General features: G+C 43.2%; 102 protein-coding genes, 2 tRNA genes and 2 pseudogenes (2 of these 106 running past the window's edge). 58 read left to right on the plus strand and 48 right to left on the minus strand.

Going from position 1 to position 115,343, the window contains the following annotated elements:
* Positions 1 to 850, minus strand: partial view of an oligopeptidase A gene (prlC, locus tag EYR97_RS09295; RefSeq protein WP_131093555.1) — the beginning only. The gene continues 1,187 nt to the left of window position 1, outside the view; only the first 850 of its 2,037 coding nucleotides appear in the window; its start codon is at positions 848 to 850; its stop codon lies beyond the left edge, outside the window.
* A 318-nt stretch (positions 851 to 1,168) separates the two neighbouring features.
* Between prlC and EYR97_RS09300 the strand changes: the two genes are divergently transcribed.
* The 6 genes from EYR97_RS09300 to EYR97_RS09325 all read left to right on the plus strand — a co-directional run bounded on the left by EYR97_RS09300 (position 1,169) and on the right by EYR97_RS09325 (position 7,953).
* Positions 1,169 to 1,729, plus strand: a complete 561-nt coding sequence (locus EYR97_RS09300; protein ID WP_131093556.1) for a response regulator — start codon at positions 1,169 to 1,171, stop codon at positions 1,727 to 1,729.
* Positions 1,730 to 1,751: 22 nt separating this feature from the next.
* On the plus strand, positions 1,752 to 2,579 hold the full coding sequence (locus tag EYR97_RS09305; protein ID WP_131093557.1) for a phosphate/phosphite/phosphonate ABC transporter substrate-binding protein: 828 nt from the start codon (positions 1,752 to 1,754) through the stop codon (positions 2,577 to 2,579).
* An 11-nt stretch (positions 2,580 to 2,590) separates the two neighbouring features.
* Positions 2,591 to 4,237: a sensor histidine kinase gene (locus tag EYR97_RS09310; protein WP_131093558.1), complete on the plus strand. Its 1,647-nt coding sequence runs from the start codon at positions 2,591 to 2,593 to the stop codon at positions 4,235 to 4,237.
* Positions 4,238 to 4,329: 92 nt separating this feature from the next.
* Complete coding sequence (locus EYR97_RS09315; protein ID WP_131093559.1) at positions 4,330 to 5,646, plus strand: response regulator; 1,317 nt, start codon at positions 4,330 to 4,332, stop codon at positions 5,644 to 5,646.
* A gap of 160 nt (positions 5,647 to 5,806) precedes the next feature.
* On the plus strand, positions 5,807 to 7,156 hold the full coding sequence (gorA, locus tag EYR97_RS09320; protein WP_131093560.1) for a glutathione-disulfide reductase: 1,350 nt from the start codon (positions 5,807 to 5,809) through the stop codon (positions 7,154 to 7,156).
* 194 nt (positions 7,157 to 7,350) lie between these two features.
* Entirely contained in the window at positions 7,351 to 7,953 is a 603-nt protein-coding gene (locus tag EYR97_RS09325) for a hypothetical protein (RefSeq protein WP_131093561.1), read from the plus strand.
* A 127-nt stretch (positions 7,954 to 8,080) separates the two neighbouring features.
* Here the strand turns inward: EYR97_RS09325 and EYR97_RS09330 are convergent, their stop codons facing one another.
* A complete protein-coding gene (locus EYR97_RS09330) occupies positions 8,081 to 8,629 on the minus strand; it encodes a carboxymuconolactone decarboxylase family protein (protein WP_131093562.1) in 549 nt (182 codons plus the stop codon).
* A 108-nt stretch (positions 8,630 to 8,737) separates the two neighbouring features.
* Here EYR97_RS09330 and EYR97_RS09335 point away from each other — a divergent pair, with 108 nt between their 5' ends.
* Both EYR97_RS09335 and EYR97_RS09340 read left to right on the plus strand, forming a co-directional pair.
* The gene (locus tag EYR97_RS09335; protein WP_131093563.1) at positions 8,738 to 9,319 is read left to right on the plus strand and encodes a TetR/AcrR family transcriptional regulator; all 582 of its coding nucleotides are present in this window, start codon (positions 8,738 to 8,740) and stop codon (positions 9,317 to 9,319) included.
* 376 nt (positions 9,320 to 9,695) lie between these two features.
* Positions 9,696 to 11,567 carry an acyltransferase family protein gene (locus tag EYR97_RS09340; protein ID WP_131093564.1) on the plus strand — a complete coding sequence of 624 codons (1,872 nt, stop codon included), beginning with the start codon at positions 9,696 to 9,698 and terminating at the stop codon, positions 11,565 to 11,567.
* Here EYR97_RS09340 and EYR97_RS09345 read toward each other — a convergent pair.
* Complete coding sequence (locus tag EYR97_RS09345; protein WP_165478014.1) at positions 11,564 to 12,661, minus strand: two-component system response regulator; 1,098 nt, start codon at positions 12,659 to 12,661, stop codon at positions 11,564 to 11,566. The genes EYR97_RS09340 and EYR97_RS09345 overlap by 4 nt on opposite strands.
* 313 nt (positions 12,662 to 12,974) lie before the next feature.
* Here EYR97_RS09345 and EYR97_RS09350 point away from each other — a divergent pair.
* The 4 genes and pseudogenes from EYR97_RS09350 (at position 12,975) to EYR97_RS09365 (ending at position 20,510) form a co-directional block, all read left to right on the plus strand.
* Positions 12,975 to 16,309 (plus strand): annotated as a pseudogene (locus EYR97_RS09350) (amidohydrolase family protein).
* A gap of 383 nt (positions 16,310 to 16,692) precedes the next feature.
* The gene (locus EYR97_RS09355; protein ID WP_131093566.1) at positions 16,693 to 17,037 is read left to right on the plus strand and encodes a hypothetical protein; all 345 of its coding nucleotides are present in this window, start codon (positions 16,693 to 16,695) and stop codon (positions 17,035 to 17,037) included.
* 6 nt (positions 17,038 to 17,043) lie between these two features.
* On the plus strand, positions 17,044 to 18,291 hold the full coding sequence (locus EYR97_RS09360; RefSeq protein WP_131093567.1) for an efflux RND transporter periplasmic adaptor subunit: 1,248 nt from the start codon (positions 17,044 to 17,046) through the stop codon (positions 18,289 to 18,291).
* Positions 18,288 to 20,510 (plus strand): peptidase domain-containing ABC transporter, encoded by a 2,223-nt coding sequence (locus EYR97_RS09365; protein ID WP_131093568.1) that lies wholly within the window; start codon positions 18,288 to 18,290, stop codon positions 20,508 to 20,510. The genes EYR97_RS09360 and EYR97_RS09365 overlap by 4 nt, the downstream gene beginning before the upstream one ends.
* 62 nt (positions 20,511 to 20,572) lie before the next feature.
* Here EYR97_RS09365 and EYR97_RS09370 read toward each other — a convergent pair whose 3' ends face one another.
* On the minus strand, positions 20,573 to 22,117 hold the full coding sequence (locus EYR97_RS09370; RefSeq protein ID WP_131093569.1) for a hydroxymethylglutaryl-CoA reductase: 1,545 nt from the start codon (positions 22,115 to 22,117) through the stop codon (positions 20,573 to 20,575).
* A 411-nt stretch (positions 22,118 to 22,528) separates the two neighbouring features.
* Here EYR97_RS09370 and EYR97_RS09375 point away from each other — a divergent pair, with 411 nt between their 5' ends.
* Together EYR97_RS09375 and EYR97_RS21880 are read left to right on the plus strand one after the other, a co-directional pair.
* A complete protein-coding gene (locus EYR97_RS09375) occupies positions 22,529 to 22,858 on the plus strand; it encodes a helix-turn-helix transcriptional regulator (RefSeq protein ID WP_131093570.1) in 330 nt (109 codons plus the stop codon).
* 30 nt (positions 22,859 to 22,888) lie between these two features.
* Entirely contained in the window at positions 22,889 to 23,062 is a 174-nt protein-coding gene (locus EYR97_RS21880; protein WP_165478015.1) for a hypothetical protein, read from the plus strand.
* Between the two features lie 165 nt (positions 23,063 to 23,227).
* On the opposite strand, the gene EYR97_RS09380 is transcribed toward EYR97_RS21880, so the two are convergent.
* Together EYR97_RS09380 and EYR97_RS09385 are read right to left on the minus strand one after the other, a co-directional pair.
* On the minus strand, positions 23,228 to 24,418 hold the full coding sequence (locus EYR97_RS09380; protein WP_131093571.1) for a HAMP domain-containing sensor histidine kinase: 1,191 nt from the start codon (positions 24,416 to 24,418) through the stop codon (positions 23,228 to 23,230).
* 95 nt (positions 24,419 to 24,513) lie between these two features.
* Positions 24,514 to 25,209, minus strand: a complete 696-nt coding sequence (locus EYR97_RS09385) for a response regulator transcription factor (protein ID WP_181409139.1) — start codon at positions 25,207 to 25,209, stop codon at positions 24,514 to 24,516.
* A 145-nt stretch (positions 25,210 to 25,354) separates the two neighbouring features.
* On the opposite strand from EYR97_RS09385, the gene EYR97_RS09390 reads away from it, so the two are divergent.
* From EYR97_RS09390 to EYR97_RS09410, 5 genes are all read left to right on the plus strand, one after another.
* Positions 25,355 to 26,059, plus strand: coding sequence for a hypothetical protein (locus tag EYR97_RS09390; protein ID WP_131093573.1), 705 nt, complete (start codon positions 25,355 to 25,357; stop codon positions 26,057 to 26,059).
* Between the two features lie 38 nt (positions 26,060 to 26,097).
* Positions 26,098 to 26,754: a DUF2306 domain-containing protein gene (locus EYR97_RS09395; RefSeq protein WP_165478017.1), complete on the plus strand. Its 657-nt coding sequence runs from the start codon at positions 26,098 to 26,100 to the stop codon at positions 26,752 to 26,754.
* Between the two features lie 66 nt (positions 26,755 to 26,820).
* Positions 26,821 to 27,054, plus strand: coding sequence for a hypothetical protein (locus tag EYR97_RS09400; RefSeq protein WP_131093575.1), 234 nt, complete (start codon positions 26,821 to 26,823; stop codon positions 27,052 to 27,054).
* 4 nt (positions 27,055 to 27,058) lie between these two features.
* Positions 27,059 to 28,093 (plus strand): serine hydrolase, encoded by a 1,035-nt coding sequence (locus tag EYR97_RS09405; protein ID WP_131093576.1) that lies wholly within the window; start codon positions 27,059 to 27,061, stop codon positions 28,091 to 28,093.
* 8 nt (positions 28,094 to 28,101) lie between these two features.
* Positions 28,102 to 28,200 (plus strand): hypothetical protein, encoded by a 99-nt coding sequence (locus tag EYR97_RS09410; protein ID WP_131093577.1) that lies wholly within the window; start codon positions 28,102 to 28,104, stop codon positions 28,198 to 28,200.
* 41 nt (positions 28,201 to 28,241) lie between these two features.
* Here the strand turns inward: EYR97_RS09410 and hslU are convergent, their stop codons facing one another.
* Entirely contained in the window at positions 28,242 to 29,570 is a 1,329-nt protein-coding gene (gene hslU, locus EYR97_RS09415; protein ID WP_131093578.1) for an HslU--HslV peptidase ATPase subunit, read from the minus strand.
* Between the two features lie 85 nt (positions 29,571 to 29,655).
* The gene (hslV, locus tag EYR97_RS09420) at positions 29,656 to 30,180 is read right to left on the minus strand and encodes an ATP-dependent protease subunit HslV (protein WP_131093579.1); all 525 of its coding nucleotides are present in this window, start codon (positions 30,178 to 30,180) and stop codon (positions 29,656 to 29,658) included.
* A 386-nt stretch (positions 30,181 to 30,566) separates the two neighbouring features.
* On the opposite strand from hslV, the gene EYR97_RS09425 reads away from it, so the two are divergent.
* Both EYR97_RS09425 and EYR97_RS09430 read left to right on the plus strand, forming a co-directional pair.
* The gene (locus EYR97_RS09425) at positions 30,567 to 31,247 is read left to right on the plus strand and encodes a DUF4386 family protein (protein ID WP_131093580.1); all 681 of its coding nucleotides are present in this window, start codon (positions 30,567 to 30,569) and stop codon (positions 31,245 to 31,247) included.
* 110 nt (positions 31,248 to 31,357) lie between these two features.
* Positions 31,358 to 32,107, plus strand: coding sequence for an ABC transporter substrate-binding protein (locus tag EYR97_RS09430; RefSeq protein WP_165478018.1), 750 nt, complete (start codon positions 31,358 to 31,360; stop codon positions 32,105 to 32,107).
* A gap of 89 nt (positions 32,108 to 32,196) precedes the next feature.
* Here EYR97_RS09430 and EYR97_RS09435 read toward each other — a convergent pair whose 3' ends face one another.
* The gene (locus tag EYR97_RS09435; protein ID WP_131093582.1) at positions 32,197 to 32,775 is read right to left on the minus strand and encodes an SPOR domain-containing protein; all 579 of its coding nucleotides are present in this window, start codon (positions 32,773 to 32,775) and stop codon (positions 32,197 to 32,199) included.
* A gap of 185 nt (positions 32,776 to 32,960) precedes the next feature.
* Positions 32,961 to 35,157: pseudogene (gene priA / locus EYR97_RS09440) on the minus strand (primosomal protein N').
* Positions 35,158 to 35,551: 394 nt separating this feature from the next.
* On the opposite strand from priA, the gene rpmE reads away from it, so the two are divergent.
* Positions 35,552 to 35,764: a 50S ribosomal protein L31 gene (gene rpmE, locus EYR97_RS09445; RefSeq protein ID WP_131093583.1), complete on the plus strand. Its 213-nt coding sequence runs from the start codon at positions 35,552 to 35,554 to the stop codon at positions 35,762 to 35,764.
* Positions 35,765 to 35,830: 66 nt separating this feature from the next.
* Here rpmE and EYR97_RS09450 read toward each other — a convergent pair whose 3' ends face one another.
* On the minus strand, positions 35,831 to 36,175 hold the full coding sequence (locus tag EYR97_RS09450) for a hypothetical protein (RefSeq protein ID WP_131093584.1): 345 nt from the start codon (positions 36,173 to 36,175) through the stop codon (positions 35,831 to 35,833).
* Positions 36,176 to 36,595: 420 nt separating this feature from the next.
* Between EYR97_RS09450 and EYR97_RS09455 the strand changes: the two genes are divergently transcribed.
* Positions 36,596 to 37,831, plus strand: a complete 1,236-nt coding sequence (locus EYR97_RS09455; protein WP_131093585.1) for a malic enzyme-like NAD(P)-binding protein — start codon at positions 36,596 to 36,598, stop codon at positions 37,829 to 37,831.
* 119 nt (positions 37,832 to 37,950) lie between these two features.
* Here EYR97_RS09455 and metJ read toward each other — a convergent pair whose 3' ends face one another.
* A complete protein-coding gene (gene metJ / locus EYR97_RS09460; RefSeq protein WP_131093586.1) occupies positions 37,951 to 38,280 on the minus strand; it encodes a met regulon transcriptional regulator MetJ in 330 nt (109 codons plus the stop codon).
* Positions 38,281 to 38,441: 161 nt separating this feature from the next.
* On the opposite strand from metJ, the gene metF reads away from it, so the two are divergent.
* Positions 38,442 to 39,329 (plus strand): methylenetetrahydrofolate reductase, encoded by an 888-nt coding sequence (gene metF, locus EYR97_RS09465; protein ID WP_131093587.1) that lies wholly within the window; start codon positions 38,442 to 38,444, stop codon positions 39,327 to 39,329.
* 378 nt (positions 39,330 to 39,707) lie between these two features.
* On the plus strand, positions 39,708 to 40,592 hold the full coding sequence (locus EYR97_RS09470) for a virulence factor BrkB family protein (protein ID WP_131093588.1): 885 nt from the start codon (positions 39,708 to 39,710) through the stop codon (positions 40,590 to 40,592).
* 94 nt (positions 40,593 to 40,686) lie between these two features.
* Here EYR97_RS09470 and EYR97_RS09475 read toward each other — a convergent pair whose 3' ends face one another.
* Together EYR97_RS09475 and EYR97_RS09480 are read right to left on the minus strand one after the other, a co-directional pair.
* Positions 40,687 to 41,325 carry a DUF2959 domain-containing protein gene (locus EYR97_RS09475; RefSeq protein ID WP_131093589.1) on the minus strand — a complete coding sequence of 213 codons (639 nt, stop codon included), beginning with the start codon at positions 41,323 to 41,325 and terminating at the stop codon, positions 40,687 to 40,689.
* Between the two features lie 8 nt (positions 41,326 to 41,333).
* Complete coding sequence (locus EYR97_RS09480; protein ID WP_131093590.1) at positions 41,334 to 41,564, minus strand: hypothetical protein; 231 nt, start codon at positions 41,562 to 41,564, stop codon at positions 41,334 to 41,336.
* Between the two features lie 174 nt (positions 41,565 to 41,738).
* Between EYR97_RS09480 and pip the strand changes: the two genes are divergently transcribed.
* The 3 genes from pip to EYR97_RS09495 all read left to right on the plus strand — a co-directional run bounded on the left by pip (position 41,739) and on the right by EYR97_RS09495 (position 44,157).
* Positions 41,739 to 42,716 carry a prolyl aminopeptidase gene (gene pip / locus EYR97_RS09485; protein ID WP_131093591.1) on the plus strand — a complete coding sequence of 326 codons (978 nt, stop codon included), beginning with the start codon at positions 41,739 to 41,741 and terminating at the stop codon, positions 42,714 to 42,716.
* Positions 42,713 to 43,150, plus strand: a complete 438-nt coding sequence (gene dtd / locus EYR97_RS09490) for a D-aminoacyl-tRNA deacylase (protein WP_131093592.1) — start codon at positions 42,713 to 42,715, stop codon at positions 43,148 to 43,150. Before pip ends, dtd begins: the two co-directional genes overlap by 4 nt.
* A 92-nt stretch (positions 43,151 to 43,242) precedes the next feature.
* The gene (locus tag EYR97_RS09495; RefSeq protein WP_131093593.1) at positions 43,243 to 44,157 is read left to right on the plus strand and encodes a bifunctional GNAT family N-acetyltransferase/hotdog fold thioesterase; all 915 of its coding nucleotides are present in this window, start codon (positions 43,243 to 43,245) and stop codon (positions 44,155 to 44,157) included.
* 115 nt (positions 44,158 to 44,272) lie between these two features.
* Here the strand turns inward: EYR97_RS09495 and rho are convergent, their stop codons facing one another.
* Positions 44,273 to 45,538 (minus strand): transcription termination factor Rho, encoded by a 1,266-nt coding sequence (rho, locus tag EYR97_RS09500; protein ID WP_131093594.1) that lies wholly within the window; start codon positions 45,536 to 45,538, stop codon positions 44,273 to 44,275.
* Between the two features lie 269 nt (positions 45,539 to 45,807).
* On the minus strand, positions 45,808 to 46,134 hold the full coding sequence (gene trxA, locus EYR97_RS09505; protein WP_131093595.1) for a thioredoxin TrxA: 327 nt from the start codon (positions 46,132 to 46,134) through the stop codon (positions 45,808 to 45,810).
* A gap of 100 nt (positions 46,135 to 46,234) precedes the next feature.
* Here trxA and rhlB point away from each other — a divergent pair, with 100 nt between their 5' ends.
* On the plus strand, positions 46,235 to 47,521 hold the full coding sequence (gene rhlB, locus EYR97_RS09510) for an ATP-dependent RNA helicase RhlB (RefSeq protein ID WP_131093596.1): 1,287 nt from the start codon (positions 46,235 to 46,237) through the stop codon (positions 47,519 to 47,521).
* Positions 47,522 to 47,545: 24 nt separating this feature from the next.
* On the plus strand, positions 47,546 to 49,057 hold the full coding sequence (locus EYR97_RS09515) for a guanosine-5'-triphosphate,3'-diphosphate pyrophosphatase (protein WP_131093597.1): 1,512 nt from the start codon (positions 47,546 to 47,548) through the stop codon (positions 49,055 to 49,057).
* A 59-nt stretch (positions 49,058 to 49,116) separates the two neighbouring features.
* Here EYR97_RS09515 and hemB read toward each other — a convergent pair whose 3' ends face one another.
* The 7 genes from hemB to tatA are packed head-to-tail and all read right to left on the minus strand — an operon-like array spanning position 49,117 to position 54,682.
* Entirely contained in the window at positions 49,117 to 50,124 is a 1,008-nt protein-coding gene (hemB, locus tag EYR97_RS09520; protein ID WP_131093598.1) for a porphobilinogen synthase, read from the minus strand.
* On the minus strand, positions 50,121 to 52,016 hold the full coding sequence (locus tag EYR97_RS09525) for a diguanylate cyclase (protein WP_131093599.1): 1,896 nt from the start codon (positions 52,014 to 52,016) through the stop codon (positions 50,121 to 50,123). Before EYR97_RS09525 ends, hemB begins: the two co-directional genes overlap by 4 nt.
* Before the next feature lie 6 nt (positions 52,017 to 52,022).
* Positions 52,023 to 52,805 carry a TatD family hydrolase gene (locus EYR97_RS09530; protein ID WP_131093600.1) on the minus strand — a complete coding sequence of 261 codons (783 nt, stop codon included), beginning with the start codon at positions 52,803 to 52,805 and terminating at the stop codon, positions 52,023 to 52,025.
* A gap of 13 nt (positions 52,806 to 52,818) precedes the next feature.
* Positions 52,819 to 53,361: a hypothetical protein gene (locus EYR97_RS09535; RefSeq protein WP_131093601.1), complete on the minus strand. Its 543-nt coding sequence runs from the start codon at positions 53,359 to 53,361 to the stop codon at positions 52,819 to 52,821.
* A gap of 23 nt (positions 53,362 to 53,384) precedes the next feature.
* A complete protein-coding gene (gene tatC / locus EYR97_RS09540) occupies positions 53,385 to 54,143 on the minus strand; it encodes a twin-arginine translocase subunit TatC (protein WP_131093602.1) in 759 nt (252 codons plus the stop codon).
* Positions 54,144 to 54,443 (minus strand): Sec-independent protein translocase protein TatB, encoded by a 300-nt coding sequence (gene tatB, locus EYR97_RS09545; RefSeq protein WP_014948087.1) that lies wholly within the window; start codon positions 54,441 to 54,443, stop codon positions 54,144 to 54,146.
* A complete protein-coding gene (gene tatA / locus EYR97_RS09550; RefSeq protein WP_131093603.1) occupies positions 54,443 to 54,682 on the minus strand; it encodes a Sec-independent protein translocase subunit TatA in 240 nt (79 codons plus the stop codon). The genes tatB and tatA overlap by 1 nt, the downstream gene beginning before the upstream one ends.
* Before the next feature lie 182 nt (positions 54,683 to 54,864).
* On the opposite strand from tatA, the gene EYR97_RS09555 reads away from it, so the two are divergent.
* Positions 54,865 to 55,965, plus strand: a complete 1,101-nt coding sequence (locus EYR97_RS09555; protein ID WP_242634966.1) for a hypothetical protein — start codon at positions 54,865 to 54,867, stop codon at positions 55,963 to 55,965.
* A gap of 345 nt (positions 55,966 to 56,310) precedes the next feature.
* On the opposite strand, the gene EYR97_RS09565 is transcribed toward EYR97_RS09555, so the two are convergent.
* On the minus strand, positions 56,311 to 56,568 hold the full coding sequence (locus EYR97_RS09565; RefSeq protein WP_131093604.1) for a hypothetical protein: 258 nt from the start codon (positions 56,566 to 56,568) through the stop codon (positions 56,311 to 56,313).
* Between the two features lie 29 nt (positions 56,569 to 56,597).
* A complete protein-coding gene (locus EYR97_RS09570) occupies positions 56,598 to 57,686 on the minus strand; it encodes a hypothetical protein (protein WP_131093605.1) in 1,089 nt (362 codons plus the stop codon).
* A gap of 502 nt (positions 57,687 to 58,188) precedes the next feature.
* Here EYR97_RS09570 and EYR97_RS09575 point away from each other — a divergent pair.
* Genes EYR97_RS09575 through iadA form a run of 3 tightly spaced genes read left to right on the plus strand, consistent with a single transcriptional unit; the run spans position 58,189 to position 63,863 of the window.
* The gene (locus tag EYR97_RS09575) at positions 58,189 to 61,161 is read left to right on the plus strand and encodes a TonB-dependent siderophore receptor (protein ID WP_131093606.1); all 2,973 of its coding nucleotides are present in this window, start codon (positions 58,189 to 58,191) and stop codon (positions 61,159 to 61,161) included.
* 17 nt (positions 61,162 to 61,178) lie between these two features.
* On the plus strand, positions 61,179 to 62,681 hold the full coding sequence (gene yfcC, locus EYR97_RS09580; RefSeq protein ID WP_165478019.1) for a putative basic amino acid antiporter YfcC: 1,503 nt from the start codon (positions 61,179 to 61,181) through the stop codon (positions 62,679 to 62,681).
* A complete protein-coding gene (iadA, locus tag EYR97_RS09585; protein WP_131093608.1) occupies positions 62,682 to 63,863 on the plus strand; it encodes a beta-aspartyl-peptidase in 1,182 nt (393 codons plus the stop codon). It begins immediately after the preceding gene.
* A gap of 133 nt (positions 63,864 to 63,996) precedes the next feature.
* Here the strand turns inward: iadA and ilvN are convergent, their stop codons facing one another.
* From ilvN to orn, 9 genes are all read right to left on the minus strand, one after another.
* Complete coding sequence (gene ilvN, locus EYR97_RS09590) at positions 63,997 to 64,494, minus strand: acetolactate synthase small subunit (RefSeq protein WP_105930498.1); 498 nt, start codon at positions 64,492 to 64,494, stop codon at positions 63,997 to 63,999.
* Positions 64,494 to 66,212 carry an acetolactate synthase 3 large subunit gene (locus tag EYR97_RS09595; protein WP_131093609.1) on the minus strand — a complete coding sequence of 573 codons (1,719 nt, stop codon included), beginning with the start codon at positions 66,210 to 66,212 and terminating at the stop codon, positions 64,494 to 64,496. The genes ilvN and EYR97_RS09595 overlap by 1 nt, the downstream gene beginning before the upstream one ends.
* Before the next feature lie 283 nt (positions 66,213 to 66,495).
* On the minus strand, positions 66,496 to 66,870 hold the full coding sequence (gene maoP, locus EYR97_RS09600; RefSeq protein WP_181409140.1) for a DUF413 domain-containing protein: 375 nt from the start codon (positions 66,868 to 66,870) through the stop codon (positions 66,496 to 66,498).
* 318 nt (positions 66,871 to 67,188) lie between these two features.
* Complete coding sequence (locus EYR97_RS09605; protein WP_131093705.1) at positions 67,189 to 67,650, minus strand: hotdog fold domain-containing protein; 462 nt, start codon at positions 67,648 to 67,650, stop codon at positions 67,189 to 67,191.
* Positions 67,651 to 67,912: 262 nt separating this feature from the next.
* Positions 67,913 to 69,352, minus strand: coding sequence for a sulfotransferase (locus tag EYR97_RS09610; protein WP_242634967.1), 1,440 nt, complete (start codon positions 69,350 to 69,352; stop codon positions 67,913 to 67,915).
* Positions 69,353 to 69,611: 259 nt separating this feature from the next.
* Entirely contained in the window at positions 69,612 to 72,083 is a 2,472-nt protein-coding gene (locus EYR97_RS09615; RefSeq protein WP_131093611.1) for a TonB-dependent receptor, read from the minus strand.
* 706 nt (positions 72,084 to 72,789) lie between these two features.
* Positions 72,790 to 72,865 (minus strand) — tRNA-Gly (locus tag EYR97_RS09620).
* 53 nt (positions 72,866 to 72,918) lie between these two features.
* A tRNA-Gly gene (locus EYR97_RS09625) sits at positions 72,919 to 72,994 on the minus strand.
* Positions 72,995 to 73,095: 101 nt separating this feature from the next.
* On the minus strand, positions 73,096 to 73,641 hold the full coding sequence (gene orn / locus EYR97_RS09630; RefSeq protein ID WP_131093612.1) for an oligoribonuclease: 546 nt from the start codon (positions 73,639 to 73,641) through the stop codon (positions 73,096 to 73,098).
* An 85-nt stretch (positions 73,642 to 73,726) separates the two neighbouring features.
* On the opposite strand from orn, the gene rsgA reads away from it, so the two are divergent.
* The 4 genes from rsgA to EYR97_RS09650 all read left to right on the plus strand — a co-directional run bounded on the left by rsgA (position 73,727) and on the right by EYR97_RS09650 (position 77,475).
* Positions 73,727 to 74,770: a small ribosomal subunit biogenesis GTPase RsgA gene (gene rsgA / locus EYR97_RS09635; protein ID WP_131093613.1), complete on the plus strand. Its 1,044-nt coding sequence runs from the start codon at positions 73,727 to 73,729 to the stop codon at positions 74,768 to 74,770.
* A 188-nt stretch (positions 74,771 to 74,958) separates the two neighbouring features.
* Positions 74,959 to 75,891 (plus strand): archaetidylserine decarboxylase, encoded by a 933-nt coding sequence (gene asd / locus EYR97_RS09640; RefSeq protein WP_131093614.1) that lies wholly within the window; start codon positions 74,959 to 74,961, stop codon positions 75,889 to 75,891.
* 3 nt (positions 75,892 to 75,894) lie between these two features.
* Positions 75,895 to 76,767: a DMT family transporter gene (locus tag EYR97_RS09645; protein ID WP_131093615.1), complete on the plus strand. Its 873-nt coding sequence runs from the start codon at positions 75,895 to 75,897 to the stop codon at positions 76,765 to 76,767.
* A gap of 15 nt (positions 76,768 to 76,782) precedes the next feature.
* Entirely contained in the window at positions 76,783 to 77,475 is a 693-nt protein-coding gene (locus EYR97_RS09650; RefSeq protein ID WP_131093616.1) for a glycerophosphodiester phosphodiesterase, read from the plus strand.
* Positions 77,476 to 77,477: 2 nt separating this feature from the next.
* Here EYR97_RS09650 and EYR97_RS09655 read toward each other — a convergent pair whose 3' ends face one another.
* The 3 genes from EYR97_RS09655 to EYR97_RS09665 all read right to left on the minus strand — a co-directional run bounded on the left by EYR97_RS09655 (position 77,478) and on the right by EYR97_RS09665 (position 80,208).
* Positions 77,478 to 77,906: a MerC domain-containing protein gene (locus EYR97_RS09655; RefSeq protein WP_131093617.1), complete on the minus strand. Its 429-nt coding sequence runs from the start codon at positions 77,904 to 77,906 to the stop codon at positions 77,478 to 77,480.
* A 172-nt stretch (positions 77,907 to 78,078) separates the two neighbouring features.
* A complete protein-coding gene (locus tag EYR97_RS09660) occupies positions 78,079 to 78,864 on the minus strand; it encodes a divergent polysaccharide deacetylase family protein (RefSeq protein ID WP_131093618.1) in 786 nt (261 codons plus the stop codon).
* A 183-nt stretch (positions 78,865 to 79,047) separates the two neighbouring features.
* The gene (locus tag EYR97_RS09665) at positions 79,048 to 80,208 is read right to left on the minus strand and encodes a murein hydrolase activator EnvC (RefSeq protein WP_131093619.1); all 1,161 of its coding nucleotides are present in this window, start codon (positions 80,206 to 80,208) and stop codon (positions 79,048 to 79,050) included.
* Between the two features lie 249 nt (positions 80,209 to 80,457).
* Between EYR97_RS09665 and EYR97_RS09670 the strand changes: the two genes are divergently transcribed.
* The 4 genes from EYR97_RS09670 (at position 80,458) to gpsA (ending at position 82,758) form a co-directional block, all read left to right on the plus strand.
* Entirely contained in the window at positions 80,458 to 80,883 is a 426-nt protein-coding gene (locus tag EYR97_RS09670; RefSeq protein ID WP_131093620.1) for a rhodanese-like domain-containing protein, read from the plus strand.
* Between the two features lie 12 nt (positions 80,884 to 80,895).
* Positions 80,896 to 81,156 (plus strand): glutaredoxin 3, encoded by a 261-nt coding sequence (grxC, locus tag EYR97_RS09675; protein WP_131093621.1) that lies wholly within the window; start codon positions 80,896 to 80,898, stop codon positions 81,154 to 81,156.
* 62 nt (positions 81,157 to 81,218) lie between these two features.
* Positions 81,219 to 81,728: a protein-export chaperone SecB gene (secB, locus tag EYR97_RS09680; RefSeq protein WP_131093622.1), complete on the plus strand. Its 510-nt coding sequence runs from the start codon at positions 81,219 to 81,221 to the stop codon at positions 81,726 to 81,728.
* A 25-nt stretch (positions 81,729 to 81,753) separates the two neighbouring features.
* Entirely contained in the window at positions 81,754 to 82,758 is a 1,005-nt protein-coding gene (gene gpsA, locus EYR97_RS09685; RefSeq protein WP_131093623.1) for an NAD(P)H-dependent glycerol-3-phosphate dehydrogenase, read from the plus strand.
* Positions 82,759 to 82,845: 87 nt separating this feature from the next.
* Here gpsA and trmL read toward each other — a convergent pair whose 3' ends face one another.
* The 4 genes from trmL to EYR97_RS09705 all read right to left on the minus strand — a co-directional run bounded on the left by trmL (position 82,846) and on the right by EYR97_RS09705 (position 86,568).
* Complete coding sequence (trmL, locus tag EYR97_RS09690; RefSeq protein WP_131093624.1) at positions 82,846 to 83,310, minus strand: tRNA (uridine(34)/cytosine(34)/5-carboxymethylaminomethyluridine(34)-2'-O)-methyltransferase TrmL; 465 nt, start codon at positions 83,308 to 83,310, stop codon at positions 82,846 to 82,848.
* Between the two features lie 72 nt (positions 83,311 to 83,382).
* Positions 83,383 to 84,348 (minus strand): alpha/beta fold hydrolase, encoded by a 966-nt coding sequence (locus EYR97_RS09695; protein ID WP_131093625.1) that lies wholly within the window; start codon positions 84,346 to 84,348, stop codon positions 83,383 to 83,385.
* Between the two features lie 81 nt (positions 84,349 to 84,429).
* A complete protein-coding gene (locus EYR97_RS09700; protein WP_131093626.1) occupies positions 84,430 to 85,824 on the minus strand; it encodes an ATP-binding protein in 1,395 nt (464 codons plus the stop codon).
* A gap of 3 nt (positions 85,825 to 85,827) precedes the next feature.
* Positions 85,828 to 86,568, minus strand: coding sequence for a response regulator (locus EYR97_RS09705; protein WP_131093627.1), 741 nt, complete (start codon positions 86,566 to 86,568; stop codon positions 85,828 to 85,830).
* A gap of 196 nt (positions 86,569 to 86,764) precedes the next feature.
* Here EYR97_RS09705 and EYR97_RS09710 point away from each other — a divergent pair, with 196 nt between their 5' ends.
* Positions 86,765 to 87,604 carry a Spy/CpxP family protein refolding chaperone gene (locus EYR97_RS09710; RefSeq protein WP_131093628.1) on the plus strand — a complete coding sequence of 280 codons (840 nt, stop codon included), beginning with the start codon at positions 86,765 to 86,767 and terminating at the stop codon, positions 87,602 to 87,604.
* 142 nt (positions 87,605 to 87,746) lie between these two features.
* Here EYR97_RS09710 and EYR97_RS09715 read toward each other — a convergent pair whose 3' ends face one another.
* Positions 87,747 to 88,157 carry a methylglyoxal synthase gene (locus tag EYR97_RS09715; protein ID WP_131093629.1) on the minus strand — a complete coding sequence of 137 codons (411 nt, stop codon included), beginning with the start codon at positions 88,155 to 88,157 and terminating at the stop codon, positions 87,747 to 87,749.
* Between the two features lie 586 nt (positions 88,158 to 88,743).
* On the opposite strand from EYR97_RS09715, the gene argC reads away from it, so the two are divergent.
* The 8 genes from argC to EYR97_RS09755 all read left to right on the plus strand — a co-directional run bounded on the left by argC (position 88,744) and on the right by EYR97_RS09755 (position 98,864).
* Positions 88,744 to 89,757, plus strand: coding sequence for an N-acetyl-gamma-glutamyl-phosphate reductase (argC, locus tag EYR97_RS09720; protein WP_131093630.1), 1,014 nt, complete (start codon positions 88,744 to 88,746; stop codon positions 89,755 to 89,757).
* Positions 89,754 to 90,581, plus strand: a complete 828-nt coding sequence (gene argB / locus EYR97_RS09725; protein ID WP_131093631.1) for an acetylglutamate kinase — start codon at positions 89,754 to 89,756, stop codon at positions 90,579 to 90,581. Before argC ends, argB begins: the two co-directional genes overlap by 4 nt.
* Complete coding sequence (locus tag EYR97_RS09730) at positions 90,581 to 91,492, plus strand: ornithine carbamoyltransferase (RefSeq protein ID WP_131093632.1); 912 nt, start codon at positions 90,581 to 90,583, stop codon at positions 91,490 to 91,492. Before argB ends, EYR97_RS09730 begins: the two co-directional genes overlap by 1 nt.
* A 25-nt stretch (positions 91,493 to 91,517) precedes the next feature.
* Complete coding sequence (locus tag EYR97_RS09735) at positions 91,518 to 92,723, plus strand: argininosuccinate synthase (RefSeq protein ID WP_131093633.1); 1,206 nt, start codon at positions 91,518 to 91,520, stop codon at positions 92,721 to 92,723.
* A gap of 43 nt (positions 92,724 to 92,766) precedes the next feature.
* On the plus strand, positions 92,767 to 94,149 hold the full coding sequence (gene argH, locus EYR97_RS09740) for an argininosuccinate lyase (RefSeq protein WP_131093634.1): 1,383 nt from the start codon (positions 92,767 to 92,769) through the stop codon (positions 94,147 to 94,149).
* Between the two features lie 5 nt (positions 94,150 to 94,154).
* Complete coding sequence (gene argA, locus EYR97_RS09745; RefSeq protein ID WP_131093635.1) at positions 94,155 to 95,465, plus strand: amino-acid N-acetyltransferase; 1,311 nt, start codon at positions 94,155 to 94,157, stop codon at positions 95,463 to 95,465.
* Positions 95,466 to 95,897: 432 nt separating this feature from the next.
* Complete coding sequence (locus EYR97_RS09750; RefSeq protein ID WP_242634968.1) at positions 95,898 to 97,880, plus strand: EAL domain-containing protein; 1,983 nt, start codon at positions 95,898 to 95,900, stop codon at positions 97,878 to 97,880.
* 111 nt (positions 97,881 to 97,991) lie between these two features.
* The gene (locus tag EYR97_RS09755; RefSeq protein ID WP_242634969.1) at positions 97,992 to 98,864 is read left to right on the plus strand and encodes an alpha/beta fold hydrolase; all 873 of its coding nucleotides are present in this window, start codon (positions 97,992 to 97,994) and stop codon (positions 98,862 to 98,864) included.
* Here EYR97_RS09755 and EYR97_RS09760 read toward each other — a convergent pair.
* The 6 genes from EYR97_RS09760 to EYR97_RS09785 all read right to left on the minus strand — a co-directional run bounded on the left by EYR97_RS09760 (position 98,861) and on the right by EYR97_RS09785 (position 109,813).
* The gene (locus EYR97_RS09760; protein WP_131093637.1) at positions 98,861 to 101,686 is read right to left on the minus strand and encodes a tetratricopeptide repeat protein; all 2,826 of its coding nucleotides are present in this window, start codon (positions 101,684 to 101,686) and stop codon (positions 98,861 to 98,863) included. The two genes, EYR97_RS09755 and EYR97_RS09760, sit on opposite strands and share 4 nt — an antisense overlap.
* A 3-nt stretch (positions 101,687 to 101,689) precedes the next feature.
* A complete protein-coding gene (locus EYR97_RS09765; RefSeq protein WP_131093638.1) occupies positions 101,690 to 102,652 on the minus strand; it encodes a choice-of-anchor A family protein in 963 nt (320 codons plus the stop codon).
* Between the two features lie 299 nt (positions 102,653 to 102,951).
* Complete coding sequence (yghU, locus tag EYR97_RS09770) at positions 102,952 to 103,809, minus strand: glutathione-dependent disulfide-bond oxidoreductase (protein ID WP_131093639.1); 858 nt, start codon at positions 103,807 to 103,809, stop codon at positions 102,952 to 102,954.
* A gap of 201 nt (positions 103,810 to 104,010) precedes the next feature.
* Positions 104,011 to 105,015, minus strand: a complete 1,005-nt coding sequence (locus EYR97_RS09775; protein ID WP_131093640.1) for a DUF4382 domain-containing protein — start codon at positions 105,013 to 105,015, stop codon at positions 104,011 to 104,013.
* 359 nt (positions 105,016 to 105,374) lie between these two features.
* On the minus strand, positions 105,375 to 107,066 hold the full coding sequence (locus tag EYR97_RS09780; protein WP_131093641.1) for an NAD-dependent malic enzyme: 1,692 nt from the start codon (positions 107,064 to 107,066) through the stop codon (positions 105,375 to 105,377).
* 80 nt (positions 107,067 to 107,146) lie between these two features.
* Complete coding sequence (locus EYR97_RS09785) at positions 107,147 to 109,813, minus strand: penicillin-binding protein 1A (protein ID WP_131093642.1); 2,667 nt, start codon at positions 109,811 to 109,813, stop codon at positions 107,147 to 107,149.
* 136 nt (positions 109,814 to 109,949) lie between these two features.
* Between EYR97_RS09785 and pilM the strand changes: the two genes are divergently transcribed.
* From pilM to aroB, 7 genes are all read left to right on the plus strand, one after another.
* A complete protein-coding gene (gene pilM / locus EYR97_RS09790) occupies positions 109,950 to 111,017 on the plus strand; it encodes a type IV pilus assembly protein PilM (protein ID WP_131093643.1) in 1,068 nt (355 codons plus the stop codon).
* The gene (locus tag EYR97_RS09795; protein ID WP_131093644.1) at positions 111,005 to 111,583 is read left to right on the plus strand and encodes a PilN domain-containing protein; all 579 of its coding nucleotides are present in this window, start codon (positions 111,005 to 111,007) and stop codon (positions 111,581 to 111,583) included. The genes pilM and EYR97_RS09795 overlap by 13 nt, the downstream gene beginning before the upstream one ends.
* 3 nt (positions 111,584 to 111,586) lie before the next feature.
* Positions 111,587 to 112,198, plus strand: a complete 612-nt coding sequence (locus EYR97_RS09800) for a type 4a pilus biogenesis protein PilO (RefSeq protein ID WP_131093645.1) — start codon at positions 111,587 to 111,589, stop codon at positions 112,196 to 112,198.
* The gene (locus EYR97_RS09805; RefSeq protein WP_242634970.1) at positions 112,198 to 112,722 is read left to right on the plus strand and encodes a pilus assembly protein PilP; all 525 of its coding nucleotides are present in this window, start codon (positions 112,198 to 112,200) and stop codon (positions 112,720 to 112,722) included. The genes EYR97_RS09800 and EYR97_RS09805 overlap by 1 nt, the downstream gene beginning before the upstream one ends.
* Before the next feature lie 2 nt (positions 112,723 to 112,724).
* Positions 112,725 to 114,500 (plus strand): type IV pilus secretin PilQ, encoded by a 1,776-nt coding sequence (locus EYR97_RS09810; protein ID WP_131093647.1) that lies wholly within the window; start codon positions 112,725 to 112,727, stop codon positions 114,498 to 114,500.
* A 270-nt stretch (positions 114,501 to 114,770) separates the two neighbouring features.
* Complete coding sequence (gene aroK, locus EYR97_RS09815; RefSeq protein WP_131093648.1) at positions 114,771 to 115,286, plus strand: shikimate kinase AroK; 516 nt, start codon at positions 114,771 to 114,773, stop codon at positions 115,284 to 115,286.
* A 31-nt stretch (positions 115,287 to 115,317) separates the two neighbouring features.
* Positions 115,318 to 115,343: the start of a 3-dehydroquinate synthase gene (gene aroB / locus EYR97_RS09820; RefSeq protein WP_131093649.1), read on the plus strand. Its footprint extends 1,042 nt past the window's final position; 26 of the gene's 1,068 nt are visible here — the first part of the coding sequence; the start codon lies at positions 115,318 to 115,320; its stop codon lies beyond the right edge, outside the window.

The following is a 115,343-nucleotide window of genomic DNA, read 5'->3' on the forward strand; positions in this document are numbered from 1 at the left end:
CAAGCGAACGCTCTGCATAACTTGAGAAACCCAGTAATTCTGCTAATTCGGTACGCAAAGCAAGGGTTTCTTTGATGATGTCAGTATTGTCCCACTGGCCAGCATTAGGCCCCTGTTCTGACGCTTTAGTCGCATAGGCACGATACATTTCTTCTCGCAACTCGCGATTATCGGCATACAGCATAACGGGTAAGTAAGACGGTATGTCTAGAGTAAATAACCAACCTTGCAGGTCTTTTTGATGCGCAGCTTGTGCTGCTGCTTCAAGTGCAGATTCTGGCATACCCACTAACTCACTTTCATCAGTAATGTGCTTGGTCCACCCCATTGTGGCATCCATCACATTATTAGAGAACGTAGAGGAAAGTTCGCTTAGTTTTGCCTGAATTTCCGCGAAGCGCTTTTTCTGTTCTGCAGGTAAGGCTACGCCTGATAGAGTGAAATCGCGTACCGCGTTATCAACCACCTTTTTCTGTTGCTCAGATAAACCGATGTATTCATCAGATGACTGTAACGCTACATAGGCATTGTACAGACCCTCGTGCTGACCAACCCAAGTGCCGTACTCTGAGAGCAATGGTAAGCACGCATCGTGCGCTTCTCGCAGTTCGTCGCTACTGACTACACTATTCATGTGCGAAACGGGAGAAAATATTTTACTTAAGCGATCGTCAGATTCTTCAAGACGCTGTACCACATTGGCATACGAGTAATCTTGCGAAGCCACGACCTCGTCAATTTCCTTTTTACACAAAGCGATGGCATTTTCAATTGCAGGCTTTATGGTTGAAGCTTCAATAGCTGAAAATATCGGTAGTCCATCTACCCTTTCAATTGCAGGCGTTGTCATAGTTGGGTCACTCTTGATATGTCATGAAATACAGATGGGGTTAAGCTGAGTAAATGCAAGCTTATCAAGGCTTAATTATGGTCGCTACCGTATAAATAAGCGAGTGAGCTTTGACATTTGACATACCTTAATTCTGCGCCTACGTTTTTATAGACAATACATACCTCTAAAGCGCCAAATAAGACACTAAAGGTCCAATCATTTTTTTGTGTAGCAAAACTCTCGCTGTCACAAATGTCTCAATTAATCCTTTTGTCTACTTTGTCTCAACCTAATTGTCATACTATAATTTGATCAATAATTCGGCAAAGGATAGATATGAAAACATTAACTTCTGGTGAAATTGCTGCTTATTGCGACGTGAATTTGCGTACCGTTATTCGATGGATTGAAAGCGGAAAACTCAAAGGTTTTAAATTGCCAGGTCGAGGCAACAATCGCGTATTAGTAGAAGATTTCATAGAGTTCTTAGAACGTCATAACATGCCTATTCCCGAGGCATTAAAGGGCACAGCAAACCCAGCAGTGCTTATTGTTGATGACGAAATGCCAGTTGCTAAATCTATTCAGCGAGTAGCCCGTCGTGCTGGCTATGACAGTTATATTGCCACAGGAGGCTTTCAAGCTGGCATCATGTTGAGTCAACATGAACCCAAAGTAATGACGCTTGATCTTAGTATGCCGGGTATGGACGGGTATAGCGTTATTGAATTCACAAGAAGTCAGAGTAAATACAAAGATTTAAAAATTGTTGTTATCTCGGCACTTGATGATATCAGCCTTGAACGCGCACTCGAGATTGGCGCAGATGCGACTCTTCAAAAGCCCTTTTCAAATCACGATTTGACCATGGTACTTGAACAATTAATGAGTTCATAATAATCGACATCAGGGAGGCAGAATGAAAGCAAAAGTAGTTTGTTACACATGTGCTCTATTACTATTTTTTGTGACCGCAGTGAGTGCCCAACAAAACACGTTGACTCTCGGCGTAGTGCCTCAGCAATCGGCGAAAAAACTAGCCGCAACATGGCAACCCCTAATAGACTATATCGAGGAATTTACAGGGCTTCAGGTCGTCTTTAAAACTGCCAAAGATATTCCCACTTTTGAAGCTAATCTTGCCAATGGCAATTATGACATTGCATATATGAACCCATATCACTTTGTTGTTTTTAGTGATTCAGTGGGCTATCGCGCCCTCGCTCGTCAAAAAGACAAGTCAATCAAAGGTATCATTATCGTCCGTAAGGACAGCCCCATCATCAGTTTAGAAGAATTAGGCGGTCTTGAGATAGCTTTCCCTGCTCCAGCGGCATTTGCAGCCACAATCATCACTGGCGGTGAATTGCGTAAAAATAACATTGCGTTTATCCCACGTTATGTGAATTCACATGACTCAGTATATATGTCAGTCCAACGAGGTTTCTTCACTGCTGGTGGCGGCATTGTCCGCACGTTAAACAGTATTCCAGAAGAAATAAGAGACGACATCCGTATACTTTGGCAAAGTAAAGGCTACACCCCACACGCCATTGCGACCCACCCTAAGATGGATAAAAACCAAAGAGAGACTATTCTTAAAGCATTGCTAGCAATAACCAACGACGCAAGTAAAGCGTGGGTATTGGAAGGACTGGAGTTCAGTGGCTTTATTTCATCTAACGACAACGACTGGGACGATGTTAGAGAGCTTGGTATTGTGTCGCTCTCTCGTCCTCATCTTTAATGAGATGACCTATGCGATTGTCCCTTCGAACTAAAACTATAATAGGTATTGCGTCAACAACCGCCGTACTCTTACTGGTATTAGTTATCACTGTATTCCAATTGCTTAACGAGTTGGTAGACAACAGTGTCAAAGAATCTGCAGACACAACCGCATCTCTATTCGTGTCGACAACTAAGAATGCGTTTCTCAGCTACGACCTATCTTCGCTAGATGCTGACGTCACTGAAATACTCACTAACCCAAACATCTCGTATGTAAGAGTAAAAGACAAAGAAGGCAGGATTTACGTTGAAAATGGCAACACAGCGGCTATAAGCAGGCCATTTATTGAAGATAGCTCGGTGTCTGCCGCCAAAGACGGTATTTATGATACTCGCGCCCCAATAATGGTTAATGACTCGCTCTATGGATTTGTTGAGATAGGCCTAAATATTGCCTCTGTAACCGAGTCGGTATCACGTGTACGCAGTTGGACGTTGGCTTTGGCATTGCTTGAATTGATTCTTATCGGCCTATGTTCATACATCATAGGCTCATATCTTATGTCTCAACTGGTGCGTCTGCATGAAGGCGCAAGACATCTCGGTCGTGCTGTAAAAAGCAACAACTATCAGAACATTTTCATGAGGGTACGCGGAAAAGACGAATTAAGTGACTTAGCAGAAGCGTTCAATCACTTAGTTGAAAAACTGAAAGAAGAACATGAACAGCGCCAGCGCGCACAAGATGAACTCACTACGCTCAATGCCGTTTTAGAAGAAAAGGTGCAAAGTAGAACTGCGTTATTGCATAAAAAGAACTTTCAATTGGAAAATGCCAACAAGGATTTAAAAGAAACGCAGGTTCAACTATTGCAAGCAGAAAAGATGGCCTCAGTAGGTCAACTTGCAGCTGGCGTAGCACACGAAATAAATAACCCTGTTGGTTTTGTTAGCAGCAACATATCAACCTTGAGCGACTACATCGCCACCTATCAAGTTATTTTTTCTCAAATTGAGCGAATTTTAAAAGAGACAGATAACCCAAAGCGCGACATTGCCATCAGTGACCTAGGCAACATGCTGGAAAATCAAGATATGGATTTTATTAATGAAGACATCACGGATTTGTTGAATGATTCAAGAGACGGGTTACAAAGAGTGGCTGAAATTGTCAAAGGCTTGAAGTTATTCTCTCGCGTTGATAGCGATGAAATGCAACTACACAATTTGAATGATTGTGTAAGAACCACACTGGCTATGGTAAATAATCAGCTAAAATATGTGTGTACTGTCGACAAGGAGCTTGGAAACATTCCGGACATTCCAATGAATGTGGGCAAAATCTCACAAGTCATTACTAATCTTCTCATTAATGCGGGTCAAGCTATAGAAAGTACAGGCAAGCAAGGACAAGTGACAATAACTACCCGCAAAGTAGATAACACCGTTGAGCTTCGTGTTGAAGATACGGGATGTGGTATCCCGCCAAGCCATCTAGATAAATTGTTCAACCCCTTCTTTACTACAAAACCTGAAGGACAAGGGACTGGTTTAGGGTTATCAATATCATTTGGTATTGCACAAGAACACGGCGGTATGCTTTGCGCTACAAGTGAAGAAGGCAAAGGAAGTTGCTTTATACTTTCTCTACCGATCGAGGGTAAAGCGTCGTAATAGTGTATTAACAAATATGGATAGAAACCGAACTAACGAGGGTTTCATTTTAATTTAACAATAGTGCAAGCAGTTCGAAAGGATAATTAGTTATGAGCGAGCCAACAGCAGATCAAGGTATCACCTACACCGTACTATTTGTTGACGACGAACCTAACATTCTTCGCGCAATTAAACGTGCCCTATTTTCGATGAACATTACACTATTATTAGCTGAAAGTGGCGAAAAAGCGCTTGAACTAATGGAAAAACACGATGTGCACGTTGTAATTTCTGATATGAAGATGCCGCAAATGTCAGGTGCTGAACTTCTAGAAAAAATAGCGAATAAATACCCCAATACCTTTCGAGTTGTGCTCACCGGTTACGCTGACATTGAATCTACAATCAAAGCCGTTAACCAAGGCAAAATACACCGATATTTGCAAAAACCTTGGGACAACAAAGAGCTCGTATCGGTAGTAGAGGAAGGGCTTGAGCGAATAAAATTGAAATCAGAGAACGAGCGCCTGCAAAAGCTATCTCGTTTACAGAACAAGAAATTAAAGGATATTAACGCCTCGCTCGAGCAAACTGTGCAAAAACGAACTCGTCAAATAAAAGCTGCATTACACAAAATAGAGAAGCACAACCTCGCAATGGAGCAGGTTTTGTTCAATGTTATTAGCATAAACCCACATATCAACGGCAAATTTGCTATTGAGGTTAGTGAGCTAGCAACAAAATTAGCGCGCGCAGCAAAGCTGGAAAAAGATGAAATCAAACAAATTCGTTATGCCGGCCTTATCTGTGAGCTTGGGCAAGTTGGTCTTGAAACTGAAGATTTTTTGGTGCCCTTTAGTCAACTTAATTATCAACAGCAGCAAAACTACTTATCTCAAACCAAACAGGCCGCCCTAATATTAGCCCCTGCCCATGAGTTACACCACATCTCTGATATCATTGAGTTTCAATTTGAACACTACAATGGCACCGGACTTTATAAAAAAGTTGCCAATGAAATACCTGTTGGCGCCAGAATACTCGCCATCGCCAGAGACTATTTACGCTTAATAACGGGAAGAATGACTGGTATTGAAGTCAGCCCCCGCGATGCCAAAGTTGAATTGAAAAAGCATCGCAACACACGCTATGACGGTGAATACCTCGATCTACTTCTAAACATAGACGCAGTATCAACCTCGGTGCTTCTCAATACATCACTTAAAGCAACGCAGCTAGAACCCGGCATGGTTCTAGCCCAAAACTTATACAATGACGGTCATATTTTGATATTGCCCGAGGGGCACGTATTTACCAGTTCAACTATTAATAAACTTGTTCACTTTGAACGCGAGCGCGGCAAAGCCTTCAGTATTCACGTGGAACAAGAAGACGGTACTCCGTTCCAAGAAGGAGACGAATCTTAATTGGTGTTTCAGTTTTGAAAGAGAAATAGCTAAACCTCGGTCTCTTACAGCAACACGCTTAAGTGTCGGCAAAGCGATTTTCAATTTTTCGTTTATGCTAATAACGACTTGTATTAAAGTGCAAGGAAACACTTACCAAAACAACGATTAAGGCTTTTACATGAAACATTTCGATTACATCTGTATTGGTGGTGGAAGCGGTGGTATTGCTTCGGCTAACCGCGCTGCTAAACACGGAAAAAAAGCAGCCATTATTGAAGCTAAAGATATTGGTGGCACATGTGTTAACGTTGGCTGCGTGCCCAAAAAGGCAATGTGGTACGGCGCTCAAGTTGCGGAAGCTATTCACCGTTATGCCCCAGAGTATGGCTTTGACGTTACGGTAAATAAATTTAGCTGGGACAGTCTCATTGCTAGTCGCCAAGCCTATATCGAGCGCATTCATGCATCATACGACCGTGTACTTACCGCAAACGACGTAACCCTAATTCGTGGTTTTGCTAAGTTCATTAACAACAATACCGTGGAAGTCGATGGCGAACAATATACCGCTGATCACATTACCATTGCAGTAGGTGGTCGCCCAATTATGCCTGATATTGAGGGTGCAGAATTTGGTATTGATTCAAACGGATTCTTCGCTTTAAAAGACCAGCCTAAACGCGCGGTAGTGGTGGGGGCGGGTTATATCGGCGTCGAGCTTGCTGGCGTACTTCATTCACTTGGCACTGAAACGCACCTAGTTGTGCGAAAGCATGCACCACTGCGCAATTTTGACCCTATCATTCACGACACGCTGGTAGAGATGATCCACGCTGAGGGTCCTACGTTACACGTACATACCAGCTTAGAAAAAGTAGAAAAAGCCACTGATGGCACACTTTCTATTCACCTGACTAACGGGGAAGTACTCGAAGCGGATTGCTTAATTTGGGCAATTGGCCGTGAACCTTCAACTGATGTGATTGGGCTTGAAAATACCGATGTAACATTGAATGACAATGGAACGGTTAAAGTAGACAAATATCAAAATACTACAGCGAAAGGTATTTATGCTGTAGGCGATATTACTGGTGAAGCTGAGTTGACCCCTGTTGCGGTAAAAGCCGGGCGTATTTTAAGTGAACGTCTGTTTAACGGGCAAACTCATGCCTTTATGGATTATTCACTAATACCAACCGTAGTATTTAGTCATCCGCCAATTGGCACTATCGGTTTGACTGAAGCAGCCGCAATTGAACAGTACGGCGGAGAAAACGTTAAAGTGTACACATCGAGCTTTGCTTCTATGTATACCGCTGTCACACGTCACCGCCAAATGACAAAAATGAAACTAATTTGCGCAGGTGAAAATGAAAAAGTGGTAGGGCTTCACGGCATCGGCCACGGTATGGATGAAATTCTTCAAGGTTTTGCTGTTGCAATAAAAATGGGCGCAACAAAAGCCGATTTCGATGCGTGTGTTGCTATACATCCGACGAGTGCTGAAGAGTTTGTTACTATGACCTAAATGCAATGCATTTTTCGCCGCACAATTGATTGACTGTTAAACCCGAAGCATCGGCCATGCTTCGGGTTTACTTTCTTAAGTAATCTTAATTTTAACAAACATACCTTCCTTCTTTTTACTTTACTGAAACGATTAGTCCATCTCAGTTTGCTCGATTACTATCAATAGATAATGCTTTTATCTCCACGCTTTCTATGAAACTTAAACTTAACACTGATATTGCAGCCCTAATTGTTGCTTTTACTGCCCTTACGATGGCTGGAATTGATGGGTATGAACAGCGTAGGCACAATAGAAAGTCTGTTATGCCTGTATTAGTTTCCGATAGGGTTAGAAACAACTTTGATGATGAGAGGTCTGTAGAATACAACATTCACAACAGTGGTATGGGGCCAGCAGCAGTAAAGGAGTTTCATGTATTTTTCAATAAGCGAGTAGAAGAGCCTTTCTCTATTCCAGGCTATTCAACCGCATATAATAGGCACATCTCTGCAGCTCGCCATGTAATCGAAACATTGAACGACAACGGTGATGGGCAGTGGAGACTCGACGTTGCCGATCAAGGATTGAGTTCAAATACCTACATACCCGCTAATAAATCATTAACACTTTTGCGTTTCGACACCAATGTGCCTCAAAAAGAATTTAGAGATGTACTCTCTATTTTAGAAAGAACATTAGATATCTTTATTTGCTATTGCTCAATATATGATGATCAATGTCAATGGACGCATATTGGTCAACATCCTGAGCTAATAACCAAACAGTGCAGCACAGAGAAGAACATGTCGATTTAGAGCCGGCTTAATCTTTGTTCATTATTCGTGTTGGCGGTCAAAATTGTACATCGCAAAATCGGAACCGATGCAGTTTTGAGGCCCAAACAAGACGACGGAGCCGGGAAAGTAGCTCCGCCATTAGCCATTAAGCAGGCTGCCACTCATACTTTGCAAATGCTTTATCCACAGGTGTATGTGCTAAATGATTGATGTAATTACTCATCACTTTCTGAGCGAGTATCAAAATAATTTCCAGTAACTGCTGCTTTGTATAGCCTGACTCAAAAAACGCCGATAACTGAAGAGTATCCGGGTTACCTCGCTCAATAATAATTGCTTTTACAGTGTCACGAAGCACTTCAAGTTTTTCAGGCAAAGGGGTTTTGTTGCGAAGTGCCTCGCTAATATCGTCAGCCACTTTCATACTTTTAGCAATGCCTGTATGAGCTGGCACACAATAATGGCAACCGTGTTCAACATTTGCCGTTTGCCAAACAACTGTCAGCTCTTCTGCTGTAAATGACGTATTTAATGCATTGGCGTGTAAATCTTTGTAGCTTTGCAGTACAAGAGGGGCTTCTGCCATAACGCCATGTAAGTTTGGAAGCATGCCAAACGAAGCAATGGAGTCTTCTAACATTGGCTTTGCCGCCTCAGGTGCACTGTCGATAGTGTGTATGGTAAAATCTGTCATAACTTTCCTTTAAGTTTTAGTGTTGAAGTCGTACCATACCTCAACACTGAACGATCGTTCAAGATAAAAGTGAACGATCGTTCAAATTAATTAATATAAGGTAGATTGATGAGTTATCCACGAGAAGAAAGTATCCAACGGGCTATGGAAACATTTTGGAAAAAAGGCTACCTTGGCACTGGAATGCGCGATTTACAGGCCGCTCTGGATAAACGCCCGGGAAGTATTTACTCAGCATTTGGGAATAAAGAAGGGTTGTATTTGGAAGTACTCAACTCATACACACAACGACTAAACAGTCAGATACTCGATGTCGTTGAAAGCCAGTCTCCACTCGATGAATTACGCAGATTTCTATGTATTCCACTGTCAATGGATGACAGCTCAATGCACAAAGTGCAATGCTTGATTATCAAAACTCAAGCTGACTGGACTGAATTGCCAGATAACGTGCAACGCGCTTTGCAAACATCGTCAGAGCTGCTGAGACATTCATTTCAGAAAATAATTTTAAAGGCTCAGTCCATTGGAGAGCTTGGAGAAAACATACAAACCAATCGCGCTGCAACGTGGTTACAAGGGCAATTTATCGCCCTACGGACATTGGCAGCAGGCATGGAAAACCCTGCAGATATTGAATGGATGGTAGATAAAATAATTGGTGATTTGCCCAACAACTGGGAGGAGTGATAATCACACTTCGGCTCCTATCTCGCTCTTGTTGTGCACAAGCTCGTTTTCTGCCGACAAACGGTTCCGACAGGATGAGTTGGCAGTTATCGATAAGCCTTGTTTAACCAAAAGCGTTAGTATCTTTTGCATGATTACAACCTCCATCATATACGAAATTATCTTCACGTCAGTGTGCTCACATATATCGCGCTGCGTGATATCAATGTTGAATACTCTCTTAAGTCGTTGTACCCACGACATGCTGTGCGCTTGATATGGTTTGCCTGAATCAAACAAATGTTCTGTCCAAGTGGAAACTACTCTTTAATGACGATGGTCACCCAACAATATACGCTTGGCAGGTGATTTTGCCATATCTCAAGGGTGAGCTGCCATGATGGGAACATTCCGAAAGGATATTAACGGACTGCGAGCCTTTGCGGTGATAGCTGTGATGCTTTATCACTTCATTCCTGAACAACTACCCGGTGGCTTTTTAGGGGTTGATGTCTTTTTTGTCATTTCCGGCTATTTGATGACCCAAATTATTGTCTCGAAGTTATACCTACACAGCTTCTCTTACCGACAATTTTACGTCGCCAGAGCTAAACGAATTTTACCTGCGCTACTGGTGATGTGCTCAATTGTATTAATTTTAGGTTGGTTTTTACTGCTCGATAATACCTTTGCTCGCCTTGCCAACGAAGTATTTCACGCCAGTATCTTGGTCTCTAACATCGCTTACTATCAACAAGCCGGATACTTTGATGTCTCATCACTGCAAAAATGGTTATTGCATACTTGGTCATTATCGGTGGAATGGCAATTTTACTTACTCTACCCCATAGTGCTCGCACCACTATATCGCTATTTGCACCTTAACGTTATTAAGTTAGTAATACTGGCGGCAACCGTTTTGAGCTTTGCGTTAGCCGTTTACGCCAGTAGCCGCTGGCCGAGCGCCGCCTATTATTTATTGCCCACCCGAGCGTGGGAAATGTTAGCCGGCGCTTTGGTAATTTTATACCCATGGCGCGGCGCAGCTAAATTTACTAAAGGTTATTTTTACCTATCGCTAATCACTTTGGTTTTTGCCTGTTTTGCCATGAATTCCAATCTGTATTGGCCGGGCATTTATACTGCCATTGTAGTACTTAGCACTTATTTGTTTTTACAATGCCAAGTAACAAGCATATTAAAATGGCAACCACTGCAATATATTGGTAGTTGGTCTTACTCAATTTACTTGTGGCACTGGCCAATTGTCGTATGGATACACAAATACTATGCAAACGATAACTATGTCATTATTGCCACAGGCCTTTTGTTATCAATAGCATTAGGTTTTATTTCTTACCAGCTGATCGAAACCAGACTGCGCCATCTTTGGCATATTGCCTTATTGGCAATCATCACCATCATTGCCAGTTTGCTGATTTATTTTCAACAAGGGCATTATGCCATTCGAGCCGTGAGCCAAGATAAGCGCAATATCGAATACAACCGCTACAGCAATCAGACAATTGATCCTGATGGTTGGTATAAAGCCTGTAATCCCAACACCCAATACAAAATCACAGGCAATAGACAAGTGCAACCGCAATGCATAAGAGAAGATACCATTGGACAAGGGGTATTTTTGTGGGGGGATTCACACCTAGGTGCATTATCGCCGGGTATTCGCGCGATAGTGCCAAAACAGACACCAATTTATCAAGTTTCATCCAGTACTTGCCAACCATCTTTTGAACAACAGCGCCAAGGCTTGAACTCCTACGCGAAAAGTTGCAATGTTGCTAACCTAATCGCCCTAAAAGCAATCAAGCGCATTAAGCCACATATGGTCATAATGGCCACCGCACGCCACCACGAACAATTAGACTGGCTCGTCACGATTAAACACTTAAAATCTTTTGGCGTTAAAAACATCATTATTGTCGGGCCAGTACCACAATACGACCCATCTTTACCAGAAGTTTATCTAACCCGACACAATGGCAAACAACATATTACCGATAGAAGCTTTAGACACTCACTCATTGCTTCCAATCTATATATGCATCAATTACTAGCAGAAGTTGAAGGTGTCAGTTACATCGATGTCTTAGGTCACTTATGCCAACCCGACGGTAACTTACTAAAATGCTTAGTCAAACCCAAAGATACTTTGTTAAGTTTTGATTATGGTCACTTAACGGTTGAAGGGGCTATATATATTAGTGAAAAGCTACTACAGCCTTTAATGGCAGAAGAGCTTAAGAACTAAAAGAACTCCACATCCTGATACATGGGTGGGTCTTCCGAAGATTCATTAGAACTAGCATCTTGATGCGAAGTACCCACTTCATCAACTTGAGGGGCTAAGCATGCAAGCACACCTTGCAATGTATCATCTATGGCACTAATGTCTTGGTTTTCATCACATTCATCAAGCTCTTTTTCAATCAACTTTATGAAAAATGCTTCTTGTATTTCTGAAAGGCCAAGCAAATGGAAGCTGCTTTCAATAGCCTCTGAAACACGCTTTACCGCCTGTGCCTTTTCCTTTGCTTTATCAACAATAGTATTTTTTATTTGCGCCACTGCGGTTTCTACATCTTTATGCGCAGAATTGAGTGCTTGCTGTTGCCTAAGACTATTAAAACGCGCATTTACCGCTGGTACTAATTTAGCCCCCATATCCAAAATGGCATCATGAATTATGGGATCATCTCGCGCTATTCGTTTTATAAGAAGAGAGACATTGGTGTCATTTAACATCAAACGTTTGCCGAAACGATAAATCCTTCCTTGTGAATGCAATACGGAAAACACTTTTTCAGTAGTTTCATCACAAAGTGTCATATCAGTATCAAAACTTGTCACTGTATTATCGTCACGATACTGTATGGCCGCGTGAACGCCATTAAATCGAAGCGTAGTAAGTAACGTTTTCGACATGGCATAAGTGTCATTACAAGCGTTTAAGGCAGATATAATTTCCATCCCTGTACCATAGATCGCCGCCTGGCTCATTGCCGTTTGAGCAGCTTCTCTGGTATCAACATTGTCTTTGTACATTTGTTGCACAATTTCAATCTGGTGTTTCACACCTAAAACAGTCTCTGTGAATGCAATAATGTTATACGGCTTTGTAATATAGTGAGACGCTCCTGCACTAAATGCTTTGCGCATTTCTTCGTCGTCACCACAATCTGAAACAACGATGACAACAGGTAATGACATGGGGTGGGACGTATTTATTTGTTCAAATAGAGTGGACGTCGCGGTAGTTTCAATTTGCCATTCACAAATAACAATACTTATAGAATGTGTCTTTATGATCTCTACTGCCGCTGTAACACTCGATGCAACATGCATCGTAAAGCATTCGCCAAAAGAGAGTTGGAATAACGTGAATTGAAGTATTCTCTGTCTCATAAACCGTAGTAGAAAAATGTGAATATTGCTAAGTAGATGCGGAAAAAAACATGATTGTAGCGACAAAACTCACATTATGACTAAGTGCGATCGATTAAACGCTCAAAATATGCGTACAACCGCATAAAACTGCTGTGTACCTCGCTTTACGTTAACATATCTCCTCTTGCCATTAATTAATTGAGATCATTTGGCATAGCGAATACTGTTAGCTAGACAGAAAACAAAACAACAAGCGTTTGGAATCTCTACTATGATAAAAACATCCAAGAACTTATTAACCGTCACTTTATTAGGTGCTCTTGGCTTGGGTACGCTACCCAATGCCATTGCTCAAGAAAGTACCGACACTGCAACGTCATACGATGTTGAGAACTGGGACGTTAATAACCCTCCCTATAAATTGAATGAGGTGGCCATTAAAACCACTGAAACTACATGGTCTAGCCTAGATATCGCACCTAACGGCAAATTTATGGTGTTCGATATGTTGGGGGATTTATACAAAGTTGATATCTCAGGTGGCGATGCGACGCCTCTAACACAAGACTTTGCTTGGAATATCCACCCCTCTATTTCACCTGACGGCAAGCAAATCGCTTTCATTTCAGATGCGGATGGCTTGAGCAACGTATGGGTAATGGATATTGATGGCAGTAACTTGCACCAAATTACCAAAGAAAAGTCTAACTTGATCCACTCTCCTAAATGGAGTCCAGATGGTGAATACCTTGTTGTAACAAAGGGTATAATGTCGAGCCGCAGTATTCCGGCTGGCGAGATTTGGATGTATCACAAATCTGGCGGTGACGGTCTTCAGATCAAGGCCCGTAATAGTGGTAAACGAGACCAACAAAATATTGCTGACCCCGTTTTCTCTCATGATGGAAAGTATATTTACTACACTGAAAATACCGTTCCAGGCAGCAGTTTTGACTACAACCGTGACCCACTTGAGGGCATCTTTGCGATCACCCGCTACGACCGTGAAACGGCAGAAGAAAATCGCTATATCAGTGGTACTGGTGGTGCTGTAGTACCGACGCCGTCACCTGATGGTAAATACATCGCTTTCGTTCGTCGTGTTAAAGACAGAACCGCACTTTTCCTCAAAGACATTAAGACAGGTGTAGAAACGCCACTTACCCTTGAGTTAGAGAGAGATATGCAAGAAGGTTTTGGCTCTGAAGGCTACTTTGCTTATTTTGACTGGATGCCAAACAGTTCGGAAATAGTGTATTGGACAGGCGGTAAATTTCATGCCATCAATATAAAAGATAAATCTACCCGAACAATTGATATTAGTGTTGAGGGCACGGTGAAATTTGCTGATGCGCTACGATTTGATGTAGGCGTGGCACCGGATACCTTTGATGTAAAAATGATCCGTTGGTCACAAATGTCACCAGACGGTAAATCTATTTTATTCCAAGCATTAGGTAAGCTATACGTGCGCGATGTTAAATCGGGCAAAATGAAACGCCTGACTAAGCAGAACGATCACGATGAATATTACCCTCGCTTCTCTAACGATGGTAAATCAATTGTTTATACAACATGGAATGACCAAGACCTCGGTAGCGTTCGCATCGTTTCTGCCCGTGGCGGCAAAGGCAAAGTTATCTCTGAGCAACCAGGTCACTATATTGAGCCGTCGTTTTCTGCCGATGGCGAAAAAGTAGTTTTCCGCAAGTTTACTGGTGGATACCTTCTTGATCCTAAATACTCTGTAGACCCTGGTATTTACGTTGCCGACCTTGATGAAGACACCGTAAGTAAAGTATCTAGTGGAGGATACAATGCGCATTTCGCTGGAAATGACGACCGTGTTTATTTCACAGAATCTGCCGGTGGCGAGGCGTACTACGAGACACAACTGTCTAGTGTAAACTTGGCAGGCAACGACAAACGCACTCACCTATACGGTGCTGACAAAGTAAGTGAGTACAAACTATCTCATGATAAAAAATGGATAGCGTTTGTTTATCAATTTAAAACCTATGTTGCGCCATTTGTCGAAAACGGTAAAAAATCACAATTGGCCCGAATATGACATCACTTCCAGTGACGCAGCTTTCAAGCCGTGCTGGTGAATACCTAACCTGGTCACCAGACAACAAATCATTGAGTTGGTTTAATGGGCCTACGCTGTTTAGCCGTTCATTGGATGATGCTTTTGCATTCTTAGACGGTGCACCGGAGACCTTACCTGAGCCAGTAGCACAAGGTGTCGATCTCTCATTCTCAACTGAAGCCGACAAACCTTCGGGTTATAAAGCATTGGTTGGCGGAAAAGTGGTTACCATGCGCGATGCAGACAATACCCAAGAGATTATTGAAGACGGCGTAGTGCTTATTAAAGACAACCGCATTGAAGCCGTTGGCAAGCGCGGTGACATTCAAATTCCTGATGATGCGATGCAAATTGATACCAGCGGAAAAACCATCATTCCAGGCTTAGTAGATGCTCACGCCCACGGCTCTCAGGGACGTAATGAAATCATTCCTCAGCAAAACTGGAGCCAGTACTCTAACGTATCATTTGGTGTGACAACTATTCACGACCCATCTAACGATACGACAGAAATCTTTGCTGCTTCTGAATTACAACGCAAAGGCGACATCGTTGCTCCGCGTATCTACTCAACAGGTACTATTTTATACGGTGCTGAAGCGTTAGGTTACAAAGCCATTATCAATAACTACGAAGACGCCTACTTCCACGTAGAGCGTTTAAAAGAGGCTGGGGCAATCTCGGTTAAGAGTTACAACCAGCCACGTCGCGATCAGCGCCAGCAAGTACTTTGGGCTGCCAAAAATCAAGATATGATGGTTGTGCCTGAAGGTGGTGGTAAGCTTCAACAGAACCTGACTATGCTGGTTGATGGCCATACTGGCCTTGAACACAGTATCCCCGTTGAGCGAGGCTACAGTGACGTAACACAATTGTGGAAGGCTACAGACTTTGGTTATACGCCAACTTTTGTTGTGTCTTACGGCGGTATGATGGGCGAAGAGTATTGGTACGATAAAACCGAAGTGTGGAAAAACCCTCGCCTACTGCGTTACACGCCGTCTACTATTCTAGATAGCCGTGCTATCCGCAGACCAACCGCACCTGAAAATCAGTACAACCATCAAAATGTTGCTAGTTACGCCAAAGAGCTCCGCGACAATGGTGTTAGCGTTCACATTGGTGCACATGGTCAACGTGAAGGCCTTGCCGCGCACTGGGAGCTTTGGATAATGCAACAAGGTGGCTTCACACCATGGGAAGCACTTCGCGGTGGCACTATCGATGGTGCGAAACACCTAGGTATGGGTAAAGACATTGGTAGTATCGAGAAAGGCAAACTTGCTGATCTTGTGGTTATCGACGGCGACGTACTTAGCGACATCAGAAAGAGTGAATTTGTTGAATACACCGTGTTAAATGGACGGGTTTACGAGTCTGCTACCATGAATGAAGTGGGAAGCAAGAAAACACGCAAGCCTTTCTTCTTCGAGCAGGATAATGCGACCTTTATGCCGCAGCAAACTGCCGATGAAGTTGAAGCAAAAGCACATCATTACCACTGGGAACACTAATATTCCCGCATAAGTACACAAATAGATGAGCAAATGGGTACGCTACGTGACTTCCATGTGCGTACCCAGTAAATCATTGATATCAAAAGCCAGTGTCGATAGGAAGCTCTTCTTACCGCACTGGCTTTTTTATGCCATATAAGTACACAGTTAAGCCGCTTTAGCTTTACATGGCATAGTAAAGCTAAAACACATCTGTAGATCAGTCGATATAACGGCAATTCCCACTAAAATTAAGTACGTAAACTCGCTACGCAAGCGAAATGGATTTCGTTGTCGCAGTCACAAAATATGATACTCAACACATGATAAACCACCATTACCATTAGGTTTTGTGACGTGAAGACAACTGATTAAACAACGGACAGTAAGTGAGACAACTCATGACAATCAGTGAATTTTTTAGTCACTATTACGACATTGTGTGCCACGGTGATTTAGACCAGTTAGATACCCTCTATCACAAAAACTCTCCTTTTTTACACAGTGTAAAAGCGCAATACACCGCAATTAGACAACAACTAGAAATGCATATTGAAATTCGCTCTGTAGAATTAGTTGCGAAACAAAAAGACATGTTGATTATCAGAGACAAATTGCACGTTGAGGGTAGACAAGGAGAAAAGGTGACCTCAAACCTGTCTGACAACCTTCATGTCATGACAAAATGTACAGCCAGCGAATGGAAAGTGCACAGTAGTGCTTGTTTGTTAACTACTGAAGCCTGATTGGTTATGGCGGCGTTATTCAGAGAAGAGGCAATTTCCCATCAAAGTCATAAGCTTGATGGAGAGGTCACTATTGCCACGCATACCGCTTTCACACGAATAGCAGTGTTCCTAGTTGCCATAGTTTTCATTGGCGTTCTCTTTTTGTTATGGGGTGAATATCACAGAAAAGAAGTGGTATCTGGCTATTTGCGCCCAACTTCAGGGCTAAACAAAGTGTATCCCGTTGCCCATGGATTAATTGAGGAGATCTTCGTAAGCGAAGGTGACAGCGTGTCTAAGGGGCAAGTGTTAGCAAAGATTAAACTAGACCGAGAGATCAGTTCTGGCACCGGTGCGAATGACGCGATCATTCAGCAGCTTCAAATTCAAAAAGCGTTAATTACTCAAAACATCGCAAATAAACAACACCTTTTCGAAACAGACTATCGACGTTTGGAAGAACGAATAAAGTACGTTGCATCCACTCGCAAGCATATACAATTACAGCATGAACTCCTTTTACAACGTATCTCCCTACACCAAAGAAAAGTAGAAGACCTGCAATCGCTTACAAATGCGGGTTTTACAAGTCAAAAGGAACTAGCAAACCAACAAGACCTTTTACTTACCTTGGAACAACAACGTGAAAAGAATACTGCGCAAATTCTTGAAAGCCACGAAAATCTTAAGCAACTTCACCATCAGTTAAATCAACTTCCCATTAAACACAATGACCAAATTGGTAGCCTTAATTCACAGCTCGTTGATATAAACAAACATATTTCTCAAACTGAAGCACAGCGTAGTGTCAGTATTGTTAGTCCTAAAGATGGTGTGGTGACGAACTTACTGGTCAACACCGGTACGATGGCAAACACAGGCCGCCCGCTCATGACCATCATGCCAAAAGATGCTCTCTTTGAAGCTGTATTATATGTTCCAACCCGCGCCTACGGTTTTGTTGTGGAAGGGCAACAAACCCGAATTCGTTACCACGCATTTCCCTTTCAACGATTTGGATTATACGAGGGGAATATTAAGGCCGTGTCTAAGACCGTCATTTTGCCCAATGAAACAACCTTACCCGTTGCCTTCAACGAGCCAGTTTACCAAGTTATTGTAGAGCTTAAACATCAATGGGCTGAAGCTTATGGCGATACTATTCCATTGCAATCAGGTATGCTGCTTGAGGCCGATATTATGATTGATAAGCGCTCTCTTTTTGACTGGTTATTTGACCCTATCATCAGCGTAAAAGGTAAATTGAAATGAGAAGCCCTCGCCATTTACTCAATTTCGGTGGCATTAAGGCACTACCGGTTATCATGCAAACCGAGGCATCAGAGTGCGGCTTGGCGTGTTTAGCTATGATAGCTAGCTTTCATGGCTTCAAGACCGACTTAGCACAGCTACGACATGATCACAGTATTTCGTTAAAAGGTGCAAGTTTAGCTTCGCTGATGGGTATTGCAGATACCCTTAAGTTAAGTACTCGAGCATTGCGCTTAGATTTACATCAATTACCGCAACTTAAACTACCGTGCATTTTACATTGGGATATGAACCACTTTGTAGTGCTGAAAAGAGTAAGCGGAAATAATGTAGAAATACACGATCCGGCGTTAGGGAAGCGTTGTTATAACCTCAGTGAATTGTCTAAGCACTTTACCGGTGTTGCTCTTGAACTTACTCCTACAAAGGCATTCACACCAAAAGATACTCGTATCACTATGCGACTATCAGACTTTTGGTCAACGATAACCGGTTTGGGTTCAACACTAGCTAACGTATTAGTGCTTTCTCTGTTGTTACAACTTTTTGTAGTCGCTAGTCCTTACTACATGCAACTGGTCGTTGATGACGTTCTACAAAGTGGCGATAAGCAATTACTTTTCGTCTTAGCTATCGGCTTCGGTATATTAATGCTGGTAGAACTAATTACCAGAGCTGTTAGAAGTACTCTTTTGCTTCACTTTAGTAATTTGATGAGCATTCAGCTCTCAGCAAACCTTTTTCATCATTTGATTAGGTTGCCATTAGCCTACTTTGAAAAACGTCATATTGGTGATGTGGTTTCCCGTTTTGGTGCACTACAGCAAATTAGAAGCTTGTTAACCGAAGGCGTAATAGAAGCCATTGTTGACGGTGTTATGGCTATCACCACACTTTTCATGATATTTCTATACAGCCCACTGTTAAGCGCTGTTGTACTGTGTGCTATTGCCATGTACGCCTTTGTTAGGGGCATTATGTACCGCCCCATGAGGCAGATGTCTGAAGAAGTTATTGTTAATCAAGCGAAAGAACAATCAAATTTCATGGAAACGATTCGCGCTATTCAAACCATTAAGCTCTATGGAAAAGAAATACAACGTCAAAGCGTATGGCATAGTCATCTAGCAGACACCTTGAATTCAGGTATTCGAGTTGGCCACTTAACCATAGGCTATCAGAGCTTTAATAAACTGGTTTTCGGTGCAGAAAATATTATTGTTATTTACCTTGCTGCCATGTTGGTAATGGAAAGCCAATTATCCGTAGGAATGTTGTTTGCTTTTATGGCATACAAACGTCAGTTTACTGAAAAAACAGCAAATCTGATTGAGAAATACATTCAATTTAAAATGTTGAGCCTTCACTTTGATCGCTTGGCAGATATTGCGCTTTCAGAGAAAGAGTCTCACTTAACGAGCCATATGCCTTCTGCTCCTTTGAAAGGTAGCCTGCAGGTTAAAAATGTAAGCTTTCGCTACCATGAGAGTGAACCTTGCCTATTCAATAACCTCGATTTTTCCATTGAAGCAGGTAGCTCAGTAGCCCTCGTTGGTCCATCTGGTTGTGGGAAAACAACATTGATGAAGCTTATGTTAGGGTTATTCACAACAGAAACTGGCTGTATAAGCGTAGATGGTATCGACATCAAGAAGCTTGGATTACACCAATATAGACAACAAATTGGTGTAGTTATGCAAGATGATCAACTGTTGTCAGGCTCGATAGCCGATAACATTGCTTTTTTTGAACCAATGCGAGATATGGAGCGCATTAGATGGGCCTGCACAGTTGCCGCAATCGATAAAGATATTGAAAGCATGGTAATGGGCTATAACACGCTGGTAGGCGATATGGGCACTTCCCTATCAGGTGGTCAAGTTCAGCGCTTGCTCCTCGCTAGGGCGCTTTACAAGCAACCCAAAATTCTCTTTATGGACGAGGCCACAAGTCACCTAGACACCGAATTAGAAAAGTCGGTTAACACTGTCATCAAGAATCTCTCTATTACGCGGGTTATAATTGCACACAGACCTGAAACGATTGCCAGTGCAGATAGAGTCATTTCACTGCAAGAAGGCCGTCTAATTGAGATGAAAAACACATCTAGCCAAAAGCCTTATCACAACGCCAATGTAATAAGTTCCCCTTTAGACATCTCTTGCGAACCCGTTACGGGTTCGCAAGACCCTCTAGGCAACCGGTTTTTGCTTAATTAACCTTTTTCTTTGGGAACAAAAAAGCGCCTATGAAGGCGCTTTTAAAACAGATAATAAAGCGATTAGCGGTTCCTACCGTATTGTTCGTGAGATGATACCCAATCAGAAGAGCTAATTGCTGACGCTAATGAAATTTCACCTGCCAACACCACTGAAGCAACAATCTCTGCGAATTTGTACACTCGGTCTCTACCATAACAGTCGAGCAACTCTAAACATTCGCGCTGTGTACCAATACCAGTACCACCTCCATAAGTTGCAACAATTAGCGATGGAATAGTAATAGAAACGTACAAATCGCCCTCTTCGGTCAATTCAGAGTACATCATTGCCGCTGACGACTCCGACACGTTTGCTACATCCTGCCCCGTTGCAATAAACATCGCAGTTATGCCATTAGGTGAATGTAGACCCGTATTATTAACACCAGACAAGAACGACCCCACCCCAGCTACTCTAGCGTGATAATCTATTTGTTTGGGATCAACACGCATAACTTCTAGAAGATGTTCACGCTTTATTGTTGCTTCTGCGGTAACTCGTTTACCACGTGTACGCATGATATTAATTTGCGACGCTTTTTTGTCTGTTGCAAAGTTAGACTCAAGGTAAAAGTTCTCTATACCTTCATAGTGGTCAAGGATCCAACCACAAGCGGCAAAGGTCGCCCTGCCTACCATATTCTGACCCGCTGCATCACCCGTGCGAAAGTTAAAACGCAAAAAAGCAAATTTGTTAGAGAGAAAATGGTCAACATACGTCAGCTGCGCAATACTTGATGTTGCTTCAGCTTCTTCTTTGATTTTGTCAAAGTTCTCTTTTACCCATTTAACAAAGTCCCGTGCTCCTCGCGCATTTTCAAAAATGAAAACAGGGGCGCGTTGCATGGCATCGTCTACAACAGTGGCGGTAACCCCCCCACTTAAGTTCAGCAGCTTCATACCGCGGTTATAAGAGGCAACAAGGGTACCTTCTGTTGTTGCCAAGGGCACAACAAACTCCCCTTGCGCGTATTCACCATTTATCTTAAGGGGGCCTGCAATACCAATAGGTACTTGTGCTACACCAATGAAGTGTTCAATGTTGCCCTGAAGCTCTTGAGGGTCAATTGAGTACTTGCCAACGTGGTTAATTTTCTTATTCGTTGCGCTTTCAAAATAAGCTTGACGTGTTTTTATAATTGACTCGCCATAGTCGTCCATGTCATCACGGGGAATATGAACACTGCGTTGACCCGCAGGCGTTATGTTATCTTCTACTTCAAACTTTAATTTCCCAAATGGCGATGCTGAAAAGCAAATACCTAACTTGCGCTTTTCTGGACTGGCTACTTCATCAATATCTAAATGTACGGTAATCGTTTGACGAAGTCCGAACGGTTTTCCTTCCGACTTATTTAGTTCGTCAACGCTAACATTTGTGTCACTGGTTAGTTGCAGAGATATTTTATGTTCAGGTATTTTTTCTCCGTCTAGTGAAATCCATTTTACTTCTTTTATGACGGCATCTTTTAACCTGTTCTTTAAAGAAAATGACACCCCTTTTTCAGTCTTGGCAAGACTTGCTCTTGTATATAGTTGTTTTAAAAGAATGCTGGGTACAAACATATGTGTTCCTTTTTATTGCTTACTTTATTACCGCTATTTTCATATTCCTCTGTTTTTTATAGCACATTCTTTAAACACTTCTACGACTAATTAACAGTTCCTTTATCCCTCCCCATTCATTGCAAACTTCAATTTTGAGCCTTTGATTTTCACAAATGCGCCACGGGTACTGAATACAAAGGGGTCAAAATACAGGACCCAAGCACAAATCACCCTATTTCCAAAACCTTCTAGTGTTGAAAACGTCACCAACAAACCAGTGACCAATGAGTGTCTGGCAGTAACAAAGGAGGTGTCATGGATACGATGCCAAGGATGAAAAGTCTTAAGGAAAAGACAGCCAGATACTCAATTACATTAGTTTTTTAAAAGGATGTAATTTATCAATGTAAACACAGTTTGGAGAAACTTATGAATACCCATGAAGTAAAAGAAAGTAACGTTTTAATGACCCAAGATGAACGCATGCAAATTAATAATAGAAGACTTGCTGCAAACGATTTGATGCTACCTATTGATTGCCTTTCAAAACGAGAGCTTCAGGTGGCCCATAAGATCATGGAAGGCCGTTCAAACAAAGTCATTGCGAATGAACTCTTTATTAGTGAGCGAACCGTTAAGTTTCACTGCGCTAATATTTATAAAAAACTCAATATCACTAGCCGCACCGCATTAATTGCCGGGTGCTTTAGAACACTTTACCACGAAGCGGTGTCTGTTCCGGCACATCAGCTTTCTTAACACAACGCGCAAATACAAGGAGCGTAAATCATGAAAGATACAATCAACACAACTCGTTCATTATCAGCACTTAATAAAGAACAACTTGCACAGGTATCAGGTGGAATAGATGTGATATCTGTTCCTGTGCCCATTGACGTAATAGAAGTGCCCAAAGACCCCATTTATGGCACATTCGAAAACGAGGGAAAAGATATTAGTTAATACTGAAGCTCTGCTCGGTAGTTCTCAACCAATAGCCCAGAAATTTCTGGGCTATTGGGGGCCTAATCAAGGTGGAGGAGGCATAACGCTTACGGTGCAAGCATCACATATAAGGAGTTCCACGCATTTTTCATTGCAATTAATATGTATACACCAAGCTCAACGCTAGGTAGTGATTGGTAAACTAAAGGTAAACTCACTACCTTTGCCAAGCTCACTTTTTACTGATAAATCGCCAGCATGAGCTAGTGCGATACGCTTGCATAAAAATAATCCTAAACCAACACCTTTATTGCTGCGGTTGTTCACGTTTTCAACTTGAGAAAAGGGCTCAAACACCTTAGACAAAAACTGTTCATCCATTCCTGAGCCAAAATCTCTTACCGAGATTGTTAGTTGATTTGAACTCTTTTTGCAGGCAATAAGTACACGGCTTGAGTCGGTGGAATGGGTTAGCGCATTTTCAATTAAATTACGCACTAAAAACTTAAAGCGGCCTAAATCAATATCAATGACTATCTCTGGAATTGAGCCTTCTAGCGTTAAGTTGTCTATGCCATCAAAACTATTGATGATGTCTGATATCACATTGGGAAAGTAATATGGCTCTAAATTTAATACTTTGTGTGTATCTCGTAGCCGTTCACTTTCTAGTAATTGCTCTACAATGGCATCCATTTTGTTTATTTCGTGATTGAGTTTTGACACGGTTTGGTCATTATTTAAAAGTGCTAGCAACACCTTCATTCTTGCCATAGGAGATCTTAATTCATGGCTAACTGACAGTAATAATTCATTCTTTGAAGCAAAAAGTTCTTCTAAATTTTCAGCCATAATATTTAAACCGTTGGTGAGTTTTCCCAAGTCATTGGCAGGGTGAGTTTGAATGCGGTGTTTAAGATTGCCTTGACTAATTTGAGTGGCGCTTTCTATGGCACTCTGGATTGGACTTAACTGCTTATTCAACATCTTATAATTAACAAACAATACCAATAGCACACCAAACCAGGGCCAAAACACCAGCCAATTGGGGTAAACGATAAGATTGGCTATTTGCGATGTGACCGCGATGGTGGTGTTATTTGAAGTGGTAAATATAAAGTATTTTGAGTCTACTTTTGTAAAAAACAGCTTGCCAAGAGGTGTTGCATTTTTCATTAATTCTTCAGGTGTTGGTAACGGGTCACCGGTTAACCAAACTTTTTCGCCTCTGGTAATTTGTATCGTAACACGATTCTTTTTAGCTTCTGTCTTTAGGTGTTCAATATCAATTACCCCTGCAACTAATTTAGCCATCATTTCATACAGCGCTTCATGTCTGTCTAAAACAATTTGCTGTGCCTTTTGTTCAGACATGGAAAAACTCCCCAGTACAACCAGAACAATTAGTAGTAGTGTCGTGATGGCAAACAGCAAAAAGAAGCGCGTGTATAAGTTCAAGTTTGGGTGTTTCACAACGGCTTCCCTATAAATGTGTAACCAATGCCCCTGATGGTTTTTATGAACATGGGATCTGCGGCAGAATCATTCAGTTTTTGTCTTAGACGACTTAGCAATATATCGACAGCGCGACCATACAAGTCAACCTCTACGCCTTTTAAGGCGCCGGTGATTTGTTCTCGGTTATAAACCTTGCCAGGATTGGTCGCCAGCGTATAAAGCAAGTGAAATTCCATTCCAGACAAGCTGATCTCATCACCGTTCACTTTAACTAATTGCTGTGCGGGAAAAATATCAAGGCTAGCAAACTGAATGTGCTCCTGTTTTTCGGTTTCTTCCTTTTTACTCCTTGTTCGCCGAAGTAAGGCTTGTACTCTGGCTAACAGCTCTAATGGTTCAAAAGGTTTGGGTAAGTAATCATCAACACCAATTTCGAAGCCATGTACTTTATCTTCTAACTTACCTCTAGCAGTTAACATAATAATAGGTAATGTGTATTTTTTTCGGATCTGTTCACATAAGGTAAAGCCATCGACTTTGGGCATCATCACATCCAAAAGCAGTAATTGTGGCGCTTCCTTTTCAATCAGAACCATCGCTAAAAGCGGATCATTGGCTACGACGAGCTCACATTGATGATTATTGAAGAAAGCAGCTAAACTTTCCGTTAACTCTTCATCATCATCAACTATTAATATCTTTGTCATAGTAGCTACTTGTGTGTTGTTTAAGACATATTCTTTCATGAGAGAGTCAAACACAAACCCTTCATTGCAATTGTTACACTATGTTACCCAAGCCATTAATGGAAGTGGGTATGATCGCTCCTAATTACCAACAAAGGAGCAATTTATGTCACTACTTAATAGCAGTAACAAATCCATCGCGAGATTCTTAGCATGTTTGATGCTTGTGCAAATGATCTTGGGAATAGTTTTAAATTTCTATTTTTTAAAACCAATTTTAAGATATGACGGCTCAGTAAGTACTCAAGAACTCATCTATATACTAGGAAGTGCAACTCTTGTGGCACTTATTATTAGTTCACTTAATCTGGTATTTGGTTTGCTACTGCCAAAAGACAGAGTGAGTAGACACGGCGGCATGTTTATTACCCTTATTGCCTTAGCTGCGGTAGGAATAGCGCTTTCTACAGTTGAATACGCAAAACTGTCTGAATACGTAGTTTTTTTAACAGGTGGTTATTTAGATGCTGGTTCAAGTAGTGAGACATTCGAGCCACTTAAAAAGCTACTGGCGACAGGAAGAAATGAGGCGCACTTTTTTTCAATATTTATATCAAGTTTAAGCTTGTTGTTTTTCTATGGCTTGGTTTTAAGAGAAAAACTGTTGCCAACTTACCTTGCCAGTTTCGCAATTTTCTCCGTAACACTTCAGTTGATTGCAGTTGGTCATACTTTTTTTGAATTGCCCATTCCAACTTTGATTCAAGCACCTATCGCTCTAACTCAACTTATTGTGCCGATTTATCTTTTGGTGGCAGGGTTTAAATGTGACTCACATTTAGTTAATGAACAGCTTGAAAAAGCCAGTTAACTCTAGAGGTATTTCTCCATGTTTTTATCGTTTTTTTAGTGTTTCATATATGTGCGGGTGCTATCGCTCTGTTAGCTGGGTACTCAGTGATTGTTGCAAAAAAAGGACAACTGGCACATAAGTACCTAGGTCGAGTTTATGTCGTAGCCATGTTAGCACTTGGGCTTACTGGTACGTATATAGCGATTGCAAGAGAAATACCGCTTTCAATGCTCAATGGTTTAGTACTTTGCTATTTTGTATTGTCTTCAGTAAACACGATTTGGCAACCTCCTAAGCAAACTAATGCATATGATAAGCTGCTGTTTACTTTTGTCATTATGATTACAATTGGATTTGGTTGGTATTCTTATCTGATCACCCAGATGGAGAGCAAAGTGCTAGGAGGCTTTGGCATTGAAGCTTATATAGTTTTCGGCAGTGTTATGGCTTTGTGCTGCATCGGTGATTGTCGTTTTCTAATACGTGGTGGATTAAGCGGAAATAGCAGATTAATTAGACATTTATGGCGTATGTTTTTTCCCCTGTTAATGTCGACAGCAGCTTTCTTTCTTGGCCAAGCTAAGCACTTACCTGAGTCTATACAACGAACAGAGCTATTAATGCTGCCAGTAATTTCTGTATTAATTACCATAATTTACTGGTCGGTCAAATTGCAGGTGAAACGAACTGAATTGAGTTCAAAAACTAAGTAAGCTCCAATCTACCAATATAAGAGAAAGGCAGAGGCTTTTTATGATGAGTTATTTGTTGGTTGTGACTTGAATAAAATTCATGGGCAAGAACGAATGTCCCTGAGGGTTAATGAAAGTTTTATGTTTGCTTTAGCAGAACCGTTCGATGGGAAACCAGCCACAAACGGAAATGGAACTATGCTGGGTTTCCATCTAGATTCTGTTGAAGAAGTTAACAGGCATTATCAACGAGCAGTGCTTACAAGCGCTGCTATTGAAATAAAAGTCTGTTTATTTAAACCTCTAAAAATCGAAAGTTAAATAAATGACTAAATCTAAGTTTACGATTATGCGAATTGCCACCGCGGCCATTTTAACTATAACCAGTATCTATGTGTTTGCGCCTTGGGAGTTTGGACTTTACTACCTAAAATCGACGCCAGAAACGATAGAACAAGAGCTAGCGAATGCCGTAGACGAACGATTAGATGGAATTGTTGTATACGTTGATAGAAATGGCGAGCCGCCTGAATTCTATGCCAAAGGTTATCACAATCGTGATACTAAAACGCCTGCGGATCCACAAGCATTGTTTAAAATAGCGAGTATAGGAAAGCTTTATGACGCGTCTGCAATCGTAAAACTCGTAGCTAATAAAACCCTGTCGTTGGAAAAAACGCTTGTTGACTATATGCCAGAGTTAATCGAACACATCCAATACGCCGACAAAATTACGCTTCGCATGATGATTCAACACCGAAGTGGCATCCCGAATTTTACTGATGTTGAAGGATTTGACTGGAGCAAATCGAACATCGATGGTTTAGCGTTGATTCTTGATAAGCCAGCTGACTTTAAACCAGACACTGACTACAGCTACTCAAATACAAATTACCTACTGTTGCATAAGATCATGACAAAAATACTTGGTTACGACTACGGGCAATTTATAAAGGCAGAAATGTTATTTCCCTTGGGTATTGAGGATACTTTTATGTCGGTCAATGAGGTTAACCAAAACAGGATGATGAGTGGATATTACATTGGATATCCAGATGATTTCAAATATCTAGACCAAGGTATGGTCGCATCAGCAGAAGCAGTTGGGAAATTTGTTAGGGCACTCAATGATGGTTCCTTATTTACTCCTGAAGAAGTCGATATTTATAAAGGGCTTTATGAGTATCAGCACGATGGCTGGGTGTTGGGTTACTGGAGTCGCGCTCGTTACTATCCTGACATTGACACCGTTGTTGTTCAGTTTGTGAATACCACTGGCGATGACACCTTGCTCCTTTCACAAATCGTTCACAATCGAATAGTTAATATAATACGCAAAAAGGCAAATGAGGAGACGTAGAAGCCAAATTGGCTGAATGGGAGGCGTTTTACAACTTCCATAGGCCACATGGTGGCTTGAAAGGAAAAACGCCGTATAAGATTCTAGTTTCGAAAATGAGAGCCTAGTTATGGTTTGTCAGCCGAGGTTTCTAGACCCACACATAATGTTACAGGATGAATCTCGACAAATCTTCGTTGTCGACGAGGGTTTCTAAATGAGAATTCACGTAGTCGGCATCAATAACAAACGACTCTCCACTTTTCTCAGATGCGTCAAATGAAATGTCTTCCATCAAACGCTCTAATACTGTGTGAAGTCGACGAGCACCAATATTTTCCGTCCGCTCATTTACTTGCCACGCCGCTTCTGCAATACGCTGAATACCCGAATCATCAAAGCTAATATCTACGCCTTCTGTTTTCATAAGTGCAATATACTGATGCGTCAGCGATGCATTTGGTTCAGTGAGAATACGTTTAAAATCACCTACTTTTAATGCTGATAATTCAACGCGAATAGGTAAACGACCTTGCAGCTCAGGAATAAGATCAGACGGTTTGCTCATTTGAAACGCACCTGATGCGATGAACAAAATATGGTCAGTCTTCACCATGCCGTGCTTGGTTGATACTGTTGAACCTTCAACTAAAGGCAGTAAATCACGCTGAACACCTTCACGAGACACATCACCTGATGTATTACCTTCGCGTTTGCAAATCTTATCAATCTCATCGATAAACACGATGCCGTGCTGTTCAACCGATTCAATGGCCTTTTCTTTCAAGTCTTCTTGGTTCACCAAGCGCGCAGCTTCTTCTTCAACCAATAGCTTAAAAGCGTCTTTGATCTTCAGTTTCTTCTTTTTCTTTTGCGAGCCAGATAGGTTCTGGAACATGCCTTGAAGTTGGTTAGTCATTTCCTCCATGCCAGGAGGTGCCATAATTTCTACACCCACCTGTGGAAGAGCAACATCAATTTCAATTTCTTTGTCGTCGAGATCGCCTTGGCGAAGTTTCTTTCTAAATGCTTGACGCGTGCCGCGATCTTCCACTTCTTCTTTATTGCCCCACGCATCTTCAGGTGGCGGTATAAGTGTATCTAAAATGCGGTCTTCGGCAGCTTCTTCAGCGCGAAACTTAACCTTCTTCATTTCATTTTCTTTCGTCATCTTCACTGCAATATCAGCAAGATCACGAATGATAGTTTCAACTTCTTTCCCCACATAGCCCACTTCCGTAAACTTAGTGGCTTCAACTTTAATAAAAGGCGCATTGGCAAGCTTTGCAAGACGACGGGCAATCTCTGTTTTACCAACCCCTGTTGGGCCAATCATAAGGATATTTTTCGGCGTCACTTCCTGACGTAATTCAGGCTCAAGTTGCATACGACGCCAGCGGTTGCGAAGCGCTATAGATACTGCGCGTTTTGCATCTTGCTGACCGATGATATGGCGATCTAACTCGTGAACAATTTCTCGTGGTGTCATTTCAGACATGAATAAACCCTTTTATCTAACTAACGCTCAGTGAGCACGAGTAAATCGCGACACCTTGAGCAAGACAGTACGTATGTGCTGCTGTCTAGTAATCTAATACATCTATAGTTTGGCTGTGATTTGTGAATACACAAATATCGCCGGCAATGGTCAGTGCTTTTTCAGCAATGTCTTTTGCGCTAAGCTCTGTATTGTTCAATAATGCTGTGGCCGCTGCTTGGGCATAATTTCCACCCGAACCAATAGCAATTAAATCTTGCTCTGGCTGCACCACATCACCGTTTCCAGTAATAATGAACGAGGCGGTTTCATCTGCCACGGCAAGTAATGCTTCTAGTTTTCGAAGCATGCGGTCGGTACGCCAATCTTTTGCAAGTTCAACCGCAGCTTTGGTCAAGTGACCTTGGTGCGCCTCAAGCTTTGCTTCGAAGCGTTCAAACAGTGTAAACGCATCTGCTGTACCACCGGCAAAACCGGCCAAAATTTTGTCGTGATATAAGCGGCGCACTTTTCGGGCGTTGCCTTTCATTACCGTATTGCCAAGAGATACCTGACCATCACCGGCCATTACCACTTGATTTCCACGTCTCACTGATACAATCGTTGTCACGTTATTTCCCCGTATTGCTGGGTGCCACTACGTCAAATCATTGAAGAGGTAGTGACATAGAAAGTCCAATAGTCTTAAAGTGGGGCAAAGCGGCGCATTTTCAAGGGATACTGTTTCGCTTATCAATACTAGAGCAGGTTTATCTTTGTTCATTCTCTTTTTTGGTGGTCCAAATTGTCCGTCGAAAGGCGCTACTGATGTAGTTTGGCAGCCCAAATTAGCCAACAGCAACAAAGTCTGGGGCAACAATGTGAGAAGTAACGTTGGCCCCTAGTGATTTTTAGGCCTCTCGTTACTTACTGTTACAAAACGCTGTTTGCTATACATAATTAGATAACGCGTAATAGCAACCTTAGTAACAAATACAAATTTAAAGGACACTTCTTATGCAGAGCTTTCGCGCTGGTGGTATCGCAGCAGTAATTTGTGCGCTAACTTACGTGTTTGGCTTTGTTTTGTTTATAGGCGTTATCGCCCCACCTGAAGCTCAATCTGACATTTCCCGTTTGCACTCTCTCATTGCACAACGAGACGTCTTTTACATTGGTTACCTCGTTATTGGTATTGTATTTAGCCTAAGTTTGATTGCATTGAACCAATCACTTCAAACGCGGTTTGTAAAAAGTTCGCCCGTACTTTCAAACTACAACGCTGTATTAGGTAATATATGGGTCACATTCGTTTTGGCGAGCACCTTTGTTTTCTTGGTCAATCTGTCGCTACTAGCGAAGTACGCAAACACTGATGAAAATAACGCCGTCATAACGATGAATACCATTCATATCGTCGTAGACGCACTCGGTGGTGGAATAGAACTAATTGGAGCGCTATGGGTATTTGTTATTAGTTACATGGGTTTGAAACAAAACATCTATCCGAAAGCCACTCATATACTTGGTCTTATTGTGGGGTTTGCTGGTGTTTTAACACTATTTTCGGGACTATCGATGTTAGCTGACAATGTATTTTTTGAGGCAACGACGACGATATTCGGACTCGGACAAATCCTGTGGTTTATTTTACTCGGCACCCACCTTTTAAAAGACAACCAAATAATGCGCAAATAATGTGTTGATACAAAACGCTACAAAACCTACTTGATTTAACTACTACCGTAATTGTTATTGATTATCTATACTAAAATCTCGAGTTAAGTATAAGCGTCGGAAGACTAACATTGCGGTATTTAGTATTATTACTACTCTTCATTTCATCCACATGTATTAGTGAAGAAACCACACGCCCTCATATTGCGGTCAGTGCTGCGCATTGGAAAGCCTTTACCAACATAGATGACTCTGGCATTTACTACGAACTCATTGATGCGGTTTACGACGAGTACGACATTAAATATCAAACAAGTACCTATCCTCGCGCATTGAATCAGTTTAAGGCAAATAACGCAGATATTGCAGTTGGCGTTTATCAGCATGAATTGCCCGATGCACATTACGCAAACTGGATACTCGACACTGACCTACCTATCCACATTTTCTATCGTGCCGATGAAACGCTTCCTGAGACTGAAAAGGTAAACTTTAAGGGTAAAAAAGTAGCATGGCGAGCTGGTTATGGCTTTAGTAAATTTTTTCCCGACCTTGATGCTTCTTATTCGCTAGATAATATAGAGGCTGGATTTACGCTATTGGTTAACAAACGCATTGATTATGTTTTAGATTATGAAGAAAATTTCGTCGAAAATTATCGCGGGCGAATTCATCATCAGGTGATAAGAGAAGGCGAAAAATTATATCTTGCCTTTAGAAACTCGGTTAAAGGTAGAAAGCTGGCCGCCCAATTTGATCGGAAGATGTCTGAATTAAGAGAGAATGGAACACTCGCCCACATTTATGGTGAACATTACTCTCGCTCTGAATTAGCCAGCTTTTCCGATGAAATGCCGCTTGACGATTTTTCATCCCAATAACAACAATCTTCAAAAGCGCCACACAACTCTACATTTCACTTAAGAATTTCTATTCAAAATATAGAGAGTTCAGCGCCTAAACCTGAAACCTAAAGATTCCAATACCAAATTTGGCAAGTAGCAATATTCACTTTTCTCAAACTGTGTTTGGCTTTTTCAGCATCACGCTTCGACTCAAACGGCCCTAAAATCACTCGGAACCATTCGCCGTTGCTACCAGAACTGTGTCTAATAAGCGCTTCAAGACCTTGGAAAGCAATTTTCGCCTTCATTTCTTCCGCTTGAGCGCGCGTTCTAAACGAAGCACACTGCATGAGGTAGCGTTTATCAGATTTCTCTTGTTCTTTAACTTCTACTTCTACTTCATAGCCTGGTAGGGTTTTAATATATTCCCATTCTTCTTCTGGAAGCTCAGGAAGGGTTTCTTCTGTCGGTGCAACGGGCCTAGCGACTTGGGTATCAACATCCTCTTCCACGTTATCTTTAATTGACCAGAGAAATACGCCAAACCCTATAACAAGTGCAAAGACACCCACTAAACGAATGAGTGGAAGCTTACCTCCGCTAGGCGTATTAGCCTGAGCGTTGGCGGCTGGTTTTCTTTTATTGTTAGCAGCTTTCTTTTTCTGCGGAGAGCGCCCACGAGAGACATAATCGCGTTGAGCCATATGCGACAAAATTCCTACTGTTTATGGTTGTTCGTGTTCGTAAGAAAACGTTGTTAATCAACTCTATTAATGAAGATCCAATGCGTAACTAATGCGTATCTGAGAAATTTTACCTGTTAGATAATATCGCATTGAAAACACCCAAACTGTGAATTCGGAATGTTAACCCATTGCAGTGTAACAAGCTAACTGAAATCTGTGGGATCAATATCCACTGCCCATCTTACTTTCAACGCTTGTGGCAATGCTTGTAGAAAAGGCAACGTCAGTCGCAAAGCGTTGTGCAAAGGCCCGCGCTTTTCATGACTACACACCAACATAAAGCGAAATCGCCCTTGTCGCTTTTCAATCAAGCATGGAAAAGGGCCATGAATGTCAATAGCGTGCTGTTGCTCGAATACATCTTTAGTTGCTTTTAAAAAGCCGAAAGCTAAACGGCTATCTGTCGATTCTGCGCGTATCACAAACTGGCTGATGAACGGCGGTAATCCCGCAGCTTTTCTCTCAATAAGTGCGTGTCTGGCAAAGTGGCGATAACCATTGTTAACTAAATCTTGCAGTAAAGGGTGATGCGGATTATGGGTTTGTAACCACATTTCACCAGGCTTTGTGGCACGCCCCGCTCTACCTGCAAGTTGCGTTACCAATTGCGCTAACTTTTCTGGCGCACGAAAATCAGCACTAAATAGTGCTCCGTCAACATCTAATACAACAACTAATGTCACATGGGGAAAGTGATGCCCTTTTGACAAAATTTGGGTGCCCACAAGTAGCTGATATTCTTGGCGGTTTATAGCATCTAATGTTTGATGTAATTTGTCTTTTCCGCGCACAGAGTCACTGTCTATACGCACTTGCTTTACACCAGGAAATAATGATGAGAGCCCTTGTTCTACCTGTTCAGTTCCAGTGCCCGCTGTTACTAACTCATTACTGTGACAAGCTTCGCAATGTGATGGCATTGCTCTGGTACCTGAACAATGGTGACACTGTAGACGGTTCAGTGATTTGTGTACGGTATAGGGTTTATCACACCGTTTGCACATCACCGTTTCGCCGCAATGATGGCACAGTAAAGCTGGGGCATAGCCACGTCGATTTACAAATACCAGTACCTGATTACCCGCATTGATATGTTGGCGCATAATAGTCAACATACCTTGGGCAATACCATAATGAATGGGTTGATCTCGTGCATCTAATACATGCTGGTAAGTGCTTTGTGCACCGCCCGCCCGTTTAGTCAATTGCAGGTGAGAAAAACGCCCACTCAATGCGTTATTCAACGTTTCTAGTGCAGGTGTAGCGCTGCCTAGCAATAAGGGAATATTGTGAAGTTTTGCCCGCATTGTCGCGAGGTCTCTAGCGTGATAGCGAAGTCCATCTTGTTGCTTAAATGACTCGTCATGCTCTTCATCTACAATCAACATCCCTGGGTTTTTTAGCGGTGTAAAAATGGCTGAGCGCGTACCAATGACAATACCTAATTCGCCAGCTTGTGCACGCTGCCATACTTGTAAACGGGCTTTGTCAGAAAGCTGTGAATGCAACACACCAACATCAATGTTAAAACGCCTTTCAAAACGCGCAACAGTTTGCGGTGTAAGCCCTATTTCAGGTACTAAAATGAGAATTTGTTTACCTTGCTCAAGCAACGGCTCTATAGCTTGTAAATAAACTTCTGTTTTTCCGCTGCCTGTCACGCCTTCAAGTAAACTCACCACAAATTGACTGTGTTGACGGTTTAAAGCGGCAATAGCCACTGATTGCTCCGTGTCCGGTACAGGCTTCTCTGCAATATTAAAAGTAGATACCCAGCGCGCTTCTTCAAAAACTGGCACTTGCTCAACAACATGGGCCAATGCTTTTTCGATTAAGGCTTTAACCGCGGCACTACCAAATTGTTTTTTGGCTTGGGTCAGTAATAACTCACCATTTAACAATGCTTCAACACAGGCTTTTTGTTTCGGTGCGCGAGACAAAGTATTTTCACAAGTTTCCTTACCATCTGTTGTAAGTAACAGAATTTCCTCATGGGTGGGTGTTGATGACTCACCTTTTCGCAATAAAACAGGCAACATTGCGTGCAAAACTTCACCAGGCGCATGATGGTAGTATTGCCATAACCACTGCGCTAGTTTTTAACAGCGCGACATCAAGTACAGGGTGTTCATCGATAGTCTGCTCTATAGGTTTAATTTTCGAAATATCAGCAGCTTCATTATCACCGGCGATTTCAAAACATCCATCTACGACAACCCCCACCAATTTACGGGGTCCAAAAGGGACTAAAACGCGTACACCAGCGGCTAAGGCTTCACTGTGAACATAAGTGAATAGTTGCCTGAGCGGTACGGGAACCGCTACCTGAATAAATGCCATATATTGTAGAATTTACCTGTTTTAATATGAGTTTCTGCTAGTCACTTTTATTGCGTTAGCATTATGGACTTTGCGTAATAGTAGTGCGTAATAGTAATTTGTACTTCAAAACAAACTTAGCTGTGATAACAGCCACACAACAAGTTCTAGCCGTAACCGGTAAAAATGAATAAGAATATTTAACCATACTTTGTCAAACAATCGGAAAATGAATCTTATCTAGGCCCAAAGCGTGCAGAAAATCTACTTGATCACCGCCTTGTGTTCCTTTATTATGCGCCGCACTTTTGCGATAGGCTGTTTCTTAAACGGCTTATCATTTTAAATTTAAGCTACGTATGGTGTGCAACTTCGGGTTGTATAGCGATACGGCCTTATTATGTGAGGTAATCCCATGAAACAAGGTATCCACCCAGAATACGCTGAAATCACAGCATCTTGCTCTTGCGGTAACGAGATTAAAATCCGTTCTACTATGGGTAAAGACATCAACCTTGACGTATGTTCTGCATGCCACCCTTTCTACACAGGTAAGCAGCGTAACGTTGATACTGGTGGTCGTGTTGATCGCTTCAAGAAGCGTTTCGGTGCATTGGGCAAAAAGTAAGCCTGATAATCATCTCGAGAAAGCGCCTATATGGCGCTTTTTTGTTATCTGGTGTTTTTTAGTGTCTTAATGCCTCTGCTCTTTGGTGAAATACTCTTTGGTAAAATGTGCTTTGGTGAGATGCACTTGCCAATTTCCCCCACTGAATTTTTTACACGCTTCTTCGCTGGCAAAGTTTATAGAATCCGCACGGGATTTAATTGAGGCCAAAGCTATATTCACCTTATTTATAAAGTCCATATCCCATCCTTGAGACAGTGCAGTATTCAACTGCGCTTGCGAATCAAACACTGCGGTTATATTTGGCGAACGCCAATGCCCCTCATGGGTAAGCCAAACAAAGCCATTATGTGCCTTCTTTTCCTCTTCGCACACTGTAGTAAGTACGTCTATGAGCTTTCTTTCAGTCACCCTATACCTCGAACCATAAAATACAATTGCCATATGAAAAGCAAGTCTACAATAAATTTAATGAATGACAATTATAGCCCTATGTTACTGGTCTAATATCTATCTCTCACCTACATTGGGATATGAGAATTCTGATCAGATATGTACACAGTAAAAGGCTGTGTTAGAGTTGCGATCGATACATTGATAGTGAGTATTAATCTTGTGAATAATGACTTACTATTGGCCAGTGTTCGTTAAACCAACCTAATGGTAAAGATGAATACGCCTTCAAATGTATACCAGTAATGACTGGATAGATTCTAACAACCACGTCGTAAAGCTCTTGCGTTTATAAACTTATAACAACAACGACATTGAAATAAATACAAGGTGTGTACGAAAAACCGATGAACCCTACATCTAAGGAAACCATTTTACATGTCAGATTTTAGACAACGCGCACTCGATTATCATGCCCATCCCACACCGGGGAAAATTCGCGTCGAACTCTCTAAACCTGCAGATAGCGTTGACGATCTTGCTCTTGCCTATAGCCCTGGTGTGGCTGAGCCGGTAAGAGAGATAGCTGAAGATCCTGATAACGCCTATAAATATACCGCTAAGGGTAATTTAGTTGCGGTTATCAGTAATGGTACCGCTATTCTTGGTCTGGGTAACTTAGGCCCACTAGCATCAAAACCAGTAATGGAGGGCAAAGCGTTATTGTTCAAGCGTTTTGCAGGTCTTGATGCCATCGATATCGAAGTCAAACATCGTACAACAGAAGAATTCATCAACACGGTCGCCAATATTGCCGATACGTTCGGCGGGATCAATCTTGAAGATATCAAAGCACCTGAGTGTTTTGAAATTGAACAAGAGTTAATTAAGCGCTGTAAAATTCCTGTTTTTCACGATGACCAACACGGTACCGCGATAGTAACTGCCGCCGGAATGCTAAATGCGTTAGAGATTCAAGGTAAAGACATTGAAAGCGCAAAAATTGTGTGCATGGGTGCTGGTGCTGCCGCAGTAGCGTGCATGGAATTATTGATTAAGTGCGGCGCACAGCGTGAACGCATTTACATGCTAGACAGAAAAGGCGTGATTCACACCCGTCGTGACGATCTCACCGAACACAAAAAGCTCTTTGCTAACAACACTGACAAACGCACGTTAGAAGATGTTATGGAAGGTGCCGACATCTTTGTGGGCGTTTCAGGCCCAGATGTACTGCCTCCTGAAACATTGGCGCTGATGGCCGAAAACCCAATTGTGTTTGCGTGTTCCAACCCTGACCCAGAAATTAAACCAGAACTGGCTCACGAGGTACGCAAAGACTTGATCATGGCAACGGGTCGCTCTGATTATCCAAACCAAGTTAACAACGTACTGTGTTTCCCTTTTATTTTTAGAGGAGCATTAGACGTAAGAGCCACTGCGATAAATGATGAGATGAAAGTGGCAGCTGTAGAAGCACTTCGCGGAATAACAAAAGAGGAAGTTCCAGTGGAAGTGCTAAAAGCCAGTAACACTGAACACCTGTCGTTTGGTAAAGATTACATTATTCCCAAACCAATGGATCCACGTTTATGTGAACGCATTGCAACAGCGGTTTCTAAAGCAGCTATTGCATCTGGAGTTGCGCGTTTAGCTGGCGCATCAGAAGAATAACGTTATCCAATAGCAACTAAAAACGGCACGCTTTAAGCGTGCCGTTTTTGCTTGGTCTTACCTTCTTGGTTCAACCTTTTTTGCAGTTCAGTGCTAAAAACTGTTGCGGTTAAGTGAACCTAGTCTTCCGTTACATCATTTTCGAAACTAGGATCAATTCCCATTTCTTGCATAATTCGACGGGCTTCTGCCGGTACGCGATTAGGGTTATCTTTTCGCAAGTCATCATCGTTAGGTAACGGTTGACCAGTAAAAGCATGTAAAAACGCTTCACACAGCAATTCTGAATTGGTTGCGTGACGCAAATTGTTTATCTGACGACGAGTGCGCTCATCGGTCAACGCTTTAAGCACATTAATGGGTATAGAAACAGTGACTTTCTTAACCTGCTCGCTCTTTTTGCCGTGCTCTGCGTAAGGGTGAATATATTTACCGTTCCATTCTGCCATTGTACTAACTCGGTCTACTCTTATTTATGTTATGACTGGAAATTCTAAACAAGTTCACGAAAAGGTCAATTGAGCAGTGTAAACCTCTTGACGTCTAGACATATATTCTTTAATTTAGACGTCTAAACGTCTATAAGAATACTTTATTGAGAGAATAAGCCATGGTTTCTTACGCACAAGGCATCGATGCATTAAATCAGTCCCTATCGGAACTGCGCGATATTGATGTGTCATTTGAGTTTTTCCCTCCGAAAACGGAAGCCATGGAGAAAACACTGTGGAAGTCAGTTGAGCGTTTAGCTCCGCTCAAACCCAGTTACATGTCGGTAACTTACGGTGCGAATAGTGGTGAGCGTGACAGAACCCATGACGTGGTCAAGCGCATTCAGCAACAAACCGGCGTTTCAGCTGTACCTCATTTAACGTGTGTGGATGCAAGCCGCGAAGAGCTTAAACAAATAGCCAAAGACTACTGGGATTCAGGTATTCGCCGTATTGTTGCGTTACGCGGTGATTTACCACCAGGTGTTGATAAGACAGAAATGTACGCGTCTGACTTAGTTGCCTTGTTAAAAGATGTGGCTGACTTTGACATTTCTGTAGCGGCTTACCCAGAAAAGCACCCAGAAGCGCCAAACGCACAATTCGATTTACTTAATTTGAAGCGCAAAGCTGAAGCCGGTGCGACAGAAGCGATATCTCAGTTCTTCTTCGATACCAGCGTATTTTTGCGTTTTAGAGATCGCGCTGCCGCAGCAGGTGTCGACTTGGACTTGGTGCCTGGTATCTTGCCAGTAACCAACTATCAAACATTGGTAAAATTTGCAGGATTTACTAACGTACATGTACCGGGTTGGTTGCACAAAATGTTCGACGGCTTAGACGATGACGACCAAGCAACGCGTAATCTTATTGGTGCAAATATCGCGATGGATCAAGTAAAAGTACTTGCTAAAGAAGGCGTTAAGCATTTCCATTTTTACACGCTAAACCGCAGTGAACTAAGCTACGCGATATGCCATATGCTCGGTGTACGCGGCAACAGCTAATTAATTGCCGTACTTGCCATTTTTAGTTTGCTGTGCCTTGAGGAAAAGGTGCAGCAGGCTGCTGTAATTAAAAAGAAATCCCTCTATTTCACAAATCTTTTGCCACTACGCGCTCCCCCAGTTACCATTTCCGTATTAATCGTGTTGATATTTAACGCGATATTTTCAGTGTGTTATCACGTAATACCAATCCGCATAGGAGTTTACCCTCTCAGATTGGGTAAACGTCTATGTAGACTGGTTTAACATCTTTGCATGGCAGTAAAGAAATGTAGCAATCTACATAGATGAGTGATGGAATCGCTGTTTGTCACGAAAAACCAAGAACTAAAGTTGGCCTATACAAGGCCTGTTGACAATACCTTCAGGAGATTAACCGTGGATATAAGTAAGGTTAAAGCCCTTTATAATGACATCGCACCTCAAGCCAAGGCGCTTTACCGAATATTCATTACACGCTGTAAAGAAGACAACATTGCCGTTTCTGCTGGGCACCTCGCGTATGTCACACTGCTATCTCTTGTCCCTTTTATTATGGTGACCTTCACCATAATGTCTGCTTTTCCCGCTTTTGCTTCTGTGCGCAGTAAATTGGAGCACTTTGTTTTTAGTAACTTTGTGCCAACCGCCAGCGATGTAGTCCACAAATACATGACAGACTTCGTCGGCAATGCTTCACAAATGAGCGCCATTGGTATTTTGTCATTATTACTTGTGGCATTGATGCTGATTTCTAATGTAGATAAAACCCTCAATCGTATATGGCGAACGCAAAGCAACAGGCCAGTGGTATACACATTTGCCATTTATTGGATGGTTATCACGTTAGGTCCTATGCTAATCGGCTCTAGTGTAGTAGTCAGCTCCTATTTAACTGGTCTTGCCGCATTTACAGAGGAATATACACCGGGTTTAGGTACGTTTTTACTTAGCTTAGTCCCTAGTGGCGCAGCACTCCTCGCCTTCGCTATTTTATATATGGTGGTTCCCAATCGCAGAGTATACGCAAGGCACGCTATAGCAGGCGCTGTTGTGGCCACTGTAGCCTTTGAAATATCCAAATCAGGGTTTGCACTTTACGTTACCAATTTCCCTTCTTATGAGCTCATTTATGGTGCGCTAGCTGTGGTACCCATTTTATTCCTTTGGGTGTATCTGGCATGGATAATTGTATTATTTGGCGCTGAGTTTACGTGTAGCTTAGGTGAAGCTTTCGAAAATAAAAAAGCGGAAGATGAACCGAGAAAAGTGCCACAGGAATAAACAAAGATAAAAAGGCGCTAAACGTAGAAACAAAAAAGGAAGCGTTTGCTTCCTTTTGTGAGTTTAGCTAGCAATGAATACTAGAACTTGACGCTTAATTGCGCATAGAAGCAATAAAAGCGTCAGATTCAGCAATGGCAGAATTCATTTGGCGAATAAGTTGTGCCACGTCGTTCTCAATGGTTGATAGCTCACCTTGTAACGCGCCGATCGCACTCGCATTCAGATTGTGCTTTAAGTACAACACATTGTCTTGCAAGGCACTTAACACGGGTGACATTTTACTTTCGGCGTTGCGCATTGCCTTCATTAGTGAGCCATAGCGACGCTGTGTCTCACGTAACTTTGCTGCACTATCGCGCTTTAAGGTAGCGCTCTGATACTTATCTAGCTCTTCTTGCCATTCATCAAACAGCGCTTCTGCTACTGATTCAACCTTGGCAATACGCCCAGTAACTTCTTCAGCAGCGGCCACACTGTCTTCGTACTGGCCATTTAAGCGTTGATAAACATCTTCTAATTCACCGCCGTCAAATGCCACTGCTGCACTAAATGCCTCTAACGCAGAGCTAAATTGCTCTTGTGCGTCTTCCTGCGACTCTTTAGCGTTTTCTACACGGTCTACTAAGATATCGCGCTTTTCAACGCCTACCTTTTCCCATGCAGCATAATAGGCAGATTGACAACCTGAAAGCATCAGCATGGCAACCAAAACAGATGCAGCTAATTTCATGGTGTTAATCATCCTCTAAAGCGCGCCGCACTGATGATGCTGATCAAGTGCAAGATTACACCTAGCGGCCCGAATAAAATGGTTAGCACGATGGTTGCCGCCAATGCGTAACACACACCAACGGTAACAAAGAAAAATAGCGCGCCTAAAATTCTTCCTTGTACTAAATGACCTAAGCCCGGAATAAAAAAGTTGCATATTGCAGCGATAACATTACCGCCAGAACCTTGACCTGCCATATAAACTTCCTCGCATTTATGACTATAATGTGATTAGCTACTACGTAGTGACGCTTTATTGGCGGTTAAGCATAGCTAAACGCTACCTAAATAAAGTGATGCGGACAATACGCGTTAGTCTTTATAACGATAAATTAAACTAAAACAGGCACTCACACAACGCGCAGACACAAAATGAAACGACTTTACCCCGACGTAACCTGCTATGAAAATGGATTTATAGATGTAGGAAGTGAGCACTCACTGTACTTCGAACAAAGTGGAAACCCTAAAGGTATCCCCGTTTTATTTGTACATGGTGGCCCTGGGGCTGGCTTACCCCCTAACTACAAATGCTTTTTCGACAGCAACAAATATCGCATTATCGGCTATGAACAACGAGGCTGTGGCCGCTCTACTCCTCTTGCTGAAACACTAGATAACGATACATGGCGCAACGTTAACGATATTGAAGTACTACGAAAGCACCTAGGTATTAAACGCTTTTTGTTATTTGGCGGCTCTTGGGGGTCAACACTCTCCTTACTCTACGCATTACAATACACGCAGCACGTTACTGGTATGATATTACGCGGTGTTTTCTTAGCTCGGCAAGAAGACAGAGATTGGTTTTTATCGCCAAACGGCTGTGCAGCCCAACTATTTCCAGACTACTACCGCAAATTTACTAAGGATGTGCCTCATCCCATTACCACTAGTGCGGTTTGTGACTATTACAGTGCAATAGTACGTTCAAGTAATGATGTCCTTCGCCATGCTGCACTGAAACGCTGGTATCAATGGGAAGAACGCTTATCCCGCGTTACATTACCGCCAGGTGTTGGAGACTCTACATCTCATTATCCCATGCAGCTGGTTACTTGTTTGGCGACGTTAGAATGTCACTTTCTTTCTAATAAGTGCTTTTTAGAGGAAAACTACATTCTTGAAAATATAGATAAAATACGTGATATTCCCGGCACAATTATTCATGGACGCTACGACATGATTTGCAAGACTGAGGCAGCTGAAACACTCCATAAAGCTTGGCCTCAAAGCCAACTGCAAATTATCCCGGATGCCGGTCACAGCACATCAGAGCCCAGTATTGGATACGCACTGTGCAGAGCAACCAGAGACATGTCGCGTTATCTTCAGGAATCAACGAAATGATAGGACTAATTCAGCGCGTTAGCGAGGCAAACGTCACCGTGTCAGGTGAAGTAATTGGCAGTATTGGAAAAGGTATGTTAGTACTGCTGGGTGTTGAGAAAAATGACAGCGACATTGAAATTGAGAAGCTCGCAACGAAACTAAGTCGCTATAGAATGTTTACCGATGACGACGGCAAAATGAACCTAAATATAGAGCAGGTAAACGGCGAAATATTGGTTGTATCTCAATTTACGCTGGTCGCAGACACACAAAAAGGTAATCGCCCTGGGTTTTCCCGTGGCGCAACACCAGAGCATGGCAAAGCGGTTTACGAGAAATTTGTTGAGTGTTTAAAAGCAAAAGGGTTAACCGTTGCCACGGGTGAGTTTGGCGCAGATATGCAAGTTGGTCTAATTAACGACGGCCCAGTCACTTTTCAATTTCAGGTATAACACTTGCCACAGTATCCAATCTAATTAGACTTGTACCATCTTGTTCGTTGCGTTTAAATACGCGTTCATTTTTATAAAAAGGTCGGTTTATTGTGTATAAGGTTGTAACGCCAAAGAGCGATGCCGAGTTTGATGCGTATTTTCAATTCCGCTGGGAACATTTACGCCAGCCGTGGAATTTCCCTCCTGGCTCAGAGAAAGACGAATACGAGCAAGTAGCTGAACACCGTATGATCACCAACCGCAATGGTGAAATCGTTGCTTGCGGTCGTGTGCATTTAAATACGGCAGAAGAAGCACAAATAAGACACATTGCTGTTCACTCAGATCATCATCGCAAAGGTTTGGGTCAGATGATCATGGCAGCCCTTGAAAACGTCGCCAAAGATCTTGGCGCTATTCGCGCGGTAACCAACAGCCGAGAAATTTCTATCGACTTTTTCAGTTCATGTGGCTTTGAAGTGGAGCGTGAAGCGCCGAATGAGTTGGGCATGTTAAAACGCCAACAAATGGTAAAGAAATTCACTGAGAACAATACACTTGTGCTTCATCCAAAATGGTGCAAACAGCTACAACAAACGTGGTCAGAAACCATACCCATCACTGAACATATGGGGATTAAATTATACCAATATTCGGGGCGCACATTAGAAACTCGCGCTTCGCTCAATAAGAATATCAATATACACGGCACCATGTTTGCTGGCAGTATTTTTTCTCTCGCCACCCTTACTGGTTGGGGGATGATTTACTTGCAATTGAAAGAGCGCGGCTTAGACGGTGATATCGTTCTTGGCGACGGCAATATTCATTATCACAAGCCCATTACCATGAAACCACGGGCTATATGCAATATTGAAACCCTATCCGGTAAATTTACGCCCTTGGACAACGGCAAAAAAGCAAGGTTTGAACTTAGCGTTGCTATTCTAGATGGAGATACTGCGGTAGCTGAATTCGAAGGCATATTTTGGGTTTTACCACCAAAAAGTGAAAGCGATAGCTAACTAACCGCACTGTTAAATGTGCTTAACTTCTAAAACTCTGATTTATTACGCTCAAAAGCCTACAAAAAAAAGCGCCGACTGGCGCTTTTCTTACTCATGAGTAAAGCTATTATGCTTAGCTCTTTTGTCTACGCATAGCGTCAAAGAATTCGTCATTGGTTTTCGTCATAGCAAGCTTGCTGATAAGGAAGTCCATTGCATCGATTTCTGACATCTCATGAACGATTTTACGCAAGATCCACATTTTCTGTAGCTCATCTTGTGCAGTTAACAATTCTTCACGACGAGTACCAGAACGATTAAAGTCGATAGCTGGGAATACACGTTTTTCCGCAATCTTGCGATTAAGGTGCAATTCCATGTTACCTGTGCCTTTGAACTCTTCGTAGATAACTTCATCCATTTTCGAGCCAGTATCAATAAGCGCTGTCGCGATAATAGTTAAACTACCACCTTCTTCAACGTTTCGAGCAGCACCAAAGAAGCGTTTAGGCTTATGTAATGCGTTGGCATCAACACCACCAGTGAGTACTTTACCCGATGAAGGAATTACCGTGTTATAGGCACGCGCAAGACGTGTAATTGAATCAAGAAGAATAACAACATCTTTCTTGTGTTCTACTAAGCGCTTAGCCTTTTCAATAACCATTTCGGCTACTTGTACGTGACGGCTAGCCGGCTCATCAAACGTTGAAGCCACAACTTCGCCTTGCACAAGACGGTGCATTTCCGTTACTTCTTCTGGACGCTCGTCAATAAGTAATACCATTAATTCACACTCAGGGTGATTGGCAGCAATAGACTGAGCAATGTTTTGTAGAAGAAGGGTTTTACCCGCTTTTGGCGGCGCTACAATCAAGCCACGCTGACCTTTACCAATGGGTGATGCTAGGTCGAGTACGCGAGCTGTAATATCTTCTGTCGAACCATTACCGCGCTCCATACGCAAGCGATCTGCTGCGTGAAGCGGTGTGAGGTTTTCAAAGAGAATCTTGTTGCGAGAGTTTTCCGGTTTATCGAAGTTTACTTCGCGAATTTTTAACAGGGCAAAATAACGTTCACTGTCTTTCGGAGGACGAATTTTTCCAGCAATGGTATCACCGGTGCGCAAGTTAAAACGGCGAATTTGACTTGGTGATACGTAAATATCATCAGGCCCTGCAAGATACGAAGAGTCAGCTGAGCGCAAAAAGCCGAAACCGTCCTGTAAAATTTCTAATACCCCATCCCCAAAAATGTCTTCACCGCTTTTCGCGTGAGTTTTTAGGATTGAGAAAATGATGTCTTGTTTTCTGGCTCGCGCCATATTTTCCAGGCCCATTTCCTCGGCCAGGGCAACCAACTCGCTGATTGGTTTATTCTTTAATTCAGTTAAATTCATACTGGTGGGTCTTTGTGCTTGAACTTCGCTTACAGGACTTAATTGTCACTCTGTTCTAGTTTAGATTTGATATCACCCTGATATGGGTGTAAGCAGAATGCTGCTCGGATGAGCGCTGAAGAAACGTTAGCACTATATTTAACCAACGTCCAGCATTTTGCTGTCGAAATGTTAAAAATTTTAATGCAGTTTTTCTTAAAAGTTTAGATTAGCCTGTAAAAACAAGAGGCTAGCTCACAATAAAAAGCCAGCCTCACCGTTATCACAACTTATAGGTTGTCGTTTAAGAACTCGGTAAGTTGAGTCTTAGATAACGCACCTACTTTAGTTGCAGCAACATTACCATTTTTGAAAAGTAGTAACGTTGGAATGCCACGAATACCATATTTAGGTGGAGTTTCGTTATTTTCATCGACATTCAACTTGCCAACTGTTAACTTGCCTTCAAACTCGTTCGCAACTTCTTCTAAGATAGGTGCGATCATTTTACAGGGGCCACACCATTCGGCCCAGAAGTCAACCAGTACAGGACCTTCAGCATTGATAACATCTGCTTCGAATTTATCGTCAGATAACTGGATAATTTTGTCGCTCATTCTTTTCTCCATTATTGGTCACTTGCTGATTTGTCTCAGCTCGACCATAAGTGTTATATAGAAACTGTTTTTTAATGCAAGCACATATAAGCTATAAGCTATGCCTACTCACTTAACTGATACTCATTTTTCTGACCTGCCTATAAACGGCAAGGTTGTTGACGCCTTGACGGCAGCTAATTTTTCACATTGTACACCAATTCAAGCATTGGCACTGCCCCCTTTGTTGGAAGGCCTCGATATTGCAGGCCAAGCCCAAACGGGTACAGGCAAAACCATTGCTTTTTTGGTGGCTACATTTCACTATTTGCTAAGCAAAGCAGAAAATACAAATAACAGCAAATCAATTGGTCCGCGCGCAATTATTATGGCGCCGACCAGAGAGCTAGCCGTTCAAATCTATAACGACGCCAAACTGCTTAGTGAGCATACTGGTTTGTCGCTTGGTTTGATTTATGGGGGCGAAGGTTACGAAAGTCAACGCGAAACCTTAGAAGAAGGGGTAGATATTATAATTGGTACGACAGGACGCATTCTGGATTACTACAAGCAGAATGTATTTTCACTGAATAATATTCAGGTTGCCGTACTTGATGAAGCCGACCGCATGTTTGACCTTGGCTTTATAAAAGATATTCGCTTCTTGTTCCGCAGAATGCCACCTGCCAGTCAACGTTTGAGTATGCTGTTCTCTGCTACTTTGAGCTATCGCGTTCAAGAATTGGCATACGAGCACATGAATAACCCTACGCATGTTCAAGTTGCACCAGAACAAACAACGGCTACGCGCGTAACCCAAGAGCTTTTCTATCCGTCTGACGACGACAAAATGCTTTTATTGTTAACCCTTCTTGAAGAAGAATGGCCAGAAAAAGCCATTGTTTTTGCTAACACTAAGAACAGTTGTGAGAAGGTGACCGATTGGCTTACTGCCGATGGCCACCGTGTAGGCTTACTTAGTGGTGATGTACCTCAGAAAAAGCGTTTAGGCATTCTAGAAGACTTTACCAAGGGTAACTTAGATATTTTAGTGGCCACAGATGTAGCAGCACGTGGGCTGCATATTGATGCGGTTACCCATGTATTTAACTATGATTTACCTGATGATGCCGAAGATTACGTGCATCGCATTGGTCGTACGGGTCGCGCTGGACAAAGTGGTGTTGCGATTAGTTTTGCGTGCGAGAAATACGCACTTAACTTACCAGCAATTGAGCAATACATTCAAAAGACGATACCGGTAACCGACTACGATCGCAGTGCTTTATTGGATGATGTAACGCCACCGAAACCACGTAGAAGACGCTCGCCTAACACGCGCAATTCATCTCGTAGAGGCAATAGTCGAGGTCGTGGTAAACCTCAACAGCGCAACCATAAGGCTTAGAGAATAGTAAGAAAAGAGTTATATATGCAGGCAGAACTTCAGCACAACCCTCAGAGCTACGGCGAGTATTATGCGGCGGTAGATTTGGGGTCCAACAGCTTCCACATGGTCATTGTGCATGTGGTTAACGGAAGTGTGCAAATTATAGGGAAAATAAAGCAAAAAGTGCGTTTAGCCGCCGGGTTAGACGAGGAGTTAGCACTTGATGAAGTCAGTATGGAACGCGGTTGGCAATGCCTGCAAGTCTTCTCTGAACGTTTACAAGATATTCCACCATCAAATATAAAAATTGTTGCCACAGCTACCTTGCGCCTGGCTACTAATGCACAGGTGTTTATCAAAAAAGCGGAAGAAATTCTAAACCATAAGCTCGAGGTCATTAGTGGTGAAGAAGAAGCGCGGCAAATTTATTTAGGTGTCGCTTACACGTCTGCGAATCAAGGTAATAGCCTTGTCATTGATATTGGTGGCGCCAGCACAGAGATCGTCATTGGTAACGACATGCAGCCAATCCATCTGAAAAGTTTGGACATGGGGTGTGTAACCTTCATGGAACGTTATTTTGAAGGCGGCAATATAACCCAACAAAACTTCGATAACGCCAAGGCTGCAGCTCATGCACTCATCGCTGACGTAGCAGACGCTTTTTTGTGTTTTGATTGGGAAAACTGTTTGGGCGCTTCAGGCACACCTCAAGCTATCACCGAAATTTTGGTGGCACAGGGTATAAGCGACGCCATACGACTCGACTATTTATACCACTTAGAAAAGCAATGTATTGAAGGTGAGAACATTAAATCGCTAAGCATTGATGGTTTAGACGATAGCCGCAAACCCATCTTCCCCTCAGGACTTGCCATTTTGATCAGTCTTTTTGAAGCCTTACATATTCAACATATGAATATTTCAGGCGGCGCTCTGCGCGAAGGGCTCATCTACGGTATGTTGGACAATATTCGAGAAAATGACCGGCGCCAGCAGACCCTAAACCAGGCCAAATATCGCTATCATATTGATGGAAATCACGCCAACAATGTACAGCAAGTTGCACTAGCACTATGTCATCAATTATGTGCTCAGCAAAATATCTGTCATTTAGATACTGAAACTATTTTAGGCGCTGCAGCACAGCTGCATGAAATTGGCCTTCACATTGAGTATAAACGTCACCATGAGCACGGCGAGTATATTTTAAGCCACATTGATTTACCCGGCTTCACGCGTCTTCAACGCGCAGCTATTCGCGACTTAGTGGCTCAACATCGTTTAGCTATCAACAATGCGACATTTGATAAGTATCACCAAGATTACCGACCTATGTTGCAAGGTTTATTACGCGTGCTCCGCATTGCTGTTGTACTTTGTTTACGACGTCAAAATAAACATATACCTGAAGTAAGCTTGGCATGCGATGGAAGCAATTGGGTCTTGTCTTTTCCAGAAGGTTGGCTCAAAGCCCATCCTTTGATCAATGCAGAGCTTGCCAATGAATGCTGGCTTCAGCACAAAGCGGGCTGTGAGCTGATCTGTCAATAACAAAAGAGCCTGTTGGCCCTTTTGTTATTCACTAGCTGCTTGTTGATAAAGCTACGTTTTTATCCCTGCTTTTTAGAAAGCAGGGCTGCCGCTTGTGGAGCAAAATAAGTCAAAATGCCATCGGCACCTGCGCGTTTGAACGCCAACAATGACTCTAGAATAACCGCCTCTTCGTTCAGCCATCCATTGGCGAAAGCTGCTTGATGCATAGCGTATTCCCCACTGACTTGATAAGCGAATGTTGGCACTTTAAAGGTTTCTTTACAACGACGAACAACATCTAAGTAAGGCATACCAGGTTTCACCATGACCATGTCAGCGCCTTCTTCAATATCCAATGCAATCTCATGCAGAGCTTCGTCGGTGTTTGCTGGGTCCATTTGGTACGTTTTCTTATTACCGCCTTTGATATTTGCTGCCGAGCCCACGGCGTCTCTAAAGGGACCATAATAAGCAGACGCGTATTTGGCGGAGTAAGCCATGATACATGTATTGATATGGCCCGCTTCTTCTAACGCCTTGCGGATACTACCAATACGACCGTCCATCATATCTGACGGCGCTACAATATCCGCTCCGGCTTCAGCATGTGAGAGCGCTTGTTTGATGAGCACTTCCACCGTTTCGTCATTCATTACATAACCATTCTCGTCAATCAAGCCGTCTTGACCATGAGAGGTAAAAGGGTCTAGTGCAATATCAGACATCAACATTACTTCAGGAAAGGCCTTTTTAAGTGCTCGCATTGCCTGCTGTGCCAACCCTTCAGGATTAAAAGCTTCACTGGCACAATCCGTTTTTAGTGACATTGGCGTTACAGGAAAAAGCGCCAGCGTGCGAATACCTAATGCTACCCATTTGGCGGCTTCTTCTATCAATAAATCAATTGATAAGCGTTCTACGCCCGGCATGGATGGTACCGACTCCCTTGCATTACTACCTGGTAGCACAAACACTGGGTAGATAAGATCATCTGTGGTTAGTGTGTGCTCTGCCACAAGCCCTCTCAAAGCGTCTTGAGCTCGTAGTCTGCGCATTCTGCGCAAAGGGAAAGAAGATGATGTCATGATTTTTCCTGTAAATATTGGTATTTCACTTTATTCCTACCCTCTGCTTTCGCTTCATACAGCAATTCATCAGCAAAGCGGAATAATACGTGGGCGTGCTCTTCATCGCGAATAATGGTGGTTGATACACCCGCGCTTGCGGTTATCGTGATGGTTTCACCATGATGAACAAATGGCGTATTCTCCAACGTGTCACGCATTGATTCCAAAACATGAAACGCCCCCTCCAAATCGGTATTAGGCAATATAATGGCAAACTCTTCCCCCCCAATACGACATAAGTCATCTGTTGGTCGTTGAATAAGTTTTTGGAAAACCCGTGTTACGTGAATGAGACAAGCATCTCCACCATCATGACCGTATTTGTCGTTGACTTGCTTGAAATAATCAACGTCGATAATAGCAAGTGATAACGGCGTTTGCTCACGACGACTACGGCGCCCTTCTGAACGAAGGCGTTTATCAAAATGACGGCGGTTATGAACGCCTGTTAGTGGGTCTACTGCATTAAGCCGCTCTAGCTCCTGGTTAACCTCTGAGAGTTCTCGCAAAGTAATTTCTAGTTCTAACGTCCGCTCTTCTACCTTGTACTCCAAGTCGTCCTGATATCGCTTCTGTACCTCCAGCAAATTTTCTTTTGCTATGTTGGCTTGCTTCTCCTGCTCAAGCGCAAATTGTTGTGCTGAAATGAGGTCGTCTCTGCTATGGCTGTAGTTTACTGCTAAGATCAGTGCAAGGATTAGCGTTTCAACCGCCCCACCAATAATTAACAAATTGTTGGAAGATATGGGTAGGTCAACAAGGTTCACGTTATCCAAGCTTGCGCTAAGCCCACTTATCAATAAGAAAGCCCAAGCAATGGTAAAATAACGCGCTACTACTACACCACGGGTGATCAGCCAAATGCCCAATCCCAATGTAAATAACACAATTGCGCTGAGCAAAAGTAAAAACGCTTTTATCATGAAGTAGTAAGGCAAGAACAAACAAGCGACCATGCTTATTCCGCAAACCCAACCAATGCCTTGCGCTATTTTATCAAGTGTAACGCTATGTTGCTTAATGGGCAGTAAGCTACGGGTAAACATAGCTGCAAATAAAATGGTGGCATTAGAAAAAAGCAAAATAGATTTACTTTGAAACCACACATTATCCGCCCACAAATAGCTATAACCATATCCATGTAACGCGGATAACGACAAGACGAGACTTAAAACATAACCCGTGTAATACATAAACGATGCATGTCGTGCCGCGACTGTAAGAAACGCGTTGCTTACGCCCATTGCCAACAGAAAACCAAAGAAAATGCCAAGGGCAAGATTACGGCTTGATGTATATGTTATAAATTCTCGCTCTTCCCAGATTCGAATGGGTAACCTGACCGTGCCAGAGGTTTGTACGCGTATAAATATCCTCTGAGATTCAGTGCTTTGAGGCAATGGAAAAATCGGTTTTACATGCTGCAGCGGTCTTTCACTAAGAGGCTGGTTATCGCCACCTGAATAAGTAACTATTGGCGTACTACCGATACTTCGATATACCCCAACATCTAAAAAGTCGATAAGTGGATAATCGATATGTAACAGTGTTCGACTCTCTTTGTTTTTGGAGGGCGATACCACCAACGAGAACCAGTAAACATCGGTATGCATACCCAAATTAACAGGTGATGATACGGCAGTCCATTTTCCTGCGGGTACTTGAGTAACAGAATTGAAATCAAGAGTAGATTCGTCTTCAACTAAATATTTGAGCTGTGAATGTCGAGGCGCAGTTGTCGCTTCAGGAGAGAGCGTAATAAGCACAAATATGAACGCGACTACCGCCACAATAGTGATAGCAACTAAGCCCACATCATAGCTGGAGACCGCTTTTAGTTTAATCCGCATAAAAACCTATACTCTTTCGAGTGAAAACAACCTGCATGTATTAGCATAACTGTAATTACGTAATTTATCAGTCTCTACATGCAGATACTCGCCTAATTGATTGGCAATATGCGGCAAAAATGCAGGCTCATTGTTGCGTTTACGCGGTCTTAAGGTTTTGGGGAATAAATAAGGCGCATCAGTTTCAAGAATAATTTTATCCAACGGAACCTGTTTTACAGCATCGCGAAGGGCTTCACCGCGCTTTTCATCACACACCCACCCAGTAATGCCGATATACAAACCTAACGACAAGTACTGTTTTACCTGTGTGCTATCGCCAGTAAAACAATGGGCGATACCACCTTTCAACGATGGCATATAGCGACCGAGCAGTGCTATCTGCTGCTCAAACGCGTCCCGTTCGTGTAAATACACTGGCAATTGTAGATCCGCAGCTAACTTAAGTTGCTCTTCAAATACGCGGAGTTGAACATCTTGAGGTGAAAAATTCCGGTTAAAATCAAGACCACATTCGCCAATGGCAACGCAGCCGGGCTGACGTGCTAACTGCCTGATTGTTTCATAATGGTCCAAGGTAACGTCTTTTGCATTATGAGGATGTACACCTATGGTATAGCAGCACTGTGAAGGATATTTGTTGTAAAGTGCTATAGCTGCATCCCATTCACTGGGATGCGTGGTGATGACACACAGTTTAGACACGCCAGCATCTGTGGCGCGCGCTACCACTTCATCAATTTCAAACCTACTGTCTAGTAGGTTGACACCTGCATCAAACCAAGCCATGTAATTACTAGACTTACTTGATACGCTTAACTTTCATACGTTTATTAAGGCCTTCAACACTTAAGAAAAATGCTCCTAATAAGCCTCTCTCTATACTTACGACCTGACCTTCCTCTATTTTTAGATAGGTTTCGTCAGTTTGCTGCCATACCGTACCATCTGCAAACGTGAGCACTTTTTTGCCTCTAACATTTTTAGAAATGTTTTTAATGGTCAGTGCAACCTCTGACGCCGCTTCAGATACATCGCGCTTGTGCTCTAAGCCAAATTCATTTTGCGGGTTTTGCGCATTCGTTGTACTGCCTGAAGAGGTGGTGTGCTGAGTTGGCTGCGCATTATTGTAGCGAGGTGTCAGGCCTGCCATTTGACTTAGCTGAGCATCAGCGCCTTCGTATTGATTCATCGCTTTTGCTACATTGTCATAACAGACTAAGCGCTTGAGACTATTATCTGTGTTGCGACATTTTTGTAGAGCCTCGCTAACAGTTTCAGCATGTGCAGAGAAAGCACCAATAGCAAAGAGCGTAGTTAGTAGAGGTACAACATATGATTTCATTTTTATTCCTTTCTAATTAACATCTATGTGTTATCAGTGCCAGGCGATCCACTTTCTTCAGTTTTTGGTGACTTGCCTGCATATAAACCGCCCACAATAACGCCTATTTCAAATAGCAACCACATAGGAATAGCTAAGAGCGTTTGTGAAATAACATCAGGCGGCGTAAGTAGCATGCCGACGACAAATGCACCTACTACCACATAAGGGCGCTTAGCGCGTAGTGACTTAGCATCAGTAACACCAGTCCAACACAATAAAATAATGGCAATGGGTATCTCAAATGAGACCCCAAAAGCAAAAAACAGTTTCAAGACGAAGTTAAGATAACTCGAAATATCTGTACTAACCGTTACCCCTTCAGGTGCCACACTTGTGAAAAACGCGAACGCAAGTGGAAATACCACGAAATAGGCAAAGGCCATTCCTGCGTAAAACAATAGCGTACTGGACAGTAGCAAAGGTGCCACTAAGCGTTTTTCATTGCGGTAAAGCCCTGGTGCAACAAAGCCCCAAACCTGATAAAGCACATAGGGAATAGCAATAAAAAATGACAATACCAAGGTGAGCTTAAACGGCGCAAAAAACGGTGAGGCAACATCCGTTGCAATCATTGTCGCGTTTTCTGGTAATGCCTCAAGCAGTGGCATAGCGAGTAATCGATACAAATCTTGTGCAAAGGCAGCTAAGCACAAGAAGACAATTAGCACACTTAACAATGCTTTGAGTATACGACTGCGCAATTCAATTAAGTGGGAAATAAGGTTATTGGCGTCTGACATCTATTGCTTTTTATATGGTTCTTGAACTGATTCTGCTGCTTTTTTAAGTTCATCAACACTCTGTTCAAGTTCGGGTGAAAGATCTTTGAGCCCTTGTTGCTCTGCTTTTTTAAGGTTTTCATGCAATTCATGCACGCGTAACTGATGCTCAACTTCTTGCTTAAAGCCCGTTGCTACATTGCGTACACTGCGAATTGTATTAATGGTTGAACGCATAGCACCGGGTAATCGCTCTGGCCCTAAAATAAGTAGCGCCAGAACACCGATAACTAATAGCTCCCAAAAGCCGATATCGAACATTAGGATTTTTCTTTAACGTCGCTCTGAGTATTCGCTGAAACTGATTCAGCGCCTTTTTTCTCTTCTACCTGCTTTTTCTGGTCGAAATCGGCGTCTTTGTCTTCTTCATTAACGGCTTTCTTAAAACCCTTTATCGCACCACCTAAGTCTGTACCGATACCTTTAAGACGTTTTGTACCGAAAAGTAAAACAACAATTACCAGAATGATCAGCAGCTGCCAAACACTAATACCACCCATAAAATTAATCTCCCTTACAACAATGGGCACAGTATGCCATTGCCTGACGTTCCTTTCACCTGAATATTTAAAGCTTGGAATAATGATTGATCTTTTCGCTACTTAGTTTCATGCTCTTTATTGTGACAATGTGTTTATGATGAACTTGTTTTTATGCTTTTTGCACAAGGAGTTAGTCAACTGTGCTTGGTTTTGCTGTACGTTATTACCCACTATTAACCGCCTTGTCTTTGGGGCTGACAGGAAGTGCGTTAGCGGCAAGTACGCCACAATGTACGACCAATGGTAACCAATATGTTGACCCATCTATTTCAAGTCATCTTGAAGAAAACAAGCCCGATGATGAACTGTCACCCAATCACAATATAGAGCGTTCTCAACTAACAGAAGATACCCGTTCTAAAGATACGTCTTCGCATGAGCATGCGAACAATGCTTGGTTTGATATCTGGCAGCGCAGTTTCACAGATTCAATGGATTTTACCGTTAAGCAATTTGACGGCTTATTTAGGGAAGATGACACTAGATATCCACAAGGCGAGCGTGCACGGGCGGAAGGCCGAATTCAACTAGCCTGGGAGCCAAGGACCAGAGAACTTTCAGATACGGACGTGCGCTTTCGAATACGGATACGATTGCCTGCACTAGAAGACCGTGTAGATTTATTGCTTAGTGACAATGATGACGACACGCAAGACAACACAATTAGGGCGGCACGTAACACAACCAGTAACGACAGAGATCGCACCACTATTGCACTGCGTTTTAGGCCTGAACAAAACTCGCATTACTCTTTTAGAGTGGGAGCGGGGCGACGTGATCAGTTATATGTGCGTGCTCGCTACCGCGATGCACTTGCCTTCACAAACAAGTGGGCAATGTTGTACGACAGTGAAATTTATTACTATTCAAGAGATAGACTAGGCGCTGAAGCAGGAGTTGCCTTTCAGTATGATGTAAGCAAAAACATGTTATTGCGCCAAAACAACCGATTTTACTATAGAGACAATACCAATGATTGGCTTTGGCGGCACGAGATTCATCACCTTTATGCGATTGATGAACACAATGCACTTATTCCACACGTTATGGTTGAAGGGCTTAGCCAACCTAATTATCGCGTTGAAGAAGTCTATACCGGGCTGCGGTGGCGCAATAACACATTGCGCCACTGGCTCTATTTCGATGTAGAACCCTTTGTGCTGTGGCAACGAAATGAAGACTTCAAGGCTTCATATGGTATAGCACTCCGCGTTGAGGCTTATTACGGAAAAGATACCTGAGTGGTATTTTGCACTGCAATTTCAGTTCAGATATCAAGCCATGTAGCTGGGCATGGCTTGATATCTAAATTTACCCTGATGAGACACAGTTAACTAACCAAGAGCGGCTAATAAATTACAAAGGGCACCTTGCTGTAACCACAATAATTGGTCCCTTCTATTTTGGATTCTTTGGACCTTTTCAATACGTGATGATTGCCCTGCGCTTCCCAATGCACTTCGTCTTTCTCGTCACATAATTGCGCTGATTGCTTGCGCCACATGCCTTGAGTACTTGGTGCATTTTGCGCCAACGTTATTGCTAAACTATCTTTAGCCTTGGTATTAAGGTTAACTGACAATTTATTATTTTGAATGCGCCCTTGTACCCCCGCTGGTAAAAAACTTCACTTCACCAGCTATAACCTGAGAAGTTGCTTTCCCATTGTAAGTTAACTCTTCTCGCCCTTGCGTCATATCCGCAATAAAGACACCGCCTTTTCCAACAACCTTAAACTCCATTTCACTGGCCTTTGGCGCTGACGATACAACGAGTGCCGTTGTCTCATCCACGCCAAAACCAAATAGCTGTCTACTGTGTGCAGTTGCAGCAATCAGTCTCACTTCCCTATCGCGCTCAGAAAAGTGGGTATCTAATAACCCGTAATTAAAAAACCTAAACCTCCAGAAGCGTTAGTTGTTACTGCATCTTCTAACAATCTATTTTGGCAAGCCGCTTCATCTTCACAGCGTTGTGATACCGCAGGGGTACTGTAAACGCCGCTGGCCAGTACGCCTTTTGAATCTCCGCTGGTCAACATAGGTACAGGGCGTTGGTTAAAATAACCACCTGCTTGAACCGCAGTACCGGCACTTGTTCCTCCAATAACAATGGCATCATTTTGCCAAATAGTGCGTAATGTATCTAAAAACACCGTACCTTTCCCATCTGGTGTAGTCAGCGCCGCAAAGGTTTTACTTTGGTCACCCCCATTAAAGAAAATGCCATCTAATTTAGAAAGCGTTTCTATTTCGATATTGGGATCGTCACACCACTTCTTTTGCAAAGCCGTACGCTCAGGATAAACCCGCTCTCTATCAAATAGTGTATTTTGTGCTCTTAGCTTGGTTAAACTATTACATCCATCTCCACCCAAACTGCTAATATACCGGGCTTGCTGATATGTCTGAGTTAAAGGTAGCCAAACCACTTCTATATCAGGGGAATTAAACACCCCAGAGTAAAAGTCAACGGCCTCAAAAGGGTCTCGTGACGATGCTGTGACAATACCTATTGTTACAAGTACATCGTCTTTATCTCGCTTTTTTTGCTCGTGCTTTTCTCTAGCAGCTTCAATAAATGATGAATAAACCTCTAGCGATGCGGCCTCTTTAGTGTTCTCGAGAGATACCTGCTCGACTACACGCTGCCCCTTGCTATCTATTTGAAACAATTCTAACGTATCTAACATAGTGAAATAGCTATGATCAGATAAGCTGCGAATATCTTTATTTGAAAAGCCCATTTCATTTAACGCATCAAATAGTTCATCTTTTGTCAGTTTCACCTCACCCAACCCTGAATAAATACCCACAATTATTGAATACAAAGATTTGTCAAAATTGCTCTCAAATTGGTTAATCGATTTCAATCGTTGTAGTGAACTTTGACTTATTTCATACAAATTTTCCTTTTTGAACCCATCAAAACTCGCAGAAGGATCACAGTTATTCAGTGACATGCTAGAACAAGTTTTTAATGCCCCTCCCGCTAAAACAAGATTTACCGAAGAAAAGGATTTCATCGGAAAAACAGAAAGATAAAACAAAAATAAGAGTTTAAACACCAAACTAACATTGCTTGAAACTCGAGGAGATAGCGACTGATTTAAACCTACTTTTATTGAAAACATGTGTATGTATTTTTAATTGACTTTAAATCAACCTAGTGGTATCCAATAATTAATGTCAATGGTTAAATCAAACCTGCGAAGTAACAAATACCCATGACGAATTGCATAAATCGTCACAACACTGGTTTTTATTAATGATTAAGAAAGCGGCCAATTTAGGCAACTATCGCTATCAAAACTTTTACTTGTCGGAGTGGTTCGACGAGTAACGCCATTCCCTCCGATTTCTCGGAGCGGCTCTGCTGCGCCCTGCAGCAAATTACATAACTACACAAGTGTTGAATTGCGCGTTTAGCGGCGTTAGACCGTGCGCACTATGGGAATCACAATAATGAAAAAATCAAATTTACTTCACAAAATCAGTGTATCTGTGGGAACACTCAGTTACTTATCTTTTTGCATAAGTTGCATCAGCAACGCCGCATTTGCACAGACTGTCACCAACGAAGATGAGACGGTTGAAAGAATTCAAATTACGGGGAGCAACATTCGCGGTGCAAATATGGAAGGCGCCCAGCCGTTAACCATTTTAACTTCTGAAGACATCGCTCGCACCGGTGCTTCGACAATATCAGAGCTCATGCGCACCGTATCACAAGCGCGAGGAGGCGTGGGTACTTTCGACACCACACAAAGTGGCGCAACATCAACGTCAACGCCCCCCGGTCAAGCCGCAGCTTCACTTAGAGGAATAGGCCCTTCTGCAACACTTACCTTGGTAAATGGTCGCCGAATCGCAGCCAGTTCATTTGCTTCGGGTACTGAGAACTTTGTAGACATCAACAGCATTCCCGCTTCGGCCATTGAGCGAGTTGAGATCCTCGCAACTGGCGCCTCTGCCATCTATGGTGCAGATGCAGTTGCCGGCGTAATAAATTACATCCTCAAAGATAATTATGAAGGCCTCGAACTATCGGCAAACTATGAGAATACGACGAACGGTAATGATCATAGTGCGCTTAATTTACAGATGCTATGGGGCAAGAACTTTGACAATGGAAATTTAACCGCTTTTGTAGATTACTTCGATAGAAAAGCCATTAAAGCCACCGACTTCACACAAACTCGTGAACCACTATTGCTTAATAGCTACTCCTATCTCCCCAAAGGGACACCAAACATCTACTATGAAAGCACCAATGATTTCTACGAAATAGGCGCGCCCAATTGCGCTACCGACTTTATTACCACGGCTTTAGACGAAGACATCTGCGCCTACTACGGCAATGAAGATGACTATTTCGAAACGCCACTTGAGACCTTATCAGGCGGCCTAACTTATACACATCAGTTTGGTGAGATTACATGGCGTACAGACGTATTGGCGTCTCACACTAAGTCAACGTCGTATTCGACCCCTGCCCCAATCAACCGTATTGACGACAGCGAAGGCCCTTGGGTTTCACTAGATGCACTGAATATTTTTGATGAGAACACACGCAATCAGCTGCTAGACGGAATTTATCCGCTGCGCTTTTACACGCAAGCCGGACAACGTCTTACCGGTCTTGGCTATGATGCCAGATTTGAAACTCCGCGTACTGTTGATGTAGAAACTGACACCTTGCGCCTTGTGTCATCACTACTCGGTTATATTAATGACTGGGAGTGGGAAGCCGGGTTACTATATTCGCGCAGCCAGTCAGATCAAATAGCCAGTGCGGGAATCTACAATCGTTACCGCTACACCGCAGCAGCCCATGGTGAACTGTGTGATGATGGCAGTATTGCTCAGTTCGACGGCGATAATCTAACGTGCAGTGGCGCAAGCTTACTACCTGCATACAATCCATTTTTGCAGGGCGACGCTCAAAACGATGCGCTGCTTGCACTTACACAAGACAAACCAACGCGAGATGGCACCAGTGAATTAATTGGTATTGATGCCAAAATTAATGGCGAGCTTACACAATGGAACGGCAACAGCATAATGCTGGCTGCAGGTATTGAATTTAGAAGAGAAGAAATTACAGACTCACCCTCACTTAACGCTCAAGCTCGCGCAGAGAACGCATTTTTAGTTGACGTTTATGGCTTCGGTTCAAGTGCATCATCTGCAAGTAGAAACCAAGTGGGTCTCTTTACTGAACTCTTTGTTCCTGTGACCGACCAAGTCGATTTGAGTTTGGCGGGACGCTTTGATGACTACAGCGATTTTGGTAATACTTTCAACCCTAAAGTGGGTATCACTTATCGCCCTACAGACAACCTTGTGTTGCGGGGGTCATGGTCAACCGCATTTCGTGCACCATCGTTAACTCAGGCCGGTGTTCAACTGCGTACAACGCGAGCCTCATTCGATTGTTCTGCCAATAGTGCAGTAGCTGATCTTTATTGTGAAGGCGCAGGATCCATTCGCGGTAACAATGTACTCGAACTGGGCAACCCCAATTTAAGAGCAGAAGAGTCAGAAACACTTTCCTTCGGACTAGCATTCAGCCCTACCGAAAACACGCACATCACGCTAGATTACTGGCAGTTTGACCACGAAGATATCGTTGACACCAATATGACAGGTGTACTGGCTGCAGCGATTAATGATGCATCACTACGTCATTGCGGGGTATTGCAGGAAGGTGAAATTGGCATTTCTTATGATGAAGATCTGTGTTTGAAAGATAGTGACGGTAACCCGCTTATCACCGATAGTGCAGGTAGGACGATTGAAGACGATGGTGCGGTGCTAAACGAAATTCTCGATGAATGGATCCTTTTTGATTCACCCCGCTTTGACGAATTGCCCCTTTACCGCGACCATATTTTGCTACTTGATAATACTGGTACACAGGAGTTAAAAGGTATCGACTGGGATATAACCCATGATTTTAAATTATCATCGGGCACGATCGAACTTGGCTTTTCAGGCACGCACTATCTTACCTATGATCGTAATAAGCCCGGTTCAGATGAAATTGAGTCGTTAGCAGGCACTTTTCGCTACCCTGAAACCATCGCCAGCGCAGAGCTATTCTACGTTCAAGAAGATTGGTATGTGGGTGCTTACCTCTTTTTCACTGATAGTTACCAAGACGACATAATACGTTTGCGCGGTCGGGAAATTGATGAACTTATCGACATGGGCGTGATCACGGAAGATAATCAACAGCGCAATGTGAGCAGCTGGACAACGGTAACGCTAAGTGCCGGTTATTACTTTGAAAATGCAGATTTACGCCTGACCATTGATAACCTGTTTGACCGTGAAGCGCCAACCGCTTTTGGCTCTTCTAGGGGGTTTGACGCTTATAATCACGACCCATACGGTACAATTTACAACGTATCGCTTAGCTACTACTTTAATTAATCCATTTATTTGGGGGCATGTTAACGCCCCCTCGTTGGCTGGAGGTTAGGTTGCAGCATTCACCTACCACTTCGCGAATGCCTGACGCATTCGTTATTTTATTTTTCGTCATCGTTATTGCCGGCATAGTATCTTGGCTAGTACCCGCTGGAGAGTTTGATACCACAGATATCACTACGCTTTCCGGAGAAACCAAGCAAGTACTCGATGCTAGCAGCTTTCGATACAGTGATAACTATCACGGGCTCGTACTTTTTGATGATACTGGTTCGCGAACAGGGCTTGCCAATTATGCCTTCGATGGCATGGTCTCTGGAGACAAATGGGGCTCAGCTGTAGGGGTCATTGCCTTTATACTCATAGTGGGTGGTGCTTTTGGCATTGTGATGCAAACGGGTGCCATCAATAACGGCATATTGGCGCTTATCTCGCGCTATCAGCACGCTGATCACTTACTCATTCCATTGCTATTTTTACTGTTTTCACTAGGTGGCGCTATCTTTGGCATGGGCGAAGAAGCCATTGCATTTTGTATAGTACTGGTGCCATTAATGACATCTATGGGCTACAACGGCATTATGGCAGTACTCATTACCTATGTTGCAACCCAAATAGGTTTTGCTACTAGCTGGATGAATCCATTTTCCGTCGCCATAGCACAGGGCATCGCTGATGTCCCCCTTATGTCAGGGCAAACTTTCCGTATTGTAACTTGGGCTTTTTTTACAACATTTGGGCTACTCTTTACCTTGAGATACGCAAAACATATTAAGTTAAATAACTTCTCTACCTGCAAAGCATCTCAAAACTCAAACATGGATAGTAGCTTAGAGGAAAAGGTTGCCACCTTTACAACAACCGACAAAGTAATTTTACTTGCATTTTTTACAGGTATAACTTGGGTAATGTGGGGTGTTATTGCGCATGCCTACTACATTCCACAAATTGCTTCGCAGTTTTTCTTTATGGGTATTGTTATTGGTGCCATCGCTTGCTTCGGTGGGCGTATGAAAGTCAATGATATAAGTGCTGCATTTATCAGTGGCGCGCAATCGCTTTTACCGGCTGCGCTTATTGTTGGAATGGCGAAGGGCATAGTTTTAGTGTTGGGAGGAGATGATGTTACATCACCATCCGTACTTAACACCTTGTTGTATCATACCGGCAATGTTCTTGCTCAAACGGGAACAGTAACAAGTGCATGGTTGATGCTAGTATTTCAAAGTATCTTCAACTTTTTTGTGGCTTCAGGCTCAGGGCAAGCAGCCATTACCATGCCACTCATGGCACCGTTAGCTGACATTGTTGGGGTTACACGACAGGTTGCGGTTCTGGCTTTTCAGCTTGGCGATGGGTTAACTAATCTCATCATACCAACTTCTGCGTCATTAATTGGTTGCTTGGGTGTGGCAGGTGTAAGCTGGACAACATGGGCCAAGTTCATCGCAAAATTTTGTGCAATACTTTTTTTACTCGCCTCTATTACTGTCGTAATTGCCGTACTAACAGGTTTTTCATAAATGCTCACACTCATAAAAAATGTAGAATTATTTTCCCCTGCTTATGAAGGCACAACTGATATTTTAATTGCCGGTAATCAAATTGCCAGCATAGCACCTAATATCGACGTTCCTTCTTCGACAATCGTTGCGGCAAGTGGAATGAAAATTGATGGTACAGGGCTTATTGCGCTGCCCGGACTTGTTGATAGCTTAGTTCATATCTCAGGTGGCGGCGGCGAAGGTGGGTTTCATACTCGTACCCCTCAAATGGCACTTACCGAGGCAAGCTTACATGGCGTCACCACGGTTATCGGCGCGTTAGGCACAGACGCCACAACTAGAACACTGCCAGATCTTATCGCGAAAGCCAAAGGTTTAGACATTGAAGGGATCAGCGCCTACTGCTATACGGGTTCCTATCACCTGCCCGCTCGTACCGTAACAGGAAGTATAACCGACGATATCCTTTTAATTGACTGCATGATAGGTATAGGAGAAGTCGCCATTGCTGACCACAGGGCATCTGAGCCAACTTATCGAGAGTTGGCTCAGGTGGCAGCACAATCAAGAACTGGCGGTATGCTCTCTGGAAAGGCAGGTATTGTGTACATTCATACTGGAGATGGAAACAGCCAACTTTCAGTTCTTCACGAAGTAATCGAGAAAACAGATATTCCACCTTCTCAGTTTTACCCTACTCACATTAACCGTAACCAATCACTGTTAGAGGCTGGTATTAAGTGGACTAGGTGCGGCGGTGTTATAGACATGACCACCAGCACCAACGAGCAATTTATTACTGAGGGTGAAATACCTGCCGCAGAAGCAATTGCATATTGTATTAATCAAGGTGTTCCCGTTACACAACTTAGTATGAGCTCAGATGGAAATGCGAGTTTGCCAATATTTGATAATAGTGCAAAGCTGACAGGGCTTGAGGTAGGCCGAGTTAGTAGCTTATTTGCTGAATTCAAAGCACTTGTGCTCAACCACAACATAGCCTTGCAAGATGCCATACAAATTGTCAGCACAACGCCAGCACATTTCTTGAAGCTGTCTCAAAAAGGAAAAATACACAAGGGGTGTGACGCAGACATTGTACTTTGCGAAAAGGATAACTTAACTATTAAGCACGTTATCGCCAAGGGGAAGTGCCTTGTCAGTAATGGTGAAGCCATTGTGAAAGGTACTTTCGAATAGTAAAACAATCTCTCTTAGCAATGTAGGCATTAAATAAAGCCTCATCGCATTGGCCAAAAAAGCTATACGAACAAAAAAGGCGTGATGTCTTTTAGACACACGCCCTTTGATTTATTCTCTTTAACTCAAATAGCTAAGGGCGAAGCGCTCTATCGCCGCGCGCTAAGCCACACACACCGGTACGCGATGATTCGATGATCTCGGCACATTGCCCCATTGTGGTAGCGAAAGCGTCAAGTTTATCGGTCGTTCCCGTAATCTCGATGGTGTAATTATTGACGTTCACATCCACAATACGCGCACGGAAGATATCAGCGTTTCGCTTCACTTCTGCACGAACAGATTCTGTACGAGTTGCAACTTTAATCAGCATGAGTTCACGCTCAATGTGCGTGCCCTCAGTTAAATCAACTACCTTAAGTACATCAATCAGCTTGTTTACTTGTTTTGTGATTTGCTCAATCACTTTATCATCACCGTGTGTAATGATGGTCAATCGCGACAAACTTGCATCATCGGTTGGCGCTACACACAAAGAGTCTACGTTGTAGCCTCGTTGAGAAAATACACCGACTATACGAGATAGTGCGCCAGGGGCGTTTTCCATTAATACTGAAATAATACGTTTCATCAGGTTCGCTCCGTCTTGCTCAAGCGCATGTCATCCATTGCGCCGTACTTAATTTGCATAGGATATACGTGCTCGTTTTGGTCTACTGCAATGTCCATAAACACGAGGCGATCTGTGTAACTGAAACATTTCTCCATAGCCGCATCTAGCTCTTCAAGCTTATCTACCTTTATACCAACATGGCCGTAAGCTTCTGCTAGTTTCACAAAATCTGGCATTGAATCCATATAAGAATGTGAGTGACGACCTTTATAAATCATATCCTGCCATTGACGTACCATACCTAGTGCACGATTGTTCAATGAGATGATCTTTATCGGTAAGTTGTACTGCAAGCAGGTCGACAGTTCCTGAATATTCATTTGAATACTACCGTCACCGGTCACTACCACAGACGTTGAACCCGGATGTGCAAACTGCACGCCCATCGCCGCCGGTAAACCAAAGCCCATGGTGCCAAGACCACCGGAGTTTATCCACTGACGAGGTTTGTCATAAGCGTAATACAATGCAGCAAACATCTGATGCTGACCTACGTCAGAGCTAACAAATGCTTTCCCATCAGTGTGTTTATACAAGGCTTCAATAACGCGCTGAGGTTTAATTACCTCGTCGCCTTGGGCGTAATTTAAACACTGGCGTGAACGCCAGGTTTCAATTTGTTGCCACCAGTCAGCAAGCTTGTCTTTCTGGCCAGATAAATCCTTTTTATTCACTTGACTCAAAATTTGATCAAGTACTTTATCTACCGAGCCCACAACGGGAATATGTGCATTAACCGTTTTTGAAATAGATGCAGGGTCAATATCTACGTGGATGATATCTGCATGAGGGCAGAACTTATCAACGTTATTTGTCACGCGATCATCAAATCGCGCACCCAGTGCAATAATGCAATCTGAGTTGTGCATGGTCTTGTTCGCTTCAAGCGTACCATGCATGCCCAGCATACCAATGAACTGCTTATGCGTACCAGGCATTGCACCTAAGCCCATTAATGTACATGTCACCGGGGCGTTAAGCTTTTCCGCTAGCTCAATGACTTTGTCAGAAGCATCACATGCTACTGCACCACCACCAACATATAGCACTGGGCGCTCCGCTTTAAGTAGCGACTCTACCGCTTTCTTAATTTGTTTAGGGTGCCCTTTTTCTGTTGGGTTGTAAGAACGCATAGTCACGTCGCTAGGGAACACATAAGGGTGTTCTTCAGCTACGTTTACAATATCTTTTGGCAAATCAACAACAACTGGACCAGGACGGCCAGTATTAGCGATATAATAGGCTTTAGCGATAGCTTCTGGAATGTCCACAGCGCGTTTAACTAAAAAGCTATGCTTAACAATAGGACGTGAGCACCCTACCATATCGGTTTCTTGGAATGCATCTTCACCAATGTGCATTGAAGGCACCTGCCCCGACAAAATAACCATCGGGATAGAGTCCATATAAGCTGTTGCAATACCGGTTATTGTATTGGTTGCACCTGGACCAGATGTGACGAGCACTGTGCCGGTTTTGCCAGTTGAACGTGCATAACCATCCGCCATATGAGCGGCTGCCTGTTCATGACGTACGAGGACGTGTTTGACATCATCTTGCGCAAATAGCGCATCATAAATGTCAAGAACGGCACCACCTGGGTAACCGAACACATGTGTCACTCCTACATCTTTTAGCGCTTCTACCACCATGGCTGCGCCCGACATCATTTTCACAGTGCTTTCTCCTGTTTTGGGTTGGGGTTTGTCAGCGTACGTTGACGATGCCCCCGACTATATCTAAGGTGATAGGAAGATAAAACACTAATTTGCACAAAAGTGAGATACATATCCCAATATTCGCAATAATTAGGATAAACATTTCGATAAAGATGTGTTTTTCACCAATATTAGGATGAAAATTTACACCAAGTTAACATTTTTTAGGATGTTAACTTGGCGTGATGGAATGGGTAAATGTTGAAGATGAACTTCACCACTGCACAGAGCACAACACGCCTTAGTCGTCGAGATCGATATCGAGGTCGCTATTATCACTTACCTCTTCATCGTCTATATCTTCCGCAATCGCGCGTTTTGACCCGTAGATACTTGCTGTTTTAGGTCGATTAATTCTCGATTGATACTTTAACCACACTCTCTCTTGCGGAGTAGCAGGGTCACGATGCCCCAAAGCCGACTCTAGATACGCCTGTTCTTCGTCGCTCGAAGGTGTTATCTTGCCATCAACCAGCGCCGCAAACAAACTACCGTGTGCTTGCAATAACTTGCTTTCGTTAATTGAAAAATCGCCCGAACGCGCAAATCCATAAGGATAATTTCTTCTATCTACAAAGGGCTTACCAACTACTTGTTCTTTTGTGATCACTGACATCTCAACCTCTTCCACAATGAAATATTTACGCAAAAAAGTAATGAAATTGACTACTGGTAAAACGCCTTAGTCGCTTCACACGTTATTCTTAGTTGGGTTTTGAAAAACTGTCAAACAGAAAAATAGATGTAGTAAAAATTAGGTGGGTTGACCGTTCTACGAAGCTGCTAAATTACCTTGTTCATTCGCCGAGGCTAGCATGCCCTGCAAGGTAATTTCCATGATCAATAAGTCGATACGATATAAAATAAAAAGGCCGCTATCTGAAGGCGACCTCTCTATTTTTATGTGCTCACATCAGTGAGATGTGATTTTAGCTTAGCGCTTTTCACTTACCCAAACAGTAATGGTTCCATCAACAACGACAGCACCATCAGCGTTGTAAGCTTTTACCGCAATAGGTAAGTCACCTGGTTTCCAAGCGTCCGCTGGCACTTCAGCAACACATCGAATATCTGAGTTTGCCTTGGCAGGGTACTTAACATCCATGCCTTTTGGGATCCATCGCAAATGTTTAGGAATAGATGCTTCACACATAAACCCCATCGCCATTTCAAGACCGTTACAAATGGCAATGACATGTACCGTACCAATGTGGTTTTGCACCGCTTTACGCTTTTTTATGAGTACTTCGCAGTAATTTGGTTTGATATCGGTAATGACAGGTGACACTGTCGAGAAATATGGTGCTCTTCGTGCCGAGTACCAGCTAAATAATTTCTTACCAAAAGGAAGATTCACAAATTTGGCGTAAGTGTTTAGTACATAATTCTTAGACATAGTTTCCACACTGTATTCGGGTCTATTAATCGTTAATTTTGAATTTATATGGCGAGCATCTGTGTTTACCGTGTGATTACCGTCTATATACCGTGAATTTACCTTATATAGATTTGTACTTACCTTCGTATCCGTATTATTCGTACTGACACTTATCACTATGTCGCCACATCTGGTTTGACCAGTTTCAAGCACATTAACATAAATGTTACTTTTATACAGTGGAATTAACGCAAATTCCGCTTTTGATCTGCTTTCCGTTTTATCTCGTTGCCAATAACCCTTGAAGCGTCGCTGTTTGCTTTTCATAATGTCGCCATCGGCCAATGGACTTGGTATTGATAGGCTCCCTCACTTGCACTTTACTTGCAGTGGAAACTGGCAGATTATTATTTTCCACCTGAATACATTGTGACTCCCAAGGTAACCCACAGAAATCCAGCAAATCTTTAACTTCTTTTTCTGGACAATGCGCAAGCGCTTCATAAGATTGCACACGAATACTATCGGGGTGCGCTTGTGCAAATGTACTTATCCACTTATCAAATGCTAAATAAAACTGCCCTATCACTTCTAAATCATACGCATAAGCGTAATACGGGCTGTTTATCGAAAAAAGCTGCCTGAAATTACCTACGCAAGTATCCATTGGATCACGCATTAAGCACACTATTTTGGCATTCGGTAGCGCACGGCGAATAAGGTCAATATAGAAAAAATTAAACGGCAGCTTATCCACCAAATGTGTCGCACCTTGACGTAAAAAACCAGTGCGTTCTATATAACGTGCACCAATAGCTGTCATGTCACAGTGATAGGCTTTTTCAATTGTTGGTGCATCCAGCACTAGTTGACTTGAGGTTTGTGTAACTTCTTTCACCGCCACACCAAAATCTTGTAACTCACCACCTGATGCAACCTCAGAGTGATGACTCAAAATTCGTTCTACTAATGTGGTACCACTTCTTGGCATTCCTACAACAAAAATAGGTGCGTTACTGGTTTCCTCACTCTTTGCCGATGTTATGGTTAAGTTCTGATACAAATGTTTAAAGATAGATTGATAATCGGAAAGGGTATTTACGCTACGCTGTTTATGAGGAAGCTTTGCATGCACGAGCGCTTCAAATGCTTTATCAAACTGTCCTAGTGCCTCATGCTCTTTGGCGAGTGCATGACCTATGTGTAACCTTCCTTCTGGCTGCGCTTGTACTTTTTCTTCAAGTTGGCTTAGCTGTTTTAAATGATTGCTGGCCTCGTTTATTCCGCCTAAGTCAGATAACGCAAAATGGGCTTGGTAAAAATCTGGTGCATGTTTTATTGCGCGCTCAAAGTGCTCACGTGCAACCTTGAAATTGCCGGCAAATTTAGCACTTACGGCAAAATTATAATTGAACTGAGGGTTCGAAGGCGCAATGTCGAGTGCTTTAGTAAAATACCCGACCGCTTTTTCGTGTAAACCTACGCGAGATAATGATACGCCCACTGTATCAAGGTCGAGTGCGCGGTTTAGTTCATCTACAGGAGCACTTGCAACACAATTTAACGCTTGAGGCATATCCCCTTTTAGTGCATGGCATTTGGCTAAATAAGCAAATGTAATGGGGCGTGGTTCAATATCATTCGACTTGTTAAGTAGTGCAATAGCTTTTTCCACCTGCCCTATTTCAATGTGAAGCATGCCTAATAAAAAACTACGCATGAGGATGGGGGCCCGCTTGCTTGATGACCTCAACGCAGCACTGGTGTGCCTGTTGATAGTTTCGTTCAGAGAGATACTTAACGGCGTCATCAAGACGGGAATTTACTGCGCTCATAGCTCTTATCAACTAACTCTTATTAACTAGCTCTTACAAGGTAGAGCCTATTAAAAAATTTCGAAGTATAAAAAAGGCGCTTACACCAACAGCATAAGCGCCTGATAATTCATGTATTCAACATTAAGATACTACATTTAGAGCCTACATGCCGAACTGGTACTTAAACATCAAACCAATGGTGCGTGGAGTGATGACATATTTACCGTAGTTACGCTGTAGATCAGTACCATTGGGCTGAAGTACATCACTGTATTGACCCAAGCCGATATCGCCCACATGTCTGCGCACTGAGTTAACTGCATACTTATCAAATAAGTTGTCGATATAAAGTGTAACCGACCAATCTTCATCAGATATAGTGGCATTCAAATTACTGATAGCATAACCCGCCAACGCTTCACCGTCTTGGCGTAGTCCCACGGTAGTATAGACATCGCTTTGTGCGGTAATACCGTAGTTAATATTTAGCATCTTATCGTCAAAGATGTCTTGGCTGTAAGTAATACCAAACGAGAACTGATGCTCAGCGGTACCAGGTAATCTGTCGCCGTCTTTACCATCGTAGAAATCTTGTAACGCAGTACCTTGCTCATCGTACACCCCGAACAAGTATGGCGCATCAGCGGTTAGCTCAGCTTTGGTGTAAGCGTAAGTAGCATAAGTAGTGATATTATCACCAATGATACCGCGTAGAGACAGCTCAACCCCTTTAGATTCTGCGCCCTCAGCGTTAACTGTAATAGGCTGCTGACCATTAACTGTCGCACCAGATACCTGTGGGTCCTGCCAATCAACATAGAAAAGTGCACTGTTAAGTTGCAACCTGTTTTTAAAGAAGTTGGTTTTTAATCCCAATTCATAGTTTTGGGTAGTATCAGCATCGTATAGCTGTTCATTCTCCAATGCGCATACAGTCTGATTATCTAGCTCATCAATGTCATCTAAACACGCAGCTACACCATTTGCGCCACCGATCCTGAAACCTTCACTGATTGTAAGGTATGCCATGGTATTGTTGGTAAATTGGTAGCTGGTGTTAAATTTAAATAAAGTTCCATCGTTTTTTGCTTTCGTAGGTTTGTATTCCAAAACAATGGAGTCAGACTCTCTACCTTCAAACACTGAGAAATAAAGTGGCAAATCAACTGCGGAGCGAGCATTAACTTCGTACTCATAAGCGCGTAGACCAAGCGTTACGTCCCAATCATTTGTAAGCTCGTAAGTAAGTTCGCCAAAAAGCGCCCTTTCCCTCACTTTTGATTCATCTACAGAATAGTATTCAAGAGCATCAGGTCGATAGTTACCATCTATACCCCACACATCTATGGCATAAGTATCAAAATTTGGTGTAAATTCTTTGCTGGACCCTTCGCTTTCAGTGTCGTAGTAAAATCCACCAATGATCCAAGACAATGGGCCTGGCGTGAGAGACACTAAACGAAGCTCTTGAGTAAATACTTCACGCTCTTCGACTTCTTCTGTATATGCCGAAAATGATGGAAACTCTTCATATCCGAAGTCTAAACGAATAAGCAAATCCGTTTGATCCCGTTGTCCTACCGCATCAAAATTAGATAAACCTGTCGCCGACACGAGCTCAGCAAAACCAAGGTCGGCTTTCATTTCCAAACTTAGCAATTCATCTTCTTTCTCACGAGGTTCTTCATAACGATAGGCCGATTCGTACTTACCAATTACCTCGCTAAGTGGGTTATCGGCAGATAGTGAATCGTAATGTGTAATTGAACGCCCTTCTACATCTTGCTTCTGATAGAAATAAGTTAGCGTACTGTCGAACCAATCATTTGGCATCCAACGCACAGCAATACGCCCTGTAAGCGTATCTTCACCGTTTGCGTCTTCAACGCGTTTCAGATTGTTATTCACTTCATCCGCATTTGACCAATCTGGATCAGGCAATGAAACACCACCTTCTCTAACAACGTAGTTGTAGTCCAAGAATCCTGGATTGTTAAAATAGTTAAGTGACGCACGAATGCCTAACTCACCTTCAATAAGAGGAGCGTTGAATACAATACTGCTTTCGCCGCCAAGAGAGTCGCTTTCATTAATGCTGAAAACATCACCCGTTATTTCACCTGACATGAACTCTAAATCAACATTTTTTGGCAAATAACGGATAGCACCACCAAGTGTACCTGCACCGTATAGTGTGCCCTGCGGACCAATCAGTACTTCGACCCTATCTACATCGACTAGTCGCATGTTCAAAAATAGAGGAATGTCACCAAAATACGTAGCAACCGTACCGCCATTAGAGCCGGGGCCAGATGAGTTGGTATTTAGGCCTCGAACTATAATAGGAGAGTCATTACGGCCACCTTGGTCAGTTACGGTAAGCCCCGGAACCCAACGCGCAACGGCATCAAGGTCTTCGATGTTTTGTTGATCGAGTACGTCAGAGGTCAAAGCAGATATATTGATTGGTACTTCTTGAAGTGTTCCACTACGGCGCGTTGCTGTAACTTCAACTTTTTCGATTTGCTTTTCGTTTATTTCAACGTCTTGCGCATAAACGTTTTGACTGGCAAATGACGCGAGTACTGCGCCAGCAACGGCAGAAAAATGAAAAGGGGCGCTTTTCTTAAACATTTATTTTCTCTCTAGATTGATAATGCTTTTGAACCACACATGACCATTCCTTTGGAGAAACAGAATCCTTCTTATCGTCGCGTTCTAGCGTTTTGAATTTGCATTTCGGCGTGGTGTTTCACTGGTTTTATTCGCTTTCTGAAACAAACTTGCCTGTTCACAAGTGTTTTCGCCCAAAATACATAGCGGATTGTTGTTATCAGAAAAACGTACAGCAGAAAGCGTGCCGAAATTTGCGCGCATTCTAATATAAAAAAGCACAAAAACCAGCGAAATTAAGATACTTATTCAAAAAAAATGATTACATTCTCAATAAAGGGCAAATAGAGAAGTTACATTTCGTCATTGCACCAATGAGACCTATTGAAGACGCCCTTTATATTAGGCTTTAGCGAGACTTTAGAATCCCGAAGCGTAAACTGCACCATTATGACGCACTCAGTGGAGAGCATATTTACCCAAAATCTATTCACAATAGCCAAGACTTCGTTACAGAATGACGAACGGCCGCAGAACTGTAAATGAAGTCACGAGTCCATCAAAGAGTAGTATAAATAAAACTATCTTAGCTTTTGGTTTTGAGATGTTTGAAAATTTGGAGCGGGAAACGAGATTCGCCAACTGGCCGACACTCGGTCGCGGGCCCACCAAGGGGTCGCACAGATACAACTATCTTAGCAATTAGATTTTGATATGTTTGAAAATTTGGAGCGGGAAACGAGATTCGAACTCGCGACCCCGACCTTGGCAAGGTCGTGCTCTACCAACTGAGCTATTCCCGCATAGAGTCGATGCTTTGCATCTTTAAGACAATCTAGACACCTAGATTTAAATTTGGAGCGGGAAACGAGATTCGAACTCGCGACCCCGACCTTGGCAAGGTCGTGCTCTACCAACTGAGCTATTCCCGCAACAAAAGAGGTACTTCGTTTGAAGTGGTGCGCATTTTACAAAAATTTTGGTGTAACGCAACCTTTAATTCTACTTTTTTTGCACCTCGATGTTTGAATGCTTAAATCGTAAACACTTTCTCACGATAATAGCGCATTTCTTCAATGGACTCGCGAATATCGTCTAGCGCCAAGTGCACACCTTTCTTTTTAAATCCGTCAAGGACTTCGGGTTTCCAGCGTCGCGCCAATTCTTTAATGGTACTTACGTCAATACTGCGATAGTGAAAGTAGTCTTCAAGCTCAGGCATGTACTTCACCATAAAGCGTCTATCTTGACCTATGGTATTTCCACATAGCGGTGACTTACCCGCATCAACCCACTGCTCAAGGAACGCAATTGTCTGCTTAGCCGCCTCTGCTTCATCAGTTTTGCTGGCACGACAGCGGTCGGTCAAGCCACTTTCACCATGTACTCGCGTGCACCATTCATCCATGTTATCCAATACACTGTCAGGCTGATGCACAGCAATAACCGGCCCTTCAGCAAGAATATTCAGTTGGGAATCGGTTACTATGGTAGCAATCTCCATGACTACACAAGTTTCAGGGTCAAGCCCTGTCATTTCCATATCAATCCAAACTAGGTTGTTATCGTGTTTACTCATTGTATTCCTCTTTGCGCTTCAAACATGGTAACCATGCCCGACAAACGTTATTATTGCCATAGTATACGTGAACTAGACAAGAATCGTGGCGAAAAAACCAAAACTTACTCAACGACAGAAACGCCAAGTTGCAGCGAACAGAAGCAAACGCTTGCGTGAAAAACACGCCTCTAAAGGTGCGGCTAACCTAGATGAAAGCACATTAGAAAGCGGCACCGTTATAGGTCGCTTCGGGAAACACGCCGATGTTGAAGACACTCAGGGGGTTGTATCTCGTTGCCATATTCGCCGAACTGTCGAATCTGTGGTGTGTGGTGATAAAGTTTTTTTCAGCAAAGGTGACGACGCGGAGTCTGGCGTAAGCGGGGTTATTGAAATAGTCAAAGATAGGCATTCCGTGCTTACTCGCCCTGATTATTACGACGGGATAAAGCCAATTGCTGCAAATATAGACCGCATTATTGTAGTAAGCGCCATTCTACCTTCATTGTCCCTGAATATTATCGACCGCTATTTAGTAGCCTGTGAAGATATTGGTATTACTCCACTGGTGGTATTGAACAAAGTCGAGCTACTAAGCGAAGAAGAGCGCGAAACTGTTAAAACACAGCTGCAAACATATGAAGCATTGGGTTATGAAGTGCTCTTCACCAGTTGTAAAACAGGTGAAGGTATAAATTCGCTTAACGAATATCTCAATGACAATATCAGTGTATTTGTAGGGCAATCGGGTGTAGGCAAGTCTAGCTTGATCAATCAAGTTCTACCCGACGCCGATGAATTGACCGGTGAAATTTCCGATAATTCTGGTCTTGGTCAACACACGACGACTGCAGCCAAATTATTACATTTACCAGCAGGTGGCGATTTAATCGACTCACCTGGAGTCCGCGAATTCGGCCTATGGCATATTCCCACCGAACGTATCACATGGGGCTTTAAAGAATTCAGAGATTATTTGGGTGGGTGTAAATTTCGAGATTGTAAGCATTTGAACGACCCTGGCTGTCTGTTAAGAGAAGCTGTCGAAGAAGGCAAGATTAGCGCGGAACGCTTCGAAAGCTATCATAAGATCCTTACTACAATGGAAGAACAGCGTCCTAGTCATAGCCAACCTCCCGGGGCCTGACTTACAGGTCCCTTAATATAAATCTAGCTACATATACAAAAGATTTACTCACTACTTCATTAATTTAAGTGCCCATAACCTGCGCATTCGATGCTTATAGCTAATTCGTCGCATCCATAATCTTAAAGTTGCCCGAAGTGCTATTAGTTAAGGTACAATTGCGCCCGTTAAAGAAATGGAGAAGTTTTGTGTTAGATTGGCTAAAAGTTAATTTGCAGTACGTTACCCCTAAACATTTGCTGTCTCGTTTGGTAGGTAAACTTGCTGAAGCTGAAATGGGTAGTGTCACCACGTTTTTCATCAAGCTGTTTATCAAGCAATATAAGGTCGATATGACAGAAGCCTTGTATGAAGATCCAACGCATTACCGCAGTTTCAACGCATTCTTCACTCGTCCACTGAAACCAGATGTGCGCACAATCGATGAAAACAATGATGTTTTAATCCATGCTGTTGACGGCACGGTTAGTCAGTTTGGTGACATTAACAGCGACAGTATTTTTCAAGCAAAAGGCCATGACTTTAGCCTGACAACCTTATTGGGTGGCAAGCCTGACATTGCCGCCCCCTTTAAAAACGGAAAATTTGCAACCATTTACCTTGCCCCTCGTGATTACCACAGAATTCATATGCCAATTGAAGGTACGCTCACCGACATGATTTATGTTCCTGGAGAGCTGTTCTCGGTAAACCCACTTACGGCACAGAATATTCCAGGCCTATTTGCTCGAAACGAGCGTGTTGTCGCCTTATTTGATACGCCAGTAGGTAAAATGGCTATGGTCTTAGTAGGCGCTACCATCGTCGCCAGTATTGAAACCGTTTGGGCAGGCACTGTTACGCCACCTGCCGGAAAAAACGTACAGCATTGGTCTTATGACAGCGACAGTGAAGCTGCAGTTAAATTAGAAAAAGGTGCTGAACTTGGCCGCTTTAAACTAGGCTCAACGATTGTCGTGTGCTTTGAAAAAGACATGATCAACTTTGAAGATCTTACCCCTGGGCTTGTTACGCGTTTAGGTAAACCAATGGCAGTGCGTGTAGGCGATTCAGCAGCAACTGATACCGTTGAAAGCAACGAAGACAAACAGCAAGACAACTCAGAAAAAGCTGACAGCTAAGCAATGGATCCGGTAAAGAAAAGCCTGGTATCACTGCATTTTACAATTATGCTGTTGGGCGGTACTGCCCTCTTTTCAAGAGTAGTGCCGCTAAGTGCAAGTGACATCACGCTGATGCGCTCTATTTTTGCGTGCGTGGCGTTATTCGCATTTTTAAAAATAGCGAAACACAAAATAACGCTAAACTGCAAAAAAGACTACGGCGTTGCAGTCGGGTTGGGTTTATTAATGGCCCTGCATTGGGTTACTTATTTCGCAGCCATGCAATACGCGGGGGTTTCCGTTGGCATGATTGCCCTATTTACCTTCCCTGTCATTACGGTACTTATCGAGCCATTTTTCGAGCGGGTTCGCTTAGTATGGCAAGACATCGTTTCTACCCTAACGGTTATTGTGGGTGTTTACCTAATTGTGCCTGAAAATACACTGGAAAATGACGTAACACTCGGTGTGCTTATTGGAATTGCCTCAGCTATTCTGTATTCATTTAGAAACCTATTCCACCGCAAGCACTTCAAACATTACAGTGGTGCGCAAGCAATGGCATGGCAGACTTTGATTATCGCCATAGTTATGCTACCAGTGGGAAGCGGTAATATCCTTAATGCATCAACGAATTCTTGGTTAATGCTTTTGTTACTTGGTACTGTATTTACTGCGCTACCACACGCACTTATTGCAGCTAGCTTACGTCATTTACGAGCCAAAACTTTTTCACTTATCGCTTGTATGCAGCCTTTGTACGGGGTGTTTCTAGCCATCGTATTACTTAACGAGAAGCCAGGATGGACTACCTTGTTAGGTGGAATTTTGATTACCTCTGCCTCTGTGTATGAAACGCTCAATGCACACAAGCTGCACAGTAGTGACTCTTAATTCGAAGGATTATCTATGCGCATTTATGCTCATCGCGGTGCTAGCAAACTAGCCCCTGAAAATACGTTAAAAGCGTTTAATCTTGCCTTTGAAATAGGTGCAGATGGCATTGAGTTTGATACCTATCAACACACTGACGGCATTATTGTTTTTCATGATCGCACATTGATTCGACGGACGAATACTCAAGGATATTTGCTTTCACAGCCGTGGGATAAATTAAGAATGCTCGATATCGGTGATGGCGAGCAGATCCCCACCTTATCAGAAACACTCAATACCATTCCTCGCGGTAAATGGTGCAATATTGAAATTAAGCACTTAGTTGACGTAGCCCTGTGGGTTAATGATGTGAAAACGGCATTAGCTCAAAGCCAAGTGCTCGAAGAGAATGTACTTGTATCTTCATTCAACCATCATTGGCTTCGAGACATCGCGGCCCTTTGGCCTGAAGTGAAAATTGGCGCACTATCAGCTAGCTATGAATTAGACTGTACCGCCAGTGCACGAGCGCTTTGCGCTTATTCAGTGAATATTGCATTAGATGCGGTTGATAAGAGTTTTGTGGAGCGCGTTCTCGCCGAAGGCTTTAACGTTTATGTGTATACGGTGGACGAGCCAGAAGATATGAGAATGCTTGAAAAGTGGGGCGTTACCGGCATATTTACCAATGTGCCAGATAAGGCTCTTAGCGTTTTACATCCGTAAAATCACTTCATTTCTGTTGAAAAGTGCTCTGTAAAAACGGTATTTTTGCAGCACTTGCACTGGCGACAAAGACGCATGTTTACCCAATGACCTGCAACAATCAACATAGCGCCGACTGCTATAGTGAAAGGCTCATAATCATGACCAAACATATCTTTAAACCAATAAATTGCACCACCACTGAAAAGTAGCCCTAAAGGGTAATATTTGCCGTGATAACGCCATGCTCCGCTTAGTAGTGCTACCCCGCCAACCAAAAGCGAAAACGTTAATATGGTGCGTTCAAACCACACTTGCGCAAAAAAACTTGAGCCAATCAGTGGTAAAAGTGGAATTAACACAGGTAACGCAAGACAATGCAACGCGCACAAGCTCGACACCCAAATGCCAAGTTTGTCTAGTTTCGTTGGATTCTCTTCTATTGGATTCATTACCCTGCTTACCGCTATTTCTCTAGAGACGTTATATTATAACAGAATTGATTAAATAGAAAACGGTGGAATAGTAAATTTTGATCTTATCAAGCAGGATTTAGCCTAAGTACTCAGCCGGAAGAGGAGAGACTTGGTAAAGCAAAAACCGTAAAGCCTTCTTTTTATGAGATTATTCGTTCGGTGCTGAGCGTGAAATATCAGGCATTGCTGTTGATGCGAGTTCTTCCGTAGGGGCAAAATAGTCAGCCATAGACATTAAATTAAAGCCTTCACCTTGTAGCGAGGGCAAGTGCTGTTGCAAGAACGCCACGGTTTCGGGATGCGGGTGGCCAATGACGACCACTTGGCCTTGTTTCTTCGCAATGCGCTTCATTCGGTTGAACTGCCTAAGTAAAGCCTCTTCATCAAGATCATTGTCTAGAAAAACATGGCGACTTGTGCTTGGCACACCAAGACGCTGCGCCACTTTTGCCCCTTTGGTTAACACAGTTGTACGGCTATCGACAAAAAACAGACCTTGCCTTTTGATTTCGCGCATTAAGGCTTCCATCGCTTGTTCTTGTCCGGTAAATGCGCTTCCCATGTGATTATTAACACCAATAGCATTGGGTACGCTTTTTATGGCTTGTCTTAGGGTGTGGGTAATTGCGCCTGCATACATGTCTGTTGACAACCCCAATGGCCCCATGTTCATGCCATTTTGCGATTGCATTGGCATATGTAACATCACCGCACGCCCCTCTTGCTCGGCACGCTTGGCAATATCATCAGATAGCGGTGTTTGTGGGAGAATAGAAAAAGTGACTTCTTTAGGAAGCGAGAAAGCAGCGACATCGGACGGCCTATAACCAAGGTCATCAAGAATTATTATTATGTCAGATTTTGCCAACACTGAATGGCAAAATAACCCGCTCAGCAAAAACAGCCAGCACGTTATAGCAAGACGCAACGGCATCTAAATTAATCCATTTTTTATCATTATTTTTTAGCGCATTTGGAGGTCGTATTTTGAAGTGGTAGCTTACATACCTTTCTCATACTTTCCTTCCATGGACTGATAGCATACCAATTAATGTTCAGGATTCAACAAATCTGCGTTATGTGAGAACAAATAAAAGTATATTAAGACGAATTCGTATTATCGTATCCATGCGGTTGGGTTTAGTGCTTTTCCTTTGTGGCGAATTTCAAAGTACAAATTAGGGTATTCCTGCCCTCCACTGCGCCCAACCAAAGCAATGCGCTCACCACTACGCACTTCATCTCCCGCTTGCTTAAGGAGCGCTTGGTTGTGACCATACACACTCATGTAACCGTCGCCATGATCAACAATAGACACCAAGCCAAACCCGCGTAGCCAATCTGCATAAAGCACTTTCCCTGGCGCAATACTGTTCACTGGCGAGCCTTCAGCGCCATCAATAATAATACCTTTCCAGCGTACTTGCCCTTGCCGTCTGTTGCCAAATAACGCTCTAACTCGCCCATCTACGGGCTTAATCAGTTTACCTTTAAGCTTGGTTAACCCGTCTAGTGACACTGTCGCCTCGCGAGCAGCTCTTTCTGCGGCGATGCGCGCAGCTTCTATAGCATCTTTCAACGCTTGTTCATCTTCTTGAAGCGCTGCTATTTTCTGATTTTCAGTGGCTATAGTTTGGTTTATCTTTTTCAATGTGGCTTTGCGATCATCTTGGCGCGTGATCAATATTGCGCGCTGCCCTTCTTGCTGAGACTGCAATGATGCAAGTGACTGCGCCTTTTCATCTAGCTCAACATTCACTTCTTCAAGTCGCGCCACATTACCTCTAAAACTTTCTATCTCCTTCTGACGCGCTTTAGCAACATACTGATAGTACGTAATTACCCGCTCAAATGTCCGAGCATCATCTTGATAAAATAGCATCTTGGCATAATCGTAATGCCCCGCCATAAAGGCACTTTTTAATTGGCTAGATAACAAAGACTGCTGCTTCCTAATAGCCGCCTTTAGCTCGCTTTGTTCTTTGCTAAGTTCCGCTTGTTCTTGTGAAATATCATCTAGACGTTGTTTGGTAGTGGCTAATGCTTTCGCCACGTTAGCGATTTCGAGCTCTGAGGACTTAAGTACACTTTCAAGTTCCTGTGCACTAGCTTTACTATTGTCGAGGACTTGTTGACGAGCGCGAAGTTCAGCTTGTAGCTCTGCTAACCTTTCTTGCTGCGTGTTGTCACTTTCCTGTGAAAATGCCCCATGACTCCACAGCACCAGTATCGAAGAATACAGCACGGTAAAAATTAGGAACTGAAAGCGAAAAAACATAATCTATGAATAAAGCCTGTTTCATTGCAAAAATGGTTTTGAAAATATAACCAGTGCATATTGCACATAGTCTGTTGTTCAGTGTATCTGAGGCAATCCCATAAGCCCAGTGCAATTTATCTGTAATATCAACCATCTAAACTTAACACAAAGCGCAAATACAAATGCAAACCATGGCAGGCTGGTTTCTCGCCCATTTTTCTATATACTTTGCACTCTTTTCAAGGTCTGTAGACAGGGTTAGAGGTAATGGATCAACTAATAGAGTTTGCTAGCAACAACATCGTTCTTGCTGGTATTTGGGTTGCACTCGTCGCTATGCTGATATTCAGCTATATCAGTGCATTGACGTCGTCAGTTAAAGAAGTGAGTACACACGAAGCTACGCTACTGATGAACAAAGACGATGCAATTGTGTTTGACATGCGCCCAGCGAAAGAGTTTAAAGCAGGCCATATTCTGGGTGCCAAGCAAATAAAACCTGAAGAGCTTAGAGAGAAAAACTTCAAGAAGCTTGAAAACAGCAAAGACAAACCCATTATCGTAGTATGCGCTATGGGTAATCAAGCTCGTGGTACAGCGAATGCGATGCTTAAAGATGGCTTTGCAAATGTAAGTGTTTTAAAAGGCGGTATGAATGCGTGGCAAAGCGCTAGCCTTCCCGTCTCAAAATAACAGGTAACCAAAATGAGTAAAGTAGAGCTTTACACCAAAGGGCACTGCCCATATTGTCACCGTGCCAAAGCATTGTTGACGCAAAAAGGTGTAGCCTTTATTGAATACCCAATAGACCTTAAGCCAGAGCTACGTGATGAAATGATTGAGCGAGCGAATGGCGGCTGGACTGTACCTCAAATTTTTATTGATGATCAGCACATCGGTGGCTGTGATGACATGATGGCACTAGAGGCGCAAAGCGCACTAGACACCAAGTTGGGTTTAGCATAACGCGCCAGCGTATTCAGTAACGCACTACATTAAATTAAAACGATAAATAAATAGGAAATACCATGGCTGACGAAAATCAGACAACTAATGAAGAAGCCGCAGGCGGCCAAGCGCAACAAACTGCACAGTTCAATATTCAGCGCATTTACACAAAAGACATCTCTTTTGAGTCACCGAATGCACCAGCTGTTTTCACCAAAGAGTGGAAGCCAGAAATTAAACTAGACATCGATACTAGCACTAACAAGTTAGACGAAAATGTATTTGAAGTTATCTTGTCGGTAACCGTAACAGCAATGCTAGGCGAAGAAACAGCGTTCCTGTGTGAAGTGCAACAAGCGGGTATTTTTGCAATTGGCGATATGCCAGATCAAAACAAAGCACACACGTTGGGTTCATTCTGCCCGAACATGCTTTTCCCTTATGCTCGTGAAACTATCTCGAACTTAGTAAACCGTGGAACTTTCCCTCCACTAAACCTTGCTCCAGTTAACTTTGATGCAATCTTCGCAGCTTACGTGCAAAAACGTGCACAACAAGCACAAGGCGAAGCGCCAAAAATGGACGCCTAATTAGGTGGACGTGAAGCACGTGAACATGAAGTCGAATTCGGTTTCAGTATTGGGGGCGGGGTCTTACGGCACCGCCCTTGCTTTTTGTCTGGCTAGAAATGGCACGCCAACCATTTTATGGGGGCGAGACAGCGAGCACATGGCTGAACTGGCAGCAACAAGAGAAAACGCCCGTTACTTACCTGGGGCAACGTTTCCTGATGCCTTGCAAATTAATGCTAACTTGCAAGACGTGGTCGCAGCCAGCCAAGATATCTTGGTCGTAGTACCCAGTCACGCGTTTTCCGCCATGCTCGACACACTGAAACCTATGTTAACGCCTCAGCATCGCATTATTTGGGCCACTAAGGGCTTAGAGCCAAAAACCGGCCGTTTGTTACGCGATGTTGCTGAAGAAATATTGGGTACTCAATATCCCTTGGCGGTGCTGTCTGGGCCAACCTTCGCTAAAGAAATGGTCGCGGGACTACCTACGGCAATTTCATTATCGTCTACCGATGATAAGCTTAGCGATGAGTTTGCAGCAAAATTACACTGTTCAAAGTCTTTTAGAGTATATAAAAACTCTGACTTTACCGGCGTTCAGCTTGGTGGCGCGGTAAAAAATGTTATCGCAATTGGCGCTGGCTTGGCCGATGGCCTTGGCTTTGGTGCCAATGCGCGAACGGCGCTGATAACACGAGGTTTAGCAGAGCTCTCTCGCTTAGGTATTAAGCTTGGTGCGAACCCCGAAACCTTTATGGGTATGGCAGGGTTAGGCGATCTGGTATTAACGTGTACCGACAATCAATCACGTAATCGTCGCTTCGGCTTGGCCTTAGGTCAAGGCAAGAGCGTAGACGTTGCAATAACCGAAATTGGGCAAGTGGTTGAAGGGTACCGCAACACAGAGGAAGTACACATTCTGTCGCAAAAAGTAGGCGTTGAAATGCCTATTTGTGAACAGATCTATGCTGTGCTTTATCACGGAAAATCACCGAAAGACGCAGCCCTCGCTTTGCTTGGTCGAGATTTAAAACAAGAAGCGTGACACTAGCGCGTGCAGCAAAAATCACTATTAGTAAAAAAATAAGGCTGAGTAATTCAGCCTTATTGGTATGTACCTAATTAATACTTCTTAGCGCGCACCGTCATAACCAAGTTGACGCCAGCTTTCATACACAAAAACAGACACCGCATTAGACAGGTTCATACTGCGACTATCAGGCAACATAGGAATTCGAACACGCTGCTCTGGTGGCAATGCTTCTATAACGTCATTGGGTAGCCCGCGAGTTTCCGGACCAAATAACAACGCATCACCTTTTTTATATTGTACGTCACTGTGGAACGCCTTGCCTTTAGTGGTACACGCGAATACTCGTAAGGGCTTGGCATCAGCAAGGTAAGCGTCTAAATTGGCGTGGCGCTTTACATGCGCAAACTCATGGTAGTCCAAACCGGCACGACGCACACGCTTATCATCCCACTCAAAACCAAGCGGCTCGATTAAATGCAATGTAAAACCACTATTTGCACACAAACGAATAATATTTCCCGTGTTCGGTGGGATCTCGGGCTGATACAGTACGATATCTAACATGTGTTGTATTTACCTTCAGTATTTACACTGGACAATGAGTAGGCTTCAAAAAGAGCGCTATTTTACACGGAATTATTCTACTAAGTAGTCCAATACACGGGTAAGTGTTCTATCTCTTATCTCATCAGATTCTGTAAATAACTCATGATAAGCTCGGGGAATGATTTCAAGAGTTGCGTTTGGTATTTGCTTCGCAACGCGACGCTGACGCTTGTTATCAATAATGCTGTCACCGTCGGCACTCAATATCAGTGACGGGGTCGTTATCCCTTTAGCACTGATTTCTATAGTATTCATGGCTTCATGCGCCGCTTTCAACCACTCTGTTGTCACACCGCCAAGCTGAATTTCTTGTTCTTCGTCATAGAGCTCTCGAAATAAGGTGTAACGGGTTTTACTGTGGGTCAGCTTGTTTAATGAATACGGAAAAGCGATGTAAGGCGTTTGACCAAAGAAATACCCAGAGTCGCGTTTTTTCATTCTGTTTACTGCAAGCCCTGTACGTATAAGCCCGTTAGCTACCCAGTTAGGTAGTGCCGGTTTAATACCAAACATAGGGGAAGCCAAAACAGCCTTAGTAAATAACGCGGGAACGCGCAATAAGGTGAGCGCCCCAATCGCGCCGCCCATAGAGTGACAAACTAAATGAAGCGGGCCTTGTTGTAACGGTTTTACAATCGATTCAACAAAGGCAATTAAGTCATCAACATAGTCATCAAAATTAGCAACATAACCGTGCTGTGGGTCGTGAGTCATTCGCCCAGATAACCCTTGTCCGCGGTGATCTAGAATAAAAACGGCAAAACCATTTTGAAATAAGTCGTAAATAAACTCTTTATACTTCAAATACGACTCAATTCTACCCGAGCTAATAACGATACTTGCTTTTGCGTTATCGGGAATACAGTAGGCATAACGTACAGGAACATTGTCTTTCCCAACAAACTCACTCTCGGTGACTTGTGATTGCCAAAAAGGATTTATCTGCGTTGCAAATGTCGTCGCTAAATTCGTTTCAGACGTGAACGTCCAGCTCATGATGTTACCTTCTAACTAAGTGATACTTCAGCCTAAAAACTAAGGAAGCACAACAATGCTGATTGCGCCACAGTGACTGATTTACAACGATGAAGCCGCATTAACTACTTTGCGTTGCAAAGGGAGAGCGATAGTAACCCTTAGTCCTCCCGTATCAGCCTGTTCAGCTGTAATTCGCCCATGATGCAACTCAAGGGCAGCTTTTGCAATGGATAAGCCCAATCCAACTCCGCCAGACTCTCTTTCACGGGCAAGGCTCGCACGATAGAAAGGTGCAAAAATGCGCTCACATTCCTCTGAACTCAACCCTTCGCCGTCGTCGGTAATATGGATGTATGTGTTTTGATTGTCTTTGCTAAACGTTATAGTCACAAGCTGATGACTGTGGCGAATAGCATTACGTAATACATTTTCAACCGCGCGACAAAACATCATACTATCAACGTTGACGGTAATTGACGGTACCGAAGCAATTTGTAACTGCTTGTTGTTACTCTCAGCTTCAAAACGTGCATCAACCAATATATCACTTAGCACATCATTTAGCCCTTGCTGTTGAAAAGACACTTCTCCTGCTTCAGCGCGGCTCAATGTAAGCAGCTGTTGAATAAGCGCTTCCATCCTATTTGCTTCTCGCTCTATGCGCTGTAATGTTTTAGGGTCGACATTTTGCTGATGCGCCAATCCCAATGCCATTTGAAGTCTAGCCAATGGCGAACGCAACTCATGGGAAACATCTGCTAGTAACCTTTTTTGCGCGCCCCACATAGACTCAAGCTGTTCAGCCATCAAATTAAAGTCGCGGGCAAGCTGCCCTAGTTCGTCCTGCCGATTAGCCGCTTTTCCAACTCGCGTTTGCCAATTGCCATTTGCCAGCTTTTTAGCAGAGCCTTGAATGTGCAAAATAGGGCTAGTTAGAGATTTGGCAAATAGCCAGCTAAGTAGCGTAGTAGTGATAAGTGCGATGGTTAAAAATAGTAGTACTGGAGGCGCTTTGTCTTCTGGCATATCCAAGCGTGCAGAAAAAAGCGCATAACGTGAATTGTTGTGATCAAAGAATACCGGCCCTAATAGCCTTATGGCACCGCGTTTTATGGCAATGGGAGACGATTGATTAGTTAAGCGAAGTAAATCTCGTTTGTCATTTTCACGCAGTGGCGGCCCACCCACTGACACAAGTTGGTTATCGGACAAGTTGATTGCCACCAAGCGACCTCGAATAGCTCGAGAATTGCGATGCAGTAGCTCAGTTAAGCTTATTTCTAATGCACGAGGGTGACTGAATCGCTCGGCAACCCGCATAAGCTCTGCTACTTCTTTGGGTCTGACCTCCACTACTTGCAAGTCTTCAAAAAATACACGACTGCCCCAAATGGCAAGTAGTGCAGTAACGATGAAAGTCACCCAAAACCACAAAAAGAGGCGCCCCATGATCGCACGTGCAGGGTTTATGTGGCGTAGTAACGATCTGAGCATTAGCTATTTCCCCACAATTAACATGTAGCCCACCCCACGTATGGTTTTAATCTTTTCACCTACTGTTACAGCGCTTATTTTTTTGCGTAAGTTACTTACGTGCATATCGATGCTTCTATCGAAAGCTTGAAGCGGTTTACCTAACACTTTCAAACTTATTTCTTCCTTAGTAACACGGTTTGCAACATTCAACATTAACAAGCGAAGAATAAGAAATTCTGTTGTGGTGAGCACAAGCTCCACATCATCAACTTTCGCCATTTGACTACTTGGACTAAGGAAAATACCGTTGACCAATAAGTCTTGCTCTATTGCCCCACCGGAGGCCGACAAATTATGACGGCGCACTATAGCCTTGATACGAGCCACAAGTTCTCTGTGATTGAATGGTTTTGGTAAGTAGTCATCGGCGCCAATCTCAAGCCCCAAAATTCTATCGTAGTCATCGCCGCGGGCCGTTAGCATAAGCACGGGTGTTGTGTGACTAACACGAAGCTTTTTCAACACGTCAAAGCCATCGATTTTTGGCATCATGACATCAAGGAGTATCAAGTCGTAGTGTTTGCCTGAGGTCGCCTCACTCAAGCCCGCTTCTCCGTCATTTTTAACGATGACGTTATAGCCCATACTGGTCAAGTACGTCGACAGCATTTCGGTCAACTCAACATCGTCATCTATGACCAAAATTGATTGCAAATGAAAATCTGAATGCATGGTATTAAATTCTCTGACTGCTTGGTTCATAACGCCACTCTTTTATATAAACTAAAGTGTTTGCGTGCATTCGTATAGATTTTTGCACTCACAAACTTCCACTATATCTTTTCAGGCCGACACAATCTTGAAATGGCATCACCTTTACAGAACCTTTACGTTTCGTTGACTGAATATTTTTACCACAGAGTTACACTAAACTTGTCCGAACAATAAGGAGACGACAATGAAAAAGTTATTACTTACTAGTGTAATCATTGCAGCAATTAGTGCTGGTGGTGTAGCCATTGCCAAGCCATTTGGTAGCGAAATGCATCATCATGAAATGCGTCACCAACAGCCGGTTAAAGAAATTGTTAAAAATCTTCGTGGATTGTCATTAAGTGATGCACAACGCGAAGAAATAAAAACACTCGTCAGCGCATTTAAGAATAGTGCTGGTACGTTTGAAGATAATAAAATTGAATTGCCATCGTTTGATTTAGCTACAGCAACTGAAGCGCAATTACGCACGTTTATTCAATCTCAGCTAGAGGAAAGAGAAGCAAAGCACTTCGCACTTGCTCAACTAAGATACAATATTTTTAGTGTATTAGATGATGCGCAGCAACAAGAACTGCTAACCAGACAAGCTCAGCGTAAAGATGGCTCAAAACGTTCACACGATCACGCTGACTCAAAAGGTCTGCGCAAAGGAGAATTTCATCAACACGGTCGCGCCCACGCTGCCCAAAGAGGCCCATTCGGCGATATCGAATTGAGCGATGAGCAAATAGCGAGTTTACAAACACTTAAAGCAGCGTTTAAAACAACCGCGAAGGCGAATAGAGAGACGATGCGCAATTTCAAAGATGCCCAGCGCGAACTTGTGCTGACTCAGACGTTTTCCCAAGATACATGGGATGCTTTGTTGGCAAAATACAAAGATGAATTAGTCGAGGCCGGTGTCGCCAAAGCCAAGCACAGACAAGCTATGTTTGCAGTATTAACAGAGTCTCAACAAGCCGAAGTAAAAGCCAAACGCGAAGAAGAAAAACAATTAAGGGGCATACTGAGCGCCTCTTAATAGTTTAAGCAATTTTTTGCGGGAGTAGTGCCGCTTTGGTTTCCCGAATAAAAATATATTAATTAAAAACGCAGATATCACACGACAATGGATCTGCGTTTTTTGTGTCTCTTCAAACACGCTCTACTAAACTCTACTAAATTCAGAAGTTCGGCTTAACGGGCTTGTAATCAGGCGAAAGAAAGAGCGGTGAAGTAATAACCAAATCCGCTGTTGCTGGTGTACATGCTACAGGTACGTTCCACACTGAACACAAACGCAGTAACGCTTTCACATCAGGGTCGTGCGGTGCAGGGTTTAAAGGGTCCCAAAAGAAGAACAATGCGTCGAGTTTATTTTCCGCAATAAGTGCACCTATTTGCTGATCGCCCCCCAAAGGTCCACTTTTAAAACGGGTCACGTCTAATCCCGTTTCAGTTGCAATTAATCCACCGGTTGTACCTGTTCCTACTAAATTGCATTGTTCAAGCACACTAATATGCTGCTTAACCCAAGCTAACAGCTCTGGCTTTTTATGATCATGTGCGACAAGTGCGATAGTGAGTTTGCTCATTGTTTAGTCCGGTAATACGCGAAATCTGGCTGTAGTCCATACTGGTACAACTAATGCCGGATAACACATGTTGTCAAAAACGATAAATTACAGCGCTCGTTGCTTCTACTTAAACTAGTCGAATCAATAAGCAGTATAAATATTCAATTCAAATAGTGACATTGTCAACGTAATGTCACATCAATAATTTTATTATGACGTAGAGCACGCTCTAATCTTTTATTGTAACTGATGGACAAATTCAATTTAAAATATTTATACATTTATATTGCATAAAAATTCAAAATGAATAAACTAGACCACGGTTAAGCATCTAACCCTAGTGTAGGGTTGAACGAAATAGGAAATCATGATGACACAACCAACTCCCGTTGTTGGTTTAACCTCTGGCAACGATAAAGAGTTTACCTCTCCCCTGGCTAGCTACGCGCTGCACAGTGCGCGACGATGCGTGCGCTATTCTATGCTTTTGCGTTAGCACACTTTTTACCTTTGTGATGTGGTAGCGGTTAGGCAACGGATTAAGCCCAACCAGTTTACAAAGGTAAAAAGTGATTTTTTTCTTCCTTATATTGAAGTTTTTATTATGTACAATGTTTCGATTATAGGTGCCAGTGGTTACACCGGAGCACAGCTTGTTCAGTTAGTCATTCAGCACCCTATGCTCTCCCTAAAAGGCACTTATGTGTCAGAAAATAGTGCCGATGCTGGCAAAAACATAGCTGAATTGCACGGCAACCTAGCCCATGTAAACACAATCCTCACACCTATTTCAGACGATATTCTTGCTGAGTTAGCAAACGGTGTTGACTTTATCTTTTTAGCAACGCCTCACGAAGCGAGCCACGACTGGATGGCGACGTTGTCGTCAGGCTCAGCGAAGGTACTTGATTTATCAGGGGCGTTCAGACTTAAAGACACTAAAGTTTTTGAGCAGTTTTACGGCTTTGCGCACACCCAGACAAACAGCCTAGCGCAAGCGGTTTATGGCCTTGCTGAATGGCACGAAGCGAAAATTGCACAGGCAAAGGTTATTGCAGTACCAGGCTGTTACCCAACGGCTAGCTTAAGTGCTTTAATGCCATTGGGTCAAAATGGCTTGTTAGATGAAAGCGTACGCCCTGTGATCAACGCGGTTTCAGGAGTATCAGGTGCAGGTAGAAAAGCCAGCCTTACCACCAGCTTTTATGAGGTTAGCCTTCAAGCATATGGCGTACTTGGCCATAGACACACTCCGGAAATTGAAGCTTACTTGGGAAGCCCTGTAATCTTTACTCCTCATCTTGGAAACTTCAAACGCGGCATATTGGCAACCGTAACAGTTAAAGTTAAAGCAGGTACAACGGCCGAACAACTTGATCAAGTTTACAGTCAGGCCTATGCTGATAAACCCATTGTGCGCTTGCGTAGCAGCTTTCCAAAAATCGATGATGTGGCACACACTCCTTTTGTGGACTTGCATTGGAAGCTCGATGAGGCATCAGGGTATGCCGTTATAACAGCAGCTATCGATAACGTAATGAAGGGGGCTGCATCACAAGCCATCCAATGCCTAAATATAATGACTAAACAGCCAGTAGAAACAGGGTTAGTACTATGAGCCGTTCCCCTATCGTGATTAAAGTAGGCGGTGCATTACTTGATGATGCAGCTGCCATGACACGACTTTTTTTGAGTATCAAAGAAGTGCAAACAACCCGCCCTGTGGTCGTGGTTCACGGTGGTGGTCCGCTAGTAGAAACGCTAATGGCGAGTCTTGGCTTAACCAGTACAAAAATAGATGGATTGCGCGTAACACCAGATGAACATATGCCTTATATCTGTGGTGCGTTAGCAGGGTCAGCCAATAAGCAACTTTGCGCCGCTGCACTTGCCAGTGGATTAACTCCGGTAGGTTTGTCACTCCTTGACGGAAATATGGTGGTGTGTGAACCCTTGGCAGATAAATACGGTGCAGTTGGTGTACCTTCTACCGCAGACTCCGCATTTCTCAAAAATGTGTTAGCACAATCTGCTTTGCCTGTTATCAGTTCAATTGGCTCAAGTCCGCAAGGGCGCCTATTGAACGTCAATGCTGATCAAGCGGCAACGGTGATTGCAGAGTTGTTAGATGCAGAATTGTTACTGCTCTCCAACGTTGATGGTGTGCTAGACAGTGACAAAGTGCTTATCAGTGAACTTAACGCACAAAGTATCGCGAAATATGCCAGTGAAGGCGTTATAACAGATGGAATGAAAGTTAAGGTGGATGCTGCGTTGAGCTCAGCAGATACCCTTAATCGCGCTGTCTACATTGCCAGTTGGACAGCAGATATAAACGCGATCCTAAATAAAAACACAGGTACACAAATACTACCTACTACTTTAAAGCCGACAAACGGCGAAAACACCGACCATTTAAACGGTGACGCAGGAGACAAATAATGAAACAGGACCTACTCACCTTTGCAGACTGGACACCAGAAGCAATGCAAAACTTGCTGCAATTGGCAGTAGAAATCAAGCAAGCGCCAGCGAGTTACCAAAACGTACTAGCAGGAAAGTCAATTGTTGCCCTGTTTGAAAAGCCGTCTCTGCGCACGCGTGTGAGCTTTGATATTGGTATTAACAAGCTCGGTGGGCATATGGTTTATCTGGACGTGCAATCAGGTAAATTGGCCGGCCGCGAAGACGCTGTTGATACTGCTGCCAATTTAGCATGTTGGGCAGACGCCATTGTCGCTCGCGTATTTTCTCACAGCACGCTGGAAACCTTTTCTAAGGCTGCAAACGTACCGGTTATCAACGCGCTGTGCGATAAATACCACCCTTGCCAAGGCCTTGCCGACTACCTCACTATGTTTGAACGCTTCGGCAAAACCGAAGGTCTTACCATGGCATATGTGGGAGATGGCAACAACGTGACGCACTCGTTGCTTATCGTTGGTGCTTTACTTGGTTGTCATCAAGTAGTTGTTACACCAGAAGGACATGAGGCAGACCCTGAAGTTGTAGCCCATGCAAGAACCATCGCCGCCAAAACTGGCGTGACAATAACAGAAAGCACACAAATTAGCGCTGCCAATGGCGCCGACGTTATCTACACTGACACTTGGCTGTCTATGGGTGATGACACGCCATTAGAAGCAATAAAAGAAAAGTTCATGCCTTATCAGGTAAATGAAGCAATGATGGAAGCCACAGGTGCAAGCTATGTAATGCATTGCCAACCGGCTCATCGTGACTTAGAAATTACAGGTTCGTTGATTGATAGTGACAAATCGCTATTAATGCAGCAAGCCGAAAATAGAATGCATGGCCAAAACGCCATTCTCACTCAATTACTAAATGCCTAAGCAGGCGCCTAAGAGGTTTACTTAGATGCAAAATGTTAAAAAAATCGTGCTGGCCTATTCAGGCGGGCTTGATACATCAGCCATCATTCCATGGCTAAAAGAAAACTATGGCTGTGAAGTTGTCGCATTTGCGGCAGATGTGGGCCAAGGTGATGAAGAGCTTGAAGGCCTTCACGACAAAGCTATCGCGTCAGGTGCAAGCGAGTGCCACATTGTCGATTTGAAAGAAGAGTTTGTTAGCGAATATATCTTCCCAACTATCACTACTGGTGCAGTTTACGAAGGCGAATACCTTTTAGGTACGTCTATGGCACGCCCAGTAATTGCAAAAGCTCAGGTAGAGATTGCGCGTAAAGTGGGTGCGGATGCACTTTGTCATGGTTGTACCGGTAAAGGTAACGATCAAGTGCGTTTTGAAAGTACTTTCGCAGCACTTGCACCTGATTTAACAGTTATCGCGCCATGGCGTGAATGGGATATGGTAAGCCGTGAAGACTTACTGGCTTACTTAGCTGAGCGCAATATCCCAACCACTGCGTCGGCAACCAAAATTTATAGCCGTGATGCGAACGCATGGCACATTTCTCACGAAGGCGGCGAGCTTGAAGATCCGTGGCAAGAGCCTACCAAACAAGTGTGGACCATGACGGTCGACCCAGAAGATGCACCAGATACACCAGAGCGCGTAACCTTGTCGTTCGATGAAGGCAAGCTTACTCATGTAGACGGTGAGGCACTGTCACCTTATCAAGCATTGGTGAAACTCAATACCATTGCAGCAGCACACGGCGTGGGACGTATCGACATCGTTGAAAACCGCCTCGTAGGTATGAAGTCTCGTGGTTGTTATGAAACCCCTGGAGGCACCGTACTACTTAAAGCATACAAAGCCCTTGAGACAATGGTATTGGATAAAGCAGCGCTTAAATACCGCGAGCAAATTGGTCTTGAGTTCTCTCATGTCATGTACGACGGCCGTTGGTTTACCGCCCTTAACGATGCACTACTTGCAGGTGCAGCGTCGTTTGCACAAAAAGTAACAGGCGACATCGTTGTTAAGCTATATAAAGGTCAAGCAACGGTTACACAACGCCGTTCACCTAATAGCCTTTACTCTGAAGACTTTGCAACATTTGGTGCAGATGACGTTTACGACCAAAAGCACGCTGAAGGCTTTATTCGCCTGTTCAGCTTATCGAGTCGTATTGCCGCATTGAAAAACCAAGGTTAGTTGCCAATAGCGCAGCTAGGAAACAGCATTTAAGGAGCATCACATGGCGTTGTGGGGTGGCCGGTTCGAGTCCGGTGCAAGTAGTATGTTTAAGCAGGTGAACGACTCATTACCGTTCGACCAAGTTATGGCAAGCCAAGACATTCAAGGTTCTATTAGCTGGTCGCGCGCCCTGCAAAAAGCAGGCGTACTTACCGTTGATGAGCAAGCACAACTTGAGGCGGCATTGAGCGAGCTGAAAGCGCAGGCTGATGCTGGTGAATTGGATTTTAACGCGTCTAGTGAAGAAGACATTCACAGTTTTGTTGAAGCAGCACTCATAGAGAAGCTTGGTGATATTGGCCGTAAGCTTCACACAGGCCGCAGCCGTAACGATCAAGTAGCCACAGACTTCCGTCTGTGGGTACGCGAGCATATTACCTCACTTCGCGCAGATGTGTTGGGCGTAATCAAATCACTTCTCAATGCCGCTAGCCGTCATCAAGAAGCGATTATTCCTGGTTACACCCACCTACAGCGTGCCCAGCCTATTCATTTCGCGCACTGGTGTTTGGCCTATGTAGAAATGCTAAAGCGCGATTTAAGCCGTTTAGACGACTTAAAAGTGCGCATGAACCAATGCCCATTAGGCTCTGGTGCGCTAGCCGGTACAACATTCCCCGTTGACCGTCATGCCATTGCTGATGAATTGGGCTTCGACTCTCCATGCTTGAACAGCCTAGATGCGGTTTCTGACAGAGACTTTGTGCTGGAATTGCTCTTTGTAGCCAGTACCAGCATGATGCACTTATCTCGTCTAGCCGAGGATATGATCTTCTACAACTCTGGCGAAGCAGGTTTCCTTCAATTAGGTGATAGCGTAACGTCAGGTTCATCGCTAATGCCACAGAAGAAAAACCCAGATGCGCTTGAACTCATGCGTGGTAAATGTGGCCGTGTATTCGGTTCACTGCAAGCGCTACTAGTTACAATGAAGGGCCTACCACTTGCGTATAACAAAGATATGCAAGAAGACAAAGAAGGTGCAATCGACACCGTAAACCAATGGCACATTTGCTTGTGTATAGCCAGTGAAGTACTCGATTCACTTCAGCTAAACGAAGAACGTTGCCGCGTTGCCGCTGCTCAAGGCTTTTCAAATGCCACAGAACTTGCTGATTACTTAGTAGGCAAAGGCGTGCCATTTAGAACAGGCCATGACATCGCAGGGCGAGTGGTATTGCAAGCCATTGAAAAAGGCTGTGCAATTGAAGACTTACCACTAAGCGACCTTCAAGCTATTTGCGATAAAATCGAAGACGATGTTTACCCTGTATTACAGTTAGAGTACGGCGTAAACCAACGTAATATTTTAGGTGGCACCAGTAAAGAAACAGTCACAAAAGCACTGTATCAGGAACTGGAAAACCTAGACAAACAAGGGTAAGAAAAATGGTGTTAGCGCATCATGATGGTATTAAATTATTTCGCAGCTCGCTGCCGTATATTAATGCTCATCAAGGAAAAACCTTTGTGTTGATGTTCGGTGGCGAAGCTATCGAACATCCCAATTTCCCAAATATTATTCACGACATAGCGTTGCTTAACAGCTTAGGAGTGCGCGTTGTTGTAGTGCACGGTGCACGACCTCAAATAGATCAACGCGTTGCACTGCGCAATATAGAAGGTCGCTTTGAAGGTGGCGTGCGCATTACCGATAAGCAAACACTAGAGTGTGTTAAAGATGCAGCGGGTTCCGTGCGCTCTCAAGTAGAAGCGCTGCTGACGATGGGTTTACCCAACTCACCTATGCACGGCTCACAAATTCGTGTTTGTTCGGGTAACTTAGTGGTTGCCAAGCCTATGGGTGTGCGCAATGGTATCGACTTTGAAAATACTGGATTGGTACGCCGCATCGACACAACGGGTATTAACGATCACCTAAATGACGGCTCAATAGTCCTGCTATCACCAATGGGTTATTCATCCACGGGCGAGGTATTTAACTTATCTCATGAGGATGTTGCTACCCAAGCAGCCATTGCTCTTAAAGCCGATAAACTGATCGTGTTTTCCAATTTTGATGGTATTTTCCATCGTGAAGGCCGGCTTCTTCGCACCATAGAGCGCCCTCAATTGGAACAGCTTATGATGGCTGGTGATATTACAACGGAAGATACGGTACTTAGCGCATTAACTACAAGCGTTGCGGCAGGTGTACCTCGTGCCCACTGCATTAGCTACGAAAAAGATGGTGCGTTACTACAAGAGTTATTTACTCGCGACGGTACCGGCTCATTAGTTATGGAGCACCATTACGAGCAACTGCGCGCAGCTACCATAGATGATGTGGGTGGTATTTTAAAACTCATTAAGCCATTGGAAGAAAGCGGTGTGCTTGTTAAACGTTCTCGCGAACGCCTTGAGAATGAGATTAACCAGTTCATAGTGATTGTACGAGATGGCATGATCATCGCCTGTGCGGCTTTATACCTCTACCCAGAAGACGGTTGTGCAGAGCTTGCTTGTGTTGCCACACACCAAGACTATCGTGGCAAAAACCGCGGCGAGCGCATTCTGGACGAAGTGCGTTTACGAGCAAAAGAAGCCAATATCAACAGTATATTCGTACTGACAACCGTAACTGCTCACTGGTTTTTAGAGCAAGGTTTTGCGCCCGCTGACATCAGTGTTTTGCCAGCAGTGAAAAAAGAACTATACAACTTCCAGCGCAATTCAAAAGTGTTTACGCTGGCTGTTTAACACATAAGTCTGCTCATACTCATGACTTGTTGTGAGCAGACTTGTTTTTCACTTTCATTTTATTCATGCCAAAAACATTTCTATATAATACTACCCGAACAACAATGAAGCGGGTATATTAAGAGTTCTAGTATTTAGAAAAATCAATAATTTAGCGGTTTACTAGTGGTCACTCAAATAATAAACAAAATAAAGAGCTACCTTCTCCTCAATGAAGAACATTTAAACACAACAGATGCAAGTATTTGGCAGCTTAGCGTACTGAGAATTATATTGCTTCTTGGGGTTATTTTGACCTCGGCAATCGTATTTCACTCTTCTTATACAGCGTACGTTCAAGGTCTCTACCACGTACTTTATTTAACATTGGGCTTTTCATTTTTCCTATACGCCACGTTATTTATCGGAAGGCGTCACGTTAGGATTGCTTCAATGTCCTTGGTTGTCGCTGTTACAGCAGCATCAATATGCATTGTATTTTTTACCGTCGACTTCACCATTGCCCGTTACGGTTTTTTACTGCTGTTTATTCTTCCCATCATTGTTAGGTTACTTTACGGAGCGAAAGCATCGATAGCAGTAATGCTGCTCAATATTATTCCATTCTATTTTTTACTCAAAGATACTCCACTATCTATCTTTGCGGGTATGGATATTACGTTGCCAGAAACTCATACCTACATAGCGTCCTTGCTTTTTCTATTTTTTAATTTCTGCATACCAATGGCTGTATTACGTGTTATGTCTTCATTGGAAAACCAGTCAGCCAATAACCTTTTACAGAGTCGAAAGCTAAACAAGCTGGTTAATCGATATCAGGAAATCTTCAATAACGGCGGCACCCCCTCATTTTTCTGTGATGAGCAAGGCAGAATACTGCAAGCGAATAAGGCTGCGAGACAGCTTATAAAGCAGCATGTTTCTTCATGCGACTATATACAACAGCTTTTCGAGGTATCGCTACCATTGGGCGAAGAAGTCAATCAAAAAGCAACGATAAAGGGAAATACTGATAGTGAGTTTGTTCTTCAATCTGCAAGTTTGAAACATCACAAAAAGCAACTTATTCATTGTCATGACGTGTCGTCTAACAAAAAGAATGAAAGAGTATTCAATGCCTATCGTAAACGGCACTTTGAAAAGCTATACACTAATGAATTGACCCTACTGAAAAACCACAATTTTTGGAAGAAAGTGGATGCCAGAGAGACAATAACAAATCGTCATGTAATATTGCTTAAGCTTACAAACCTACGCGATGTAAATTTACAATACGGTCATAGTTTTGGAGATGAAGTGCTGCGAAACGTAGCAACACTGCTCCAAGAAGAGCTATCTTCTAACATAGACTTATATCACTTTCCTGGTGCTAAATTTCTTTTCTCACTTAGTAATCAGCAACTTGCACAGCACACTATCGAAAGCTGGCTTAGTCGCCGTTTACCCAAATGCATTGAACTTTCGCACAACAATGAAAGAAAAAGCATTCAACTAGACTGGCGTGCGGGGTATTTTACAACGACAAGAGACGTTAGCCCTGATACCGCGGTTGAATGTTGTACTATCGCGTTGAGCCAATGTTCCAATCAAGCGCCCTTTACTCCATTTAGTCTGAGTGCTGTTAAAACAATGAGGGAAAATACTCAACAAAAAGACAAGGTAAAATCTTTAATTGATAATGGGCACCTTTCTCTCTATCTTCAGCCTCAAGTCAACATCAACAACACGACAATAGGGTATGAAGTACTGGCAAGAATCCAAGATCCAGTATCAGATACCATTCTCCAACCTGCTGAGTTTTTGTCCATTATAGAAAAGAATAACTGGCAAGTACTTTTCTCTCAAAAAATCATTGATGGAGCGCTCAAACTGATTAAGGAGTGGCCCAGCAATCTTCCTCGCGTCCCTCTCGCCATTAACTTGTCTGGTCCTGAGTTACTAAGTGACGTATTTTACGAGAAGTTATTGAGGAAGTTTTCTGAGAGTCCGGTACTTTGCCAACAAATAAAGTTAGAACTGACAGAAACCTCTGTTTTGGCTAGCCACAATGAAACCAAACGACGATTGAAATCACTCGCAAACGTTGGCGCAACCATTATTATCGACGATTTTGGTACAGGTCACGCCTCTCTATCTCAACTTATTGATATGTCCGCCTCAGTACTGAAAGTCGACAGAGAATTTATTGAGAGTGTAGAAACGTCTGAGCGACACAGAAAAATAGTTGAAATGACAATAAATTTAGCGAAGAGCTTAAACATGCAAACAATCGCCGAAGGTGTCGAAACACTTACGCAAAGAGACCTTTTACAAACAATGGGGTTTATTGTTTTCCAGGGTTATTTATACGGTAAACCAGCCCCAATTGAGTACTGGGCAAAACAAAACCTCGACGAAATTTCGGACGTATCCTAAGCCAAATGCATTGAGGAATATCACCAAACAAAATAGTTACTCTATTGCATAATATCAAGCAAAACGCTTTACTGGTTTGACCAGACAAATATTAATAACACAGGTGTATGGGTGGCTAACAATACGACTAAAGATATCGCCGTCATCTGCAAAGATAAGATCTCCATATCAGCAACGGTCTACTCCCCTAGTGCCCCTGCTGTAGGTGCAGTAATGATTGGGCCGGCCACAGGTATCAAACGTCAGTTCTATGGCGCATTTGCTACTTATTTGTGTGAACAGGGTTTTGGTGTCATTACTTTTGATAACAGAGGGATTGGCGAATCAGTAGACGGCTCAATAAGTAAAAGTAACGCCTCATTAATCAAGTGGGGCGAGCAAGATATGACCGCTGTGTTAGACGCACTGAAAATGCACTTTCCTGAAGTTCCTTACTTTCTAGTTGGACATAGTGCCGGCGGCCAACTTTTGGGCTTAATGCATAATGTGCACGACCTTACCGCATTTTGTAATTTTGGCAGCTCTTCAGGCAGTTTGCGTAACATGCGTAAAAGCTACCTTATTAAAGCTCACTTTTTTATGAATGTATTCATTCCAATTAGCAACTTGCTTTTCGGACATACAAAATCGCACTGGGTAGGTATGGGTGAGCCCCTACCTAAGCACGTTGCACGGCAATGGCAACGATGGTGTAACGGCGAAGGCTATGTTAAAACCGCGTTTGGGAAGGAAGTTGCTAATCATCAATACCACCACATTTCCATGCCCTCAAAGTGGCTCTTAGCCACCGATGACGACATTGCAAACATTGCAAACGTACACGACATGATAAGTGTATTCCCAAAAATGAGTGCGGAAGTGGAACAGCTTTCACCGCGTGATCATGACGTAGCCACCATTGGCCACATGAAGTTTTTTTCACGCACATGTAAACACCTTTGGCCTAAGGTTTCCGATTACTTTTTACAATTTATCGACGTTTAGACTGCGCCATTAAGTTCAGCTAGTAGGTCTTGGGCTTGCTGTTTTTGAGCGAATACTTCGTCTTTGTTAAGAAGCGTGATTAAAATTCGCTTAGCTTCAACACGATTGCCAATATTGGCCAGTGTGTAAGCCAAATGGTATTGCAAGGATAGTGATGTTGCATCTCTCACCGACGCTTCACGTAATATAGGTAGAGCTTCCTGCGCTTTGTTATTCACGGTTAGCGCCCAACCATAAGTGTGTAATACATCTGCGTTGGTCGGGTTGCGTTTATATGCTTCAGTAGCAAGGGCTAAGCTATTTTCAGGCTCACTCGACAATGTCAAAATAGCCAGACGATTATATATGGCATATTGAGTGTCGGGCTGTGCACTCTTGAGCAGTACGTCGTAGTGTAACCTTGCTTGTTCGGCATTACCGTAATAGAAATGATACTGCGCCAGCAAATTTCGCGTAAAATAACGTTCTGGCTCAAGCTCTACACGTTGGGATAGCCGCTCCAAAAAAGTTTCAAAGGATTGCGTATTGACACTTACAGCGTACAATTTAGCATAAGCCAAGTCGAAGCTAGTGTCTTCATCCAGTACCGCTTCAAAGTAACTTCTTGCTTGATCCAATTCCCCTTTTAGCTGTGCTAATTCTCCCATTTTGAAAAGTACAAATGGATTTTTGGGATTACGGGACAGTAAATCGTTTAATATGCTTTGAGCGTCAGCTACCTTATTCAGCGCCATAAGTAGCTTCACCCATTGCAATTGTAGGTTAAGATTGTCTGGCTGCATTTTGTGTGCTTTTTGCATACTTTGATAGGCATTTTCTGTATCACCCAGTGCCAACCAGTTTTGTGACTCACTGACTAAAACATTCACAGGTCTATCGAAAATTAATGTTAATTTCATTAATGTAGATTTCGCCCGTTCCTTGTCACCCACTTTGATGTAAAAGGTCGCTAACTGGACAATTGCCAACGCATTATTAGGCTCATTTGCTTCAAGGCTCTTAAGAGCGCTAATTGCTCGTTGATAGTCACCAGTTTGATTAAATGCTGCAACCGCGGCAAATGTAACATTTAAACTTGGTCCATAACGCTGCAAAAGTGTGTTGTAGCGACTTACCGCTAGCTCTACATTTCCTTCCCGTACATTGATATTGGCAAGTTGAAGTAATACCTGAAAATCATTGCTCTTTTCAACTTCAAGCGCCTCAAGAATTGCTTTAGCTTCCTCTAACTTATTTCTGTTCACTAACAATGTGGCGTGATTGTAACGAGCAGCAAAAAGATTGGGCGAAGCGGTTAATACTTCCATTAACAGCGGCTCTGCTTCATCAAGTCGCTTTTCCATCAAAAGCTGTGCGACACGTATGTTTTTCACCGTGAGATCATCTGGAAACTGCTCTAATAATAGCGCAATAGCCACATTCGCTTTTTCAGAATTGCCGTTGTCCAAAAAATACAACGCATAGGCTTGTAGTACTTGCCGGTTGTGCTCAAACGATGACAACAATGAATCTAACATTGAAACCGCGTCTTCAGACTTTCCACGTGCCAAACTGATACGAACAGCAAATAAGGCAACTTCAACACGTTCACCATATTGCGCTTGCAACTTTTCAAGAAGGTTTACCGCTTTGTATATGCGTTTATTTTGTAAATAAAGACTTCCCAACAAAATAGCTTGCTGCAAATTCTCCTTTACTAATTTGTCTTCGTGATCTTGTAACCCCAACGTGGCGGCTTTTTGATCGCCTAATGCCATATTGGCGGTTGCCAATAATATTGCAGTTTGAAGGTCGGAATCAGCGTATACGGTATACGCCATAAAGTTATCTCTAGCTTGCTCGAAGTTTCGCTGCATCAACGCCACCATTCCTCGCAAATAGAAAAGAGATGGCTCACTTTTCATTACATCGTCAGGTACCGTAGACAAGCGCTGAGAAATCATTTCAAGTTGAGGACGTATATTTGACAAAGTGTCCAATTGACTGGTTAGCCAACTATTCACAAACATCACGTACAAATCGTCTTTAGTCTCTAATAGAAGATCTTCAGTTACGAGCAATGCAGCGTCTAAGTCTGCTGCTGCCACGTAAGCATCAATTAAACTGCGTGCTACTCTGGCATCATTGGGAGCCAGCAAGAATGCCTCGTTAAAGAAGTGTTGTGCGTCAACAAGATTACCCTTCGCTTTTTCTAATACGCCCTTCGCCCATAAGGTCTCGGCGCGCTTTATTTCATTTTCCATTGATGTATTTAGAAGTGAATCAGCATTTTCATAGAGGCCATTATCAATCGCTAATAATGCTAAACCGTTTAGCCCTTTGGGGTGATTGTGAGCGCGCGCTAAAATCTCGTCATATTCTCGCTTTGCACAAATAGAGCGACCCAATTGTAAACAAGCACTGGCTCGTGCAGCAAACCAGTCAATGAGGACGTCGCCATTTAGTTTGTTATCGAAGCTTATTGAAAGTAGATATTCTGCTTTTCGCAGCTTTAGTAAAACATCAGCCCAATTATGAAAGATTAAATTGGGATCTGCGCCTTTATCAAGCGCTAATTGATAGGTTCTATCTGCTCTTTCTAACAGTCCGTTATCAAAATACAGCGAACCCAAAAGAATATAGGCAGGTAGATAATCTGGTGAGTCGCGAAGCACATTCTGCACACTAAGGAAGGCTTCTTTATACGCCTTGTCCTGATAGTGAACTACAGCCGCTTCATATTCATCATTAATTGGCGTCGATTCAGATTGTGCATTTACAGTCGATACGGTTGAAAAGCAAACACAAAGGCAAATCACCCATGCCGTGCGTATGAAACTCATTCGCTATCGCTGCTCCGCGCGAGACCGTCTTCTCGCCAACAGTGAAAACATTAGAAAGGCTGTTATAAATGCAACACTCGGCTCTGATACTTCAACCACATCTCGTGGACGCTCGTAGTTGAATACAAAATTGTGAAACTCTCGTGCGCCAGTGTATGAATTAGCAGCAAATGCCCCATCAAAAGAAGCACCACCTGAGGTATCAGCGAAAGGAGCTAATACCGAACCTTTCATCGCAACACCGTTGAAGTTAATGGTTTGGGCGTCGTAAAAGTTCCACAGTATATTTGAAAAGCCACTTTGCTGTGTAAAGCCATTGTTTAAGTTAACGCCACCGCCAATAGCGATATTATTATTGGCAAAGCCTTCTGCGGACACATTAATGATAACAGTTTCAGCCGCCCCCCAATTGAGACTTAAATTACTGTTCTGAGAGAATATATCCAGCGCTGAAATATCAAAAACAGCAACACTATCTGAGCCAGCATAATTAAACACGCCATTACTGTAGGTACCATTGCTAGTTAAGCTTGCATAATAAGCGGTGTCTGCATGCAGTTCGCTAGCCATGTCTGAGATAGAAAGGCTGGGATTATTGATTAGCTGTCCGTCATTACCGTCATTTAACTCGACTACAGATGCGTTCAAAGCGCCACCATATACAAGATTATTATCTCTTAGTACACGCACCCCATTGGCGTTTACATCACCAACAATAGTTACCGCATCAATAGCAGTATCGGTATTCTCTAGTCGGCTCCCGAATTCAGCATAATGTCCTTGTGCATTTAGGTCTCCACCAATAAAGGCTTGCCCTTGAACATCCCCACCTTGAAAATTGTAGTCTTCAAGTAAAATTAGGTTGTAGGTTCCAATGGCACTATTTTGAGATGTACTTGTTGTACTGCTACCTTCGGCATAAACCAAAGCCGAAGGAAATAGACCAAGAATGACAAAAAAAACCAAATCGCATCAGTACTGATTACCTATAAAAAACGACGACAAAAGGGTCTTGCTGCTTCGCAACGACTAGACGTTACTTTGTGAATGAGTTTGCTCTGAAATACCTATGCAATATTCACACCATTACAGCAACCCCCTATTTTTCATAAAATTTTATGCATAACAATATCTTGACAACAGTAAATTGTAAAAAAGCCAGACAATCACAACACCGGATGCACAACAATACGGACAGGATACACTGTACTCGACGCAAAAAAAGGCGGTAAATACCGCCTTAGCTGGAATACCAATAAGCAAACTTACGCGTTAGCGAGTGCATCATCAATATCTTGCGCACTATGACGTTCAGCCAACTGACCGTCTTCGCCCCACGTTCGATTTACAATTCGGCCTCGTCGCACCCCTTCCCGTTGCGCTATCTGCTTAGCCCAACGCAACAAATGCGTATACTCATGAACCTGAAGGAAAGTTGCAGCATCGTATAAATTACCTAACACTAAATTGCCGTACCACGGCCAGATAGCCATGTCTGCAATACTGTATTCATCACCCGCCATAAACTCCTCGTTAGCAAGATGCTTGTCGAGTACGTCGAGTTGACGTTTGATTTCCATCGTAAAACGATTAATAGGGTATTCCATCGGATAGGGAGCATAACTGTAAAAATGACCAAAGCCTCCGCCTAAATACGGTGCCGAGCCTACCTGCCAGAAAAGCCAATTAAAACATGCCGCTTTTGCATGGCTGTCGCGAGGAATAAACATATCAAACTTTTCGGCGAGATAAACCAAGATAGAACCCGACTCAAAGAGCTTCATTGCTGGTTGTGTCGATGTATCTACCATTGCCGGAATTTTACTATTGGGGTTTACATCAACAAAGCCTGATGAAAACTGATTGCCTTCACCAATATTGATAAGCCATGCGTCATATTCGGCTTCATCAATACCCGCGGCGAGCAACTCTTCGAGCATAATAGTCACTTTCTGACCATTCGGTGTCGCTAGTGAATATAGTTGTAGAGGATGTTTACCAACGTCTCTCGCTTTCTCGTGCGTAGCGCCAGAGACTGGTCTATTGATGCTCGCCCATTTGTTGCCATCATCTTCTGCTTGAGTCCAAATTTCTGGTGGTGTGTAATTCTCAATTGTCGACATAGTTGATCCTTTGCAGTTTGAAGCTATTCAATACCCTATTGCTAAGAGATAACACTATAGAACGACTTTTAAAGTCTTATCACTTCATGCTGTCGATTAATTCACTGGATTTTACGCTTACTGACATAAAAAGACCGCGCATTCGCGCGGCCTCTCTCCGACTTTAATTAAAAGGCGGACAGTCCCTTGCCCGCAAACTTGCTACTCGATGATATTCACTTGCGTTGTATCACCGGCGATAACCTCTGCTGTATTGAGCGTTTGAAGGAAGAATCCATCAAGCTCGTCCTCACCTGTTTCTGGCTCGTCCAAAAAGGCTACACATGAAAAGCTCAATGTATAATCTCCTTGTGGAACAAATCCTGCGGTAAATTCAAAGGTTTCATCCATATCATTGTAAGTCACAGGAACAACAGTAAATGGGCGAACTTCAGTGTCGTCAACGCCTTCATCAGCATCATCACCCAGTGCCTCAATAGCCACCTGCTCACCTCCATAGATGTACACTGCGTTACCCGATAGCATATCGGTTTTCGTCGCACACATTTCATCCATAACCAGTGCACTGTCAACCGTGCCTTCTAGTGTTCCTACATCATCATTTAGTACAAGACGCACGCCTCGTGGTTTAAGCATAATAAGAGGTTGCCCAACGGGGTCCACTAAGCTTTTGCGCAAGTCAAACTCTATGGTGTAAGCGGCATCAAAGTTTGGCTGCGCAGTGAAGCCATCCAATTTTAACTCGCCGCTTGGGACGCGAATTGGGTATGTGCCCTCATCCATCACTATGTAAGAATCATCGGTTACGCTTAGGCGAATCTGGTTGTAATCACCTACTGGAATCGAAGTATCTTCTACTATGACTTCAAACTGCGCACCTGGTAGAGCCAGCAAATCGATACTGCGGGGATCACCATTCTCATCCTCAACAGAGAAAGTAAGTGGCTCACCGTTTCCGGTTAGCTCCACTTCATCAAAGTACACAACCACTTCGCTTGCGTTATCAACTGGCGCATCTGATACCGCCAGCGAAAAGGTCGTTGTTGAAGGTTGCTCTGGGGGCGGTGTGGTATCTGAACTATCAGAGCTACTTGAACTGCCACAGGCGGTTAATGTTGTCAGTGCGGTAAGTACCAATGTCGTGGTGAATGACTGTCTCAAATATTTGCGACGTACTTTCGTATTAATCCAGTAAAGTCTCTTCATAAGTACACCTACTCTTTTCACTATTTTGGTGTAATGACTATTACAATGATTATGCCAAACACAATTAACCCATACACATCAATAAGTTAATAAATAAAAGCATTCGCTTCACTCACAGCAATATGTGAATATGTTGCACATAGGTAACACTTACTTACATTAGAGCGTGTTGACCTTATTGGTACACTTCTCGTTCATACCAAGCGATTTTCAGACAATGAATAAGGCCCGTAAAAGACCTTGGATGTGGTTATTCCCATTAACCAAAAAGTGAAGCAACATCAGGGTTACATGGATGAGCGACAAGCACAAAAAAAGCAGGCTAAGCCTGCTTTTTAACACTTTACGTTCAGTTACTACTAAATACTGATACGCTTATAAGGGCGGTATTCGGCTTTCCAAAAATTACGCTCAATACTCTCGCGCAATGCCTCATCTGACATTTCAAGTGCCAAACCTTGCTCCATAGCAACTTTGCCTACTTCAAACGCAATTTCACGGCTAAGCTCGGCAATGGCGGCTAGAGGCGGAAGCAGAGAGCCTACGCCTGTAGTAACTAACGGTGATGCGGCTGCCAATGCATTACTTGCCGCCATGAGCATTTCATCGCTGATAAGTTTTGCTTTAGAGGCCACCACACCCAACCCAATACCAGGGAAAATATAAGAGTTGTTGCACTGTGCAATGGGGAAGACTTTACCTTGATATTCAACGGGCTTAAAAGGGCTACCCGTTGCGATAATGACTTCACCATCAGTCCATTCAATAACCTGCTCTGGACGTGCTTCTACCTGACGAGAAGGGTTACTTAATGGAAAAATAATTGGAAGGTCGCAATTTTGTTTCATTGCGCGGATCACTTGCTCCGTGAATAAACCAGGTTGTCCAGACACGCCAATTAAGACATCAGGCTTTGCACAGTGCATGACATCGAGTAGCGACGCATAGTCACCGCTAAACGTCCAGTCGGCAAGGTTCTGCTGGCTTTGTTGAAGCTTTTGCTGGAAGTCTCTTAACCCTTCCATACCCTCAGTTACAAGACCAAAGCGGTCAATCATAAATACCTGTTTACGGGCTTGCTGGTCGCTAATGCCCTCGAATACCATTTGCTGAACAAGCATTTCAGCAATACCGCACCCAGCAGAACCTGCGCCAACAAAAACCACTTTCATGTCACTGAGTTTTTGCTGCTTCGTTTTACAAGCCGCAAGAATAGTACCTAGCGTAACCGCTGCAGTACCTTGTATATCATCGTTAAAACAACATACTTCATTGCGATAACGCTTCAATAGAGGCATCGCGTTGGGCTGGGCGAAATCTTCAAACTGAATAAGTACGTCAGGCCAACGACGTTTCACTGCCTTGATAAACATATCGACAAATTCGTCGTATTCTTCTTGACCAATGCGCGGGTGTCTTGCGCCCATGTACATAGGGTCATTTAGTAGCTTTTCGTTATTCGTACCCACGTCTAGCATGACAGGTAACGTATAAGCGGGGCTGATACCACCACACGCGGTATATAATGACAGCTTTCCAATTGGAATCCCCATACCACCAATACCTTGGTCACCAAGGCCTAGTATGCGCTCACCGTCTGTAACAACAATAACTTTTACTTTGCGTTTGGTCGCATTGCGCACGATGTCATCAATTTGATGACGCTCTTCGTAAGAAACAAACAAACCACGAGAGCTGCGATAAATATCAGAGAACTGCTCACATGCATCACCCACAGTAGGGGTATAAATGATAGGCATCATTTCATCGATGTGCTTTTGAATTAAGCGGTAAAATAATGTCTCGTTATTGTCTTGAATTGCGCGCAGGTAGATATGCTTGTTAAGCGTTTCATCAAAACTGCTGTATTGCATGTAAGCGCGTTCAACTTGCTCTTCAATTGTCTCAAATCGCGGTGGGACTAACCCAGTAAGGTTGAATGCGGCGCGTTCTCTGGCAGTGAATGCACTTCCCTTGTTCAACAAAGGGGTTTCCAGCAAAGAAGGGCCGGCATGAGGAATATAAAGATAGCGCTGTGAATCTTCTGACATTGTTTTTCCGATAATGGTTCAGGCAAATGCATCGCCAAAGCCAAAAGCGACACCGTTAACTCGGGTCACCTTTCATAAACTTAAAATATCTCTTCAGGCTCTGGCGTAGTAGTCGTATCCTGGGTGGCTGGATCTACTACTTCATCGTCTCTTACATAAGTAGTAGGCTCTGTGCCTTGCAGGAAATATTCGAATAGTGTCGTATGGTCTGTCCGTCGGGTCAACTTTCCACTGGTACGATCAATGCGAACGCGAACAATATTCTCTGGAACAGGAATAGGCGTATGCGGTTTATCCTCAAGGGCACGTTGCATGAATCGGATCCATGCCGGTCCAGCCGCCTTGGCGCCGTCTTCTGTTCCAATAAGCGCATTACCAATCCAATTGAACTTCTCAGGATTTTTATTGATAAGGTTCTGGTTACGCGTCGCGCGGCCAAGTTGGCGGTTCATATTGTCAAAACCAACCCATGCCGTTGCCACTAAGTCTTTATGGAAGCCGCTAAACCAAGTATCACGTGAGTCGTTAGTTGTACCGGTCTTACCAGCAATATCGGTTCTTCCCAGAATATTGCGCGCTCGCCAACCTGTTCCCAACCAGTAGGTCTTTTTACTCCAGTTACCGTTAGCACGCACAGCCGTACGCATCATTTCACCCACTAAAAAGGCATTTTGAGAAGTAATAACCTGAGGAGCTGTGATGCGCTCTTCGGTACTGACTGTTTCATCAACTGAGTCCAGTTGTGCATCTCGATTAAGCTCGGCAGCCAACAATGCTTCTATGTCGACATCCTCGTCTTCTGGCGGTGTACCTTGTTCACTGGCATTGCCACAACGATTGCATGCCCACACAGGGTTCGCTTTCCACAGCTCATCACCACTTTCATTTAGAATTTTGCTGATAAAATGCGGGTTAACGAGGTAGCCTCCATTGGCAATCACTGACATTCCTCTTACAACTTCAAGAGGTGTATGTGAACTTGAACCCAAGGACACAGTTTCATCCAGTGGAATGTCATCACGGTCAAAACCAAACCGCGTCAGGTACTCAACTGTTTCTCTTAATCCCACGCCGCGCAGCAATCGTACTGACACCACGTTTTTCGATTTACCTAACGCCTTGCGCATACGGATAGGGCCATCGTATTCCGCTGGTGAGTTTTGTGGTCGCCAGGCCACACCTGTTGTCGCATCCCACTGGTTAATTGGGGCGTCGTTGATGATTGATGCTAGCGTGTAACCACTATCAATAGCAGCGGAATAAACAAAAGGTTTGATATTTGAACCAACTTGACGTTTCGCCTGCGTAGCGCGGTTAAATTGGCTTTGATAAAAACTATAACCTCCCACAACGGCCTCAACGGCACCGTTTTGAGGATTGAGTGCAACAAACGCCCCACTTACCTCTGGAATCTGTGAAATGCGCCATTGCCCATCTTGCTCACGAATATATATTACTGCCCCCTCTTGGGTTACATCTGTTGCTACGTCAGGGTCCTCGCCTTGACGAAAATCAGTGATGTATTTACGTGCCCAATCCAGACCGTCCCACGTTATTGTGTACTCTTCACCATCAACAGCAAGTACGTCAATTGTACGCTGTGCAACAGCCATAACTACAGCCGGTTTTAGCGGTTTAATGTAAGGTACTTCTTCTAGCACCTCTAACAAGGCGTCGCGGTTCCAATCCGTTTTTTCAACGCGTTCGCTAACATCGAAACTCAGGGAAAGGGTTGGTATTACTTCATCTTTACTCTGTGGCTCAGGAATATTCCAAAGGAAGCCGAGTGGCCCTTTGTAACCATGACGTTCGTCGTAGTCATGTAAATTTCTCACCACCGCTTCTTGTGCTGCCAACTGTAATTGGGAAGACGCGGTAGCATAAACTTGATACCCACCAGTTTCCGCTTCTTCTTTGCCATAAATTTCTACCATTTCGTTGTAAATGGTATCGGCGAGATAAGGGGCATCTACTTCAATTTCAGCACCGTGCTTTTTTGCCGTTACTGGTGCACCAGCCGCCTCATCGAACTGTGCTTTGGTAATGTATTGTTCATCTAACATTCGAAGCAATACTACACGACGACGCTCTACTGAACGTTCAGGCCCACTAATAGGGTTCAGCAATGAAGGTGCTTTTGGCAAACCTGCAATAGTAGCAATTTGTGCTAGGTTTAACTCATCAAGTGGTTTTCCGTAATAGACTTGTGATGCAGCGCCAAAGCCGAAAGCGCGATGTCCCAATTCAATTTTATTTAAATAAAGTTCAAGGATTTCTTCTTTGGTGAGCTCTTGCTCCATATGCAAAGCAATGAAGATCTCTTTGACTTTTCTAATGTAAGTTTTCTCACGAGAAAGGAAAAAGCCACGAGCCAACTGCATTGTAAGTGTACTTGCGCCCTGACGTTTTTCACCAGTAAGTACTAAACTTACGGCAGCGCGCATTATACCAATGGGGTCGATACCGTGATGTTCGTAGAAACGACTGTCTTCGGTTGCGATGATAGCGTCAATTAGTTCTTGAGGAACATCCTCAAGTTTTACAGGGATCCGCCGTTTAACTCCGTATTGTGAAATGAGTTTTCCGTCTTTAGTGTATATCTGCATTGGCGTTTGCAAGCGAACGTCCTTAAGTACAGTAACACTGGGTAGGTCGGGTTTGATATAAAAGTAGATACCTACCATTGCGGCAACGCCGACAATGCACGATAGGAAACTAATTAAAATAAGTGGTTTAACGTACTTCACTGTAACAGATACCAACACATTTTGTTGAAATGACGTATATTTTATACGTATGTGTTATCTCTGGAACCATACGTATATAACTAATAGAGTAGTATTGTACTTTAGAGCAACTACCTTTGAAACTGGACACTTGCAAATGAAATCGCTGTTTAACAAAAAGCTGCCGCCCATTGTGGGCCTAGATATAGGCACGCGTCAAATAAAAGCGGTATGGCTTGAGCAAAATAAAGATGGCTACGTCCTTCAAGGGTACGCGTGTGAGCCAATTACCAAAATGGCTTTTTCAGAACGTGACATTAAAGACTACGAATCTATCAGTGTAGCCTTAAAAAAGATACGCAAAGTCCTCAACACAAAGCTCAAAGCAGCAAACGTGGCGGTTGCGGGCACGTCTGTGATTAGCAAAATTGTCTATATGGATCCAGACCAGAGCGATTTTGAGTTAGAAAATCAAATTGAAATCGAAGCTGACAGCCTTATCCCCTTTCCACTAGATGAAGTGTACTTAGACTTTGAGGAACTTGGTCCAAGCCCGACACATTCGGGGAAAGTGAATGTGTTGCTGTCAGCGGCTCACAAAGACTTAGTTGATAGCCGCCTTTTATTGGCCAGAGAAGCAAACTTTGAACCTAAGATAGTCGACATAGAAAACTACGCTATTGGCAATGCCGTAGAGTTTTTTCACCCTATTGAAACTCCAGACATCCCGCTGTGTTGCGTGAATGTTGGTGCTTCGCTATTGCAAATCTGCGTTATCAAAAATGGTAGTGTTATTTATACCAAAGAGCATAGCTTTGGTTTAAATAGCCTCGTAAACGACATCAGTGCTATTCATATGATAGACCGCGAAACCGCTGAACGTCAGTTACTTGATGGTACTCTTGCAGGAAACTGGGTGGAAGATACTTTGCCTATCTTCGCCGCTAATTTGCAGCAAAATATTAATCGCGCCCTTCAAGTCTATATGAGTACGTTACATGCTGAGCGTCCAACAAAAATATTGCTTAGTGGCGGTGTCGCAACAATTCCGCCTCTTGTGGATATGCTTAAACAAGACTTAGGAATAGAGCTAAATTGTTTTAACCCGTTCGAAGGTATGTCTATAAACCCTAAATTAGATAGTGAAAAGCTGGAAAAAGTAGCACCTCAACTGGCAATAGCTGCGGGCTTAGCAAGTAGGAGTTTTACACCTTGGCACATGTAAACTTACTCCCTTGGCGCGAAAAACTGCGTCAACAACAAAAGCAGCAGTACTTGGTTGTTCTCGTCGCAGTTGCCGCAACTGTGGGAGCAATATTCTGGTTTATTGGTCAAGCGATTGACCAACAGATTAATAATCAAAACATGCGAAATCAGTATTTGCAGCGAGAGATAGCTGTACTTGATGCTCAAATAGCAGAAATAAAAAAAGTGAAAGATAGCAAAGGTGCCATCGAGCAAAGAATGGCGCTGATTGAACAACTTCAAGCAAGTCGCAACGTGGCCCCTATTGTTTTCGACGAGCTTGCTAAATTGGTTCCAGCGGGTGTTATCTTTGAGTCAATGACACGCTCAGGAAACAAGATTGAGATAGAAGGCACAAGCGATTCAAACAATCGCCTTTCAGATTTTATGCGGGCGCTAGACACATCAAAAATATTTTTCGCTGCTGAACTATCAACGATTAAGTCAGACAGCAGTACTGCGAGGGCAATTAGCCAATTCACCCTAACATTTTCTATCGCTCCGAATATCGCTCCGCTAGAAAATACAGACAAGGGGGCGAAATAAAACATGAAATTTGATGTCAACAAATTAAAAGAAATTAATGACTTAGACTTTGAGCAAATTGCCATTTGGCCAAGAGAAGTTCGCATTGTTGTCGCCGCGTTTGTTGCTATTGTCGTCGCTGCACTGTGTTACTACATGCTCATAAAACCTAAGCTTCCCATCATGGATGCCGCCGAACTTAAAGAACAAGAGCTAAAACTGCAGTTTGAAGCTAAGTATCGCATCGCCGCCAATTTAGAAGCTTATCAAGCACAGTTGGCGCAAATTAAACAAGATTTCTCGTCAATGCTAAAAAGCTTGCCTACAAGTAATGAAACACCAGGGCTTTTAGACGACATCACCTATGTGGGTACATCATCGGGCTTGACCTTCGAACTACTTAACTGGCAACAAGAAGTCCCTAAAGAATTTTACACTGAACTGCCCATCGAAATGGAAGTCAGCGGTGGTTATCACAACTTCGGCGAATTCGTTTCCAACATCGCAGATCTACCGCGAATAGTGACACTGCACGATTTTGATTTGAAAAGACAAAGTGAAGGATTGTCACTTAAATTACAAGCGAAAACATATCGCTCTGAAAGCGCCACTGAAATTGAAGGAGAAAAGGAATAATGCGTTACCTTTTGTCTTTTATGGTCTTATTCGTTATAGCTGGCTGCTCGGTGGAACTTGATGACTTGCAAACCTACACACAAAGTGTAAAAGAGAGAACAGTTCCACAAATTGAACCGTATCCTGAGTTTAAAACGCATCCGCCGTTTATATACTCGGCAAGCGCGTTGAGAAGCCCATTTGAGCAACCTAAGACAGCGAATACTCCGATGAGTAAACCGCGTATTGAAAATTGCTATCAGCCCGACTTTCAACGTCCAAAAGAAACACTTGAACAGTACGGTTTAGACGCGCTTGTACTTTCTGGCAACTTTGAAGTTAAAGGAGACAAATGGGCGTTAATAACCAGTAATGATGGTGCACTACACAAGGCCAAGGTGGGTAGTCATCTTGGCTTGTTTTACGGGAAAATTACGCAAATCGATGGCGATTCAATTACTATAGAACAGTCATTACCAGATGGTGCCGGCTGCTGGCAACGGAAAACAACAACAATGACGACAGCGTCGAAGGTGGGAGAATAAACATGGCTGAGCGTTACCAATTCAACAAATCTCTGAATCGCAGAGTGCCTGCGGCGTACTGGATTTTTGTGGCTGCCACCCTCGTATTACTCGGTTCAATAGCACCATACTCAGTAAACGCGCAAGAACCACTACTTGTTGATCCTCAATCACATGCACACCAAAATGCAGAAACTACAACCGTTACAGCAATCGACTTTACCCGTGGCTCAGACGAGACTGCAATTACCTTAGTTACTTTTGAAGGTTCAGCGCCAAAACTGCAACTTATTGAGTCACAAGGTAAAGTTACTGTAACTTTAAATAATACAGTACTAGGTAAAGACCAACTCGTCGAACTCAATGTCGCTGAATTTGGCACATTAGTATCTACAATTGAAACCTTTGAAGAAAAGCAAAGTGCGCGAGTCGAAGTTAATTATGCCGGCACGGTCGTAGTAAAAAATAGTGTCCAAGACAACGTGTTGCGCATCGAAGTTAAACCTATGGACAACGAGCAACAAGATGCACTTGCAAACGAATCCAAATATGTTGGCGATCCCATATCTCTAGATTTCCAAGACGTTCCTGTTCGCCAAGTGCTGCAAATTGTTGCTCAGGTTAATGGCTTTAATTTAGTGACGACTGATACTGTAACAGGCAATGTCACCATTAGTTTATCAGGTGTACCTTGGGATCAAGCATTAGACATGATTTTGCGTGTAAAAGGGTTGGACAAGCGTCTTGAAGGCAATATTCTGCTCATCGCACCAGCTGAAGAACTATCAGCACGGGAAACTCAGGCTCTGCAGTCGAAAAAGCAGGTATCAGATTTGGCACCGCTTCACACGGTCAATATTGCCGTGAACTACGCGAAAGCAGCAGCACTAGCGACTATATTAAAGTCGACTGAAGGTGGTATATTGTCTGACCGTGGTGGTGTTACCGTTGACGAACGCACTAATACGCTTCTTATTCGCGACACCCTTGCCTCTATTGACGAAGCCAGAAAAACCATTAATGCCCTTGATGTTCCTGTTAAACAAGTTCTTATTGAAAGCCGCATGGTTACCGTATTAGATAATGTTGATGAGCAACTTGGTGTACGCTGGGGTTTCAGTGATAGAAATGATGACAATGGCATATCAGGCTCTATTGAAGGCGCAGATACCATAGCAGGTGGTGTAATTCCTTCTATTGGCGATCGCTTAAACGTAAACCTTCCTGTTGCAAGCACTGCAGCAGGTAGCATAGGTTTCCAAGTAGCAAGCCTAGTCGATGGCACTATTTTAGATCTAGAGCTATCTGCACTGGAATCAGAGAATAAAGGTGAAATTATTGCCAGTCCGCGTATTACCGTTGCCAATCAGCATGAAGCATACATTGAACAAGGTACAGAAATACCCTATGTTCAAGCTACATCAAGTGGTGCGACGTCAGTTGAATTTAAAAAGGCAGTATTGTCGCTTAAAGTTACACCACATATTACCCCAGACAATCGCATTATCTTGGATTTGGTGGTAACGCAAGATACACGGGGTGAGACAGTTTCGACATCTACCGGTGATGCCGTCGCCATTGATACACAAGAAATAAAGACGCAAGTATTAGTAGAAAATGGTGAAACTATTGTTTTAGGCGGAATATTCCAGCAAACAAGCTCTGATGGTGTAACGAAAATACCATTATTTGGTGATCTTCCTGTTGTGGGCGCTTTATTTAGAAATACATCTCAGCTTCAGCAAAAACGTGAATTGCTAATTTTCGTAACACCCAAAATTATCACCGAACGGCCTTAGTATTGTTTTAGTTCTTAAAAAACGCGCACCAATGTAGCGCGTTTTTTTGTTTTTATTCCTTTTTTACGTGTAAATTTACATCTATGCGCTATTTGTTGGTAACAAAACTTGCAACGCCTTGCAGGAAACTGAGATAATCGCGCTCTCGAAATTTAAGCGAGGTTTAAGGAGTGGTGCTTATTGGTCACTAAATAGGCACGAGTCAATGGGTAGGCTGGTAAGGCAACAGTGCGCTGCCCCTAACATGATTAAGTTGTGATATAAGCAAATATGGCTGAAAAACGTAATATCTTTTTAGTTGGCCCAATGGGTGCTGGCAAAAGTACCATTGGTAGACATCTGGCAGACGAACTTCACCTAGATTTTTTTGATTCTGATCAGGAAATTGAGCGCCGTACTGGTGCTGATATAGCTTGGATCTTTGATCTAGAAGGTGAAGACGGTTTCCGCAAACGTGAAGAAAACGTCATTAACGATTTGACAGATAAGCAAGGTATTGTGCTTGCCACAGGTGGTGGTTCTATTGTAACCAAAGCGGTGCGCAATCGTTTATCTGCCCGCGGCATCGTAGTTTACTTACAAACTACCATCGACAAGCAAGTTGCCCGTACACAACGCGACAAACGACGTCCATTGTTACAAAATGACGATCCAGAACAAGTACTTCGCGACCTTGCCGAAATGCGCAACCCACTTTATGAAGAAGTTGCCGATTACGTAGTAGACACTGACGACCAGTCAGCGCGTGCGGTTGCAAACCAAATTATTAGTAAAATTGGTCTTTAAATAACAAATAGTATTAGAAGGAGCTACGCCCATGTCAACCTTAACCGTGGAACTTGG

The organism is Alteromonas sp. KUL42, assembly GCF_006538325.1.
GTDB lineage: Bacteria > Pseudomonadota > Gammaproteobacteria > Enterobacterales > Alteromonadaceae > Alteromonas.

Excerpts from the sequence above, each read along its gene's own strand:
- EYR97_RS09715 (WP_131093629.1), bottom strand. The coding sequence starts at position 88,157 with ATGAGCAAACTCACTATCGCACTTGTCGCACATGATCATAAAAAGCCA.
- argA (WP_131093635.1), top strand. The coding sequence starts at position 94,155 with ATGGTGTTAGCGCATCATGATGGTATTAAATTATTTCGCAGCTCGCTG.
- EYR97_RS09775 (WP_131093640.1), bottom strand. The coding sequence starts at position 105,015 with ATGAAGAGACTTTACTGGATTAATACGAAAGTACGTCGCAAATATTTG.
- gorA (WP_131093560.1), top strand. The coding sequence starts at position 5,807 with ATGAAACATTTCGATTACATCTGTATTGGTGGTGGAAGCGGTGGTATT.
- EYR97_RS09515 (WP_131093597.1), top strand. The coding sequence starts at position 47,546 with ATGCAGGCAGAACTTCAGCACAACCCTCAGAGCTACGGCGAGTATTAT.
- tatC (WP_131093602.1), bottom strand. The coding sequence starts at position 54,143 with ATGTCAGACGCCAATAACCTTATTTCCCACTTAATTGAATTGCGCAGT.
- EYR97_RS09695 (WP_131093625.1), bottom strand. The coding sequence starts at position 84,348 with ATGAGCTGGACGTTCACGTCTGAAACGAATTTAGCGACGACATTTGCA.
- pip (WP_131093591.1), top strand. The coding sequence starts at position 41,739 with ATGAAACGACTTTACCCCGACGTAACCTGCTATGAAAATGGATTTATA.
- EYR97_RS09535 (WP_131093601.1), bottom strand. The coding sequence starts at position 53,361 with ATGAAATCATATGTTGTACCTCTACTAACTACGCTCTTTGCTATTGGT.
- EYR97_RS09780 (WP_131093641.1), bottom strand. The coding sequence starts at position 107,066 with ATGTCAGAAGATTCACAGCGCTATCTTTATATTCCTCATGCCGGCCCT.
- ilvN (WP_105930498.1), bottom strand. The coding sequence starts at position 64,494 with ATGAAACGTATTATTTCAGTATTAATGGAAAACGCCCCTGGCGCACTA.
- EYR97_RS09375 (WP_131093570.1), top strand. The coding sequence starts at position 22,529 with ATGAATACCCATGAAGTAAAAGAAAGTAACGTTTTAATGACCCAAGAT.
- EYR97_RS09335 (WP_131093563.1), top strand. The coding sequence starts at position 8,738 with ATGAGTTATCCACGAGAAGAAAGTATCCAACGGGCTATGGAAACATTT.
- EYR97_RS09405 (WP_131093576.1), top strand. The coding sequence starts at position 27,059 with ATGACTAAATCTAAGTTTACGATTATGCGAATTGCCACCGCGGCCATT.
- rhlB (WP_131093596.1), top strand. The coding sequence starts at position 46,235 with ATGCCTACTCACTTAACTGATACTCATTTTTCTGACCTGCCTATAAAC.
- tatA (WP_131093603.1), bottom strand. The coding sequence starts at position 54,682 with ATGGGTGGTATTAGTGTTTGGCAGCTGCTGATCATTCTGGTAATTGTT.
- rpmE (WP_131093583.1), top strand. The coding sequence starts at position 35,552 with ATGAAACAAGGTATCCACCCAGAATACGCTGAAATCACAGCATCTTGC.
- EYR97_RS09705 (WP_131093627.1), bottom strand. The coding sequence starts at position 86,568 with ATGAACCAAGCAGTCAGAGAATTTAATACCATGCATTCAGATTTTCAT.
- EYR97_RS09300 (WP_131093556.1), top strand. The coding sequence starts at position 1,169 with ATGAAAACATTAACTTCTGGTGAAATTGCTGCTTATTGCGACGTGAAT.
- EYR97_RS09605 (WP_131093705.1), bottom strand. The coding sequence starts at position 67,650 with ATGTCTAAGAATTATGTACTAAACACTTACGCCAAATTTGTGAATCTT.
- dtd (WP_131093592.1), top strand. The coding sequence starts at position 42,713 with ATGATAGGACTAATTCAGCGCGTTAGCGAGGCAAACGTCACCGTGTCA.
- EYR97_RS09660 (WP_131093618.1), bottom strand. The coding sequence starts at position 78,864 with ATGCCGTTGCGTCTTGCTATAACGTGCTGGCTGTTTTTGCTGAGCGGG.
- gpsA (WP_131093623.1), top strand. The coding sequence starts at position 81,754 with ATGAAGTCGAATTCGGTTTCAGTATTGGGGGCGGGGTCTTACGGCACC.
- argH (WP_131093634.1), top strand. The coding sequence starts at position 92,767 with ATGGCGTTGTGGGGTGGCCGGTTCGAGTCCGGTGCAAGTAGTATGTTT.
- EYR97_RS09475 (WP_131093589.1), bottom strand. The coding sequence starts at position 41,325 with ATGAAATTAGCTGCATCTGTTTTGGTTGCCATGCTGATGCTTTCAGGT.
- argC (WP_131093630.1), top strand. The coding sequence starts at position 88,744 with ATGTACAATGTTTCGATTATAGGTGCCAGTGGTTACACCGGAGCACAG.
- EYR97_RS09310 (WP_131093558.1), top strand. The coding sequence starts at position 2,591 with ATGCGATTGTCCCTTCGAACTAAAACTATAATAGGTATTGCGTCAACA.
- orn (WP_131093612.1), bottom strand. The coding sequence starts at position 73,641 with ATGAGTAAACACGATAACAACCTAGTTTGGATTGATATGGAAATGACA.
- aroK (WP_131093648.1), top strand. The coding sequence starts at position 114,771 with ATGGCTGAAAAACGTAATATCTTTTTAGTTGGCCCAATGGGTGCTGGC.
- hslU (WP_131093578.1), bottom strand. The coding sequence starts at position 29,570 with ATGTCTGAAATGACACCACGAGAAATTGTTCACGAGTTAGATCGCCAT.
- rho (WP_131093594.1), bottom strand. The coding sequence starts at position 45,538 with ATGAATTTAACTGAATTAAAGAATAAACCAATCAGCGAGTTGGTTGCC.
- EYR97_RS09665 (WP_131093619.1), bottom strand. The coding sequence starts at position 80,208 with ATGTTTTTTCGCTTTCAGTTCCTAATTTTTACCGTGCTGTATTCTTCG.
- yghU (WP_131093639.1), bottom strand. The coding sequence starts at position 103,809 with ATGTCGACAATTGAGAATTACACACCACCAGAAATTTGGACTCAAGCA.
- pilM (WP_131093643.1), top strand. The coding sequence starts at position 109,950 with ATGAAATCGCTGTTTAACAAAAAGCTGCCGCCCATTGTGGGCCTAGAT.
- EYR97_RS09615 (WP_131093611.1), bottom strand. The coding sequence starts at position 72,083 with ATGTTTAAGAAAAGCGCCCCTTTTCATTTTTCTGCCGTTGCTGGCGCA.
- trmL (WP_131093624.1), bottom strand. The coding sequence starts at position 83,310 with ATGTTAGATATCGTACTGTATCAGCCCGAGATCCCACCGAACACGGGA.
- EYR97_RS09390 (WP_131093573.1), top strand. The coding sequence starts at position 25,355 with ATGTCACTACTTAATAGCAGTAACAAATCCATCGCGAGATTCTTAGCA.
- EYR97_RS09530 (WP_131093600.1), bottom strand. The coding sequence starts at position 52,805 with ATGGCTTGGTTTGATGCAGGTGTCAACCTACTAGACAGTAGGTTTGAA.
- trxA (WP_131093595.1), bottom strand. The coding sequence starts at position 46,134 with ATGAGCGACAAAATTATCCAGTTATCTGACGATAAATTCGAAGCAGAT.
- EYR97_RS09480 (WP_131093590.1), bottom strand. The coding sequence starts at position 41,564 with ATGGCAGGTCAAGGTTCTGGCGGTAATGTTATCGCTGCAATATGCAAC.
- EYR97_RS21880 (WP_165478015.1), top strand. The coding sequence starts at position 22,889 with ATGAAAGATACAATCAACACAACTCGTTCATTATCAGCACTTAATAAA.
- EYR97_RS09570 (WP_131093605.1), bottom strand. The coding sequence starts at position 57,686 with ATGTCACTGAATAACTGTGATCCTTCTGCGAGTTTTGATGGGTTCAAA.
- EYR97_RS09435 (WP_131093582.1), bottom strand. The coding sequence starts at position 32,775 with ATGGCTCAACGCGATTATGTCTCTCGTGGGCGCTCTCCGCAGAAAAAG.
- EYR97_RS09575 (WP_131093606.1), top strand. The coding sequence starts at position 58,189 with ATGAAAAAATCAAATTTACTTCACAAAATCAGTGTATCTGTGGGAACA.
- EYR97_RS09345 (WP_165478014.1), bottom strand. The coding sequence starts at position 12,661 with ATGCATGTTGCATCGAGTGTTACAGCGGCAGTAGAGATCATAAAGACA.
- EYR97_RS09670 (WP_131093620.1), top strand. The coding sequence starts at position 80,458 with ATGGATCAACTAATAGAGTTTGCTAGCAACAACATCGTTCTTGCTGGT.
- EYR97_RS09655 (WP_131093617.1), bottom strand. The coding sequence starts at position 77,906 with ATGAATCCAATAGAAGAGAATCCAACGAAACTAGACAAACTTGGCATT.
- EYR97_RS09385 (WP_181409139.1), bottom strand. The coding sequence starts at position 25,209 with ATGACAAAGATATTAATAGTTGATGATGATGAAGAGTTAACGGAAAGT.
- EYR97_RS09525 (WP_131093599.1), bottom strand. The coding sequence starts at position 52,016 with ATGCGGATTAAACTAAAAGCGGTCTCCAGCTATGATGTGGGCTTAGTT.
- maoP (WP_181409140.1), bottom strand. The coding sequence starts at position 66,870 with ATGTCAGTGATCACAAAAGAACAAGTAGTTGGTAAGCCCTTTGTAGAT.
- EYR97_RS09750 (WP_242634968.1), top strand. The coding sequence starts at position 95,898 with ATGTCCTTGGTTGTCGCTGTTACAGCAGCATCAATATGCATTGTATTT.
- EYR97_RS09455 (WP_131093585.1), top strand. The coding sequence starts at position 36,596 with ATGTCAGATTTTAGACAACGCGCACTCGATTATCATGCCCATCCCACA.
- EYR97_RS09805 (WP_242634970.1), top strand. The coding sequence starts at position 112,198 with ATGCGTTACCTTTTGTCTTTTATGGTCTTATTCGTTATAGCTGGCTGC.
- argB (WP_131093631.1), top strand. The coding sequence starts at position 89,754 with ATGAGCCGTTCCCCTATCGTGATTAAAGTAGGCGGTGCATTACTTGAT.
- EYR97_RS09305 (WP_131093557.1), top strand. The coding sequence starts at position 1,752 with ATGAAAGCAAAAGTAGTTTGTTACACATGTGCTCTATTACTATTTTTT.
- EYR97_RS09340 (WP_131093564.1), top strand. The coding sequence starts at position 9,696 with ATGATGGGAACATTCCGAAAGGATATTAACGGACTGCGAGCCTTTGCG.
- EYR97_RS09700 (WP_131093626.1), bottom strand. The coding sequence starts at position 85,824 with ATGCTCAGATCGTTACTACGCCACATAAACCCTGCACGTGCGATCATG.
- hemB (WP_131093598.1), bottom strand. The coding sequence starts at position 50,124 with ATGACATCATCTTCTTTCCCTTTGCGCAGAATGCGCAGACTACGAGCT.
- EYR97_RS09355 (WP_131093566.1), top strand. The coding sequence starts at position 16,693 with ATGACAATCAGTGAATTTTTTAGTCACTATTACGACATTGTGTGCCAC.
- EYR97_RS09760 (WP_131093637.1), bottom strand. The coding sequence starts at position 101,686 with ATGAGTTTCATACGCACGGCATGGGTGATTTGCCTTTGTGTTTGCTTT.
- EYR97_RS09360 (WP_131093567.1), top strand. The coding sequence starts at position 17,044 with ATGGCGGCGTTATTCAGAGAAGAGGCAATTTCCCATCAAAGTCATAAG.
- metJ (WP_131093586.1), bottom strand. The coding sequence starts at position 38,280 with ATGGCAGAATGGAACGGTAAATATATTCACCCTTACGCAGAGCACGGC.
- EYR97_RS09330 (WP_131093562.1), bottom strand. The coding sequence starts at position 8,629 with ATGACAGATTTTACCATACACACTATCGACAGTGCACCTGAGGCGGCA.
- EYR97_RS09610 (WP_242634967.1), bottom strand. The coding sequence starts at position 69,352 with ATGCGTAGTTTTTTATTAGGCATGCTTCACATTGAAATAGGGCAGGTG.
- tatB (WP_014948087.1), bottom strand. The coding sequence starts at position 54,443 with ATGTTCGATATCGGCTTTTGGGAGCTATTAGTTATCGGTGTTCTGGCG.
- yfcC (WP_165478019.1), top strand. The coding sequence starts at position 61,179 with ATGTTAACGCCCCCTCGTTGGCTGGAGGTTAGGTTGCAGCATTCACCT.
- EYR97_RS09710 (WP_131093628.1), top strand. The coding sequence starts at position 86,765 with ATGAAAAAGTTATTACTTACTAGTGTAATCATTGCAGCAATTAGTGCT.
- EYR97_RS09735 (WP_131093633.1), top strand. The coding sequence starts at position 91,518 with ATGCAAAATGTTAAAAAAATCGTGCTGGCCTATTCAGGCGGGCTTGAT.
- metF (WP_131093587.1), top strand. The coding sequence starts at position 38,442 with ATGGTTTCTTACGCACAAGGCATCGATGCATTAAATCAGTCCCTATCG.
- EYR97_RS09370 (WP_131093569.1), bottom strand. The coding sequence starts at position 22,117 with ATGTTTGTACCCAGCATTCTTTTAAAACAACTATATACAAGAGCAAGT.
- iadA (WP_131093608.1), top strand. The coding sequence starts at position 62,682 with ATGCTCACACTCATAAAAAATGTAGAATTATTTTCCCCTGCTTATGAA.
- EYR97_RS09380 (WP_131093571.1), bottom strand. The coding sequence starts at position 24,418 with ATGTCTGAACAAAAGGCACAGCAAATTGTTTTAGACAGACATGAAGCG.
- EYR97_RS09650 (WP_131093616.1), top strand. The coding sequence starts at position 76,783 with ATGCGCATTTATGCTCATCGCGGTGCTAGCAAACTAGCCCCTGAAAAT.
- EYR97_RS09645 (WP_131093615.1), top strand. The coding sequence starts at position 75,895 with ATGGATCCGGTAAAGAAAAGCCTGGTATCACTGCATTTTACAATTATG.
- EYR97_RS09730 (WP_131093632.1), top strand. The coding sequence starts at position 90,581 with ATGAAACAGGACCTACTCACCTTTGCAGACTGGACACCAGAAGCAATG.
- EYR97_RS09425 (WP_131093580.1), top strand. The coding sequence starts at position 30,567 with ATGCAGAGCTTTCGCGCTGGTGGTATCGCAGCAGTAATTTGTGCGCTA.
- EYR97_RS09800 (WP_131093645.1), top strand. The coding sequence starts at position 111,587 with ATGAAATTTGATGTCAACAAATTAAAAGAAATTAATGACTTAGACTTT.
- EYR97_RS09315 (WP_131093559.1), top strand. The coding sequence starts at position 4,330 with ATGAGCGAGCCAACAGCAGATCAAGGTATCACCTACACCGTACTATTT.
- EYR97_RS09325 (WP_131093561.1), top strand. The coding sequence starts at position 7,351 with ATGAAACTTAAACTTAACACTGATATTGCAGCCCTAATTGTTGCTTTT.
- secB (WP_131093622.1), top strand. The coding sequence starts at position 81,219 with ATGGCTGACGAAAATCAGACAACTAATGAAGAAGCCGCAGGCGGCCAA.
- grxC (WP_131093621.1), top strand. The coding sequence starts at position 80,896 with ATGAGTAAAGTAGAGCTTTACACCAAAGGGCACTGCCCATATTGTCAC.
- EYR97_RS09365 (WP_131093568.1), top strand. The coding sequence starts at position 18,288 with ATGAGAAGCCCTCGCCATTTACTCAATTTCGGTGGCATTAAGGCACTA.
- EYR97_RS09810 (WP_131093647.1), top strand. The coding sequence starts at position 112,725 with ATGGCTGAGCGTTACCAATTCAACAAATCTCTGAATCGCAGAGTGCCT.